At 65.8% G+C, this 115343-nt stretch carries 93 protein-coding genes and 1 tRNA gene; 46 read left to right on the top strand and 48 right to left on the bottom strand.

Annotation, left to right across the window (positions count from 1 at the left end):
* Positions 1 to 266: 266 nt before the first annotated feature.
* A complete protein-coding gene (locus ACSMFO_RS05105) occupies positions 267 to 1328 on the bottom strand; it encodes a family 43 glycosylhydrolase (protein WP_241832653.1) in 1062 nt (353 codons plus the stop codon).
* A gap of 244 nt (positions 1329 to 1572) precedes the next feature.
* On the bottom strand, positions 1573 to 2400 hold the full coding sequence (locus ACSMFO_RS05100) for a helix-turn-helix domain-containing protein (protein ID WP_436457158.1): 828 nt from the start codon (positions 2398 to 2400) through the stop codon (positions 1573 to 1575).
* Positions 2401 to 2481: 81 nt separating this feature from the next.
* On the opposite strand from ACSMFO_RS05100, the gene ACSMFO_RS05095 reads away from it, so the two are divergent.
* Positions 2482 to 2889, top strand: a complete 408-nt coding sequence (locus ACSMFO_RS05095) for an SRPBCC family protein (RefSeq protein WP_436457157.1) — start codon at positions 2482 to 2484, stop codon at positions 2887 to 2889.
* Here ACSMFO_RS05095 and ACSMFO_RS05090 read toward each other — a convergent pair.
* From ACSMFO_RS05090 to ACSMFO_RS05050, 9 genes are all read right to left on the bottom strand, one after another.
* Positions 2858 to 3757, bottom strand: a complete 900-nt coding sequence (locus ACSMFO_RS05090; protein WP_436457156.1) for a helix-turn-helix transcriptional regulator — start codon at positions 3755 to 3757, stop codon at positions 2858 to 2860. The genes ACSMFO_RS05095 and ACSMFO_RS05090 overlap by 32 nt on opposite strands.
* Positions 3758 to 3809: 52 nt before the next feature.
* On the bottom strand, positions 3810 to 4613 hold the full coding sequence (locus ACSMFO_RS05085) for an SDR family oxidoreductase (protein ID WP_436457155.1): 804 nt from the start codon (positions 4611 to 4613) through the stop codon (positions 3810 to 3812).
* A gap of 158 nt (positions 4614 to 4771) precedes the next feature.
* Positions 4772 to 5995: a glycoside hydrolase family 18 protein gene (locus ACSMFO_RS05080; RefSeq protein ID WP_436457154.1), complete on the bottom strand. Its 1224-nt coding sequence runs from the start codon at positions 5993 to 5995 to the stop codon at positions 4772 to 4774.
* Between the two features lie 149 nt (positions 5996 to 6144).
* Entirely contained in the window at positions 6145 to 7137 is a 993-nt protein-coding gene (locus ACSMFO_RS05075) for a LuxR C-terminal-related transcriptional regulator (protein WP_436457153.1), read from the bottom strand.
* A complete protein-coding gene (locus ACSMFO_RS05070; protein WP_436457152.1) occupies positions 7127 to 8365 on the bottom strand; it encodes an MFS transporter in 1239 nt (412 codons plus the stop codon). Before ACSMFO_RS05070 ends, ACSMFO_RS05075 begins: the two co-directional genes overlap by 11 nt.
* Entirely contained in the window at positions 8362 to 10083 is a 1722-nt protein-coding gene (locus ACSMFO_RS05065; protein ID WP_436457151.1) for a condensation domain-containing protein, read from the bottom strand. Before ACSMFO_RS05065 ends, ACSMFO_RS05070 begins: the two co-directional genes overlap by 4 nt.
* Positions 10080 to 10874, bottom strand: coding sequence for a protein phosphatase 2C domain-containing protein (locus tag ACSMFO_RS05060; protein WP_436457150.1), 795 nt, complete (start codon positions 10872 to 10874; stop codon positions 10080 to 10082). Before ACSMFO_RS05060 ends, ACSMFO_RS05065 begins: the two co-directional genes overlap by 4 nt.
* Positions 10871 to 12574 (bottom strand): hypothetical protein, encoded by a 1704-nt coding sequence (locus ACSMFO_RS05055; protein WP_436457149.1) that lies wholly within the window; start codon positions 12572 to 12574, stop codon positions 10871 to 10873. Before ACSMFO_RS05055 ends, ACSMFO_RS05060 begins: the two co-directional genes overlap by 4 nt.
* A 186-nt stretch (positions 12575 to 12760) precedes the next feature.
* Complete coding sequence (locus ACSMFO_RS05050) at positions 12761 to 13315, bottom strand: helix-turn-helix transcriptional regulator (protein WP_436457148.1); 555 nt, start codon at positions 13313 to 13315, stop codon at positions 12761 to 12763.
* Positions 13316 to 13569: 254 nt separating this feature from the next.
* Between ACSMFO_RS05050 and ACSMFO_RS05045 the strand changes: the two genes are divergently transcribed.
* Complete coding sequence (locus tag ACSMFO_RS05045; protein ID WP_436457147.1) at positions 13570 to 16800, top strand: BTAD domain-containing putative transcriptional regulator; 3231 nt, start codon at positions 13570 to 13572, stop codon at positions 16798 to 16800.
* Between the two features lie 2 nt (positions 16801 to 16802).
* Here the strand turns inward: ACSMFO_RS05045 and ACSMFO_RS05040 are convergent, their stop codons facing one another.
* Entirely contained in the window at positions 16803 to 17168 is a 366-nt protein-coding gene (locus ACSMFO_RS05040; protein ID WP_436457146.1) for a holo-ACP synthase, read from the bottom strand.
* 328 nt (positions 17169 to 17496) lie between these two features.
* Between ACSMFO_RS05040 and ACSMFO_RS05035 the strand changes: the two genes are divergently transcribed.
* From ACSMFO_RS05035 to ACSMFO_RS04995, 9 genes are read left to right on the top strand one after another with little or no spacing between them, the layout of a single operon-like run.
* Positions 17497 to 18381 carry a diiron oxygenase gene (locus ACSMFO_RS05035; RefSeq protein ID WP_436457145.1) on the top strand — a complete coding sequence of 295 codons (885 nt, stop codon included), beginning with the start codon at positions 17497 to 17499 and terminating at the stop codon, positions 18379 to 18381.
* The gene (locus ACSMFO_RS05030) at positions 18378 to 19220 is read left to right on the top strand and encodes a hypothetical protein (RefSeq protein WP_436457144.1); all 843 of its coding nucleotides are present in this window, start codon (positions 18378 to 18380) and stop codon (positions 19218 to 19220) included. Before ACSMFO_RS05035 ends, ACSMFO_RS05030 begins: the two co-directional genes overlap by 4 nt.
* A gap of 2 nt (positions 19221 to 19222) precedes the next feature.
* Positions 19223 to 19606, top strand: a complete 384-nt coding sequence (locus ACSMFO_RS05025; protein ID WP_125737616.1) for a holo-ACP synthase — start codon at positions 19223 to 19225, stop codon at positions 19604 to 19606.
* A gap of 27 nt (positions 19607 to 19633) precedes the next feature.
* A complete protein-coding gene (locus ACSMFO_RS05020; protein ID WP_037348320.1) occupies positions 19634 to 19882 on the top strand; it encodes a hypothetical protein in 249 nt (82 codons plus the stop codon).
* Positions 19882 to 20706, top strand: a complete 825-nt coding sequence (locus tag ACSMFO_RS05015) for an SAM-dependent methyltransferase (protein WP_436457143.1) — start codon at positions 19882 to 19884, stop codon at positions 20704 to 20706. The genes ACSMFO_RS05020 and ACSMFO_RS05015 overlap by 1 nt, the downstream gene beginning before the upstream one ends.
* A complete protein-coding gene (locus ACSMFO_RS05010; RefSeq protein WP_436457142.1) occupies positions 20706 to 21665 on the top strand; it encodes a 3-oxoacyl-ACP synthase III family protein in 960 nt (319 codons plus the stop codon). The genes ACSMFO_RS05015 and ACSMFO_RS05010 overlap by 1 nt, the downstream gene beginning before the upstream one ends.
* Positions 21662 to 21931 carry an acyl carrier protein gene (locus ACSMFO_RS05005; protein WP_038514973.1) on the top strand — a complete coding sequence of 90 codons (270 nt, stop codon included), beginning with the start codon at positions 21662 to 21664 and terminating at the stop codon, positions 21929 to 21931. The genes ACSMFO_RS05010 and ACSMFO_RS05005 overlap by 4 nt, the downstream gene beginning before the upstream one ends.
* Complete coding sequence (locus tag ACSMFO_RS05000) at positions 21928 to 22722, top strand: hypothetical protein (protein WP_436457141.1); 795 nt, start codon at positions 21928 to 21930, stop codon at positions 22720 to 22722. Before ACSMFO_RS05005 ends, ACSMFO_RS05000 begins: the two co-directional genes overlap by 4 nt.
* Positions 22723 to 22726: 4 nt before the next feature.
* On the top strand, positions 22727 to 23095 hold the full coding sequence (locus ACSMFO_RS04995; protein WP_436457140.1) for a holo-ACP synthase: 369 nt from the start codon (positions 22727 to 22729) through the stop codon (positions 23093 to 23095).
* A 6-nt stretch (positions 23096 to 23101) separates the two neighbouring features.
* On the opposite strand, the gene ACSMFO_RS04990 is transcribed toward ACSMFO_RS04995, so the two are convergent.
* Positions 23102 to 23536, bottom strand: a complete 435-nt coding sequence (locus ACSMFO_RS04990; RefSeq protein ID WP_436457139.1) for a DUF6326 family protein — start codon at positions 23534 to 23536, stop codon at positions 23102 to 23104.
* Positions 23537 to 23698: 162 nt separating this feature from the next.
* Here ACSMFO_RS04990 and ACSMFO_RS04985 point away from each other — a divergent pair, with 162 nt between their 5' ends.
* Both ACSMFO_RS04985 and ACSMFO_RS04980 read left to right on the top strand, forming a co-directional pair.
* On the top strand, positions 23699 to 24838 hold the full coding sequence (locus ACSMFO_RS04985; RefSeq protein WP_436457138.1) for a sensor histidine kinase: 1140 nt from the start codon (positions 23699 to 23701) through the stop codon (positions 24836 to 24838).
* The gene (locus tag ACSMFO_RS04980; protein ID WP_436457137.1) at positions 24835 to 25491 is read left to right on the top strand and encodes a response regulator; all 657 of its coding nucleotides are present in this window, start codon (positions 24835 to 24837) and stop codon (positions 25489 to 25491) included. Before ACSMFO_RS04985 ends, ACSMFO_RS04980 begins: the two co-directional genes overlap by 4 nt.
* 21 nt (positions 25492 to 25512) lie before the next feature.
* Here the strand turns inward: ACSMFO_RS04980 and ACSMFO_RS04975 are convergent, their stop codons facing one another.
* From ACSMFO_RS04975 to ACSMFO_RS04960, 4 genes are read right to left on the bottom strand one after another with little or no spacing between them, the layout of a single operon-like run.
* Positions 25513 to 26517 carry an aldo/keto reductase gene (locus ACSMFO_RS04975; RefSeq protein ID WP_436457136.1) on the bottom strand — a complete coding sequence of 335 codons (1005 nt, stop codon included), beginning with the start codon at positions 26515 to 26517 and terminating at the stop codon, positions 25513 to 25515.
* Positions 26514 to 28112, bottom strand: a complete 1599-nt coding sequence (gene cmdF, locus ACSMFO_RS04970; protein ID WP_436457135.1) for a tyrosine 2,3-aminomutase — start codon at positions 28110 to 28112, stop codon at positions 26514 to 26516. Before cmdF ends, ACSMFO_RS04975 begins: the two co-directional genes overlap by 4 nt.
* Positions 28109 to 29548, bottom strand: coding sequence for an MFS transporter (locus ACSMFO_RS04965; RefSeq protein WP_436457134.1), 1440 nt, complete (start codon positions 29546 to 29548; stop codon positions 28109 to 28111). Before ACSMFO_RS04965 ends, cmdF begins: the two co-directional genes overlap by 4 nt.
* Positions 29549 to 29589: 41 nt before the next feature.
* Positions 29590 to 30315 (bottom strand): SDR family NAD(P)-dependent oxidoreductase, encoded by a 726-nt coding sequence (locus tag ACSMFO_RS04960; protein WP_436457133.1) that lies wholly within the window; start codon positions 30313 to 30315, stop codon positions 29590 to 29592.
* A 94-nt stretch (positions 30316 to 30409) separates the two neighbouring features.
* On the opposite strand from ACSMFO_RS04960, the gene ACSMFO_RS04955 reads away from it, so the two are divergent.
* Entirely contained in the window at positions 30410 to 30973 is a 564-nt protein-coding gene (locus tag ACSMFO_RS04955; RefSeq protein ID WP_436457132.1) for a MarR family winged helix-turn-helix transcriptional regulator, read from the top strand.
* Between the two features lie 150 nt (positions 30974 to 31123).
* Positions 31124 to 31312: a hypothetical protein gene (locus ACSMFO_RS04950; protein WP_436457131.1), complete on the top strand. Its 189-nt coding sequence runs from the start codon at positions 31124 to 31126 to the stop codon at positions 31310 to 31312.
* Between the two features lie 255 nt (positions 31313 to 31567).
* Here the strand turns inward: ACSMFO_RS04950 and ACSMFO_RS04945 are convergent, their stop codons facing one another.
* Genes ACSMFO_RS04945 through ACSMFO_RS04915 form a run of 7 tightly spaced genes read right to left on the bottom strand, consistent with a single transcriptional unit; the run spans position 31568 to position 38998 of the window.
* Positions 31568 to 32767 (bottom strand): 3-deoxy-7-phosphoheptulonate synthase, encoded by a 1200-nt coding sequence (locus tag ACSMFO_RS04945; protein WP_436457130.1) that lies wholly within the window; start codon positions 32765 to 32767, stop codon positions 31568 to 31570.
* 27 nt (positions 32768 to 32794) lie between these two features.
* The gene (locus ACSMFO_RS04940; protein WP_436457129.1) at positions 32795 to 34204 is read right to left on the bottom strand and encodes an amidase family protein; all 1410 of its coding nucleotides are present in this window, start codon (positions 34202 to 34204) and stop codon (positions 32795 to 32797) included.
* Positions 34204 to 35217 (bottom strand): hypothetical protein, encoded by a 1014-nt coding sequence (locus tag ACSMFO_RS04935; RefSeq protein ID WP_436457128.1) that lies wholly within the window; start codon positions 35215 to 35217, stop codon positions 34204 to 34206. Before ACSMFO_RS04935 ends, ACSMFO_RS04940 begins: the two co-directional genes overlap by 1 nt.
* Positions 35214 to 35516 (bottom strand): acyl carrier protein, encoded by a 303-nt coding sequence (locus tag ACSMFO_RS04930; RefSeq protein WP_038514950.1) that lies wholly within the window; start codon positions 35514 to 35516, stop codon positions 35214 to 35216. The genes ACSMFO_RS04935 and ACSMFO_RS04930 overlap by 4 nt, the downstream gene beginning before the upstream one ends.
* On the bottom strand, positions 35513 to 35920 hold the full coding sequence (locus tag ACSMFO_RS04925) for a hypothetical protein (RefSeq protein ID WP_038514948.1): 408 nt from the start codon (positions 35918 to 35920) through the stop codon (positions 35513 to 35515). Before ACSMFO_RS04925 ends, ACSMFO_RS04930 begins: the two co-directional genes overlap by 4 nt.
* 28 nt (positions 35921 to 35948) lie before the next feature.
* The gene (locus tag ACSMFO_RS04920; RefSeq protein WP_436457127.1) at positions 35949 to 37685 is read right to left on the bottom strand and encodes a prenyltransferase/squalene oxidase repeat-containing protein; all 1737 of its coding nucleotides are present in this window, start codon (positions 37683 to 37685) and stop codon (positions 35949 to 35951) included.
* Entirely contained in the window at positions 37682 to 38998 is a 1317-nt protein-coding gene (locus ACSMFO_RS04915; RefSeq protein ID WP_436457126.1) for a phenylacetate--CoA ligase family protein, read from the bottom strand. The genes ACSMFO_RS04920 and ACSMFO_RS04915 overlap by 4 nt, the downstream gene beginning before the upstream one ends.
* A 391-nt stretch (positions 38999 to 39389) precedes the next feature.
* Between ACSMFO_RS04915 and asnB the strand changes: the two genes are divergently transcribed.
* From asnB to ACSMFO_RS04875, 8 genes are read left to right on the top strand one after another with little or no spacing between them, the layout of a single operon-like run.
* Entirely contained in the window at positions 39390 to 41219 is a 1830-nt protein-coding gene (asnB, locus tag ACSMFO_RS04910) for an asparagine synthase (glutamine-hydrolyzing) (protein WP_436457125.1), read from the top strand.
* A gap of 20 nt (positions 41220 to 41239) precedes the next feature.
* Positions 41240 to 42304, top strand: coding sequence for an ornithine cyclodeaminase (locus tag ACSMFO_RS04905; RefSeq protein ID WP_436457124.1), 1065 nt, complete (start codon positions 41240 to 41242; stop codon positions 42302 to 42304).
* A 37-nt stretch (positions 42305 to 42341) separates the two neighbouring features.
* Positions 42342 to 43352: an iron-containing redox enzyme family protein gene (locus ACSMFO_RS04900; protein ID WP_436457123.1), complete on the top strand. Its 1011-nt coding sequence runs from the start codon at positions 42342 to 42344 to the stop codon at positions 43350 to 43352.
* A complete protein-coding gene (locus tag ACSMFO_RS04895) occupies positions 43352 to 43609 on the top strand; it encodes a CDGSH iron-sulfur domain-containing protein (protein ID WP_436457122.1) in 258 nt (85 codons plus the stop codon). The genes ACSMFO_RS04900 and ACSMFO_RS04895 overlap by 1 nt, the downstream gene beginning before the upstream one ends.
* 33 nt (positions 43610 to 43642) lie before the next feature.
* Complete coding sequence (locus ACSMFO_RS04890) at positions 43643 to 44653, top strand: pyridoxal-phosphate dependent enzyme (protein WP_436457121.1); 1011 nt, start codon at positions 43643 to 43645, stop codon at positions 44651 to 44653.
* Between the two features lie 14 nt (positions 44654 to 44667).
* Entirely contained in the window at positions 44668 to 45591 is a 924-nt protein-coding gene (locus ACSMFO_RS04885) for an ornithine carbamoyltransferase (RefSeq protein WP_436457120.1), read from the top strand.
* Positions 45592 to 45624: 33 nt separating this feature from the next.
* Positions 45625 to 46245: a LysE family translocator gene (locus ACSMFO_RS04880; protein ID WP_436457119.1), complete on the top strand. Its 621-nt coding sequence runs from the start codon at positions 45625 to 45627 to the stop codon at positions 46243 to 46245.
* Between the two features lie 4 nt (positions 46246 to 46249).
* Positions 46250 to 46549, top strand: coding sequence for a hypothetical protein (locus ACSMFO_RS04875; protein ID WP_143202308.1), 300 nt, complete (start codon positions 46250 to 46252; stop codon positions 46547 to 46549).
* Between the two features lie 1013 nt (positions 46550 to 47562).
* Here the strand turns inward: ACSMFO_RS04875 and ACSMFO_RS04870 are convergent.
* The 7 genes from ACSMFO_RS04870 to pglW all read right to left on the bottom strand — a co-directional run bounded on the left by ACSMFO_RS04870 (position 47563) and on the right by pglW (position 68145).
* Positions 47563 to 49506 carry a DNA/RNA helicase domain-containing protein gene (locus ACSMFO_RS04870; RefSeq protein ID WP_436457118.1) on the bottom strand — a complete coding sequence of 648 codons (1944 nt, stop codon included), beginning with the start codon at positions 49504 to 49506 and terminating at the stop codon, positions 47563 to 47565.
* A gap of 599 nt (positions 49507 to 50105) precedes the next feature.
* On the bottom strand, positions 50106 to 52208 hold the full coding sequence (locus tag ACSMFO_RS04865) for a DEAD/DEAH box helicase (protein ID WP_436457117.1): 2103 nt from the start codon (positions 52206 to 52208) through the stop codon (positions 50106 to 50108).
* Positions 52205 to 53530 (bottom strand): BREX system ATP-binding protein BrxD, encoded by a 1326-nt coding sequence (brxD, locus tag ACSMFO_RS04860; RefSeq protein WP_436457116.1) that lies wholly within the window; start codon positions 53528 to 53530, stop codon positions 52205 to 52207. The genes ACSMFO_RS04865 and brxD overlap by 4 nt, the downstream gene beginning before the upstream one ends.
* Complete coding sequence (gene pglZ / locus ACSMFO_RS04855; RefSeq protein WP_436457115.1) at positions 53527 to 56229, bottom strand: BREX-2 system phosphatase PglZ; 2703 nt, start codon at positions 56227 to 56229, stop codon at positions 53527 to 53529. Before pglZ ends, brxD begins: the two co-directional genes overlap by 4 nt.
* On the bottom strand, positions 56229 to 60050 hold the full coding sequence (locus tag ACSMFO_RS04850; protein WP_436457114.1) for a PglY protein: 3822 nt from the start codon (positions 60048 to 60050) through the stop codon (positions 56229 to 56231). Before ACSMFO_RS04850 ends, pglZ begins: the two co-directional genes overlap by 1 nt.
* Positions 60047 to 63712, bottom strand: coding sequence for a BREX-2 system adenine-specific DNA-methyltransferase PglX (gene pglX, locus ACSMFO_RS04845; RefSeq protein ID WP_436457113.1), 3666 nt, complete (start codon positions 63710 to 63712; stop codon positions 60047 to 60049). Before pglX ends, ACSMFO_RS04850 begins: the two co-directional genes overlap by 4 nt.
* The gene (gene pglW / locus ACSMFO_RS04840) at positions 63709 to 68145 is read right to left on the bottom strand and encodes a BREX system serine/threonine kinase PglW (RefSeq protein WP_436457112.1); all 4437 of its coding nucleotides are present in this window, start codon (positions 68143 to 68145) and stop codon (positions 63709 to 63711) included. The genes pglX and pglW overlap by 4 nt, the downstream gene beginning before the upstream one ends.
* Positions 68146 to 68485: 340 nt before the next feature.
* Between pglW and ACSMFO_RS04835 the strand changes: the two genes are divergently transcribed.
* Entirely contained in the window at positions 68486 to 69532 is a 1047-nt protein-coding gene (locus ACSMFO_RS04835; RefSeq protein WP_436457111.1) for a beta family protein, read from the top strand.
* Here ACSMFO_RS04835 and ACSMFO_RS04830 read toward each other — a convergent pair.
* Together ACSMFO_RS04830 and ACSMFO_RS04825 are read right to left on the bottom strand one after the other, a co-directional pair.
* A complete protein-coding gene (locus ACSMFO_RS04830) occupies positions 69498 to 70061 on the bottom strand; it encodes a sce7726 family protein (protein ID WP_436457110.1) in 564 nt (187 codons plus the stop codon). The two genes, ACSMFO_RS04835 and ACSMFO_RS04830, sit on opposite strands and share 35 nt — an antisense overlap.
* Before the next feature lie 145 nt (positions 70062 to 70206).
* The gene (locus tag ACSMFO_RS04825) at positions 70207 to 71583 is read right to left on the bottom strand and encodes an HNH endonuclease (RefSeq protein WP_436457109.1); all 1377 of its coding nucleotides are present in this window, start codon (positions 71581 to 71583) and stop codon (positions 70207 to 70209) included.
* Between the two features lie 264 nt (positions 71584 to 71847).
* Between ACSMFO_RS04825 and ACSMFO_RS04820 the strand changes: the two genes are divergently transcribed.
* From ACSMFO_RS04820 to ACSMFO_RS04790, 7 genes are all read left to right on the top strand, one after another.
* On the top strand, positions 71848 to 75318 hold the full coding sequence (locus ACSMFO_RS04820) for a DEAD/DEAH box helicase (RefSeq protein WP_436457108.1): 3471 nt from the start codon (positions 71848 to 71850) through the stop codon (positions 75316 to 75318).
* Between the two features lie 210 nt (positions 75319 to 75528).
* Complete coding sequence (locus tag ACSMFO_RS04815; protein WP_436457107.1) at positions 75529 to 76683, top strand: recombinase family protein; 1155 nt, start codon at positions 75529 to 75531, stop codon at positions 76681 to 76683.
* A gap of 869 nt (positions 76684 to 77552) precedes the next feature.
* Positions 77553 to 79850, top strand: a complete 2298-nt coding sequence (locus ACSMFO_RS04810; protein ID WP_436457106.1) for a tetratricopeptide repeat protein — start codon at positions 77553 to 77555, stop codon at positions 79848 to 79850.
* A gap of 702 nt (positions 79851 to 80552) precedes the next feature.
* Complete coding sequence (locus tag ACSMFO_RS04805) at positions 80553 to 81251, top strand: Crp/Fnr family transcriptional regulator (protein WP_436457105.1); 699 nt, start codon at positions 80553 to 80555, stop codon at positions 81249 to 81251.
* Between the two features lie 52 nt (positions 81252 to 81303).
* On the top strand, positions 81304 to 82257 hold the full coding sequence (locus ACSMFO_RS04800; RefSeq protein ID WP_436457104.1) for a hypothetical protein: 954 nt from the start codon (positions 81304 to 81306) through the stop codon (positions 82255 to 82257).
* 13 nt (positions 82258 to 82270) lie between these two features.
* Positions 82271 to 84361 carry a hypothetical protein gene (locus tag ACSMFO_RS04795; protein ID WP_436457103.1) on the top strand — a complete coding sequence of 697 codons (2091 nt, stop codon included), beginning with the start codon at positions 82271 to 82273 and terminating at the stop codon, positions 84359 to 84361.
* 4 nt (positions 84362 to 84365) lie between these two features.
* Positions 84366 to 85124 carry a hypothetical protein gene (locus ACSMFO_RS04790; protein WP_436457102.1) on the top strand — a complete coding sequence of 253 codons (759 nt, stop codon included), beginning with the start codon at positions 84366 to 84368 and terminating at the stop codon, positions 85122 to 85124.
* A gap of 582 nt (positions 85125 to 85706) precedes the next feature.
* Here the strand turns inward: ACSMFO_RS04790 and ACSMFO_RS04785 are convergent.
* From ACSMFO_RS04785 to ACSMFO_RS04755, 7 genes are all read right to left on the bottom strand, one after another.
* A complete protein-coding gene (locus tag ACSMFO_RS04785) occupies positions 85707 to 86222 on the bottom strand; it encodes an AAA domain-containing protein (protein WP_436457101.1) in 516 nt (171 codons plus the stop codon).
* A 133-nt stretch (positions 86223 to 86355) separates the two neighbouring features.
* Positions 86356 to 88209 carry a DUF2357 domain-containing protein gene (locus ACSMFO_RS04780; protein WP_436457100.1) on the bottom strand — a complete coding sequence of 618 codons (1854 nt, stop codon included), beginning with the start codon at positions 88207 to 88209 and terminating at the stop codon, positions 86356 to 86358.
* Positions 88209 to 90611: an AAA family ATPase gene (locus ACSMFO_RS04775; RefSeq protein ID WP_436457099.1), complete on the bottom strand. Its 2403-nt coding sequence runs from the start codon at positions 90609 to 90611 to the stop codon at positions 88209 to 88211. The genes ACSMFO_RS04780 and ACSMFO_RS04775 overlap by 1 nt, the downstream gene beginning before the upstream one ends.
* Entirely contained in the window at positions 90532 to 92148 is a 1617-nt protein-coding gene (locus tag ACSMFO_RS04770; RefSeq protein WP_436457098.1) for a hypothetical protein, read from the bottom strand. Before ACSMFO_RS04770 ends, ACSMFO_RS04775 begins: the two co-directional genes overlap by 80 nt.
* Complete coding sequence (locus ACSMFO_RS04765) at positions 92129 to 95446, bottom strand: DEAD/DEAH box helicase (protein ID WP_436457097.1); 3318 nt, start codon at positions 95444 to 95446, stop codon at positions 92129 to 92131. Before ACSMFO_RS04765 ends, ACSMFO_RS04770 begins: the two co-directional genes overlap by 20 nt.
* The gene (locus ACSMFO_RS04760) at positions 95436 to 96755 is read right to left on the bottom strand and encodes a protein kinase domain-containing protein (RefSeq protein WP_436457096.1); all 1320 of its coding nucleotides are present in this window, start codon (positions 96753 to 96755) and stop codon (positions 95436 to 95438) included. Before ACSMFO_RS04760 ends, ACSMFO_RS04765 begins: the two co-directional genes overlap by 11 nt.
* 68 nt (positions 96756 to 96823) lie before the next feature.
* Positions 96824 to 97519 (bottom strand): vWA domain-containing protein, encoded by a 696-nt coding sequence (locus tag ACSMFO_RS04755; protein WP_436457095.1) that lies wholly within the window; start codon positions 97517 to 97519, stop codon positions 96824 to 96826.
* Between the two features lie 242 nt (positions 97520 to 97761).
* Between ACSMFO_RS04755 and ACSMFO_RS04750 the strand changes: the two genes are divergently transcribed.
* The 5 genes from ACSMFO_RS04750 to ACSMFO_RS04730 all read left to right on the top strand — a co-directional run bounded on the left by ACSMFO_RS04750 (position 97762) and on the right by ACSMFO_RS04730 (position 99579).
* Positions 97762 to 98052, top strand: a complete 291-nt coding sequence (locus ACSMFO_RS04750; RefSeq protein ID WP_436457094.1) for a hypothetical protein — start codon at positions 97762 to 97764, stop codon at positions 98050 to 98052.
* Complete coding sequence (locus ACSMFO_RS04745) at positions 98052 to 98222, top strand: hypothetical protein (protein WP_436457093.1); 171 nt, start codon at positions 98052 to 98054, stop codon at positions 98220 to 98222. Before ACSMFO_RS04750 ends, ACSMFO_RS04745 begins: the two co-directional genes overlap by 1 nt.
* Positions 98223 to 98319: 97 nt before the next feature.
* Positions 98320 to 98787: an SbcC/MukB-like Walker B domain-containing protein gene (locus ACSMFO_RS04740; protein WP_436457092.1), complete on the top strand. Its 468-nt coding sequence runs from the start codon at positions 98320 to 98322 to the stop codon at positions 98785 to 98787.
* On the top strand, positions 98736 to 98987 hold the full coding sequence (locus ACSMFO_RS04735) for a hypothetical protein (protein WP_436457091.1): 252 nt from the start codon (positions 98736 to 98738) through the stop codon (positions 98985 to 98987). The genes ACSMFO_RS04740 and ACSMFO_RS04735 overlap by 52 nt, the downstream gene beginning before the upstream one ends.
* Before the next feature lie 58 nt (positions 98988 to 99045).
* Positions 99046 to 99579 carry a TIGR02679 domain-containing protein gene (locus tag ACSMFO_RS04730; protein WP_436457090.1) on the top strand — a complete coding sequence of 178 codons (534 nt, stop codon included), beginning with the start codon at positions 99046 to 99048 and terminating at the stop codon, positions 99577 to 99579.
* Here the strand turns inward: ACSMFO_RS04730 and ACSMFO_RS04725 are convergent.
* Positions 99566 to 99760, bottom strand: coding sequence for a hypothetical protein (locus tag ACSMFO_RS04725; protein ID WP_436457089.1), 195 nt, complete (start codon positions 99758 to 99760; stop codon positions 99566 to 99568). The genes ACSMFO_RS04730 and ACSMFO_RS04725 overlap by 14 nt on opposite strands.
* Before the next feature lie 634 nt (positions 99761 to 100394).
* Between ACSMFO_RS04725 and ACSMFO_RS04720 the strand changes: the two genes are divergently transcribed.
* Entirely contained in the window at positions 100395 to 100943 is a 549-nt protein-coding gene (locus ACSMFO_RS04720; protein ID WP_436457088.1) for an NUDIX hydrolase, read from the top strand.
* Here ACSMFO_RS04720 and ACSMFO_RS04715 read toward each other — a convergent pair.
* Entirely contained in the window at positions 100929 to 101843 is a 915-nt protein-coding gene (locus ACSMFO_RS04715; protein ID WP_436457087.1) for a helix-turn-helix domain-containing protein, read from the bottom strand. The two genes, ACSMFO_RS04720 and ACSMFO_RS04715, sit on opposite strands and share 15 nt — an antisense overlap.
* A 909-nt stretch (positions 101844 to 102752) precedes the next feature.
* Between ACSMFO_RS04715 and ACSMFO_RS04710 the strand changes: the two genes are divergently transcribed.
* Together ACSMFO_RS04710 and ACSMFO_RS04705 are read left to right on the top strand one after the other, a co-directional pair.
* The gene (locus tag ACSMFO_RS04710; RefSeq protein WP_436457086.1) at positions 102753 to 103037 is read left to right on the top strand and encodes a hypothetical protein; all 285 of its coding nucleotides are present in this window, start codon (positions 102753 to 102755) and stop codon (positions 103035 to 103037) included.
* Positions 103038 to 103226: 189 nt separating this feature from the next.
* A complete protein-coding gene (locus ACSMFO_RS04705; protein WP_436457085.1) occupies positions 103227 to 104699 on the top strand; it encodes a helix-turn-helix transcriptional regulator in 1473 nt (490 codons plus the stop codon).
* On the opposite strand, the gene ACSMFO_RS04700 is transcribed toward ACSMFO_RS04705, so the two are convergent.
* From ACSMFO_RS04700 to ACSMFO_RS04685, 4 genes are all read right to left on the bottom strand, one after another.
* Positions 104688 to 105038, bottom strand: a complete 351-nt coding sequence (locus ACSMFO_RS04700; RefSeq protein WP_257487374.1) for a signal peptidase I — start codon at positions 105036 to 105038, stop codon at positions 104688 to 104690. The genes ACSMFO_RS04705 and ACSMFO_RS04700 overlap by 12 nt on opposite strands.
* Positions 105035 to 105490, bottom strand: coding sequence for a hypothetical protein (locus tag ACSMFO_RS04695; protein ID WP_436457084.1), 456 nt, complete (start codon positions 105488 to 105490; stop codon positions 105035 to 105037). The genes ACSMFO_RS04700 and ACSMFO_RS04695 overlap by 4 nt, the downstream gene beginning before the upstream one ends.
* Positions 105491 to 105586: 96 nt before the next feature.
* Positions 105587 to 106591, bottom strand: a complete 1005-nt coding sequence (locus tag ACSMFO_RS04690; RefSeq protein WP_436457083.1) for a hypothetical protein — start codon at positions 106589 to 106591, stop codon at positions 105587 to 105589.
* Between the two features lie 144 nt (positions 106592 to 106735).
* Positions 106736 to 107116 (bottom strand): helix-turn-helix domain-containing protein, encoded by a 381-nt coding sequence (locus ACSMFO_RS04685; protein ID WP_436457082.1) that lies wholly within the window; start codon positions 107114 to 107116, stop codon positions 106736 to 106738.
* Positions 107117 to 107459: 343 nt separating this feature from the next.
* Between ACSMFO_RS04685 and ACSMFO_RS04680 the strand changes: the two genes are divergently transcribed.
* The 5 genes from ACSMFO_RS04680 (at position 107460) to ACSMFO_RS04660 (ending at position 112843) form a co-directional block, all read left to right on the top strand.
* Positions 107460 to 107795 (top strand): WhiB family transcriptional regulator, encoded by a 336-nt coding sequence (locus ACSMFO_RS04680; protein WP_436457081.1) that lies wholly within the window; start codon positions 107460 to 107462, stop codon positions 107793 to 107795.
* Positions 107796 to 108117: 322 nt separating this feature from the next.
* Positions 108118 to 108819, top strand: coding sequence for a hypothetical protein (locus ACSMFO_RS04675; protein ID WP_436457080.1), 702 nt, complete (start codon positions 108118 to 108120; stop codon positions 108817 to 108819).
* Positions 108812 to 110941, top strand: a complete 2130-nt coding sequence (locus tag ACSMFO_RS04670) for a cell division protein FtsK (protein WP_436457079.1) — start codon at positions 108812 to 108814, stop codon at positions 110939 to 110941. Before ACSMFO_RS04675 ends, ACSMFO_RS04670 begins: the two co-directional genes overlap by 8 nt.
* Entirely contained in the window at positions 110938 to 111102 is a 165-nt protein-coding gene (locus tag ACSMFO_RS04665; protein WP_436457078.1) for a hypothetical protein, read from the top strand. Before ACSMFO_RS04670 ends, ACSMFO_RS04665 begins: the two co-directional genes overlap by 4 nt.
* Positions 111092 to 112843 (top strand): recombinase family protein, encoded by a 1752-nt coding sequence (locus ACSMFO_RS04660; RefSeq protein WP_436457077.1) that lies wholly within the window; start codon positions 111092 to 111094, stop codon positions 112841 to 112843. Before ACSMFO_RS04665 ends, ACSMFO_RS04660 begins: the two co-directional genes overlap by 11 nt.
* Here ACSMFO_RS04660 and ACSMFO_RS04655 read toward each other — a convergent pair.
* A tRNA-Leu gene (locus ACSMFO_RS04655) sits at positions 112825 to 112908 on the bottom strand. The two genes, ACSMFO_RS04660 and ACSMFO_RS04655, sit on opposite strands and share 19 nt — an antisense overlap.
* A gap of 219 nt (positions 112909 to 113127) precedes the next feature.
* On the opposite strand from ACSMFO_RS04655, the gene ACSMFO_RS04650 reads away from it, so the two are divergent.
* Positions 113128 to 114150 (top strand): LLM class flavin-dependent oxidoreductase, encoded by a 1023-nt coding sequence (locus ACSMFO_RS04650; RefSeq protein WP_037336569.1) that lies wholly within the window; start codon positions 113128 to 113130, stop codon positions 114148 to 114150.
* Positions 114151 to 114226: 76 nt separating this feature from the next.
* Positions 114227 to 114886 (top strand): S1 family peptidase, encoded by a 660-nt coding sequence (locus ACSMFO_RS04645; protein ID WP_436457076.1) that lies wholly within the window; start codon positions 114227 to 114229, stop codon positions 114884 to 114886.
* Here ACSMFO_RS04645 and ACSMFO_RS04640 read toward each other — a convergent pair.
* A complete protein-coding gene (locus ACSMFO_RS04640) occupies positions 114883 to 115050 on the bottom strand; it encodes a hypothetical protein (protein ID WP_436457075.1) in 168 nt (55 codons plus the stop codon). The two genes, ACSMFO_RS04645 and ACSMFO_RS04640, sit on opposite strands and share 4 nt — an antisense overlap.
* Between the last annotated feature and the right edge of the window lie 293 nt (positions 115051 to 115343).

The raw sequence follows: 115343 nt of genomic DNA, 5'->3' as shown, positions 1-115343 counted from the left end.
TGTTTTGAGTCGTTAGAGCCAAGGGTGTCTTAAGTACCTACGCGGAGCGCGGCTGTGGCTGATCCAACCTGCGTCAGTAGGCACTAGCGGAGTGGTGTGGGCTGAAGGCTCCCTTCACCGAGTCTGACGCGACGAAAGGAGCCTTCGCCCCCGGCCGGCTACGGGAGCGGTGGTTCGGTCGCAGGTGCCGCCTCGTGAGTGTTTTGGGTCGTTAGAACGACCCAAAACACTCACGACCCCTTCGTAAACCGGCCGGATCGGGGCCCTTAACTGAGGTAGAAGCCGCCGTCGTTGCGGAGGACCGTCGCGACGATCGGGAACCGGCGAGTGCCGTTCCACCAGTGGTAGACGGCGTGGTACTGGCCGTTGGCCGCCTGGAAGAAGTCCATCCCGCCGGGGCCGGGGTGGTTGCCGGGCAGGCCGCGGTAGGGGTTGAGGCCGCCGGTGCCGGTGTACCCGAAGTAGGGCCGCTCGGCCCCGTTCTGCCGCGGTGTGCAGCGCGTCGACGGGATCGGGCCGGTGCCGCACCGGGCGATGCCGGTCGCATACCGTGCGCTGTCCCAGTTGTTGCCGGAGTAGGCCAGGTACCAATAGCCGTCGGCGGACTTGAACATCGACGGGTTCTCGATCACGTGCGTGCCGCCGCTCATCCGGATGGTCTCCCAGCCGATGTCGGTGCTCTTCAACGCGTCCCGGCGGGTGTCCCAGTCCGCCATGCCGTTGGACTGGGTGCGCACGACCGAGATACCGGTCTCCGGGTACGAGGTGATCGCGTCGTCCCGGTAGGCGACGTACATGGAGCTGCCCGAGACGAACGGGTTCGCGTCGATGGCCCAGCGGCCGTTGCCCGGGCAGGCCCACTCGACGGGGTTGGTGAACGGCCCCCGCGCACTGCCCGAGACGGCGCGGCCGAGGCACTTCTGGCCGGAGCCCCGCTTGGACGCGGTGTAGTACATGAAGTAGGTGTCGCCGAAGCGGACGACGCCGGGCGCCCAGACGTTGCCCTCCGCCCAGCTACCCGGCCCGTTGGGCAGGGCGTCGGCCGACGCGCACGTGCCCACGCCGACGGTGTTGCCGGAGCCGTGCACGAGCACCGGCACGAACAGTTTCCCGGTCACGCCGCACCGGTCGCCGACACCGGCGCCGACCGTGGTGCCGTAGGTGACGTACGAGCCGTCCTTAGCCTGGACGGTGTCCGGGTCGGCGAGAGGGAACGTCGACTCGGCGGCCGCGGTCGAGACACCGTCGGCCGCGCCGGCCGTGCCGACCGCCGTGACGGTGGCCGTGGCGGTCGTGGCGAGCACGCCCGCCACGAGTAATCTGGTCATCCACTTGCGCATGCTGAATCCCTTACTGGGCAAGAAGAGTGATGTCGGTCAAGAGGAGCACCCGGCCACCCACGGTCGAGGTGGGAAGCCCTGCGGCTGCGATGCCGGGCAAGATTCGCCGGGGTGTCCGGCTGCTCTCCCCGGTTACTTGTGGACGGACAAGTGCGCCGGTTGCAAACTATGTGACCTCACTCGCCAACGGGACTGAAAGCGCGGAAACTGCCGCTCGATGCATCCGTACGGCCTATCGGTGCTGTCGTTCGACCGTGGTGAGCAGGCCGCGTAGCGCGGTCGGGGTGTGCCCCAGGTGTTCGCGCATCGTTCGGCACAAGTGCGCCTGGTCGGCGAACCGGAGGTCGGCGGCGAGGGTGGCCAGGCTGGGCTCACCCGCCTCCAACCGGTCCAGCGCTCGGGCGACGCGGACGCGGTTGCGGTAGCGGGTCAGGGAAACCCCCAGTTCGCGGGTGAAGGCCCGGCTGAGCCGGTACGGCGAGACACCCAGCAGGGTGGCGAGGGGGACCAGGCCCTCCGCGGCGGGGTGACCGTCGCCGATCAAGCTGCGAGCTCGGGCTACCAGTGTCCGGTCACCGGTGCCCGCCGGATCGCTCTCCGGGACCGTGGTGGCCACGACCTGCCGGACGGCCTCGGTCACCAGGCTGATCAGTCCTTCGGTCGCCGCGTAGTCCGTGTCGGCGGCCCGGGAGGCGGCCAGGAGCCGCCGGTGGGCGAGGTCGAGCCCGCCGTCCACATACAGCGACGTGCGTTCCAGCCGTGGTGCGTCGCCGGCCATCGCGCGCCAGAACGCGGGGGTCAGGCTGATCGACGTGCACCTGTCGCCGCCGGCGGGATGGGCGAAGTACTCCTCATCACCGGGCATTCCGAGGTAGCCGACGGTGCGGTCGAGGTCCACGTGGACGCCACGGACCCGGCGACGGAACCCGCCGCGGCGCACGAGCACGAGCCGCACGTCCTCGCGTGGCCACTCAGCCGACCAGCCGCGGTGATCGTCTCGGCAGTCCACGTCCGCGATGGCGAACTCCGGGCGGGCCGCGAGCCCGAGGAAGGAGAGCACCCGCGGAGGCTACGTGGAGGGTCCGACAGTTCCGCAAGGATCTTCAAGACCTGGGGGACGGGTTCGGGCAGGGTTGGCGATATGGCTTCCCTCAGCGACGAAATCATGGTCGAGTCCAGCGCCGAAGCGGTGTGGGAGGTGATCGGCGACTTCAGCACGGGTCCATCGCGGATGGCACCGGGGTTCGTGGTGGACACCCGGATCGAGGACGGCTGCCGGGTCGTCACCTTCGCCGACGGCACGGTGGTCCGGGAGCGATGCGTCACCGTCGACCACGACACGCGCCGGATCGTCTACGCGGTGATCGGCGGCACCGTTCGGCCGGACCACGACAACGCCTCCATGCAGGTCTTCGCCGACGGCGAACGGCGGTGCCGGCTGGTGTGGGCCCGCGACGTCCTCCCCGACGACTTGGCCGCGCCGATGGCCGAGGCGATGTCGCGCGGTTTGGAGGTCATCAAACGGACCCTCGATGAGCCCAGGCGGTGATCTCGGTCGTCGGCTTCTCCTGACCGGCCGCCCACGACGCCAAGAGGGCCAGGCCGTCCGCGGTCGTCGTCCCGGCGGGTGCGGTGTAGACGGTCAGGAGCAGGCCGGGTTCGGCAGGCAGCTCCATCGACTCGACGTCCAGGTCGAGCCTGCCCACTACGGGATGGTGCAGACGTTTGCGTCCGGACCGGTGGAGCTGAACGTCCTGAGACGCCCACCGTCGCCGAAACAGCTGACTGCGCGTCGACAACTCACCGACCAGGGCGATCAGCTCCTCGTCGTGCGGATCGCGGCCGGCTTCCATGCGTAGCTTCGCGGCCACATCGCGGACGATCCGGTCATAGTCGACAAAGAACGCTTTCGCCGCCTCGGGATCCAGATACACGAACCGCGCGGTGTTCGCCGGTCGTCGCGGGTCGGCCAGTACTGGTGAATACAGCGCGCGGGCAAGGTGATTCATGGCCAGCACGTCGTAATGGCCGGTGCAAATCCACGCCGGTGCGTCGGTGATGGCGTCGAGAACCTGCTGAAGCGCGGGACGCACCGTCACGGCGGGTCGCCGTCGGCGAGTGGGTGCCTTGGATCGCCGCGCCAGGTGGAACAGGTGATCGCGTTCGGCCTCGTCGAGGTGCAAGGCGGAGGCCAACGCGCCGAGCACCCCGTCGGAGGCGCCGGCGAGGCTGCCGCGCTCCATCCGCACGTAGTAGTCGACCGATACCCCGGCCAGGAGAGCTACCTCTTCGCGACGCAGCCCTTTGACCCGGCGGTTGCCGCCGTAAGCGGACAGTCCGGCCCGCTCCGGCGTGATCCGGGCGCGACGCGAACTCAGGAATTCCTTGATCTCGGTGCGCAGGTCGATCGTGGTCACCTTTTCACTGTAGGCCGGTGTCCACAGGCGAAGGGAGGTACTGCTGGTACCCCTAAGTACCCGACGCGGTCGTCGCGATGCCGCCGTCGACCGGGACGATGGCGCCCGTCAAATAAGACCCCGCCCGGCCGGAGAGGAACACGGCGGTGCCTGCCATGTCGTCGTCACGGCCGATGCGGCGCAGAGGTGTCTTCGCCGCGATCGTGTCGCCGATGGCGTCGATCGTGGCCGCCATCATCCGCGACGGGAACACTCCTGGGGCTATCGCGTTCACCGTGACGTGCTGTGGGCCCAGTTCCCTGGCAAGCACCCTGGTGAGTTGATGGAGTGCCGCTTTGCTGCCGGCGTACGAATAGTTGGGCGCCTCGGCGACGTGGATGGCGGCGATACTGCCGATGTTGATGATCCGCGCGGGATCATCGGCGGTACCCGCCCTGCGCAGCGCGGGCAGCAGCGCCTGCACCAACCAGAACGGCGACTTGAGGTTGAGGTCGATCACCGCGTCCCAGGCCTCGGCGGGGAACGTCTCCAGCGGCTCGCGCCACATCGCTCCGGCGTTGTTGACGAGGATGTCCAGATGGTCCGAGCCGGCTTTGACGAGATCCGCGAGGCGCTGACACTCGTCGTACCTGGACAGGTCGGCGGGGATCGCTTGAACGTCGCCGAATTCGGAGAGCAGACGCTGTGCCTCCGCGCACGCGTCCGCCTTGCGTGAGCTGACGACGACTCGGGCGCCCGCCTGCAGAAGGCCGCGCGCGATCATCATCCCGATGCCCCTGGTTCCGCCGGTGACAAGTGCGTACTTCCCGCTCAGATCGAAGAGTCCTGAGTGAGTGGTGAATTGGTTGCCCGCCATGGGTCTACGTCCGTTCTGTCGTGTGAAGCCGACTCGAACAGGCTGGCAGGCGTGCTGGACGTCTGGGAGCCCCTGGCGATACAGGTACTGCCAGAGCCCCCTTGTCCTCTGCCGCGGAGGCCGGCGGTTCCCACGTCGGGCGACCGCCGGCCCTTCCATCAGGGCCGGAGCCAGGGCCCGGTCATCGCGGCGAGAAGGCTGTGCTGCGGATCGTCGGCGCCCAGCTCCCACATCATCATGCCCGCCAGGCGGTGGCGTTTCGCGAACAGCGAGCGGTCCTGAATGGACCGGGGGTTCTCGTAGCTCACCCAGATCTTCTTCTCCGGGTTCCAGAGGTACGGCGAGCGCACGATCGGGTCCCAGCCCTTGCGGAATCCGGGGTCACCGGCCCACTCCGGGCCCATGAGGACCTTGTAGTCGAGGAACTGCATGGCCGTGTACGGCTGGTAGAGGCCGTCGTTGGCGGTCGAAGTGACGGTGAACGCCCGGCCGTAGAAGGGAACGCCGAGGACGACCTTCTCGCGCGGGACACCGTGGTCGGCCATGTACTTCAGCGCGCCGACGTTGTTGTTGTACTCGTCGTTCGGATCACCGGGCCGCTTGACCAACGGGTCGTTGAAGCAGGAGAACTTCGAGTAGCCCGTGCAGAAGTCGTAGGTCATCAGGTTGAAGATGTCGACGAGCCTGCCGACTTCACGCAGGTCGAAACTGTTGGACGCGTCGTAGGGCGCGCCGCCGGTTCCGGTGCCGTCGTCCTGGACACGGCCCGCGGGGATGTCCGCGGACAGCTTCATGGCGCGGGCAGGCCTGCCGTGGTCACGGGCATAGCGCTGCAGTTGTGACCGGAATTCCTTGAGCAGCAGGGTGAAGTTCGCGCGGTCGGCCGGCGAGTTGCCGATACTGGGCAGCCCTCCGGAGACCGGGAACTCCCAGTCGACGTCGAATCCGTCGACCAGTCCGGTCGGGAACGCGCTCAGCCAGTTGTCCACACAGGACCTGACGAAGGCGCGCCGGGATTCCGCGGTCGCGGCGCCGGCGCCGAATCCCGGTGCGGCCCACCCGCCGATGGAGATCAGCACGGTCAGGTCGGGATGACGACGTTTCACCGCCGCGAGGCTTTCGATGTCCTTGCGCTGCTTGGCGTCCGGGGTGCTGCACCGGCCGCCCGCCGGTGAGGCGAACCAGTAGCTGATGGTGTTCAGCATTTCCCAGGGGACCTGATCGGCGGGCGGCGTGCCGCCCCAGAACGCCTCCAGGACCGGCCGATCCGGTGGTGGGGCGGCCTCGGTCTCCGGTGTCCCGGAAGCGGGCGAGGCGGGGAGCAATGCCAGGACCGCGGCGAGGCACAGCCCCAGCCGCAAGGCCAGATTCTTCGGTCGCATGGAAGATCCTTCCTGGTGGGGATGTGTCGGAAATACGGTGCAACCACTCGGACAGTCCGCTGACGTTGCGAAAGCCACTTTCCCAACCTTCAACGTTGCGAAAGTGGCTTTCGCAACACGCCACCTTTGCCCTGCCTTCGAATCGCCACTCACGACCGAGTGGTGGTGGCGACCAGACCCGCCCGCGCGGCGGCGACGCCCGCCTGGAACCGGCTCTCCGCGGCGAGTTCCTGCATCATCGCCGAAATGTGCCTGCGCAACGTCCGTTCGGACAGGCCGACCCGGCGCGCGATCACCTCGTCCTTGAGGCCGGCGGCGAGCAGGTCCAGCACCCGGGACTTGACGACGTCGAGGGTGCCGTCGTAACCGGACCGGCCGGGATCGAAGTCGGTGCCGGATTCCCAGCCGCGGTCGTGCGTCCCGGCGAGGAACCGCGCGATCACCGGCCCGTGCACCATCGCGACGGCCTGGTCGCCTTCGAGCCCGGCCCGGAGGAACGCGACCTCGCGGTCGAAGACGGCGAATCGGTCGAAGATCTCGTCCGAGGTCCGCACCCGGCCGCCGAGGGAGGCGACGTTGCACAGGAACGACCGGGTCGCCGCGTCCGCGCGGGCCGCGTGCGGATACAGCACCCGGACGCGGATCCCGCGCCGCAGCGCGTCCAGTACGAGCGGCCGCAGGTGCCGCGCTTCGGGGGGCTCGTGCGCCACGCACGACTGCATCATCAGCACTTCGGACTTGCAGCCGTTCGCCGTTTCGACGAGCCGCAACTCGGTTTCGCGGGGATCGCGCGAGACCTGGATCGGCGAGTGGCGCGGGTTCGCCTGTTCCGCGCGGCCGAAGGCGTCGGCGAACGAACGCAGTTGCCGCCGCCGGGCCAGCAGCAGGCTGCGCTGGTCGTGGATCGCCCGTTCCAGTGGCAGCAGCAGTTCGGTCCGCGCGCTGTCGGGATTGACCGCGACGACCTCGCCGTTCCGGGTCTCCCTGATCAGCCGCAGCCGCCGCAGGAGGCCGAACGCGCGGTCCACCTCGGCCGCCGGGACACCGAGCCGGTCCGCGATCTCCGCGGGCCCGTCGCCGTCGAGGATCCGTTCGTAGACCTCGACGGCGAACTCGTCGGTCTCGATCCGGTCACTGAGCACTTCGCAGGTCCCTGATCGAGCGGACCGCGAGCAGCAGCACGGTACAGACGAGCCCGAGCACGGTCGCGAGGATCATCAGTGGCCGTGCGCCGAAGAGGCTCGCCATCGGCCCGGCGAGCGACCTGCCCAGCACCAACGCGAGCAGCGACCCCGAGACGTCGTAGGCGTAGACCCGGTTCAGGAGTTCCGCGGGAATCTGGGTCTGGACCGTGGTGGACCACAGGACACCCCAGTAGGCGAGGCCGAAACCGGCCAGCGTCCAGCCGGCGACGAGCAAGGCGACCGGAAGTCCCACCGCGGGCGTGATCGGGTACAGCGCGAACAACGCCCAGCCGATCGCCCCGGACAGCAGCGGCCTGCCCGGGCGGACGCGCATCGCGACCGCGCCGCCCGCGACCCCGCCCGCGCCGAAGGCGGCCATCCCGATGCCCAGCGCCGTCGAACCGTAGTCCGAGACGACCAGGTCCGCGCCGACCGGCAGGGACACGCCCGCCACGAAACAGCCGTACACCAGGTGGATCGCGATCACGCCCCAGAGCCAGCCCCGGGCGGCGAACTCCCGCCAGCCTTCGACCAGCTGACGCCAGAACGACGGTTCACTGTCCTCAGTGGACTTGACCGGCGTGAGCCGCAGGGCGAACAGGCAGATGGCGCTGATCCCGTACGTCGCGGCATAGATCCCGAACACGGTCCCGGTTCCGGCGACGGCGACCAGCACACCGGCGAGCGCCGGGCCGAGCACGCCCGAGATCGCCTCGGAAATCCGCAGGATGCCGTTCGCGCCCTGGACGTCCTCCGCGACCTGCGGGACCATGCTCGCCACACCGGGCTGGAACAACGCGGTGGCGGCACCGCTGAGGAACTGCAGGACCACGATCGTCGGCAGCGACGGCGTTCCGACGGCGAAGGCGACCGCCATCCCGCCCTGGACGACCAGCCGGACGAGGTCGGCGATGATCATCATCCGGCGCGGCGTGAACCGGTCGGCGAGCACGCCGCCGAACAGCATGAACAGCGCGAGCGCGCCCATCCACGCGCCGAGGGCGTAGCCGACGCCGTCGATCCCGTGACCCGCCGCCAGCACGGCGATCGAGAGTGCGACGGGCAGCATCGCGTCGCCCAGCATCGACCCGCTGCGCGCGGTGAGGTAGAGCTTGAAGTTGCCGGACCAGAGCCGTCCGGCGGCCGGTTTTCCTTCACCGGTCAGGGTTTCCGTGTCGTGACTCATACCGGCAGCTCCCGCCCGCTCGCGGAGTCGATGGCCGTGGCCGTCCAGGCGTCCGGATCCAGCGGATCGGCGGGAGGCTCGGCGCAGATCACGTAGTGGTGCGGTGCCAGCGCGGTCGGCCGTCCCGGCAGCGCGGCCAGTACTTCGGCGTGCAGGTCCGCGGGCGTCGCCGGGCCGGTCAGGTGACACACCAGCCGGTGACCCAGGACGTCGTCGGGCTCCGCGGTCACCAGATGCGGCCGGTCACCGAGGACGTCGGAGACCAGTTCCCGGACTGCGTCCAGCTCGACCCAGCACGAGTCCGAGAGGTACCAGCCTTCCCCGCGTTCGACGGGGGCGAGCGTGGTGAGCGAATGCAGTTCCTTCACCGCAAGATCCGCCTCGGCCGCCGCGCGCAACAACGCCAGGAGGCCGCGGCCGAACTCGGTCACCTCGGAGGTGTCGAGACAGGCGGGGTCGACCCACAGCGTCAGATCCAGTTCCGTGTCGAGGCGGTACAGGCAGCCGAAGAAGCGGGTCGGGATGTCCTCCTGCGGCAGTAGTTCCAGCGTGCCACCGATGTCGGGGTCGTCTTCGACGTCCGGTCCGCCCGGCAGCCACACCGATGGCAGCCTGCCGTAAGCGGCGCGAGGCGGCTCGCCGACCGCCGCGTCGCCCAGCGCGCTCATGTCGTTGAACACGAGATCCCTGGCGAAGGAAAAGCCTCGTTCGTGGGTGACGCGGGTGATCACTTCCCAGATGGCGTTGGCTTCGAACCAGCTGTGCCGGTACGCGGGCACGGAAGCGGCGCGGACGGCGTGGACCAGTTCGTCGAACCTCTCCGGGATGGTGACCGGGAGCAGCGCGTCCTGCGCCATCGAACCGAAGAAGCGGCGCAACTGCTTGAGCACCCGGTTACCGGACAACGACGTCGTCACGCAGGCGGATTGCGCGGTCCAGTGCGCGATCAGCGCGTTGAGCGCGGCGAGGGCGATGGCGGAGGGGCTCGCGCTGGTCCGCTCGGCGATCGCCGCGATATGGCCCATCGCGGCCCGTGAACGGACTCGCAGCCCGGGCCGGAGGAAGCCGGTTCCGGTGGCGGGCACGGGGAACATCGCCTGCGGAACCGTGCGCAGCTTGCTTTCCCAGTACCGCGTCGCCGCCTGTCCCAGCCGCTGCACCGCGGGCGTCTTCTCGAGTTCGACGACATCGAGAGGCTGCGGCGAGTCGTCCACGGGCAGCTCGTGCCCGGCGGCCAGCTCGGTCCATTCGCCGAGGAGGAGTTCGCAGGTGGCGACGTCCATCGCGGCGTGGCTCACCACCCAGACGAGCCGGCGGGGGACGGCGTTCTCGGTCACCACGGCGAGATGCAGCGGCAGCTCCGCGGTCAGATCGAAGACCCGGGACCGCAGGGCGCGCGCGGTGCTCTCGGCCGTCCGGCGGACGTCGCCGTCGCTCTCGACGACCTCGACCTCCACCTCGCCTTCCGCGAGCACGTGCTGGAGCGTCCGGTCGCCGAACGAGTACGTCGTCCGCAGCGACTCGTGGCGTTCGAGCAGCACCCGGATCCAGCCAGCGACCTGGTCCACCGGCGCGCCGGGTATGTCGAACACCATCGCGAGGTTGAGCCGCGTCGGATCGTCGTCGAGGGTGATGGCGCGGACGATGTTCGCGTGGCCGAACGCCAGCGGACCGGAGCGAGCCGTCTTGCCGGTGAAGCGGACCGGGAACCGGGTCATTTCGTCACCTCGTGGGTCGGGCGGGTCAGGGGAGCGGCGGTGGTCTCGAACCGGCAGAAGGCGACTGTCGCGTCGTCGTGGTGTTTCCCGGCGAAGTGGCCCGGCGCAGTACGGAGTTCGGCACGGCGGGTCTCGTGGACGACGGCGGCCGGGCCGTCGAGCTCGGCGACGTCGAGCAGCTGGTGCCAGGTCCACCCGTAGCGTTCGACGAGCCGGTACGCGCCGTCGGTGAGGAGCGCGGCGCGCCGCAGCCGCGAGAGTTCCACGGTGCCGGTGCGGGCCTGGTCGGCGGCGGCCGGATCACTGCCCGCGACCCAGAACCCGCCGGGCGCGTTGCGCAGGGGCCGGACCTCCTGCCAGGACAGGTGCAGCAGCCGGTCGATCCGGTCGTCGATGACGGCCTCGACGGTGCCGTCGAGCCGTTCGAGCACCACCGCCGAATCGCTGAGCACCAGGTAGTCGGCGAAGCCGTCCCGTTCGCGCAGGATCGCCACGGTCGCGGTCGGGCCGCAGGGATTGCCGAGATCGCAGGTGCCGGAGTGGGCGTCGCGGACCGACTCGATGGCCGCGCGGAGGACGGCGCGCAGGTCTTCGGCCGGACGTTCGACGAGGAGCCGGTCCAGCGCGGTGCCGAGCCTCGCCACCAGCCAGCGGACGTCGTGCACGCAGCCGGTCTCCGCGCCCGGTTCCGCCGTCGCGCCGTCGATGACCAGTGCGTGATACCGGCCTGAGAGCACCAGATCCTCGTTGACCAGGCCGTCACCCGGCTGGGAGAGACGATCGACTTTCATGCTTCGTCCTTTTCGTAGGCGAGCCATTGGGCGAGTGCGCGGATGCCTTGATCGAGTTCCGTCGCCGGTTCGTCGGCGACGAGACGAGGGGCGGAAGGGCCGTGCGGCGACGACGGCCAGCTGACCGGAACCCGCCGGACGGTCCGGGCGACCACGTCGGCCAGTTCCCGGCTGGTCAGCGGGGACGGAGTCGCGACGGTCCGCCGAGGCGCCGGCTGGTGCAGGAGGTGGTGCACGGCGAGCGCGATGTCCCGGATGTAGGCGGGCCGGTGGGTCGCCCGCGCCGGGACGTCGGCCCGGATCGGTTGTGCCAGCAGGGCTTGCCGGGTGAACGTCTCCAGGACGGAATAGCCCTCGATACCGGGCCCGTACGGCGAACCGGTCCGCAGGACGCTGGTGCCCGGTGCGGCGGCGGGGACGGGCGCGCCGGGAGGACAGACCTGGACCACGTGCCGCGCCGTCACGGGAGGGAGCGTGGAACCGGGTTCGGCGACGTGGACCACGGCGTCGACGTCCGGCCCGTCGTTTTCGTCAAGGACCTCGTATCCGCGATCGGCCAGATGACGCGCGATCTCCCGGCCGAGCGGGCGGTGGGTGGCGGTGACGACGACGCGTTCCCGCCGGGGCGCGGGCGAACGCCGTGCCCGGGCACCGGCCTCGTGGCCGAGACGGGCCAATTCGGACAGAGCGGGCCGCAGCGTCCGGAGCGTGGAAGCGCCGACGGTGGTGCACACTCCGCCCGCGCCGATCGTGCCCAGCGCGAGGGAGCCGACCCGGTCGAGCCTGCCGCGGGTCCCGAGTGCGCCGAGGAGGTAGGCCGTGGTCCAGAGTCCTTCGATGGCTTCTTCGCCGAGATGCCGTTCCAGATCGTCGAGAGCGCCGAACACCGACCCGGTGACTTCGAGCCGTTGCTTCTGGCAGGCGTCGAAATCCCAACCCGCCCGGCCGAAGTACCGCTCGGCGTCGATGGTCGTCCGTCTTCCGCCCTCACGGACGACGCACTGGGCGATCCCGTGCTTGAAGAACGGGATGACGTCGGGATCGAGCGGACCCGCGCCGAGTGACCAGTCGTCGCCGGGCGGGGCGGCGAAGCATGCCGACCGCCGCGAGCCGTGCGAGTCGTTGCGGAGGACGCTGGGTTCGTCCGCGTGCTCGACCAGATTCGGCGCGACCAGGAGCACCGGGACCCCGGCCGCGCGCAGGTACCGGGACATGACGACGTCGTCGGGCCAGGTCGAGCCGTGCGCTTCGGCGAAATCCGCGAAACCGGCCGCGATCCGGGCGGGCAGGGCCAGCGCGACGGTCGGGGTGTACTCGTGGGTCGCGGTGACCCATTTCGCCCCGGCCAGTGCGGCGAGCCGCACGGCGGCGCCGTTGCGGGAGTTCCAGTTGGTGTAGAAGGCGATCGCGGCGTCGGGCGCGGCCGCGACGGCGGCCCGGGCGTGGTCGAAGAAGCCGTCGGCGGGAACGGCGTCGTCCTGGAGGACCAGGTGGTGGGTCGTGCCTTCGGCGATCGCGGACCAGGCCCGGATCGCGGTGCGCAGGGCGGTCGGCGGTCCGGCGGGCTCCGGATCGGCGACCGGTCGCAGCGCCCCGGCGGGCGCGGCGGCCAGCAGGCGGCCGGTGAGTCCCGGCCGCCGCGGATGGGTCATGACGGCACCGGTGAGCACTATGTCGTGGCGGAGAGTCGGAGTGGTCACGTGGCTTGTCCAATCAGGACGTGAATTCGAGACGATCCGGAACGGAATCTAGGTCGGTTCCGGCGGACGCCACCAGAATTTGGCCGAAAGCGGACTCGGCGACCGGAGAAAGACATCCCGATCGGCGACGCCGGTAATGATCAATCCACAATGGACGAAGAATGCGGCCGGTACCGGACAGTCGCTTCAGCCGACCGCGTCGGCGGGAAGCCACCCGCATTCCGCCGCCCGGAAACCGAGTTCGAACCGGCTCCTCGCGCCGACGCGGGCCATGAGGACGTTCACGTACCGCCGAACGGTCCTCGCGGACACGCCCAGCCGGTTCGCGACCGCTTCATCGGTCAGTCCGTCGACCAGGCAGCGCAGGATCGCCTGTTCGAACTCGTCCGGCCGAGCGGACGTCATCTCCCAGGGCGTGGCCTCCTCCCAGCGAGGGTCGAAGGCGTCGGCGAGGGCGCTGATCAACGTCGGCGTGGTCACCATGAGCAAGCTTTTGGCGCCGTCGCCACCCGATGGGACCAGCGCCAGTCTGCGGTCTATCAAAAGGGATTCTTCGATCGCCCGATCGGTGACCTTCACCCGGAGCCCGTGCCGCACCGCCTCGATGATCTCGCCGCGCGCGTGCTCCGCCGGTGTCGTGCACAGCAGCCGCACCCGGACGTGCGGCGGGAAGGCGCCGCGGCGCGCGGCCGCGGTGACCGTCCCGCCGAACCACGGCGAACCGCCCGTAGCGGTGGTCAAGACTTCCTGTCTTGCGGTGGAAACCAGATCGAGTACAGTCGACAGGCTCGTTCCATCGGTCGGGTTCGGAGCGGATGACGCAGACACTGACCTTGCCCCCAGGCGTGTTCGTCCTACACGATCGCACTTTGTTTCCCGCCAGCTGAATTCTTGTTCCGAAGCATGCGTAGAGCCGGTATAAGTTTGGTATGGACCACTAATCGGAAAGGTTGCGAGCGCTTCGCGATTATTCCGGCGAGGTGAGTGGGGGACATATGGAGTTCACGATTCTCGGGCCGCTCGGTGTCCGCGACGGGAATACCGAACTCGAGCTGGGCGCGCCGAAAGTCCGCCGTCTGCTGGCGCTGCTGCTCCATCGCGCGGGCGAGGTGGTCCCGGTGAGCGCGCTGGTCGACGGCCTGTGGGCGGGCCGCCCGCCGCGCACCGCGGCGAAGAACCTCCAGCTCTACGTCCTCCAGCTACGCCGCGCGCTGGCGGATCCGGATCGCGTGGTGCACCGCAGACCCGGCTATCTGCTGGTGGTGAATCCCGGCGAACTGGACGTGCGGCGGTTCGAGGATCTCGCCGACCAGGCGCGCACGGCACACGAGCGGCGGAACGCGGTCGTCGCCGGAAGTCTCGCGCGGCAGGCACTCGCGGTCTGGCAGGGCCCTCCGTTCGGCGGGCTGGCCGACAGCAGCGCCGCGCTCCAGGTCGAGGCGGACCGGCTGCAGGAACGACGGCTGGTCCTGCTGGGGCAGCGGATCGACGCGGATCTGGCGCTCGGCAGGCACGCGGACGTCGTCGCCGAACTCACCGAGCTGGTCTGGGAACATCCGTTGCGGGAACATTTCCAGGCCCAGCTCATGCTCGCGCTCTACCGGTCGGGGCGCCAGGCCGAGGCGCTCAAGGTCTACCGCCGGGCGCGTGCCCTGCTCACCGGCGAGCTCGGGCTCGAACCGGGTGCGGAGCTGACCGGCCTCGCCCAGGCCATCCTGCGCACCGATCCGGCGCTGGACCTGCCCACCGCCGAACAGCCGGTTTCCGCCGTGCCGAGACAGCTGCCCGCCGCGGTGCCGACGTTCACCGGCCGTACCGCGCAGCTGCGCCGGATCGACGCCCTGGTCGCCGGCGGCGCACCGGTGGTGATCGTCAGCGGCACCGCGGGGGTGGGCAAGACCGCGCTGGCACTGCAATGGGCACACGGCGCGCTCGACCGGTTCCCGGACGGCCAGCTCTACCTGAATCTGCACGGCCACGCGCGGTCGGCGACGGTGACCGCGGCCGAAGCGCTGGTCCGGCTCGTGCGCTCGCTGGGTGTCCCGCCCGACCGGATACCGGTGGACCCCGACGAACTGGCCGCGCTCTACCGGTCCGAGCTCGCGGGCAAACGGATGCTCGTGGTGCTGGACAACGCCGGCACGGCGGATCAGGTGCGGCCGCTGCTGCCCGGCCGTCCCGGCAGCCTCGTCGTGGTGACCGGCAGGCAGGAATTGCCCGGGCTCGTCGTCCTGCACGACGCCGGCGCCGTCCGGCTGGACCTGCTGACCGAAGAGGACGGACTCAAGCTGCTCGCCAGGATCGTCGGCGCGCAGCGGGTCAAGGAGGAACGCCGGGCGGCGGCGAAACTGGTCCGGTTGTGCGCCGGGTTGCCGCTCGCGTTGCGGATCGCGGCCGCGGACATCGGCATCGGCCGGGACCGGCCGATCGGCGCCGTGGTCGACGGGCTGCTGCGGGCCGACCGGCTGGACCGGCTCGGGATCGACGGCGACCCGTCGGCCGCGGTCCGCGCCGCGTTCGCGCTGTCGTACCGGCGGCTCGGTCCGGCCGCCCAGGGCTTGTTCCGGTTGCTCGGCGTGGTCCAGGTGCCGGATTTCACCGCACGGTCGATAGCCGTGCTCGCCGGGCAGGACCCCGAGAGCACGTCCCAGGCTCTCGCCGAACTGGAGCGTGCGCATCTCGTCGCCCGGGGCGCCGACGGCCGGTACCAGTGCCACGACCTGCTTCGGCTGTACGCGACCGAACGCGCGCGGGCCGAGGACGACGCCGCCGGCCGCGACGCGGCCAGGCTCCGGCTGTTCGGCTGGTATCTCGCGACGGTGACCGTCGCGGTCACGCGGATCACGCCGCAGATCCTCCGGCTTCGGGAGGGAGCCGAATTCGGCGAGACCGACGTCGTCTTCGATGACGACGCCGAGGCACTGGAGTGGCTCGAAGCGGAACGTGCCGACCTCATGGCCATCGTCCACGACGCCGCCGCGCACGGCCCGCACCGGATCGTCTGGTTACTGGCGGACGCCCTACGCGGTTTCTTCTGGCTCAGAAGGCATTCCGTGGACTGGGTCGCCGTCGCCAAGGCCGGGCTGGCCGCGGCGGTCGTGGACGCTGAGCCGCGCGGCCGGATCGCCGCCCGGCAAAGCCTCGCTCAGGTGTATCGCGGTCTGGGCGACTACACGGCCGCCGTCGCGCACTACACCAGGGCGCTGGAGCTGGCGACCACCGAACGGTGGCCGGAGGCGGAAGCCGCCGCGCGCGGCAATCTCGCCGGAGTCCACTGGGAGCTCGGCGCGCTCGACGAGGCGGTCGCCGAACTCGACCGCGCGATCGAGCTGAACAGCCGGATGGGCTGGGAAGCGGGACTTTCGGCCAACCTGCACAACATCGGGACACTGCTGCGAGAGCTGGGCAAGCCACAGGAGGCCATCCAGCGGCTGGCCCAGGCCCTTTCGCTCATCGAACGCGCCGGCAATCGCGACGGCGCCGCGCATGTGTACACCACGCTCGGCGAGGTCTATCTCGACCTCGGCAGGCTGACCGATGCGCGCGAGTCGCTGTCGAAGAGTGTTTCCCTGCACCGGGAGAACGGCGCTCGTTACGGGGAGACGACCGCACTCTGTTCACTGGCGGCGTTGTGCGCCGAGACCGGGGAATTCGCCGAAGCGGCCGAGCACGCCGAGGCGATGCTGGAACTCGCCCGGGAGACCGGTGATCGCCGGGCGGAGGCGAACGCGCTCGCGGCACTGGCCGAACTCGGGGGCCGGACCGAGCTTTCCGTCGCGCCCGAAGTCTTGGCCGGGCAGGCGGTCGAACTCGCCCACAAGATCCACTACACCCGCGCGGAGATCGTCAGCCTGCTGGCGCTGGCCGAGGTCTGTCGTCGTGGCGGGCGGCTCGACGACGCCGTCACGCATGCGGGTGCGGCCGCGGATTTGGCCGCACGGAGGGACTTCCGGCTCCTCGTCGCCCGGGCCCAGACGGTGCTGGCCACCACTCGGCGGGACCTCGGCGACCGGAAACAGGCCGCCGAATGCGCCGAGCGCGCGCTGACCCTGCATCGCCGCACCGGCAACCGGATCGGCGAGGGACACGCGCTCGCCGTCCTCGGCGAAGTCACCGCGAAACGGGATCCCGGTGCCGGGCAGGGACTTCTGCGGAAGGCGCACGACATCCTCGCCGACTGCGGTTCGGTCGAACGATTCCGGGTGGCGAACCTGCTCGCGACCTGAGCTCAGGCCGTCCCCAGCGCGACCGCGATCACGAGCCCCCGCTCACAGGAAATGGAGACGTCGACCCGTCCGATGCCCAGCGCGCGGGCGCGTTCGGACGCCGCACCGCGCAACTCCACCGACGTCGCGCCCGCTCCGGACCGCCGGAGCACGATCTGGGCGGGCGGGACCGAACCGGACAGGCAGGTCCTGAGCATCTTCAGCACCGCCTCCTTCGCGGCGAACCGGCAAGCGAGACAGACACTGCCCGCCGTCGCGAGGTCGTCGATTTCCTCCTGGGAGAAAAGGAACTTCAGGAACCAGCCGCGTCTCGCGAGCAGGTCGAGTTCGGCCACGCGCAGCGCGTCCACTCCGACGAGCGTGGTCATACGTTCCCGGTCCCTTCGCACTTCGCGCCGGTCGCCCGGTCGAGTGGGTCGTGAGTGGCATTCGTGTTCTGTCGAGGGGCAGGGCGAAGGGCGGCGTGTTGCGAAAGCCACTTTCGCAACGTTGAAGGTTGCGAAAGTGGCTTTCGCAACGTCCTGGACTGTCCAGGTCCCGCCGCTCCGCGTCGTCGCTGTGCGGCCACCCTAGATCGCCACCGCATCGGGAAACCAGGGTGCTGGCCGGTGTCGGCCAGACCGCTTGCGGACGTTGAATCGCGCGGATTCCTTGCCGTAGCGTCGAATCGAGTCCGGAAGAACGGAGGAGACCTTCGTGGCCAGTGACATCAGTGACATCATCGACGCGGACGAACGGTTTCGTGGCCTGCTCGATCGCCTTTCGTCGAAGTCGATCGACGACTACTACAACCCCTATCAGATGTTCGAGTGGCCGGGCAGCCTGCCCGAACGGATGTGGTGGATGAGCCCCGAGCTCACCACCACGCACGGCACCGAGTTCGCCACGACACTGAGCGAAGAGCAGCTCTTCGCCTTGTCGCGGTTCGAAAGCATCAACTTCTACAGCCTCAACGTGCACGGGATCCGCGAGCTGCTGATCGAGGTCGTCGCGCGTATCCACACGGCGGGCTTCGAGACGCCGTCGGAGTTCTTCCACCACTTCATCGGCGAAGAGAACGAGCACATGTGGTTCTTCGCCGAATTCTGCCTGCGCTACGGCGAAAAGATCTACCGCGCACCGGGTGCCGGTGTCATCATCCCGCCCGCGTCTTCGTCCAAAGTGGAGAGTCTTCTGGTGTTCGCGAGGATCCTGATCTTCGAGGAGCTGGTGGACCACTACAACTCGTTGATGGCGCGGGACGAACGTCTGCACGAGACGATCCGCGCGATCAACCGCATCCACCATCAGGACGAATCGCGGCATATCGCGTTCGGCCGGGAGCTGGTGGAGCATCTCTACGGCGACCTGAAGAAGACGGCGACCGAAGAGGAGCTCGTCGGGGTTTCGGCCTATCTCCGGCGGTATCTCACCTACAGTTTCGAGTCGCTGTACAACCCGCAGGTCTATCGCGACGCCGGCATCGAGAACCCGCTGGAACTCCGGCGTGCGCTGCTCGACGCGCCCACCCGGCCGGCCACCGAGCAACAGGTGTTCCGCAAGACCTTGAAGTACCTGGAGCGAACGGGGATCCTCCGATGACCCGCACCACCGGAGTGGACGGCGCCGAAGCGCTGGCGATCCTCGGTCCCGACGAGACCGCCCTGGTCCAGGAACTCGACCGGACCTTCCTTGGCTGGGCAGGCGCCGCCGGGGCTCGGGAGATCAGCCCGCCGCCGCTGTACCCGGTCACCGACCTGGAGAAGTTCGACGTCTACGCGAACTTCCCGCACCTGGCGTTCGTGGCCGGTCCGCTGGATCTGGCCGGCCGGGAGGGAAAGCCGGTCGACGGGCGGTTCGCCGGCGGCGATCTGCAGGACGGCCGTTACGGTCTGCCGCACGCGACCTGTTACGGGGCCTACCTTTTCTACGAGGGCACGAAGGTGTCCGAGACGGAGATCGTGACGCTCGTCAACCGCTGTTTCCGCAGCGAAGACCACTACAGCGGATTGCGGCGGCTGGCGAGTTTCCAGATGCGTGAGATCGTCGCGCTCGGCTCGTTCGAGCACACGCAGGAAGTCGTTTCCCGCTTCACCGAAAGGATCCTGGCGTTCTCCGGCGAACTCGGCCTCGGCCTGGAGAAGGAGGCCGCGATCGATCCGTTCTTCCAGAACGACGGCGCCCGCGCTCTCCTGCAGAAGCTGAGCCCGGTGAAATACGAGTTCCAGCACGGCACCCTCGCGATCGCCTCGGTCAACACCCATCGCAACTTCTTCGGCGAACGGTGCGACATCCGCTTCGGTGACGGCAAGGAGTTCGCCTACACCAGTTGTGTGGCGTTCGGCCTGGAGCGCTGGCTCGCCGTGCTGACCGAGGTCCACCACGGCGATCTCCCGACGGCGCTGGCGGCCGTCCGAGCGGCGGCGGACCGGGCCGGGTGACCATGCCCGCTAGACGGATCGGCATCGACGTCGTCCCGCTCAGCCGGGTGCGCGAGCTCGTCGCCCAGGACGCGGAACCCGCGCTGCGGCGCATGCTCTCGTCCGCCGAACTGCTGAGCTCGTCCACTCCGGACGGTCCGGATCTGGCCGGTATCGCGGGACGCCTGGCCGCCAAGGAAGCGGTGTTCAAACTCTTCCACGTCGGTGGGCAGCCCGTGCCCTGGCTCTCGACCGAAGTGCTCAAGAGCGACGGCGGCTGGCCGGTGGTCCGGCTCACCGGACGCGCCGCGCGGCTGGCCCGGGAAGCCGGGCTCGGCGAGATCGAAATCAGCATCACCCACGACGACGCCTACGCCATCGCGGTCGCGGTGTCCGCCGCGGACTGAGAAGAAAACAACCTCGAAGGAGAAGACATGCCCGCCCCTGGTATCGAAAAGGTCAGTGACTGGATTCTCGGCAGGCACCCCGAACGCACCGAGCTGGCGTTCGAAGAGGACCTGATCGAAAGCCGCTTGGTCGACTCGCTTTCGTTCGTCGAGCTGGTCTACGTGATCGAGGACGCGAGCGGCGTCGAGGTCGACTTCGACAACATCGACATCGCGGACTTCAAGACCCTGTCGGCCATCGAGAAGGCGTTCTTCGCCGGGGCGGGAGTCAGCTGATGCACGCCGTTTCCTATACCGCGCAATGGATGGCGGCGGCTCGTTCGCTCGAGTCCGAACGCGAGGACGCGCTGTTCGCCGACCCGCTGGCGAGCGCCCTCGCCGCGCCGGACGGGTTCCGGCTGATCGAGCGCTACGCCGGTGGCGGGCTGCTGCCGTTCATCAGCATCCGGACCAGGTTCCTCGACGACGCCATCGGCGAGCTGCGGTCGGATCCCTCCATCCGCCAGGTCGTGCTGATCGCGGCGGGGATGGACACCAGGGCGTTCCGGCTGGACTGGCCCGAGGACACCGTCGTCTTCGAGGTCGACCACGAGCCGCTGCTGGTGGAGAAGCAGCGGCGGCTGACCGAACTGGGCGCCGAGCCGCGTGTCGATCGCCGGGTCGTTCCCGCCGACCTGACCCGCGAATGGCTGCCGGACCTGGAGAAGGCGGGCTTCGACCCGACCCGCCCGACGTTGTGGGTGGCCGAGGCGCTGACCTTCTTCCTGACCGAGGAGCAGGCCGGCGGTCTGCTGAAGACGCTGGGTTCGGTGTCGGCGCCGGGAAGCAGGCTGGCGTTGGACATCCTCGGCCGTGCCCTGCTGCGCAGCCCGTTCTCGAAGCCGTTCCTCGACCGGCTGGCCGACGACGGGACGCCGTGGATCTTCGGCACCGACGAGCCGGAGGAGTTCCTGCTGGCCCACGGCTGGAAGGTCGACGCCGTCAAGGAGCCCGGCCAGCCCGGCGCGGGTGAGGACCGCTGGCCGTACGAGGTACAGCCGCCGGAACGCCGCGGCGCCAACCGGCTCTGGCTGTTGCAGGCCGAATACCTGGAGGGCTGATGGGCGCGACCACACTGGAACGCGTCGAATCGTTCGTACCCGACCGCAGCGTCCGCATCGAGGAGCTCGGCGAGCACCTCGGGCTGCGCCGGGCGGAACTCGGCGTGTTCCGGAAGTTCTACGGCCTCGACACGCTCCGGTTCGATCCCGGGATGGACCTGTTCGACCTCCTGTTGCCCGCCGCGAAGCGGGCGCTGGCGGCGCTGCCCGCCGGCCGGAGGATCGACAGGCTGGTGTTCGCGCATACGACCCAGGCGCTCGCGCCGGCCGACGTCGACATCGCCCAGGAGCTCGTGCGGCGGCTGGGGCTGGTGGACGTCGAGGCGTTCGCGTTGTCCCACCAGGCTTGTGTGAGCAGTCTGGGTGCCATCGACGTCGCGGCCGAGCTGCTGCGGGCCGAGGGTGAGACCGGCGGTTACGCGCTGATGGTGACCGGCGAGCGGGCGTTCTCGCCGATCGTGCAGCTGATCCCCAACACCGCGATCATGGCGGACGCGGCGTCGGCGTGCCTGCTGACGGTGGACGGCGACGGCGACGTCGTGCACTCCTTCGTCACGAAGACGTTGGGGCAGTACGCGGAATGGCTGGCGCTGACCCCGGAGCAGAACACCGAATTCGGCGAGCTCTACGGGCCGAGGCTGGCCGAGGTGATCCTTGAGGCGGTGGCCGAGGCGGGATGCGGGTTCGACGACATCGATCTGGTGATCCCGCACAACGTCAACGCCCTCGCCTGGCGGCAGACGGTGAAAGCGCTGGAGGCGCCGCCGGAGAAGTTCTTCCTGGAGAACATCCCCAAGCTCAGCCATTGCTTCTCGTCGGACGTGTTCCTGAACTACACGACCTTGCGGGAGAACGGCAGGCTCGTCGACGGTGCCCGCTACGTGCTCGTGACGGTCGGTCTCGGTGCCACGTTCGGCGCCATGGTGATCACCCATCGGACGCGGGGGAGCGGGACGTGACGGCCCGCGACGAGGTGGTGTCGGCGATCGGGGACGCGCTCGGGGACGTCCTGGAACGGGAGATCACCGGGCTGACCGAGGACACGCGGCTGTTCGACGACCTGCGGCTGGACTCGTCGAAGGTCTTGGAACTGCTGATGCTGGTGGAGATGGCCGTCGACATCACGGTGGATCCGGACGACCTCGACATCGATCGCCTCCGCACCGTCCGTTCGTTCGCCGACTACGTCGAATCCAGGCAGGCCATCGGGGAAGGAGTGTCATGAGCGGTGAACCGACCCTGCGCGGCACGAGCGCGGTGATCTCGCCGCCGGGGCCCGGCTACCGGGAGGACGCGGCGGTCTCGAGGTTCCTCGCGGATCTCGTCGAACCGTTCGGGTCCAAAGTGGACGAAGAACGCTGGCAGCGCGGCGCGCACGTCTCGCACAAGGCGCTGACCGACCGGTTACTGGAAGCCGAGGGCGTGCGCACGAGCCGCCCGCAGCTGGTCATCGTGACCCACGCCCTGCCCGACGTCCTGCCGTTCACCGCCGTGGCGCCGTATCTCGCCGACCGGCTCGACGTCACGGCGACCACTTTCTCCGTGGCACAGCAGGGTTTGGCCGCGCCTTTCACGGCCTTGCGCGTCGTGGCGGCGTATCAGCGGTCGGGACGGTGCGACGAGGCGGTCGTCGCGGTATTGGAGCAGACGACGCTCCCGACCCCGCATCCGCTGGTCGACGACGGCGGGCTGGTCGACTCGGGTGCCGCACTGGTCCTCGGCACCGGACCGGGGCCACGGCTGGCGTCGGTGTCGTCCGGAGGGACGGTGGGCGAGCTGCTCGCACCGCACCGGGAGCCCGGCACGCTCGTGGTCCTCGGTCCGTGGGTGACGGAAACCGTCGACGCGGGAGACGTCCACCGGGTCGCGCCGGGCTCGTACTGCACCAGTGTGTGGCTCGCCCTGGCGGGAAACTGGCCGGCGTGGCAGGAGACGTACCGGAAGGTCGTGCTCTGCGACACCGACCCGGTGAGCGGCCGCAGTCACGCCGCGGTCTTCTCCTTCCCGGCGGGGTAGCAAGATGCGGATCGGGGCCGACCTGCTGTACGTCGGCGAACTGGACCGGCTGCTGGCACGGCCGTGGTTCCGTGCCTACGTCTACGCCGAGTCCGAACTCGCCACCGCGGCCGGGTTCGGCCCCGATCGATGCCGGGAGTTCCTGGCGGGCCGGTTCGCCGCGAAGGAAGCCGTCGCGAAGGCGATCGGCACCGGTTTCGCCGACGGCGTCGCGCCGCGCCAGATCGCCGTCGAACGAGCCGATTCCGGAGCGGCCCTGGTGGTGCTCACCGGCGCGGCGGCCGCGGGAGCCGCCGCGCGCGGGGTGGTGGAGGTGCAGGTCTCGATCACGCACAAGGCGGACCTGGTGCTGGCGGTCGCGCTCGCGGTGTAGACGAGCTCACCGTGCGGTGCGGGGCCAGGTCCAGGCGTACCGCAGGATGAGGGCGAGGACGATCAATTCCAGTGCGACGCCGAGGCCGTAGAAGTACCGCCAGGACTCGCCCACCGCGTTGAACGCCGCGAAGGGGACCTGGATCGAGGCCACGATGAGGTTCGTGGTGCGGTTCGCCCGGGCGGGCAGGATCATCGACAGCACGACCATGAAGGCCGGGATCGCCATGAGCGTGAGGAAGACGGCGAACAACGTCTGGCTGATGTCGAACTCGAAGACGACGCCGGCCTCGATGTCTTTGACGACACCGGGTTTGAAGAAGGCGAGAATGTCCACATAGGCGTACAGGAGCACGAGGCTCGTCCACGCCGCGGCGAGCTTGGCTCTCACCGGGATCCGCTGCTCGTCCAGGGCGGTCGTGGCGGGTTGAGGTGTTCTCATCGTGGGCTCCGTTGTCGTCGTGAGGACCGGTGGGCCAACGATCGCCGAGCCGGGCGGCGGGCACATCGTCGTCGAAGCCGGACCCGCCCCGGCCGTGGGGAGGAGCGGCGTCTCGTTCTTTCGGTCGGTCCCTGACGCCTCGGCGGTCCCTAGGCTGAGTGCGTGACCACCAACGCCCTGCGCTCGCTGTGGGCCGAGCCGCGCGCCACCGACGCTCCCGAACGGGTTTCGCGCGACTGGGTGCTGGTCGCGGCGTTGATGGCGACGGCGCTGCTCGAAGGAGTCCTCCGGGACGACCTCGCCTGGCGGCCGTTCGCGACGATCGTGGCGGTCGGACTCGCGCCGGTGCTGCTGTGGCGGCGTAGCCACCCGTTGATCTGTGTCGTGGTGGCCTTCGGCGCCGCGATGGCGTTGGGGCTGGCGAGCCTGCTGGGCGAGGCCACGAGCCTGGGCCTCGACACGATGATCTACGTCCTGGTGTTCGTCTACGCGCTGGTCCGCTGGGGCTCCGGGCGCGAGATCGTGATCGGGCTGGCGGTGGTGGCGGTCGCCGCGGGAATCGGCATGGTCCCCGACCACATCGGGCCGACCGAGATCTTCGGCGGGTTCGCCATCCTCGCGGCCGCGGCGGCGGGTGGTGCGGCGTTCCGCTACCGCGCCGACAGCCGGCGCCGGGAGCTGGACCAGATCCGCGGCCAGGAGCGGGTCGGTCTCGCGCGCGAGTTGCACGACATCGTCGCCCACCACGTCTCGGCGATCGCCGTGCAGGCGCAGGCGGGCCGGGCGATGGCAGGCCGGCGACCGGAGGCGGCACTCGAGGTGCTGGCGGCGATCGAAGGGGAAGCGTCGCGGACGCTCACGGAGATGCGGGCGATGGTCCGCGTGCTGCGCGATGCACCGGCGGGGTACGCCCCTCAGCCCGGCGTTGCCGACCTGACGTCCCTCGCCAGAAGCGCCCCGGCCCCGGTCGTCGACGTGGAGTTGCCGGAGGACCTGGACGAACTTCCGCCCCAGATCGACGCGGCGGTCTACCGGCTGGCGCAGGAGGCGCTGACCAACGCCCTGCGGCATGCCCGCGACGCCTCGCGGGTGGAGATCCGGGTCGTGGACGGCGCGGGAACGCTGCGACTACGCGTGACCGACGACGGACGGATCGACCCGGCGCGGCCGGTGAACCACGGCTTCGGGCTGCTGGGGATGACCGAGCGCGTGCAGCTGCTCGGCGGCACGCTGCGCGCCGGGCCCGCGCCCGAGGGCGGGTGGACGGTCGACGCCGAACTGCCGACTAAAGTACGCCGATGACGGTGCGCGTGCTGGTGGCCGATGACCAGGATCTGGTGCGCACCGGCCTGTCGATGATCCTTGAAGCGCAGCCCGGCATCGAGGTCGTCGGCCAGGCCGCCGACGGCCACGCCGCCGTCGAGCTGGCGCGTCGGCTCCGCCCCGACGTGTGCCTGGTCGACATCCAGATGCCCGGCCTCGACGGCATCGAGGTGACCAAGCTCCTCGCCGGGAGGGGCGTCCCGGACCCGATCGCGGTGGTCGTGATCACGACGTTCGACCTCGACGAGTACGTCCACGGCGCGCTCCGGGCCGGCGCCCGGGGCTTTCTGCTCAAGGACGCCGGGACGGAGCTGCTCGTCCAGGCCGTCCATGCCGCCGCCGTCGGCGATGCCCTGATCGCACCGAACATCACCCGGCGGCTGCTGGCCACGCTCGCCGGCAGGGAACCGTCGAGCCGGCGGACCCAGCCGATCGAGCCGCTCACCGAACGCGAGGAGGAGGTGCTGACGCTGGTCGCCCGCGGCCGCACTAACGCGGAGATCGCCGTCGAGCTGTTCATCGGCTTGACGACCGCCAAGACCCACGTCGCCAGCCTGCTGACCAAACTCGGCGCCCGGAACAGGGTCGAGATCGCGATGTGGGCGTACGACACCGGCCGGGTGGGGGACTGAACCGAACCCGACGAGCCGGCGTCAGAGCCCGTTCATGTACATGGCGTCTTCCGGGTACCGCTGGCCTTTTGTGATGCCGGCCGGCACCGCCGCGTCGAGCAATGCCATGTCCTCGGGACCGAGCCCCAGAGACACGGCCCGGAGGTTCTCCTCGAGCGTCCACCGTCGCTTGGTACCCGGTATCGGCACGACGTCGTCACCTTTGGCCAGCAGCCACGCCAGGCACACCTGCGCGGGGCTCGCGCCGACCCGGGCGGCGACGGCGCAGACCTCGTCGACGGCGACGGAATTCGCGCGGAAGTTCTCACCCTGGAAACGAGGATCCCGCCGGCGGTAGTCGTCGGCGGCGTACTCCTCCGCGGGTTTGGCGTTTCCGGTCAGGAAACCGCGGCCCAGCGGGGAATAGGCGACCAGGCCGATACCCAGTTCGCGCAGGAGAGGCAGGATCTCGGCCTCGATGTGGCGTTCCCACAAGGCGTATTCGGTCTGCAGGGCGGTCACCGGGGTGACCGCGTGCGCGCGGCGGATCGTGGCCGTCCCGGCTTCGGACAGGCCGAAGTACCGGACCTTGCCGGAGGCGATCAGCCCGCCGACGCCGTCGGCCACGTCCTCGATCGGGACCGTGGGGTCGACCCGGTGCTGCGACAACAGGTCGATGCGGTCGGTGCGCAGCCGGACGAGCATCGCGTCGACGGTCCGGCGGATGTGGCCGGGCCTGCTGTTCAACCTGCCACGGGTGCCGTCCGGGGCGTACTCCCAGCCGAACTTCGTGGAGATGAACGCTTCGTCGCGCCGTCCGCGCAAGGCGTCGCCGAGCAGTGCTTCGTTGTCGAAGGGGCCATAAACCTCGGCGGTGTCGAAGAAGGTGCAGCCGAGGTCGAGTGCCCGGTGGACGGTGGCGATCGATTCGGCGTCGTCCGCGTCACCGTAGGCCCGGCTCATCCCGAAGCAGCCGAGGCCGAGCGCGGACACGGGGGGACCGCCGTTCCCCAGGACACGCGTGGGCAGGGCATCGTCGTATGTCACCGTAGTTTCGCTCCCTGGCCGACGACCGCGTCGAGGAAGTCGCCACGCGAGAGCGCGGCGGCGAGCGCGCCGATGTCGTCGCTCAGATACCGGTCCCGGTTCAGGGCCGGGACGGTCGCCCGTACCCGGTCGTGGGTGATCCGGCCGAGCGGACCGAGCCGCCGGTACCGGCCCGACACGTCCACGGCCTGCGCCGCGGCGAGCAGTTCCACCGCCAGGATCCAGTTGTTGTTCGCCAGTACCCGGCGGGCGTTCCTGGCCCCGATCAGGCCCATGCTGACGACGTCCTGGTTGTCGGCGTTGGCGGGCACACTCTGGATGCTGGCGGGGCCGATCGTCCGGTTCTCGGCGACCAGCGCGCTCGCCGGATACTGGGCGCCGGCGAGCCCGCTGTTCAGACCGGGATCGCTCGAGATGAGGAACTCCGGCAGGCCGTCGTTGAGATGCCGGTTCAGCAGCCGATGCGTCCGGCGTTCGGAGAACACGCCGAGCTGGGTGAGCGCGATGGTGCAGTAGTCCATCGCGAAGGCGATCGGCTGACCGTGGAAGTTCGCGCCGTGGAAGATCTCTTCCTCGTCGGCGTCACCGGATTCGCCGAAGAACAAGGGATTGTCGTTGGCGGAGTTGAGTTCGATCTCCAGTGTTGCTTCGGCCTGCCGGAGGGTGTCGCGCACGGCGCCGAGCACCTGCGGCACCGCACGCAGGGTGTACGCCTTCTGCAGGTAGACCTCGCCGTCGCCGTCGCGGGCCTGCCGTGAAAGTTCGGCGTGACCGACGGCGAGCCCGCTGCCGTCCAGCAGCAGGCGCAGGTTCGCCGCGGTGTCGATCTGACCGCGGTGGGGCCGGGCCCGCTCGTGCCCGGCGGCGAGGAACGGGCTCGTCGAACCGCGCAGGACCTCCAGGACCAGCGCGGAGATGATCTCGGCCTGCCGCACCTGGTCCAGCGCGCGGCCGACCACCAGGGCGCCGAGCCCGGTCATCGCCGACGTGCCGTTGATCAGCGCGAGCCCTTCCTTGGCCCGCAGTTCGAGCGGAACGAGCCCGTGCCGCTCGAGGACCGGTCCGGTCCGTGTCCGTTCGCCGTCTTCGAGGACGTGACCCTCGCCGAGCAGGGTGACGGCGACGTGCGAGAGCGGCGCGAGGTCCCCGCTGGCGCCCAGCGACCCGATCTCCGGCACGGCCGGGGTGATGTTCAGGTTCAGGTACGCCGCCAGCCGGTCGAGGACGGCGGGGCGCACCGCCGAGTGGCCCTTGGCGAGCGCGTTGAGCCTGGCCGCGATCATCGCCCGGACCTCGTCCTCGGCGAACAGCGGGCCGACACCGGCACTGTGGCTGCGGACGAGGTTCGTCTGCAGGGCCACCTCGTCGCCGGCGCCGACCGGATGGTGCACCAGTTCGCCGTACCCGGTGGTGACGCCGTAGACGGGGACGCCGCGGCTTACCAGCTCCTCGAACGACTTCCGGTTCCTCGCGACGGCGTCCAGCGAGGACGGGGCCACCGTGCACGGCGCCCCGTCCTCGGCGATCCGCCGGACACCGGCGAGGTCCAGGCTCTCGCCGTCGAGTTCCACCGGCCGGTGTTCCCTGTCCTTCACAGCCCGGCTCCCGCCTGTGTCGCCGTTCCCGATCGGCCGAGCACCCAGCTCATTACCGCCGTCGCCACGGCGAGCGCCGCGAGCACCCCGCAGGTGACGACGAACGCGTCACCGAAGTCGCTCGCGGGGATCGACGCCGTGTCCTGCGGATTGCGCCCCAGCGCGGCGCGGTAGACCGTGCCGATCCCCGCGATCCCGACGGCCATCGCGGCCTGGGTGACGGTGTTCAGCACGCCCGACCCCGCCCCGGTCAGATCGGCGGGCACCTGGGCCATGGCGATGCCGACCAGCGGCGAGACCACCAGTCCCTGCCCGATCCCGGACAGCCCGATGGTGGCCGCGAGCGCGACTGCCTGGGTGCCGGTTCCCGCCTGCACGATGAACGGCATCGGCAGGAAGCTCGCGAACATCAGCAGCGCGCCGGTGATCAGCACCCGGGTGCCGTAGCGCTCGGCCAGCCGTCGTCCGGCCACCGAAGCCACCGCGAATCCGACGCCCAGCGGCACGAACACCACCCCGGTGGCCAGCGGGTCCAGGTGCAGCGCGGACTGGAGGTAGTAGGTCAGCACCAGGAAGTAGCCCGCGTTGCCGGCGAAGAACACCGTCACCGTCGCCATGCTGGCCGGGAATCCGCGCCCGCGCAGGACCCGGGCAGGCAACAGGGGATCCCCGCCGCGTGCGGCGAGCCTGTTCTCGTACCGGAACAGGCCCGCCGTCAGCAGCGCCGCGGCGGCGAAGCAGCCCCAGATCCACGGCGGCCAGCCGTGTTCCGGGCCGAGCGACAACGGGATCAGCAGGATCGGCAGCACGGACGCGGTGAGCACCGTGCCCACCATGTCCAGCGGTGCGGTGACCTCGCTCCGGCTCTCCCTGACCGTCGACGGCGCGGCCAGCAGGATGAGCAACCCGATCGGGACGTTGATCAGGAAGATCGTCCGCCATTCCAGCCCGGCGACGTCCACGTTCAGGAGCAGCCCGCCGCCGATCAGCCCGGCGACGACCCCGAGCCCGATCACCGAGCCGTACGCGCCGATCGCGCGCTGCCGGTCCCGCGGCCGGGCGAAGGTGCCCTGGATGATCGACAGCACCTGCGGCATCAGGACGGCCGCCGCGGCGCCCTGCACGACCCGCGCCACGATCAGCAGATTCGCCGTGGGACACAGCGCGCACAGCAACGAGGCGACGGTGAACGCCGCCACCCCGTACTGGAACACCTTCTTGCGGCCGAACCGGTCGCCGAGTTTGCCGCCGGTCACCATGCCCGCCGCGTAGGCGATCACGTAGCCGTCGATGACGAACTGGATCTGGCCGAAGCTTGCGCCCAGATCCGCTTGGATCGGCGGGCTGGCCACGTTCACGATGAACATGTCGATCTGGCCCATGAACGTGGCCAGCAGCACCACCCCGATCCCCGCCCAGTCACGTGGACCGGGCACGGTCGAGGGTGATGTTTCCGCGACGGCAACCATTCTCGTCCTTACCTGGTCGGGTGGGCGCCGCCGTTGACACCGAAGGTCTGCCCGGTGATGTGCCGGGCGCCGGCGGAAGCGAGGAAGTACACCGTTTCGGCGATGTCGGCGGGAATCCCGGCGCGGCCGGTGCTGGTCGCGCCGATCAGCTGCTCGGCCCGCTCGGCGGGGAGCTTGTCCCGGAAGAACTCGGTCTCGCGGATGTAGCCCGGCGAAACCACGTTCGCGGTGATCTTGCGTGCCCCGAGCTGCTTGGCCAGGTCGACGTTCCATGACGCGAGTCCCGCCTTGGCCGCGCCGTACGATCCGGCGCCCTGGTCCGCGGCGATGGATCCGATGTGGATCACCGATCCGCCTTCGGCCAGCTTGTCCCGGGCAGCGGTGGTGGTCAGCACCGCGCTGATCAGGTTGGCGTCCAGGTTGGCCCGCCAGTGCGCGAGGACCCCGGCGAGCCCGTCCTGCTCGGGGAGGTCGAAGTCGGTGTTGCCGCCGGCGTTGTTGACCAGTACGTCGATCGGCCCGTCCAGCGAGTCCAGCGCGGCGGTCACCTGTTCGGGATCGGTGGCGTCGCAGGCGAGCGGCCGGACCGACGAGCCGAGGTCGGCCGCCGCCGAGACCAGTACGTCCTTGCGGCGGCCGGTGATGTGTACGACGGCGTCGGACGCCGCGAATCTCGCCGCCACGGCCCTGCCGATGCCGGTGCCCCCGCCGGTGACCAGGATCGTCCGGGTCATCTAGCCTCCTTCGTGTTCGCCGGTCCTAACTCACGTTTAGGCCTAAATGATAGGCTGTGCGTCGTGCAGCCGACAACCGCGGTGGAGGTCTGGGATGAGTGCAACGTCCGAAAAGGACCCCACGCCGGACGCCGCGGACGAGATCGAGGCGGCATGGCAGCGCGAACGGCCCGGCACGTCGACCGAGTCCATCGGCATCGTGACCCGGGTGTGGCAGCTGGCGAAGCTGTTCGGTGAGGACCGGCGCCGCGTCCTGCTGGATTCCGACGTCGATTCGGCCACGCTGGACCTGCTCAGCATGCTCCGGCGCAGCTCACCGCCGTACTCGCTGACGACCAGGGAACTGGCGAAGCTGACCCTGGTCACCGCGGGGGCGATCTCGCAGCGGGTGGCCCGCGCGGAACGCGAGGGGCTGGTCGAGCGGCACACCGAACCGCGCGGCCGCAGCGTGTACGTGACCCTGACCCCGGCCGGGCACGCCCTGGTGGAGCAGACGGTCGATCGCGTGCTGGAGCGGGAACTCGAACTGATCTCCGGGCTGAGCGATGAGCAGCGCGCCCAGCTCTCCTCACTGCTCCGGGTGCTCCTCGGCGAGGTCCAGGGCCGCTGCAACGATCACGGTGTTTCGCATGTCGGTGATGTCGGTTCGGTGCTCTGAACCCCGCCGGGCTGGGCGCGGGCCCTTGAACCGGTGGCGCCGCAGGTCGCCGGAATTCCTCCGCGCGGAGATCGCCGGGGCCGGACGTTTCTCCCGGCGGGTGAGCATGTGCTGCGGGCGCTTCCAGCAGCCGTTGCGCGACGTGCGGTGTTGATCGTCGGGCAGGACCCGTACCCGGCGCCCGGTCACGCGGGCGGGCTGAGCTCGCGGCCGTTCAGCCGGGCGAATCAGCTGCTGGCGGATCAGGGCGCCGGTCCGGTGGAGTGGAAGCTGCCCTTCACGCGCATGCGTGACAGCAGTGACCGCTGTGACTTCTGGCTTGAGGCGGTCGTTTCCTAGGTACATGAAGGCCCCCTTCCTGTACCTAGGCGCAAGGAAGGGGGCCTTCATGTACTCGGGAAGGTGTGAAGGTCGAGTTTTCTCGGCTTAGCCGAGGGAAGGGGTCCTTCACGCGCGGCGGCTGTGACTGGTGGTGCTACTGAGGCGCGAGGGAATGATCCCGTTCCGTGAAGGCCTCCTTGAGGGACCCAGAGTCCCTCAAGGAGGCCTTCACGGACAGTGAGGCCGCGAACGACCCTGCCCACCGGACGCGGATCAGAGCGACCGGGTGAAATGCCGGACGACCCGCTGCGCCTGATCCGGGTTCAGCCGGGGGTCGCAGGCCGACTCGTACCTGTCCAGGTCGAGGGCGCCGGACAGTTCCGTCACCGTGTCCACGCATTCGGTCACCGGATCGGGGCTCACCTCGAGGTGGAGTCCGCCCGGGTGGACGCGGTGCTCCCGCAGGATCCGGCAGAACCGGGTGATCTCTGCCTGGATCTCGGTCACCACCCGGGTCTTCTGGCCCGCCGTGGTCTTCTTGGTGTTGCCGTGCATGGGATCGCACAGCCAGGTCACCTGCCCGGCACGCGTGCCGGGCGCCGCCACCAGCGCGGGCAGCCGGTCCGCGATCTTCTCCGCGCCCATACGGATGATGAGGCTCAGCCTGCCCCGGCGATGTCCGGTGGCCAGCCGGTCGACGATGGCGATCACCTCTTCCGGCGTCGCGTTCGGGCCGATCTTCACGCCGACGGGATTGGTGATCCGTTCGGCGAACGCGAGATGCGCGTGGTCGAGCTGCCGGGTGCGCTCACCGATCCACACCATGTGGGCCGAAGACGCGTAGTCGCCGCCTCGGGCCGGATCCGGGCGGAGCAGCGCGTGTTCGAAGTCCAGAAGGAGGGCTTCGTGGCTGATGTAGGTCGGCGCCAGCAACGAACCGATCCCGCTGCCACCCTCGAGAAGCAGCAGTTGCCGCATGAACAACGCGTCCAGGCCGCTCGCCGCGAGATCGTAGGCGGTCAGCATCCGCGCCGGATCGGCCCGCCTGGCCGCGGCCGTGGGGGTCACGCCGTTCACCGCGTCGCCGCGGTAGACCGGGATTTCCGTGCCGTCCGGCAGGACTTCCGTCGCGCAGGAACGGGGTTTGGCGAACTGCCCGGCGAACCGGCCGATGCGGACGGTCGGGACCCCGGCGGTTTCGGCGGTTTCACAGAGATGGTGCAACTGGGAGGCCTTGGCCTGGACCCGGTGCCGCGCCGAATCGGAGAACAGTTCCGCGCAGTCGCCTGCCTGGATCACCACGGCTTCCCCGCGGGCGACGAACTCGAGTTCACCCGCCAGGGCGTAACAGGAATGCGCGTCGACGAGCGGAGGTCTGGTGCGCAAGGCGTTCCGCACGGCGGAGAGCTCCTCCGGTGCGGACCAGTCGGGTTGGTGGGCGGCGGCGATTTCCAGCATTGTCCGGGGGATCATCGCGGTCTCCAGGTGGGGTGGTGGTGATCACGCGGGGCGAAGCTCCGGCGGTTTCAGCCGGAGCTGTACCCGCCGGGCCAGGTCGATCAACCGTTCTTCACTACCGGGCGGCCCGACGATCTGCACCCCGAGCGGCGCGCGGTTCACCCGGCTGAGCCGGGCGGGCACGGCGATGGCGGGCAGTCCGGCGAAACTGGCGATCGGGGTGTACCCGATGCGCCGGTCGTAGTCGGCTTCTCCCGGGGCCGGGATGGTGGTGGCAGCCGGGCTTCCGGTCCGCAGATCGGGCGGGGGAGAGGGATCCAGCGGCAGCAGCCAGGCGTGCATGTCGTCCCCGAAGCGGGTGGCGTTCGCCTGACGGCACGCGTGCATCGCGTCGAGGATCTCCGTGTACTCGGCGTCGGTCACCCGTGCGCCGACCTCCAGCGCCTGTTCGGTACTCCGGTGCACCGGCACGGTGATCCAGTGCCGCCACTGCCGGTAGCCGTCCCACGCCTGCCGGGCGCAGAGCTGCCAGGCGTCGCCGCGGCGTCGCCAGAGATCGTCCCCCACCCGGAGGTCGGTCAGCTCGTGGCCGTCGTCGGACAGCGCTGCGCTGACCAGGTCCAGCGTCTCCAGCATCTCGGGATCGCACGAGCCGTCCCGGACGTCGGTGGGCACGCCGATGCGGTATCGGGCGGGAACCGGTTGCCCGGCTTGGCCGAGCAGGGCGCGCAGCCCGAGGCGCTGCCACAGGAACGCGAGGTCCTCGGCCGTGCGCGCCACCCAGCCGACCGCGTCCATCGGTGGTGACAAAGGGAAAATACCGTGCAGCAGCCCGGGATCGTGCGTCATCCGCAAGCCGACGGTGCCGCAGTGCCCGGCGGGCCAGCGCACCGAACCGAGGACGTCCGTGCCCATCGCGAGATCGCAGAGACCGGCCGCGACGGAGACCCCCGAACCCGTGCTCGAGCCGGCAGGGTCGATGTGCGGGAAGTAAGGGTTCACGCAGCCCGAGCCGACGCCGATGTTCAGCTCCGTGCTCACGACCTTGCCGATCACCTGCTCCTCGGCGCCGTCGAGCCGGGAAAGCGCCCTCGCCGAAGCCACCGGATGGTGCCGGTAGTGCCGCAGGCCCAAGGAAGTCGGCAGACCGGCGACGTCGATGGTGTCCTTGACGCCGATCCGGATCAGCGGTGTACCCGATCCCGGGCCGCGTCGTGAGGTGACCGCGCGGTAGCGGGCGTCGGCCACGGAATGCCAGGTTTCGTTCTGCTCCGCCCATTTCCGGTCGTCCCACTCGCCCCGGTCGTGCAGGTCGCATCGTTCGGCGAGCGGGAGTTCGAGCAGATCGGGCAGCTCCGGGCGATCGTCCGGATAGGCGATTCCCGCGTTTTCGGCGTAGCTGCTCAGCGACGTGGCGGGATCGGACGGGCGCGGACGGGGGGCCGCGGCCATCAGCTCGCTCCTTCCAGCGCCGGCCTGGGTTCCTGCTGGGTGAGCGCGTACAGGGCGGTGACCGCGATCTTCCCGGTCGCGGTCCGGGGGATGCGCCGGACCTGGTGCACCGCTCGCGGCGGGGTGACGTCGTGCATGACTTTCCGCAACCGGGCGGAGATCTCCCGGTGGGAGAGGTCCTGATCGAAGCTGTAGAACAGTTCGTAGTGCTCGGCGCGGACGGGATCGTGCACGGGCAGGCAGGCCACGTCCAGACCGTCGACCGAGTTCCGCAGCGCGGTCGCGAGTTCCTCCAGGTTGACCCGCTCGCCGTTCACCTTGATCAGCGCGGAAGCCCGCCCGTGGAACTCGAAGGACCGGTCGTCGCGGTGGATCACGTCGGGCAGCTGCCACGTGTCCGGCCGGGTCGCCATGTCGCTGCGGCGGGCCAGCCGCGGGCTGCGGATGTTGAGCCACTGGCCCGGACCCGCGCTCGGATCGGCGAACTCGACGTCGGGCAGGAGCCGCCACCGTCCCGTCCCGGTGCCCGGCGGTGTGATCTCCCGGTGCGCGATCCCACCGGTTTCGGTGGACCCGAACAGTTCGAACGCGCGGAAACCGGTGCCGGACAACGCGGCGAGCACCTCACCGGTGGCCTGCACCGTCGGCCCGGTCCCGTGCAGCGCGACCGCCGAGGGGAGTGCCTTGAGCCTGCCGAGCAGATGACGCAGCACCAGCCAGCTCGACGGCAGGCAGACGAACAGTGTCCGTTTCTCCTCCACCTCGGGCGGCAAACCGGTGGGCGCGTGGGTGAGGTGATGCACGGGAACGCCGCGAAGCTCCGGCAGGACCTGGGCGAACAACCGGCCGAACAGGTGCTCCACCGGCGCGAAGCTGACGATCTGCTCGATCTCGCCGACGAGTTCGTCCGCGATGAGCCCGGCCTCGGCCCGGAGCTGGTCCGGGGTGCGCAGCCAAACGGCGGGTGAACCCGTGTGCCCGGACGTGCGGAACTCGATTTCCGGTGCCGTCATCGAGACCCTCCGAAAACGGCCCGGTCTTCCAGCTGGGAGTGGACGAATTCGGCGATGCGGTCCAGTTGCGCGAAGGTGTAGCGCACGTCGTGCTCGACGAAGTCGACTTCGATGCCGAACTCCTTTTCCATCGCGGTCACGCATTCCATCGCGCCGAGACTGTCGTAGCGGTCGCCGAGTGTTTCCGGGAGCGGCGTGTCGGCGGGAAGGTCGTCGATCTCCGGGCCGAACAAGCCGGCCAGCACGGTCCGGGTCCGGCGCTGGAGCGAGTCGAGGGTGGGGACGGAGGATAAGGTCATCGGTTTCCCCTCAGTGTGGCGTCCGCGCGACGAAGTCGTCCCTGGGCGCCGAAGTACACGGATTCCTTGGGTGTCGGCCGGAATTCCAGGTAGAGGAACGGAGTTCCGGCGGTCATTCCGAGCGAGTCGGCGAGCACGGTGGCGAGTTCTTCGTAGAAGGCTTCGTCCCGTCCGACGGACACACAGCAGACGACACTGGCGTGGTGCAACCCTTCGTCTTCGTGTGGCAGGGCTTCGACCGGGAGGCCGCCGACGAACACCGTGCCCTCCTCGGTCCGTTCGAACCGCACGACCACATGCTTGCGGTCGCTGTCGTGGTCGCCGAACCACCGGGTCAGCCGGACGGCGATGGCCCGTCGTTCGGTAGTGGACAGCGCGGTCGTGCGAATGGTGATGGTGGGCATGATTTCCCCAGGATGGAAGGGTTTTCCTTCAGGACAGGGTGAGCGCGGGCAGGTCCGCGCGGCGTCCCTCGATCCGTTCGCGGAGCAGTGAGCCGAGGCAGTCGGCCAGCGCGCCGCCGCCGGTCGGCGCGAGCGGGGTCCACCCGATGCCCTCCGGCCGGACGAGCCGGTCGAGGAAGACGGTCAGCCGGGCGAAATCCACGAAGATTCCCTGCCGGTCCGCGGTCACCACGGCTTCGTAGGTGCTCAGCAGGTCCGGCATGCGCGAACCGACGTTGGCGAACCCGCCACTGGACACCCGGTGGCGTTCGAGCAGGGCGGCCAGCTCGCCGGCCGTGTCCTGGCCCAGTTCTTCCCGGATCCGCAACGCCTGCAGCCCGGCCCTGAGCGTGGGAGGCGCCCCCGGGACGTGCCGATGGCCCTGTTCGTCACGGCAGCCCAGGACGAACTCCGCCAGGCGCGTGGTGTCCAGCACCTCGGAGACCGGAATCCCGAGCAGCCGCAACGCTTCCACCGCCGCCGCGGTGGAGACCAGATCCGATCCCCGGCCTTCCCAGTAGCCGAAGCCACCGTCCGGGTTCTGCAGATCCGCCAGCCAGTCCGCGATTCCGGCCGGCGCGGTGGGGTCGGCGTCGGCCGCCCCCGCGGCGAGCGCCCACAGGGTGCACCGCACTTCGCTGCCCCGGGCGGGCATGTACATGACCCCGCCCTCGTTCGGCAGACGGCATCCGGCGAGCCAGGTGCGCCACTGCTCCTGCCGCGGGTCGTCGGCCGCCGTCGTCAAAGCGGTCGCCGCGGTGCTCAGCGCGTCCCCGGCCTGATCGGGTTCGCGGTAGGTGAAACCGCCGGCGGGGCAGGAGAGCTCGTGCAGCCTGCGCAGCACGGGCCCGGCGTGCGGGCCGGTGTCCGCGCCCAGCGACCGCACCGAGCCGATCGCGCAGAACGAAGCCCAGACGTCGGCCACGTCGTAACCGGCCCAGCGGACGAACGCGCCGTCGGCCGTGCGGCGGTCCAGCACCCAGTCGAGGCAAGACTGTTTCTCCGCCGGGGCCGCGCCCAGCGCATCCAGCGCGGCCGTCGCCCGATAGGTGGCCCACAGGCACGGGATGTCCGCCGACGGACCGAACCGGAAACCGCCTTCGGCCTGTTGCTGATCCCGCAACCAGCGCACGAGCGCGGGACCGTCCCAGGGAAGCGCCAGCTCCGGGTCCACGGTCCGCAGCGCCCGCCAGGACATCACCCCGTAGAAGCAGGCGCGGACGTCGGAATCAGCGGCACCGGCGTGCTCCGGCGACCAGCCGAGGCCACCGTCCGGCGCCTGCAAGGCGCGAAGCCAGCTCACCAGCCGATCGAGGTCCGGCGGGGCGTCCCCGCACAGTTCGACCACGCTGCGCACCGAGAAGTGCGTGGCCCAGACGTCGGGCGCCTGGCCGGGCAGCATCGCGTACGCGTCACCTGACCAGGTCTCGCGCAGCCAGCCCCGCGTCGCGTCGAGCTCGGGGATCTCGGCGCCGAGTTCGGCCATCGCCTGGGTGCAGTAGAACGTCGCCCACGCGTCGGAGGCCATGCCTTTGCTCCAGGCGTACCCGCCATCGGTGTTGCGCCGGCTGCTCAGGTAGCCGATCGTGGCCGCGCGACCGGGCAGATCGCCGGTCCGGTCCAGCCATGCGGCCGCGCGAACCGCGGCGTAGGTGCACCACAGGTCGGCTTCACCGGTGGTGACGGCGATCCCCTTCGGCGCGTGGGGAGCGAGGCGCGCGGTCATCCGCGCGCTCCCACTACACGGAAGTTGGAGCGCTTCCAGCTCTTTTGAGACGCGCCGCTCTTGGTGCTCGCGGGCAGCTGGTTGACGAAGAGCACCTCGTCCCATTCCAGGCCGAGCACCTCCCGGGACGAATGCTGGAGGCGGTCGGCCATCGTGGCTTCCCCGGCCCGGTCCCAGTGCACGTCCCGTTCCAGGATCAAGCGGGCGAACGCGCCGGGGGCGTCGGTCTCCATCAGATAGCCGGTCGCCTCGGTCTCGCCGTAGACCACCTCTTCGACCGCGCGCACGGTGAGCTTCGCACCGCGCACGGCCACGGCGTCGGAACCGCGTCCGACCACTTCGATCACCGGGGCGCGGTCACCGCAGTCGCACTGGGCGCCCAAGCGCACGTCGTCTCCGGTGTCCAGGCGCAGCACGCACCGGGCATGCAGGTTGAGCGGGGTGACCACGAGCCGTCCGGCGCCGGATTCCGGCAGCGGGCGGACCGTACCGTCGTCGTCGGCGAGTTCGAAGTAGTTGGTGGCGGTCAGCAGGTGCAGGCGGTCCCTGGCGCAGCCGGCGGCCAGGGTGCCGGTCTCCGTGCTGCCGTAACTCGCGTCCAGCGCGGAGGCGTCCCACCACCGCCCGAGGCGGGCCCGGAACGGCGCGGTGCTGACTTCGCCGAGCAGCATCATCCGATTCACGTCGGCGCTCAGTTCCGCCAATAGCCCGCGTTGTTTGACCAGTCTGCTGAACTGCAATGCCACTCCGGGCGCGGCGAAAACGGTGGTCGGCCGGAAGGAGCGGCACAGCCCGATCAGCCGGTCCCAGTCGGAGATCCCGGTGGCGAACGGATAGGCCCGTGTGTGGGGGCGCCCGAGGTACTCGCAGACACCGACGATAAGGTCCGCCACGGGAACGATGTCCGACGGCAGCATAATCAATACGCGTTCATTATCCGGCAACAGATCGCGCCAGGCTTCGGCCACCGAAACGGTGTTCCAGATTATGTCCTCCGCCAGTCGGGGAGTCGGCGTCGGCAGTCCGGTGGTCCCGGTCGTTTCATAATATTTTGCCGCCGCGTCGATAGGCGCTGCCAGGAATTCATAAGGGGTTTTCTTGAGGCGATGCTTACTGGTGGTGCCGAGCTTCTCGAATCGGGCAAAGGAGTACTCCGGGAGGCCGGCGTAGGTGTCGGTCCGTCCGGCCCGCTGCCACGTCTCGGATAGTTTTCGCAGGTAGAAGCCTTTGTCGGGCAGGCTCCGCTGCTGGTCGCGGATCTCGTCGCCTGCGTGCTGCACCAGGCGCAACCGATCGCTGCTGTTGATGATCAAGGACAATTCCTCCCCAGGAAATGAACTCAGTCGATGATCCCCTTGTGTCCCCATGGCGATTAGAGCGCCGACGAAGTTTAGCACTAAACGCCAACTTCACGCAAGTTGTCCGGCGAGACAAAGCGACCTTTGTCTCCATCGCCGGCGACGTCACTCTGGTGGCGGTACGGGCCCTGTTGGGCGCTGAGTACAGTCCTCGACCAGATGAATTACCGGCAGTTGTCGTCGTGCGTTCGTCTGCACTATATCGCCGACATGGTCGGTCAAACACCCTCTTTCGTCCACCCCGTCGCGCCGAGCCAATAGCACGTGTCGCCAGGGTGAACGACTCGTCGTGGCAGCGTACGAGGGAATCGAGCAGACCCAGCATGCCTCTAAGACAGGGAGCGTCATGTGCGGAATCGCCGGCTGGATCGATCTCAGCCGTCCCAACGAGTGGAAAGAAGCGGATCTCGAACGCATGACCCGCACGCTGGCCCGCCGCGGGCCGGATGACGAACGGCTGTGGTCGGACCGGTATGTGGGACTCGGGCACCGCAGGCTGGCCATCCTCGACGTGCGCCGCGGTGTGCAGCCGATGGTCGCGGGTGCGCCCGAGGATCCGCACGCCGTGCTCTGCTACAGCGGTGAGGTCTACAACTTCCGTGAACTGAGGGTGGAACTGGCCTCACGCGGCCACGTCTTCCGCACCCACGGCGACACCGAGGTGGTGCTCAACGCCTATCTGGAATGGGGCGAGAGCTTCGTCGAAAGCCTCAACGGGATGTTCGCCTTCGCGCTGTGGGATCCGCGCGTGCGGAGGCTGCTCCTGGTCCGCGACCGGCTGGGCGTCAAACCCCTCTACTACGCCCGGTCCGGCGACGCCGTGTTGTTCGGGTCCGAACCGAAGGCGGTACTCGCCCATCCGGAGTTCACCGCCCGGCTCGATCACCAGGGGCTCGCCGATCTGCTGGGCCTGGTCAAGACCCCCGGCGTGACGCCGTTCCACGACCTCTACGAGGTGCCGCCGGGGCACGTCCTCACCGTCGACGGCAACGGCAGCAGGCTGTCCCGGTACTGGAAACTGCCGACCGCTCCGCACGAGCAGGACATCCCGGACACGGCCGCCCACGTCCGCGAGCTGCTCATCGACATCGTGCGCAGGCAGTTGATCACCGACGTTCCGCTGTGCACCCTGCTCTCCGGTGGCCTGGATTCGAGCGCGCTGACCGCCATCGCCACGGCCGTCCTCGACGAGGCGGGCGAAGGACCGGTCCGGTCGTTCTCGGTCGACTTCGTCGACAGCGCCGAACACTTCCGCGCCAGTGCCTTCCGGCCGGAACGGGACAATCCGTACGCCCTCCAGGTCGCCGAACATCTCGGGACGGCACATCGGACCATCGAGCTGCCGGACGAAGCCCTCACCCAGGACGGGAACCGGGACGCGGTACTCGGTGCGCACGACCTCCCGCTCACCTTCGGCGACGTCGACACCTCGCTGTACCTGCTCTTCTCGGCCATCCGCGAGCAGTCGACCGTCGCGCTGTCCGGTGAGTCCGCGGACGAGGTGTTCGGCGGCTACAACTGGTTCCACGATCCCGAGGTCGTCGCCACGGCGGACTTTCCCTGGCTCAGCACCATGCAGTTCGTCCCCGAGCACATGCTGACCACCGAGTTCCGCGAGCACACGCGGTTCGGCGAGTACCGGGCCGACCGCTACCGGCAGGCGATCGGCGAGGTCGAGTACCTGCCGGGAGAAGACGCCGAAGACCGGCGAATGCGCGAATTCGGTCATCTGCACCTCACGCGCTGGTTGCCGGTGCTGCTGGATCGCAAGGACCGGCTCAGCATGGCCGCCGGACTCGAAGTGCGGGTGCCCTTCTGCGATCACCGCCTGGTCGAGTACGTGCACAACATCCCGTGGAAGATCAAGACCTACGACGGCAGGGAAAAGGGCGTGCTCCGCGGTGCGGCGGCCGGTCTGCTGCCCGATTCGGTCCTCGGCAGGAAAAAGAGCCCATATCCGACCACCGCCGACACCCGGTACGAACAGGATCTGCGACGGCGCGTCGGCACCCTCCTCGCGGAGAACCGTTCGCCGGCGCTGGACATCGTCGACGCGGGCGCGCTGCGCGAGTTGCTGAGCAGGCCGGACGGCTACTTCGACACCCAGCTCCGGCGCAACCCGCTGGAGACCGTGCTGAGCCTCGCCCAGTGGTACCGGGAGCTGTGGAACTCGTGACCAGATCGTCGGGAGGAAAGATGGAAAACCTGTGGCTCGCCGACGTCCTCGCGAGGCCCGCCCCGGAATCGGTGCGGTTCCTCAGCCGGGCCGACGTCGTCGAGTGCCTGGCGGGGATCGACGTCGTGGCCGCGGTCAAGGACGCGCTGGTGAGTCATCACCTCGGCCGGACGATCCTGCCGAGCGAGGCGTACCTGTCCTGGACCAACCGGCACGGCGCCTACAGCCGCTCGATCGGCATGCCGGGGGCGGTGCTCGAGAACGGCGCCGAGGGCGCCTACGGCATGAAGATCATCAACGCCAGCGTGTCGAATCCGGAGTTCGGCCTGGAAAGGGCCGGTGGGCTCGGACTCTGCTTCGACCCGCGGACCGCAAGGGTCACCGCGGTGATGGAGGTCGGCGTGCTCAGCGCAGTGCGGACGGCCGCCGTCACCGCGATCGCCGTCGAAGCCGCCGGATACCGGGCGACGCGCTCGCTGGCCGTCGTCGGGTGCGGGACTCAGGCGCGGGTGCATCTCGCCCTGCTCCTCACGCGATGCCCGGAGCTGAGCCGGATCACCCTGTGCGACGTGCGGGGGCCGGTGGCGGAAAGTCTCGCCGCCGAACTCGCCGCACGGCATCCGGGAGTCTCGTTCTCCGTCGCGGCCACACCGGCCGAGGCGATGGCCGCCGCGGAAACGACGTTGTTCCTGACCACCGTCGCCGAGGGGTACGTCCAGCCGGACTGGGTGCGGCCCGGGTCGCTACTGGTCAACGTCTCGCTCGGCGATCTGACCGACGAAGTCCTGACCGGCGCGTCCGCCTTGTTCGTGGACGACGTCCAGCTGATCGTCGAAAACCCCCGGCGTCCCTTGGGCCGTCTGGTCAATGAGGGGCGAATCGCGGCGAAGGTGCGGGAAGACCGGCCCTCGATCACCGCGACGCTCGGCGAACTGCTCGCCGGCGACACCGTCGCGGAGCGGCCGGACACCGGCTACGTCGTCGTGAACCCGTTCGGGCTCGGCATTCTCGATGTGGCGCTGTTCGGCGCGGTCCTGCGCCGGGCGAGCGGCGCGGACATCGGGCAGGCGCTGGAGCTCGTGTGATCCGGAAGTTCCACCGCCATCGATTCAGGGAGTTCAGGTGCGGTTGCCCAACCATCGCGGTCCGGTGAGCGAAATCCTCGTCCGTGTCTTCCAGCGTCCTCCGGAGGACGGCGACGAATCAATCCTGGGAGCCATTTCGGCGACCTATGTGGACGCCATTTCCGACGAGGACCTGCAGCTGAGTTTGTTCTTGTGCTACGGCCCCCAGTACTGCCTTTTCGGCGAAGCGGCGCAGACCTGGGAATGGGATACCTCGCTGGTCGAGTTGCGCAAGCGGCTCGAAGCCCGCTTCGCCCGTGAACTGCGGGAAACCGCCGGTCCGCTTCCGGTGGTGGACGTGGACAAGCTCCCCGGGTTCTTGATGGAACTCGGGAAACCGAGCCCGGGGCGGTCTCTTTCGCGGTATCTCAAGCAGGACGCCACGATGGAGCAGTTCCAAGAGTTCCTCATGTACCGGTCCGTCTACAGTCTCATGGAGGCGGACCACCACAGCCTCGTCATCCCGCGGGTGCGCGGCGGTGGTAAACCCGCCCTGGTGGAAATCCAGGCCGACGAGTACGGCGGCGGAATTCCGGGTCGCCTGCATTCCCAGTTGTTCGAGCTGACCCTCGCCGAGCTCGGCATGCGCACCGAATTCGGCGCGTATTTCGAGGATGTTCCGGCTTGTTCGCTCGCGAACGTCAACGTGATATCCTATTTCGGAACCTATGGTCGTCACCGTGGAGCGCTGCTCGGAAACCTCGCGATGACGGAAATCGGCTCCCACTACGTGAATCGCAATTTCCGGAACGGTCTGCAGCGGTTGAACGGGTCGGACGACTCGTGGTTGTTCTTCCAGGAGCACATCGTGGCCGACGCCGTCCACGAGCAGCTCGCCGCCTACGACATGTGCGGCAAGTTCGTGCGGGACAACCCGCGTGAACTGTCCGACCTGGTCTTCGGCGCCGTGGTGACGGCCGAACTGGGCGCACGGGCCAACGAGTACCTGCTGTCCTCCTGGGAACGGGGGGAGTCCTCTCTCCGTGTCGTGGCATCGGCGGCCGGTTGATGGGCGCCCGGGAACCGGACCGGAACGGGGCCGCGGTGCAGAAGCCCACTCCGGCCACGGTCGTGGTGTGCGAGGACGGGCCGGTCATCATCCGCGGCGACTACGACCTGCGCAGTCAGACCGACGAGGCGATAGATCCGCAGCGAAAGACCATCGCGCTCTGCCGTTGCGGGCGTTCACTGCAGAAGCCGTTCTGCGACGGCAGCCATATCTGGGCTAGGGGCGTGACCCATGGAGATCGGTCGAACCGGACGTGACCAGTGAGCTGGTGCAAGGGGGAGGGGAAGACGTTGCCGAGTGAACTGCACGGCCCGGTGCCGGGGCGGACCCCGATGCTGAACGCCGTGACGAGATATCGCGGCAGAACGACGAATCTCTGGCTGAAACTGGAACAGGAGAACCCGTTCGGGTCCATCAAGGACAGAGTGGCGTACTCCCTGCTCTCCTCGATCTTCGAATCGGGGATGCTCTGCGGCGGGATCATCGAGTCGACGTCCGGGAATCTCGGTGTCGCGTTGGCCAGGTACTCCCAGATCTGCGGGGTGGAGTTCACCGCGGTCGTCGACCCGCGGACGTCGCGCAAGCTCGTGCGGCAGATGCGGAGCGCGGACGCGAAGATCGTGGAAGTGACGGATCCCGACGAGACGGGCGGCTACCTGCTTTCCCGGCTGGCCTACATCCGTGACCGGATGGCGGTCGAAGACCTGCTCGTGTGGCCGAACCAGTACGAGAACCCGGCCAATCCCCGCGCGCATTCCGAGGGGACCGCTCCGGAGATCGCTTCCGCGGTCCCGCACGGAGAACTCGATGTCTTCCTCGGCGTGTCGACCGGGGGGACGGTGCGCGGGTTCACCGACTACGTCGAGCACAACAGCCTGCCCTGGCGTTGCGTCGCGGTGGACGAGGTGGGCTCGGTGGCGCTCGGCGGCCCGCCGGCGTCCCGCAGCCTCAACGGGATCGGCGCGAGCCGCACCTCGTCGTTCGTCGACGGGCGGGATTGCCTGAACGTGAAGGTGACCGCGGCCGAGGCGGTGGCCGCGTGCGACTGGGTCGCGAACGAACTGGGCGTCCGGGTCGGCGGCAGTTCGGGCGCCGCGGTCGCCGGTGCCCTGCGGTGGATCGGCGAGGGTCTCGGCGCCGAGCATGTGGTCGTCGTCTGTCCCGACGGCGGCGATCGTTACGAGGACACGATCTATTCGCCGGGCTGGCGCCGCGCGAAGGAACTCACGTCGAGGGCGGAGTGGGAATTCCCCGAGGTGCGCTCGACGCGGGTCGTTGACAATTCGCTGGTCTTGATCTGACGGGGGTGCACAGCATGGTCGGTTTTCTTTCTCTCGATGACGTCGACACCGAGGACCTGCACGGAATCGTCGAGCGCTCCGCCGGCGTGCTCGACCGGCCGGAACCGTTGGCACAACGGCTTTCCGGCAAGGTTCTCGGCGTCTACTTCGCCAAGACCTCGACGCGCACGCGGACAGCGTTCACCACGGCCGCGTTACGGCTCGGGGCCTCGGTCATCCCTTACGGCCCCAACGATCTCCAGCTCAACACCGGCGAGTCCCTGCACGACACCGGCCGGATGTTCGGCGCGATGCTCGACGGTCTGGTGATGCGCACCGCGGGCCCGCTGGAGGACATGCGACTGGTCGCTCATAGCAGCGGTTTGCCGGTCGTGAACGCGATGGCGGCGCAGGAACATCCGACTCAAGGCGTCTGCGACGCGGCGTCGATGCTTCGGCACTTCGGCCAGGTGGACGGCCTGTCGGTGCTGTATGTCGGCGAAGGGAACAACACGGCCGTGGCGCTGGGAAAGATCTTGAGCACCTATCGTGGCGTCACAGTGGTTTTCGCCACGCCGAAGGGTTACGGGCTCGACGCCGCGCTGCTCGGTTCGTTGCAGGAAAAGGGCGCGGCCTCGGGATCCCGTTTCCTCGAGACCCACGACCTCGACGCCGTCGACATCACCGCCGACGTCGTCTACACGACTCGGTGGCAGACCACGGGGACGGCCAAGCCGAGCGCGGACTGGCGGGAGGACTTCCGTCCGTTCCACGTGGACGACGAAGTCATGGCCCGGTGGCCGAACGCGGTGTTCATGCACGACCTGCCCGCGCACCGCGGTGACGAGGTCAAGGGCTCGGTGCTCGACGGGGACCGATCGATCGCCTGGGAACAGGCGCGGATGAAGTACGGCAGCGCGGTCGCGATCCTGCAGTGGATCTACCGCGACGCTCGATGAACTACTCGTGAGTGAACAACGCGGGGGGACCGCTTGACGACAGCTACTTTGCTCGCTTTCACCGCCGCGGCCGCGGTCATCGTCATCGTGCCGGGGCCGGATCAGGCGTTGCTGCTCCAGACGAGTGCCGCCGCGGGACGTCCGGCGGCGGTGCGCACCGCCGGCGGCGTCCTGCTCGGCATCGTCCTGTGGGGCGTCGCTTCGGTCGCCGGGCTGGCCGCGCTGCTGGCCAACGGCAGCGTGGCCTTCCGGATCGTGACCGTGATCGGTGCGGCCTACCTGATCTGGCTCGGCATCACGGCCTTGCGGTCCGCGGTGACGGCGGCCGCGTCCGAGCCGAAACACGAAGATCGCGGGAGTACGGGCTTCTTCCTGCGCGGGCTGCTCATGAACTGCCTGAACCCGAAGATCGGCCTGTTCTACCTGTCGATTCTTCCGCAGTTCCTCCCGGGCTCGGCCGCGTCGGCACTGGGCGCGGAACTCGTGCTCTTCGCCATCTACGTCACGGTGAGCGCCCTGTGGTTGTTCGGGTTCGCCTTCGCGGCCGGCAGTCTCCACCCGTTCCTGAACCGGCCGCGGGTCAAGCGATCGTTGGATTCGGTGGTGGGCGTGATCTTGCTGGGACTCGGAGTCATGGCCTTGGTGGGAGTGTGACGGTGTGGCCGTACGACAAGAAGAATCGGCACTGTGGCAAGAGCAGTTCGTCGGAACCCGCAGCGAGGTGGGGCGTGCCGTCGACGCAGTCGAACGGGCCCGGGGCGTGTTGCGGATGTCCGGTGATCCACTGATGGCCGCGGTCGACAGCGCCCTCACCTGTGCCGTGTCGCTGATCGAACTCCGGCGGCACGGAACGGAATGCGACATCGACACGCTTCACAACGCGCTGGACGCTGCCCGCGCACTGGTGGGCGAAGTGACCTTCGCCGTGCGGGACAGCTATCCGGGGTCCGGTTCTTGACGACCGGATTCCTCTGAGGCGTGATGGCCCTTCCCTCCGGAAGGGCCATCACGCGTCCGTCGCAGGTCGATCCGGGCCGTAACCGATCTCGCTACACCGGCTGGCGAATATGCGGGGCCGCCGTCTGGCTCTGTCCCTGCGCACGGTTCCGCAGTGTCCCGAGACCCGCCCACGCCGCGTTGGTCGGTGAGGAAGACTTCCTTGCCGCCTAGCAGATTCGCTCAGCAAGGGCCGCCGGAGTTAAGCTCTCGCGGGTTTGGTGCGGTATGGGGCGGATGGAACTCGCACTGGCGCACGACCGGCCCGGCGAGAAGACCAGCTGATCGACCGCATCGCCGCGCGCTTTCGGCGACCTGGTCGACCACGACGTTTTCCTGCCTTCTCGCCCTGCGATGTCCGCGAGCGCCCAGTAGAGGGATTAGTAGCGCACCAGCTTGGTCAGCGTCGAGACCCCAGGCACCAACGTGTCAAACGTGCCCTTCACCGATGACTCGACCCGAAAGAGGGAAGCGGCCGCCGCCCAGGTCCAGGCCTGGCTCGCACCACGCGGGACCCGCGACCTCGGCATGTGCCGCTGCGGTCATCGGGCGGTACGTCGGAACAATCCGCCCTGGATTATGAACATTCCGTAGGCTTTCGCCACGGTTTCGTTTCACAGGCGCGCGGCTGCCCGTTTCTAGCTGACCATCGATCGCTCACCTCTGACACGGACGAACTGATATCTCACCGCGCTACCGCGGCGAACGCAAGGTCACCACTAATCCGCAGTACGGTCATCGATCTCATGACGCATGCAACGAAAGGTTTTGCTTTTGGTTCACTGTTCAACTGGATAGGTCGCCGTACGCCGCCGCGGGCGGCGGTACTCAAGTGCGCCCGCCGGGGACGATTTGGAATTGACGCGGGCACCATCGTCAAGGATCGGGAGCGTCCGTTGCCGCTTCATTGCTCGCCACTCTTCATCTCAACGGGCTTTCGACGACACAAGTACACATTCCGTATGGTTCTGTCTGTCACAGTTTCTCAACGCCGAGGTCGGCGAAGAGCCCTCTTGTGGCCGGGTCGACCGAGTAGAGCACGGTACCGCGGATCGAACGGTTCATGAGCACCCCGTACGCGTTTCGGATCGCGCGTGCGAGGTCATCGTCCGTACGGATCCTGCTGGCCTTGCTCAGCACGTGCTCGCGGTGAACTTCCCAGCCATCGCCGTTCCAGGTGAGATCGGGCCCCATGATCACGCCACCCCACTCGTACTCGAGGCCTTGCGCGGTGTGGACGCAGCCGATCTGTCCGAATCCACCGGATTCGGTGGCCCAGTACCTTCGTTTCGGCACTCCGGGTGTGTTGTGCTGGTCGCCGGCGTTCCACGGGCGTGCCCAACCTGGTTCCGGGTTAACCTCCGGGTCAGTTCCGCTCCGGTCCTCCCACTTCCAGCAGATGCCGGCGCACATCCGAGCGGTTCTTCCTGCATTCTCCTTTTCTCGGAGGAACCGTTCCATGACAGCGGCTTTGTCGGAGTAGAAGAGCTGGAACGGTTCAGGGTCGTCCTCGCCATCGGGCTTCCATGGCAGCGGGTCGCCGGCGAGCAAATGCCGAACCCATGTGTCGTAGGTCGTACTGCCGACAGCGCGGAGCACGCGATCCAGAGTGATCGGCACGATCTCCACGCCAAGTTGCTGGAGCTCGTCGATGAGTGCCTCTGGTGACCAGACCTCGTCCAAAAACAAGCGCTGATCACCGTCTATGAAAAATACCGGAACCTTCGCCCGAGTCACGATCACCGATACCGACGACTCGCCGGGCCTCATGGAGTACGAGCCCTTCATTGGTCGCTCTGTCAGCCGGTGTGCCTCATCGCAGAGAATTAGGTCTAGTTCGTCTGACTTGGTGTTGTCGGCGATATTGTTCAGCGTGGTGAAAGCGTTGCGCCGCCCTTCGGAGGCACGTTTGAACGTCTCACGTGACGCGACTCCGCCGGATACGTAACGGGCCTTGCGCCCGGCGCTGAGCGACTGGCCGAGCAGGGTGAGCCCAACCAGGGATTTCCCGCTGCCGGCGCGGCCGCTGATGACGAATGCCTTTTTTGCTCCAGCGCTCGACGTCTCAGCAAGCGCCTCAGTCACTCTCTTCACCGCAGTCAGCTGATTTTCCACGAGGCTGAATCGAGTGTGGCCATTCACGATCGCCCCGACATCTGGCTCGATCAGGGAAGAGGAGCGCTGCTGTTCAAGTAGGCCTTCGGTTGCTTTTGCGCCCGATTCGCTGCTGAAATTTCCCTTGAGAAACTCCTCGAGCTCGGCTGGAAATCGCGCCGTGAACGTTGGCACCCCGGGGTGCGGGTAAACATTCTTGACCCATTGGGAATCTTGATTCTTGAGGTTGTGTAGATATGACGCGCCGACAAGGTTTACGTAGCGGTCATCGAAGATGCTGTGGTGTGTTTTGAGCGCCAGCATGTTCTCGTAAACCTGTACCGCCGGATGTTTCTTGTGCTTTCCGTAGTCATCTACGTACACTTTTCCGAGAGTGCACTTATCGCATATGAATAAGTTTCCTGCTCGGCGACAGGCTGCGCATAGACCGTGAGGAACCTCAGGCTTCGGGCGTTCGACCTTGCTCCATTGCTTCAATTCAATGACCGCGTAGCTCGGGTGGCCGTCCGGGTGAAAGCCCGCTAAGACGACGTCGATAGGATTCATTTCCGGGGTGACACGGTACTCTATGAACATCCAGACCTGGTCGAGGCCGAGGCGATCCAGCACGGAAGCCAGCCAGTATACGCTTTCCCGCCATGACGTCACTTCCCCTGTGCCGGGTGCTTTTCCGTCGGGATGTGCTTCAATGTAAAATTTCTCGATCATTGGAATCAGTCTGCCGCTGTCCTGGCGGAACTCGCGGGCCGACCAATAGGCTTCTACCGGCTTCCACTTGTTCTTTACTGATTTGCTTTGAGTCATTCCACCAGGATTTCTCGAAGATTTCGTAATGCTCGGCAGTCCGTCGTCCGGTCGTCCGAGACGCAATGCTCGGCGAGAACGGCCAGCCGGGTGCAAGCAGGTTCGGCCTCTATGAACAGGGGGCCATGGCTCAGTTACGGATAGTCAGGATCTCGTCACGTCTCGCGTCCCTCGGGCGATCGAAGTTGCCTGCCTGGAAGTCTAGACAACTTCCACACGATCAGGTGAAGAACAAGGACTTCCGCCACGGGATGACGTGCTTGGTTCGTGATGGCTCACTCTGACTCGAGGGTCGAGCAGGCTGCATTGCTACTGAGAGTAAACGGTGCGACACTGATTGCGCATAGGAGAAGAGGGTTGTCTGCAGCAGGGGGCTAGGTGATCCTGCGGAGAGTCACGCTGGATCCTGCAATGCGCAGTTTTACCCGGCCGGCCGCGAATGTGCGCTCACAGCGTTGATGAGCGAGGAGTTACTTACCTTGGCCTGTGGTGACCATGAGACCTGTAGTCAGGTACTTGATCAATGCGGTGAGGATTCGGCGGAACTTGAGAGCCAGTACACGCAGTCCGGTTGGGGGGTTCTGTGCGCGCGTGATCAGTCACTGGCCCCGCACGACAAACCGGGCCTGTTCTCGCAGCACCGTCGATGCGGCGTCGAGGTCGGCCGATCGAGCGGAGAGAGTCGCGATGGCTAAGCGCGCTGGCAGCGCCTCATTGAACTTCAAACCGGCCAAAGCGCGTTCGTCGACTTCGGGAAGACTGAGATGAGTCGGAGCGTCTGAGATGCCGGCCCGCCACATTGCGGACGTGAGATCAGTCCGGAGGCGAATGGACACGTCGTCAAACCGTTGCTTCTCGTCTGTAAGTCCCGCCAGCGTCGCTGCCAGCGTCGCGTTGGCTCGGTAGCCGGCCCAAGTCCACCATCGAATGTCCATGCCGTTGCGTGAGATGACCGTGCCGGCAGGGTGGGCTGTCAGCCCGTGCTCATCACGTGTTTCGGCGAGTACTCGCCGTGCGCGCTGGGTCAGTTCAACGGACGGGTCTTCTCCGAGTAGCACGTCTCGCACGGAGCGGGACAACGCGAAGCCGGCGCCACCAGAACCTGGGGTGTGCCACCTGGCCCGACCACCGCTGTCCGCTGCTTCGACGAAGCAGCGTTTGCGCTTCCAATCGATCCAGGTCACACGCCAGCTGCGTCCGGCCAAAAGCAGGAGCCGCGGTCCCTCGATTCTATCGGTGAGCAGCGATGGGTCGGTCTGCCCGATCTCCTGCCTGCCCGCGAGCACAGTGAACTGAGGTGGCGCGGTGAACACAGCCATCATGTCCATGAAGTGTCGGCGGCCGAAGCGCTGTTCAGCTTGGGGCCCGATAAAGAAAAGCTCCCCGTCGCGTTCGATGAACCCTTCGTCGACGAGGTAGCGCATGATCGGACCGCTGCCTTGATCGAAGGGAGCGAGGTTGTTCCACTCCTGATGCCAGAGTTTTCTGCCGATCTTGTTCTCCTGCAAACAAACCGCCAGTACTTGCTGTGCGACAATGTGGCGCGGTTCCGGCGGGGCCGTCACTGGTTCGATGTAACCGTTGCCCCACAGTCGAAGCAGGCCCGCGGCCCAGAGCAATTGCCACTCGTCGAGTGCGAGGAACAGGCAATTGCGCGAGGTTCCGGCACGGCGACCTGTGCGGCCTAGCCGCTGCAGGAATGATGACACCGTGCGCGGTGCGTTGATCTGGATCACGCGATCCAGATCGCCGACGTCGATGCCCAACTCCAGCGTGGAGGTGGACACGATGACGCAGTCTCGCGCCTCGGCGAATGCCTGTTCTGCTCTGAGGCGTTCGTCCTTAGAGAGCGACGCATGGGAGAGGAACGTGGTCACACCACGAGAGCGCAGTGCGGCTCCGAGCTGCTCCACCAACGCACGCGAATCACAGAAGACGAGGCGCTTTTCGCCACGGTGTAACGCCGTGATGACGGTGGCTGCGTTGTCCACCGAGCCGACGTAGTCAAGTTCGATATCGCCCGGTGGAGGTGTGGTCGTGACGGCCAGATCGGGTGCGATCACGACTGCGGGTCGTCTGCCTCGACTCGAGCCCTGCAGCCACTCCAGTAACTCAGCGGGATTGCCCACCGTTGCCGAGAGGCCAACACGCTGAAGTGGGTGTCCTGCGATGCGAGTGAGTCGTTCCAGGACCGCGAGGAGATGCCAGCCTCGATCGTCACCGGCGAACGCGTGCACTTCGTCTACCACCACTGCGCGAAGTCCGGAGAAGAGTTCATGGTGATCGACGTTGGCGCTCACCAGCATGGACTCGAGTGATTCCGGCGTGGTCAGCAAGATATCCGGCGGCTCTCGCAGGATTCGACGTCGACTGCCTGCGACAACATCGCCGTGCCACACGGCCACGCTACGCCCGAGCCATGCAGCATAGGTCTCTAGCCGGGGGAGGAGGTTGTTCAAAAGTGCCTTGAGTGGGCAGACGTACAAGACTGACAGACCGTGCCACTGCTGCTCCTCCATCGCAGTGAGCAGCGGAAAACAAGCCGATTCGGTTTTGCCGCCTGCCGTTGGGGCCAAACACAGCGCGTCACTGCCCTCGATCAGGGGGGCCACTGCGTCGCGTTGAAGTGGACGGAGTGATCGCCAGCCGAGGCTGTTGACCAAGTGATGTGCAATCACCGGATGCAACCGGTCGACGCTCATGGGAGATCCAGTTCGATGTCGTCCGCGCTCGACGCTGCCGCGTTTCGTTCCACGTCGTTGAGTTCACTGTCTGTGAGTGTCAACGCATAGTGCTTGCGGGGATCGAAGCTCGTGTGATCGTCGACGCGATCCAGCACGTCCGCCACCAGCTTGCGGAGGAACACTCGAGGCGCAACACCGACGTTTCCACCGAGACCGCCGGTGATGGCGGTAGCGAGCTCGGCGATGTACGCATCATCGACGACTGAGGAGATCCGTGCAGGGTCTCGCGCTACCCCGCTGTAGAGGTCGCGCACCTTGCGGCCTAGTTCACTCAGCCGGTCGAGATCGAAACCGAGTAGCCTCAGCTGCACCGCTCGCGGCGAGTCGAATCGCGGGTCGGTGGTGAAATCAGTGGCCAAACGCTGCGCGAGTGGCGGTAGTCGCTGCACTCCCTGCTGGCCGTCGTAAAAGGCCGGGGTCCCGGTGATGATCAAAAAGAGGCCAGGGAAACGCCCGGCATCGATCTCGTCCAGAAGCTGACGCAGCGCGTTGAGTCCCTTCTCTCGAACGTCGCCGCGCACCCGTTGCAGGGTCTCGATCTCGTCGAGTACTACCAGTAGGCCCGGGTGACCACAGTCCTTCAAAACGGTCAACAAGCCCTGCAGGAATCCGAGTGCGGCGTAATGATCAAGTTCGCCGCGCACTCCTGCGCTGCGCCGCGCCGCAGCCGCGACCGAACGTTGGCCGCCGAGCCACGCGATGAGTGCTTCCGAAGTCGCGGCATCACCGGCCAACTGAGCGTGTCGATACCCGCGCAGGGCGGCTGAGAATGCCGGCGTCGTTCTCGCCACTTCGGTAAGACGCTGTTCCATCAGCACATCGACGGCGGTCGCGAGAGCACCGGAATCGGACGCTTCTACCGCACCGGCGTCCAGAACCTCTTCTTCGAGCGTATAGAACCACGAATCGACGATCGGACGTAAGGCGCTGGGTTGATGAGTCGCGGTGCTCAGGCGTTCTGTCAATCGGCGGTAGACCGTCTCAAGCCGGTGTAGCGGAGTCTCAGTCTCCGATATCTGGATTTCCGATACGGCCAGGCCCGCGCGCTTTGCCCGTTCGGCGAGCCAGCGGGCGAAGAAGGTCTTACCGGATCCGTAGTCGCCGCGTACTGCATGAAAGGCTGCGCCACCGCGGGCGACCGTGGCCAGGTCGTCGTCGCTGGAAAGGGTGAAGCGGTCCAGCCCGACAGCCAGGAGATCCAGCCCAGATTGCGGGACAGTGCCTCGGCGTAGTGCGTCGATGACGGCACGACGTCGCGCTTCGCTGACTGGCCCGGTCATGCTGATCCGATCTTGAACTGGACTCGAAGAAGCTCGAGATTGAGCCTAAGGTTCTGGCCACCGTCCACAACGGACAAGACTGGGTACCCCTCGACATTGAGCAGACGTTGCAAAATGGTGGCAAAGCCTTCGGGACTGCGTCCAGCTCGACCGCCCGCCGCGGCCGCGGCGGTGAGAGAAATCGTGTTGTCCGCAGCAACGAGCGCGTCGATCACAGCCGCGATGTCTGATTTGTTCGGCGGCTTGCGGACGAACGCGCGCTGTGCCGTGTACAAGTCAGTTTCGACTACGAGGGCTCCGAGACTCTTCGGTGTTTCCACCTCTATCTCGAACAATGGCGCAGCGCTCGCAGGCTTTGGCTTGGTCGTAGCCTTACGGCTCGGTGCCTGACTGATCGCCGCCTCTTCGGTGCGCCGCTGCGCCCACCATAGCGGCGCGGTCGACTCGGGTGGCAGCACCGACCATCCCTTCGGCAAGAGCTCGGCGGAGGGGAGGAGAACAAGTACCGGAACCGTCATCTCGGCTAGCGACGCACCCCCATGGTACCCAGACTTCCTTGGTGTGTAACGGATGCCTGCATCCCAAGGGGTGACCACGCACCCATTCCCGTAGAGCACTCGCGGGCCTGCAAGTTCGACCTCGCCAGGCCCGGCCATGCCCGTGCGCCAGCGGGCGGACTCGACACCTTCAGCAGACAACGGCCCTTCACCTGAAGCCGAACGTTCCAGGACATGCCCGTGGTCGGACACCAGCACGACTGGACGGCGATAGCTGCGCGCCGCGTCCAGCAACTCGGGCAGGTAGGTGATGTCGGCCGGCCGCCAACCGATTCGATCGCCTTCACGTCCGTGATCGAGCGCATCATCGATGGTATTGAGAACAACTCCCACCACCACGTCTTCGGCGAGGGCGGCGATCAAAGGTTCGGACAAGCGGTGCCCGGCTTGACCTGCAATCTCGCCCTTGTGGAACAGTGCGCCGTCACGGTGATGTTTACGCCAAAGCGAAGCGAAACCGTCCTTCTCGGTGGCTTGATCGCCTGTCGTCAAACCGCCGGTCAGCAGGCTGGCTCGGCTCGCGCGCGTCACGGACGGGATCGCTGCGACCGCTGCGGACCGCCGGCCTGCCTTCGGAGATGCTTCTGTCCAGGTGCGTCCGGCAAGCTGTTCAGCGAGTTCAACGGCTATAGCGCTGCTCATGCCGTCCAGCACGATGATCAGCGGAGCCTGCCCCGTCAGTAGGGGCTTAGCCATCGTGTCCAACACATCTTCGATCAGCAGGCAGCCGCTCGGTGCTTGGGTGGTCGCGCCCTTTGTCCACAAGCTCAGTCGCTGGGCAAAGGTCTCGTCGAGCGAGTCTCGTCGGGCAACGCCGGCTTCATAGACCATCCGGTATGCCTGGCTGATAATGAGGTCTGCCGACGAGTCGCCGAGCCAGAGCGTGCTCAGCGCGCGATCGACCCAGCCCCATTCGGCAAACTGTGCGTCGATGGCTGAGGCGACGGAATCCACAGCCGGTACGGGACCGGCCAGCCAGCGCTGTACCCGGACGGCCATTTCGGCTGCCAATAGGCGCTCGGGGTAAAGCCGGGCAAGCGCGTGCCCTCTTACCGAAACGAGGGCCGCTTCGGCTGCCGCCACTGACCGAACCGTGGGTGCTCCGGACAAGGCAGTGGCCAGTGATCGCAGCCGGGCCTGCAGCCCGGTCGGGACGAACCGGTTCTCCGTCAACGCCTCAGCCAGTTCCGTCCCGGCAGCGAGATCATCGGCACGCTGGACGAGATCGACTATCCGGCTTCGAGCTTGCCCCACCGACGGTCCAGAGTTCTCGGCTTCGGCAACCCATCGCTCCAAGGTTCCTTCGACCGCCTCGATAAATGCTCGTCGCTGCGCTCCGGAAAATTGCGGACCGCCCAGGAGCGCACCGAACGCGACTGCTGAATCCGCCGAGGCCGTCGGTCCGGTTGTCACCGTGCCGATGACCCCCAGCGCCATGGCGTCGGCTGCTCGCCCGATCCTCGCGAGTCCGAGTACCACGGTCGCTGCGCCGCCGATCACGTCACCGAGCCAATTCGTGAGCCCGGCCTGCTCCGCAGTGGAGAGCTCGGCGAACCGTTCGGGGCCACCTGCCCGTTGGGACCAGGCCAGCAGCCCATCCATATCGAGGGTACCTTCGCTGAGTTCGTCACCACCCAGCCGCGATCCGATCAGAGCACGGACCGCCGCATCTCTCGTAAGCACGGAGCCGCTGCGCCGCCAACCGCTGGTCGGCTCTGCGTCCAGTAAGGCATCGACCAGCCATGGTTCCCGTCGGATACGCGGATCGATATCGGCCGCGCCGAACCGCTGTTTGACGATTTCCGCTCGATCGACACTGCGAATGCCGCGGCGCAGTGCATATGCGCGCAAGTCCCAACCCAGGTGCGCGTCATCGACCGCGGTTGTCACCACGAGAACATCGTCGCTGGATGGGAGTTTCTTCCGATGGTCCTGCCATGCCTCGGCGATGCCCAACACGGACGGTTGGTCTGTGACGTGGATACGACGCGTCGTGCCCGCGAGATTGAGGTTGAACTCCGCGGGAGACAAGGCGTCGTATCGGCCGTGCACGAGCACCAGCCGCCGCTCTGGCGCAGAGGGCAACTCCGACTGCAGTAAGGCCTCGATGACACGCCGGTTGAGCTCGGGGGCAGCTGCCATCAGCTGTTCTCCTCGTCGGCGTGCACGACGTGCCAGGTGATCTCGATTTCCATGCCTGGGTGATGCTCAGCGTAGCCTGCGATCTCCCCCTGGACCTCGCTGATGATCCTGGCGAGTTCAGCCTCTACTGCGCTCGCCCGGACCCTGTGCGATCGCGGACGAACGCCAAGCGGTGCTGGTGTCTCTGGCCGACCGGATACAGGAGGCGAACCCTGTTGGGGCAAGTTGATGTCCGAAGCAGAAGTCGCACGCTCGGGTTCGACACTCGCGGGAGACGCGGGCGCAGGGTCCGCTGCTCGTACCAGTCGCCCCGCCTCACTGATCAACGCCACCGCTCGCTCACGAATCCCGTCCAGCACGGGTGCGAGCTGGACACTGAACTCGTCGTCGCTCGCGGCGCTGGTCACCTCCCTGATCAACCGCTCCGCCCGGTCACCGAGTGCTGCGTGCCCGGTGAACCCACGGACGGATTCCAAGAGTGACCAGTCGACCGCTTCGAGCGCGCGGAGCACCTGCGGCGCGGAGGAGATCGCGGTACTGAGTACCTGCTCACTCACCGCGTAGGTCGCCGCAGCCAGTTCCCTGACGAGCGGAGTGGCGTCGTGAGTGCGGGAAAGCCGCGCGAGCAGATCGGCGGCATCTCGTGCGCTTCGTTGCCGAGAACTCGGTGTGGCGGGGTCGGTGCCCAACGCGGAGGCGTGCTTGTCCAGGGATCGCCACACGCCGTTGACCGCGGGCTCCGCTTCGGTGACCTTGCGCAGCACGTCGGTCACCAACCTGTTCACGTTGCGTGCGAAGAGGACGTCAGGCACATGCACGCCGAACAGCTTCGCAGCTCGCTCGCGTGCTGCCGCGAATTCTGTCTCCGTGGGTAGTTCCTGGGCCCGCAACGCGTACCCGGTGCTGATCTTGTCCAGTTCGGGTACTTCCGGCAGGGGCGACCCGTGGTACATCCATGCCCGGTCGGATAGCAGGGCGTAGGTGGCGATGATCAGGTTACTGACCAGCTTGTCGAGTCCGGTATAGCCAAGCTCACCGATCCATCGCCGAATGTCTTCCGCGCTGAAGTCTCCAGTGACGCCCTGCTGAGCAGCGTACTGTTCGATCCGTCTGCGCCACTCGGTGGAGAGGTTGAGCGGACCGTCGCTGACCTCACCCAGCTCCAGGGGATGCACGATCCGTTTCACGAGTGTGAGCTGGTTACGGTCGACAACGACACGGCGCTGGCCGTCTTCCATGGCCTTGGTGATCCAGCTGAGTACCGTCCGCAACTCGCCGCTGGTGATCGCTTTGCGGCTGCCGGCTGGATCGAAGTTCGGGTGGTTCGGGTACACCTTGTTGAACAGGCCATCTGCCAGGTGAAGGGCGTTGTAATCAAAGCTCGCGCCACCAGCGAGCTGCGGGGTATGCCCGGGGAACAGCGACAGCACGTGCCCCTCGTCGCCGACCTGTGCACCGACTGTGGAATCGTCGGCCCGGGAAATGCCGTAGAGCTGCTGCAGCGCCGCGGCCAGCTGGGACGTGAGGTTCGCGCGTTGGGCTTGGAGTTGGTTCTGTACCCGGATGCGGTCGTCCGCAGGAAGGTTCGCGGCGTAGTCCTGCAGCCGATCGCGCTCGAGGAGATGCGTGATCTTGAGGAGCCGGCCGAGCTGCGACGACTTCTGACTTGACAGGAAGTGCGGCAACCAGACGATGGTTGCCGCTTCGAGCCCGTCGCGGCGCAACTTGGAGACCCGGGCCGCGTCCTCGCGTGGAGTACGTTCGTGGCCATCGAACGGGTAGTCCAGGATGAACCTGATCCGGCCCGGCACGCCCGGCGTGAACTGAAGGTCCGGTAGATCGTCACCATCACGGACATTCGCGAAGACGAACTCGGCGGTGCGGCGGGTCCCCTTCCACACGATCTCGCGCTCGCACACGAAGTCGCCGGTGTCGCGAACGCCCAGCGCGGACCACAGCTGATTCTTGACCCAGATTCGGCGGGCACCCAGGGAGTCCTGCTCACCGACAAGGTCCAGCAGTGGCTCAATGTCCAAATCGGACAGATGCAGGGTGAACACCGGGTCTTCGTCACCGTCGGACCTCAGCTCGCCGAACTCGGCCTGAAGTTCCCGCAGCCTGCTGACCACCATCGAACCTGCCGCGACCGTCCTCGACCGAATCGAGCCGTGGTTCAGCGCTGCCAGCCTATTACCGTTGAGCCGGGCCAGCGCGGGCACATTAGGCGCGAGCGCGGCCAGCAGCAGCGTCTTGACGAATCGATCGTCGGCGATGAACCGCGGATCGCTGTCGCTACCGTACTTCTCCGAGAGGTGCGCGTGCACCTTGACATGGAATCGTTGTGCGGCTTCTGCTTCTCGGCGTAGCCGGTCCGTGAAGGCTTCGCCCGTGCCGTCTGCCAGCACGTCCCAGAGGTCGCCCAGAGGAATGAGCTGACCCAGCTTCATGTCCGCGCGGCGTCGGTACAGCATCTCCTGCAGGAGTTTGAGACCAGTGCGTTCGCGTTGCAGCGCTCCGGACAGTGCCACGAGTACGTTCAGCAGCGCAGGGGAGAGCGGGTAAACGTCGCGGAAGTCGGCCCAGGTGGCACCGGTCGCACCCGCGGAGTCGAGAAGTACGTCCTTGTCTGCGGCTTTGACCGACGAGATCCCGGCAAAGGCCTCGTCCAATGCGGCGGCGCCGTCAGGGGGGATGGGTTTGAGCACGCGCTCCTTGATGATCGCAGGAAGGTTGCGATCTTCGAGGCTGACCACGTCGAACCGGCCGGCGAGGTACTCCACATGCGCTTCGAGGTTCTTCACGTCAGCGCCGGTGACGTCGTCGCCGATCAACTTGGACAGGTCACGCTGACGGGAGATGAAGGAGACCATCGGAAGAGCCCGCTGGCCTTCACCGGATTCGATCAGCTTGACGAGCTTGCTGACCTGGTTGTCCAGGAACTTCTGGTCGGACATGTGCGCCTGAAGCCACAGAATCAGCTCGTCAAGGAACAGGATCAACCCGTCGTAGCCGAGCTGTTTGGCGTGCCTGCTGATGACCGCGAGTCCGTCTTCCAGCGGGATGAACGCTTCTGCGTCCCCGCTGGCGCCACGGACGTAGGACGACATCGGACCGGTCAGCAGTGCAGACACGAGTGCGTCGCGTACGCGGTCGCCGGCGGGTGCGGTGAATGCCTGATCCAACTCGGCCGTCGTCCAGCCGGCGGCCCCGATCTCTTCGGTGATCTCGAGATCGTCGATGTCATCGTCGGTGCTCGACGGACTGCCAGTACCCAGCCATTCGGAGAACTTGGCGTCGTTATCGAGGAACTCGCGCTGGCGCCGTGCATCCGCCAACATGGCGTCGGCACGGTAGACTGGGGGAGTGGCTTGTCCAGGGTGGAGCTTGCGGATGGTGGAGACGTACCCGCCGAGCAGCGCCGAGTCGATGTCTGTCGCTCCGACCAGGTGATACGGCACCATCAGGAATTTCTTGCCGCGCAACCAGCTGTCATGGTCCGCGATCACTGACTGCAGCCCAGGCTTGGCCCGAGCGGCAGGGTCGTTGTTCAAGATCGCGTGGAGAACGGTCAGGAAGTGACTCTTACCGGATCCGAACGAACCGTGCAGGTAGGCGGCGTGCGGGGTGTTGTCACGGACCGCCGCCTGAACGATCGACAGCGACTTGCCGAATGCCTGCCGCAGCTGATCGGTGACCACGTACTCATCGAGCCGTGCCGCAGTCTCGGTGAACCCACCGGACAGCTCGACCTTGAAGTCGCCCGCGTGCACCGACTCGGGAAGCTGGATGACGTCCCGAAGGTACTTTTCGGTCGTGCTCACTGCTGATCATCCTTCGTCGTGACTCGTCGGCTGCGCTTGCCGGCGACGGGGCGCCAAGCGCGGAGGTCGTCCTCGGTCAATTGTTGCTTGGCTCGTTGGTCTTCGAGGAACGTCTGATACTCCTCGGCAGGCGTCCCGCCCCAAGCGTCGTCGTATTCGCTGTGCCACTGGTGCACCCAAGGCATCAGCTCGCGTAGTCCGGCCAGCAGCGGCGTCAGCTTGTCCGTGCCCCAGCCTGCCTGCTCGACACGGTCGTTCACGATGTTGACCAGCGCCTGTGCCTGGTCCTTGTGATCCCAGCCTGCCCAGCCGAGTAGCAAGGTGGGGTCCGCGTCCGGATTGGCGTCCGGGTAGGAGATGAACCGTTCCTTGGGCACGTCGAGCTTGCCGCGCTGGGACCAGTAACTGGTCTTGCGGAAGTCAGGGTTGCCGTACTTCGGCGGCACGGGGATGTCCAGCCGTGCGCCGGTTCGGTCCTCCTCGCGCTGCATCTCCCAGACGCGCTCCCACTGCTCGCGCTTGCGCAGGCCGCTGTCCTTGTAGCGCATGGCGGCGAGGTAGGGGACGTGCTGATCGGCGACGACTTGCTCGAGCACCTGCGCCAGGGTGAGGTCGCGTTTGCCGAGGTGGTCGGCGGCGTAGAGCTGGGCGACGCTGTTCATGTCGGCGTCGTCGCGGAACTGATCAGCTAGCTGGCTGACGGTGAGCGTTCGGGGCTGCTTCATTCCGTCGCGGAGTGTGAACCACATGTCTGTGGTCTCGCAGCGGTCGAGGAGCCAGGTGCGGAGCGCATCGGCTTCCTTCTTCTCCCAGGGCTCTGTGGCCCAGCGGCGTTTGCACTCCGGGCGCTCGATGAGCGCGATGTCCTTGCGCTTCTCGATGATGTCGATTCGTGCTTGGACGATCTGCTGGTACCACTCTGGCCAGTGACTCGGGATCTCAGTAATCGGCGTCGAGTTGTGGCGAGCAAACCACTGTCTGATTGCTTCATCCTCGGCCGCTTTGCTAGCCATCGCGATTTCGAAAGCCCGCTCACCGAGCTTAATCTCGGGCACATCGCATGCCCCGGACGCAGTGAGTTGAGCGACTTCGATGTCGCTAAGTAGTCCGTATGAACCGTAAACTTGCCAGTCGAGCTCTTCCTGGTTCGCGATCATGCGCCCGCGGATGCCCTCATGTTCCGATCGTGCCAGGTTTAGTCGATCGCGGGTAGGTGGCACTGAAGCTGCTACGGTCGACGGCTCACGTGACGCGAGTTCCTTTGCGAGGTTATCCAGCGTACTGCCCAGTGTGAGTGGAAGTTCGGCAGGTAGAGGGAACTCCTGAAGCTTCGTGCCTGTAAATTCAAAGAAGCTTTCCCAGGCGAATCGGCCAGTCGAACGCTCCCCTCCTCGATTTCCTTTGTCTTGGCTAACTTGCTTCAGCCAGAAGCATGCGGTGGACGAGTTGAGTGTGCCAAGCAATGCCAGGTGATCTTCCTCTGAAGAGCCTGCGGGAAGCGTAATTACAGGTGCAGAACGAATAAATACGCCGCCGCCTCGAGATAGGGAAAAATGATTATGTGTTGACACGAACGCAAATGATAGCAAGAGTGGTGACCAGTATCGCGTTGGAGAGAAGCTGGAGTACTCAAACCATGTGAGGCCCTGTTCTTCCTGAGTGCCAGATAGGGCTTTACGCATATTCAATAATGTGCGATTGGGCCACATTAGCCGTTCTGCCGCTACGTCAATGCTAGCCGATTTGCTATCGTCGTCGTATGGGAAAATGGTGTGATCTGCGCTAGTGATAGCCCAGTCGCGAACGGCTGTTCCGGCGAATAGTGGTCGAATGTTTCCGGCGGAAATGCGGTGTCGCCGCGCGGTTCGGAGTCCGATGGCGTATGCATCATCTTCCCGAGTTACTGCGCAGAAGCCTGTGCTTGCGACTTGTTTTCCGAGTGAGTCGGTAGCACCTTTTTCCAAGCTGGCGACCAAGTCGCTGGCGCCGCCGCCGCTAAGCGACCACGGGAACCGGGCAAACCACTGACGGTCAACGTCGGCCGACGTTACCCAATCGGATTCGCTGCCCGGAGTTGCTACCTGCTTCGTGATGGCAGACCAAACATTTGCTGTCGATGGATTCTTGGGCTCCGAGGGTTCACCTCGTACTCCAAGAACTGCGCGAATTGGATCCCCGTGCGTGTTGAGGTAGTTTCTGCCAATCAAGATGACCGTCGGCGTGCCATGTCCTGGAATGTGGGCACCAGAAGTGTCGATGATATGCGTCAAGCATGGCGAATGTAGGAGATCTGCTCCGCCGAAGAAGTTTTCGATCAGTCGTTTGCCGAATTCACGCTTCATAAAAGAGTTAGCGGTTATTTGCCCGACGTAGCCTGCGCTTGTCGCGCCTTCGGAACTGCGAACGGCTAGATCGAAGAGGCGCTGCGCGAAGGGTACTGATAATGCCCACTGGCCAGAGCACGCATCATATCGAGATTTATAGTTCAGATTTTCCTGCTTGTCTTTTACTGTGATGTACGGCGGATTTCCGACGACGACGTGATACGACGAGCGGCCGAGTAGGTTGCAGGATGAAATATAGTTGTGAACGTCTTCAGTGCGATATGCGTGCGCTTCTTGTTCTGCGAACAGATCAATCTGCTTCCCCGCTGTCCCCTTTCCATGCATCAGAGAATCGCCCACGGCTAAATTGAGTGGGAAATCATTCGTTCGATCCAGGCGCGCAGCACCTGCCGCTTGTGTTGCTGCTACCAACATTCGGAACCGTGCGATAGACACCGCGAACGGGTTCTTGTCGCATCCGTGCACCGAGTCTAACGAGCGCCGGATCAGCTCCCAGTCATCGGTTCCTGGCTCTGCTAATCGCCACTTTGTCAACAGGCGACGAAAGATCCCGAGCAAGAAGTGACCTGACCCACATGCAGGGTCGATGGTGCGCAGGCCATCGAGTCCGAACTCCTCGACGGCCGGCTCAAAGGTTAAGTCGAGGACGAACTCCTCCACGAATTCAGGTGTCTGCAGCAGTGCGAATGTCTTGCGTGCGTGTTCTGACAGATCCTGGTATAGGTCCCCAAGGAAGCGGGTGTCCGACCCTGTGAAGTCGTACCGGATCTCGCCATCGTCACCTCGCCGACGCCAGAACACCAACAAAGCGGTCGCAGCCTCGAACGAAGGCATGATTTCCCACAGCGGGTTGTGCTTCTTGTCAAACAAGCCCGCTACGGTCGGATTAGTCCCGGCCAAGTGGTTGAACGCCTCCACGATCCAGTCCCGGTCGTTCAGCTCAGGATGCTCGCGGAAGAACTTCTCGTGCCGTTCCTCAGCATCGATCAGCTTCTCGCCTGGCCCGGCGATGAACGGCCACTCGATCAGGTCGTTGTCCTCGCAGTACCGGACGAACACCGTACCCAACACCCATGCTGCAGCAACCTGCGTGACCCGGTCGTCCCGCCAGGCTTCATAAGTCGCGGCGATCCGCTTCGCGGCGAAAGCTTCTTCGTACTCCGTGCGCAGGGCAGTCGCGGACTCCTCGACTTCCTCGCTACGGGCGCGCAGGTCGTCCTCCAGCAGAGTGACTTGCTTGCGCAGGTCCTTGACGAGCTCTGCCAGGTCGAAATTTTGGGCGGCCACTGCCGTCCCCTTTCCGTGTCGATCGTTCATGCCGCGCTCTCGGGTTCACCGCGCAGCTTCGCCAAAAACTCGCCAGTCAGTACGACGCGTTCGGACTCGGTGAGGATCTCGACTGTCTTGCCGTCGATTTGAGGGGCGCCCACAGCGGAGTCCGCTGGGCAGAGCAGCCACAGTCCATGTGGTGTGGTGGAGGGCAGGCGAGCCGCGTTTTGCAGACGAGCGAGCAGCGCTTGGCCACCTGCATCGTAGTAGCGGCCGAACATCCCGGCGTTGTACAGAAAAAGGACCGTTGAGCCGTCGCTACCGAGTGAGTCGAGCTGCTGTTCGACCCGAGTCCAGGTGTCACGGACGTAGACGGAGAGCCCGCGGGACATCTGCCCGGTGGCGTCGAACCTGGCGTCGATGGTGAGCACCTTCTGCCAGTCTTGCGAGCGCTCGGCCGCAAGCGCACGGAACTCTTGGAGGAACAGACCGTTGAGGTCTACCGGGCGCACAGTGTTCTGAGCCGAGATCACGTCCGCGGCGCCGGGCAAGTGGCGCCCTCGCAAGGTCAACGCCAGGAAACCACCACGCTCGACGGCGGACGCGAGCTTGCGGGTCAGGACGTCCTGCGGGTCGAGACCGGCTACAGCCGTACGGTTGTGCGTACTGAGCGATGTACTCGACGAAGTGACGACCCGGGAGACCTCCAAGGCAGGCGGCAGGAACCGCTTCTTGGTGGTGTCGTACTCCAACGGCACGCCCGCTGCCTTCAGCGCTTCCTCGATCTGGACGTACGTCGGCTGCTTACCGGGCAACAGCTCAGGGAACCGAGCACGGACCTTTGCCAGCAGGTCGTCCACCGTGATGCCGGTGTCGCGGCGCACGCCCGCTGCCGCCTGGGAGATGCGGAACGCTCGGGTCAGGTCCAGTTCACGGGGGTATACCTCGAGCCGAGGTGATGCTGCCGCGTCTTGCGAGACTGCTGCGGCGAGTTCGACAAGCCGTGTGTCCGCCATCGGTGAGAGACCGGCCGGCGGTGTGATGGCCCGTAGTTCACGGATGACCACGCCGCGGCCAGGCAGCGGTTCGAGCTTCGCCAGCTCATCGGCTTTCCGGCCGAGTTCGAGTGCATAGTCGGCGAGTTCCGGAGCGCTCGGGTCGTCGGTGCCGGGCAGGGATTCGGCCACGATGAGAACGCGGTGTCCACGTCGAAGAACGGCGAGGCGCGGATCGCTTTCATCATCCTCTGCCTTGAGCCCTGTCCAGATCTCCGTTTCCACTGCAGCTCGGACAGCTGCGAGCGCGCGGGCGACGGCCTGCTCAGGTGTGCTCGCCGGAGCGCCACGGCGAGCCCGGACAGCAGCCGCCAGCTCGGACGCGGTCATCACGCGGCCTGCCGAGCAGACCGCATCCACCAGCTCATCGCGAAGCGGACGCATCCACAGCTGTCCTGCCCACTCCGCGGCGGCGGCCTGCTGATGACGCGAGACCGATGCCTGCGTAATAGCCAGCTTCTTCGCCACCTCGGACTGAGTGGGCCAGATGTCCAGCTGGTCCGAGACGTCGCCGTTGTCGCTGGGTAAACCCAGAGTCAGTCGGATCGTGTCGGACTTCTTCGACCCTTTCCGCCCAGGCTTGGGTGTGAGCAGTGCAGCCAGGTCGTCGACTGAGAACGGAGCACCGGAGGCTACCTCATCGGCGCTGTCTGCCGACTTCTTTGCAGCCTGGGACCCGGTCTGCAGGAGCGTGGCGCTCCACTGCTTGTGGCGCCGATTCAGTTCTTTGCGGGCGAGGGCGCCGGCACCGCGGGCCTTCGCGATCTTGTGCAGCGGTACACCCAGCAGTTCGCCTACGGTCGTCGCTTCGAATCCACGCGCGACCGCCACCGCGCGAGGTGAGAGTCCAGCGGCCTCCAGCGCGGTGTCCAGCTTCGCCGCCGCGGCGTGCGCGTCCCGCATCTCCGCCAGCGACTCGGCCTCGAGACCGACGGTTGCCGGGGTGGTCACCGGCGTGTCGGCGTCCGCGGAGGTGAACACCGCTCGCCAGGCGTCCTCCATCTGCCGGAACGTGTCGAACCGATGGTCCACGTCGCGGTGGAAGGCTCTCAAGAAGAACTTGGTCAGGCCGTCCCGCAACGCCGGTTCGAACAATTCCGCCGCGATGGTCGGCGTCTCGTCCGTGGTCGTTCGCGGGTCGGTCATGCCGTCGCCCCAGATCGGCCGGACCGCTGAGGCCATCTCGTGCAGCGTGACGGCAGCGGCGTAGCGCTCGGCGTGGTCGTCGAACGAGGGACGACGCACTGTCCCGAGCAACGGGTCGAGGTAGCCGCGGGTACCGGCTTTGATGTCCCGCTCGGACACGTTGGCGAGCGAGAAGTCGAACAGCATGAGCTGCTTGACCCGGTCAGCTCGTTGGAAGACACCGAAGTTGTCCGGTTTCAGGTCGCGGTGTCGCACCCCCTTGGCGGCCAGCTGATCCAGCGCTGTCAGCAGGTCATTGCCGAAGCGCTCCAGCTCGTGGTATGTCAGTTGCCCCTCAGCGCGCAGCCGCGCACCGAGGGTGCGTCCGGCAAGATCCTCCCCGCCTGCATACTCGAGTTCGAGGACCGTCCGTCCACCGAGGATGCGGGGTTCGGCCAGCAGTCGTATCACCACGCCGCCACCGACCAGCGCGAGCGCGCCGGCCTCGGCGTGGAGCCGCTCTGCTTTGTCCTCGTCGAGCGCGATCTTGAAGACCTTGCGTTCCTGATGTGGTTCGCCGTGCTCGTCTTCGACTGTCCTGGCCACCAGCAGTGCGCGCGCTGTGGCGCCGGTGCCCAGCACCCGCTCGACACTCCAGTCGCCGTCGAGGACTTGCCCGGGCATCGCGGTCAACGGGTCGATACTCGGCGTGGCGATCTCGGGAGCGGGGGAGTCCTGCTCAACCCGATCGAGGCCGTCGAGGAACGCGTCCGCTGAATCCAGCCTGTCGGCGACGTCGGTGCGGGTGGCGTGGAAGATCAGCTCATCGAGTGCGTCGGAGACCGAGTCTGATACGGCGTAGGGATGCAGCCCCCGTTCCGCGGTCAACCGCTCGATCAAGCCGGTCCGGCGCGTGGCCGGAGGCTGGCCGGTGATGATGAGGTAGGACAACGATCCCAGGCCGAAGACGTCGAGATCCACTGGATCGGCGAACGGGGTGTCGAACTCCGGCGCCAGGTAGACTTCCGCGGCGTCCCCGACGTGCTCTCCGGGTAGTGAGGTGTTGCCGATCGACGACATGCCAGTGGTGTCGAAGTCCCGTGCGGCAGCCTGCCAGTCGATGATCCGCAACACCGGCGACGACCCGTCGTCCTTGGCTGTGACGTAGATGGAGCGAGCCGCGAGCGTGCGGTGGTAAAGCGACCTGCTGTGCGCATAGCGGACGGCCTCAGCCAGTTGCCGCACCAGATCAAGACGGATTTCCGGGCTCAGCGCTTCCCCGTAGACCGCGAGGTAGGAGTCCAATCGGACATCCGCCGCACGGTGACGGAAGAGGATCGCAGGACCGCCTTGGTGGTTGCCGATCTGTACTGCCTGCGCAATGCCGCGATGGGTGATGCCCTGGAGCACCTGGTACTCGCGGCGCGCGGCGCGCTCCACGGACTGCCGCTGTTCTTCGGTGGCTTGCTGCGAAGTGAGGTAGATCCGGACGCGCCCCTCTTCGAGCACCAGGCCCTTGCGTGAGGCGAGCCGATCCTCCCAAGTGGATCCCGCGTCGAGCGGATCCGATTGCAACGTCCAATCGTCACCGAACCGCAGGTGAGCCGTCGACACGCCCAGGCCGATCTTGGCCAGTAGCTTGGGCAGCTGTCGAGAGAACTCCGGCGTGACTCGCTGCGACTCGCGCTGCGGCGGTCGGGAGAGCAGATCTCGCCAGATCCAGGGCAGACCTGTCGAGTTGTCGTCGCGGCTGTAGACCCTCGTGCTCTGGACATCGTCTAGTGCGGACTGCAGGTCCGGAGCCGACAAGAACACCGCCGGCTCGACCCGCGGGACTCGCTGACTGATACCGAGCTGCTTGGCCGCCCAATCCAGCCTGCTTTTGAGCTCTTTCGACTTCAGATCGGTCAGATGCAGGGGATTGCGCAGGGTTCGGACTCGGTGTGTTCCAGGCGAACCGAAGCTCCAGGTCTCGCCGTTGTTGACGACGTTGCCCGGATGTCCTTTGAGTTCGACGAGGTAGAGGCCGCCCGGGACCGCGATCAGGAGATCGCATTCGTTGATCCGGCTGGAGGCTGCGGTGAAGGAGAAGGTCGCCCACGCTCGGTATGGCTCGGCACGCGGCATCAGCTTCCGGATGTGGTCGAGGCCGTCCTGCTCCCACGGATATTGGGAGGGGCGTTCCTGGAACCACCGCTGCTGAGCGGGGGGTGGTGTTGGCTTCGGAGTCGGCCTCCCAGACGTCTGTGACACCGACACCTGTCCTCTCTCGTGGCTCTCTGTAACCTGCCGAATCGCCATGCTACTGGTCGAGCGAACCCATGTCCGACATTGCGGTCACCCGCATTTTGGACGGTCGTTTCAATCGTCCAGCTGGGGATCGTCGACCTGCTCCTGGCCGGTGAAGGCCCCAACTCGGCTGTCGCGCCAGTCATCCCAGACTGTTACTGCAGGCAACTGATCGTCACGCTAACGTGATCATGTCCGGGAGTTGTCGCGCTCTGACATGCACGCAGTGTGGTAAACGTTCTGTGGTTTGACCAGTTCCAGTGACGTCCATGCAGTAACTGCCCCACAACGGCGGCTTGACTGAGAGCACTCTGTGTACTCGACTGAAAGCACCGAGTGGTAGGGGGTTGCCATGGGGGTGCTGTACATGCCCATCCTGAAGGGGCGAAGCGGAGAGTTCGAGGCGCTTGCCCATCTTGCTAGAAGTACGGCGAGTTCATTGCTGCCGCTGATCGAGGCGGTGCCCAAGTCGGGAACTCCCGAGCTCGATATCGCAGGGTTCGTTCACAAGCTCAGGACCGACTGGCCGTTAGGAGAGGCGGTAGCGGTCGATCTGAACTACCCCGGCGCAGATGGTCAGCCGGCGCGATGGGAGCAGCTACTCAAGGACGCACGGCGCTACCAGGTCAAAGTGAGGCCGACTGTCCACTTCGCCGACGATGCACCGGTTCTGGAAGTACTCCGTGCCGCCATTGCTACCGATAGACGTGGCTGTTGTCTACGTGTCGATGCGTCGGAGCTCGACGAGAACCCTCGGGACCTCGCCATATGGGGGACAGATCTCATGGCGGACCTGCTCGTTGAACCTGAAGAAGTGGACTTGGTCCTGGACTTCGGCATGCTCGGAGATGACCGGGTGGTCGCACACGCGGCTGAGCGAGCCATCGAACATCTGGAAGGTCTGCCGTGGCTCGACCGGTGGCGTTCTGTCGTGGTAGCCGGCGGCGCTTTCCCCAAGGATCTAACGAACGTCCACCCTTGGGTGTTGACGTCACTGCGCAGGCGAGAGGTCGACTTGTGGGCCGGGCTAGCCTCGCGGAGGCAGTTCTTCGGTCGGCAACCGATCTTTGGTGACTACGGCGTGGGGCATCCTCCGCATACTCCGTCCGCTCCTGCTACCCCATCGCCGAATATCCGCTACGCAGTCGACGGTCACTGGATGGTCCTGAGAGGCACGAAGAAGGACCCTCGGGGCAATGAGCAGTACCGTGAGATTTGCCGGGCCGTCTCTGAGTCGCCGGAATTCGGCGGCGCAGACCTCAGCTGGGGTGACGCAATCATCACCAAGGTCGTAGCTGAGGAGGTAGGCCCTGGAAACCCTCAGAAGTGGCGGGCGTACGGGACAAGCCACCACCTCGAGTACGTTACGAGCAGACTTGCCAGTCTGGGCGCGCCATGATCGCTGCATGCACTGTCTGCTGAATGTCCTTGATCGACATCGTGTCCGCCATGCGCTCCCACAGCCGGAAGCGAGTGGCGGAGGACAGGCCTCGGTGAAGGTCACGTTCACGTAGCGCTGCCATCGCCTCGTCGCGCCACAGCAGCTGTGCGACGGTATAGGGATCGGGGCCCGGGTTGCGCGACGCCTTACGCATCGGCTGAAAGGTGACCGCGCCGTCCTGCTCCTCTGCTACCCAGATACCCCACCAGCTGGGCAACAGGACAGACGCCTTGGCCTGGTGACGAGGTTCGCAAACGAGCGTCGCGAAGTCGAGCACACGGCTGTAGCGGTCGACCTGGCCTGGTAGCCGATCCAGCGTGTCACGGTCGCTCTTGATCTCGAACCCTGCCAGGGTTCCTCCGATGACGGCGATGTCGACACGAGTGTCTCCGAGGCATAAGCCCAGCTCGTCGCGGATGATCGCGCCGCTTTCCGTGGTCGACTCAAGGTGGACGCGTAGCGCGGCCCGGATGTCGCGGTCGTTCACTTGAGCACCATACGTCACGTTGGGATGCTCGGTCGATTAGATCATGCAAGCACGATCTAATCGACCTCGTCAACGCTGGCATGCGCGTGTAACCGACTCTCTAGCGAGCCTCGCAACGGTTCGCGTACCCAGCTCTTCGTCGAGATCAGATTTCGCGGCCGCACAGAGCACGGTGGTAAGCCACGTGGACGTCGTCGATGGTATGCCCGGCCTCGCGCCGAAGCGGAGCGATCAAGTCACCGTTCCGGGTTCGACGAACGTTCCACTCCGTGTCGATGTAGATCGCGAACCCATCGAACTGTGCATGATGATTCGGGCAAAGGCATAGAAGGTTCTCGATTTCGTCGGGTCCGTCATGCGGTGCGCCGAGGCCACGGATGTGGGCGGCTTCGCTTCGGAAACCGTCCCTGGTTTCTAGCTGCACTTCGCAGACCTGGCAGGTGTCCTCGTGAACCGACTTGACTCGTTTGGCAAGCTCGGCATCCCGACGCATGCGGAGTCCTCGGCCTTCGACCCGTTCGACAGGTTGTCCGCTCGCGCTCGCGAATCCGGCCAAGCCGACGGCCTCGAGAAGCTCGACTTTGTCGGTTTCTTCGGGTAGCTGTCGCATCACCACGGCGATGACTTCACCTTGCGCCTTGGTTGAGCGCAGCAGCTTATTCGCTGCGACGGTGAAGCCCGCCGCCGCGTCTTCGCCGAACTCGTTACGTTGTTGGTCGAATCCGTCGATCTCCCAGAAGCTCGTGGAACGCAGCGACAGGACTGGTTGTTCAGGCGGCTCCGGCGAGCCCACCTTGACCAGCAGCGGCCCGAGCACATCGCGAAACTCCGGCCAAATCGCCGTCCGTAGACCGCAGTCTGCTCGTTTGCCGATCATCCACAACACAGTTACAGCGGCTGGCCACCGCGAGGTTCCCAGCGTCGTGAGCTGCGTAATGAACTCCTGACGTGTCAAGCTGTCTTGCTTCGGCCATTCGGGTGAACGTTTCGCGCGGTGTATTCGACCGTTCAGTAAGGCATGGATGGTTGCGGCCTGGTCTGACTCGGCTAGGCGCATGCCGCGCAGGGGAATCGCCACTCCCAGCTCTTCTGCGGGTACCGGTGGATCGAGCGGTTGGAGGTCTGTCAGGGCCATCATGTGCTCCCAAGTCACCTCGCGCCCTTCGCTCAGTTCGGCGCCCCAGATCGCGCGCGCGGCGGCATGGTCGCGGAACAGGTGTGCGATCGATGCACTCGCGTAGAATGCCTTGTCCGCATAGAAGAGGACAGTGTCACCGATCCGCCTGTCCCGTAGCGCTTGAAACTTCTCGTTGCTGGTGCTCTTGGTGGGCGTTGCACCCCACAGCCTTGCGACACCATCCGGGTACAACCTGGCAAGGGTCTCGAGCTGGGTTTTCAACGGCCCGGCGTACTCGATCAGGCTGATGCCTCGACGCACTGATCGCTCGTAGTGTTCGCGCGCAGTAGCTAAACGTCCGCGAGGCTGCAGTAGTACGCCAGGCAGCTGCTCATCAGTCGTCATGATCACGAGTTTAGAGATAGCCACCGACAAAACTCCACGGTTTGGGGGTGACGAGCAAAGCTGAGATACGACGTTGATGGGCGTTCGTCGGGTGAGCATCGTGCGGGCGTCGGCTTCCGTGTTCTCCGGTGGCGAGGCGCATGCGCGGGAACCTATCGTCCGCGTTTCCGTGGCCGGAGTCTCGCCCTGACGAAGGTTGCAGTGGTCGGCGCGGTACCGTGTCGACTGCTTCATTTCGAGCAGAGAATTGTGCGGGGGATATCGATGGCTGGAGATCCGCGCGCCGCGGAAGTGGTGCGGTTTTGGCGAGCAGTGGAAATGTTCAGTCCGCAGAGTGCGCCACGCCCGACACAGGGTCGACGTCCGGGCGCCGACGAAATCGTACTGGACCTGGCTGCCGACGATATCGCTCCCTGGGATCAGCGGCATTGGATCGCCAAAGCTGCACTGCCCAAGGGTAAAGTGTGGCAGTTCAGCGTCTACGGCGGAATCTATAGTCTATCCACTGTGCGGGAGACGTTAGCTGCAGTTTTCGGTCGCGAGGACAACGAATTCGTGGAACGCGGCGACTCGGATACAGCGATGTTCGCGTTCACCCTCGACGCCGAAGGCTATTTGGTCGAGGACTCACCTTGCTTGTCTGCTTGCGCATGGGCGATCAGTAGGCTTCATGAGCCTGGACCGGACGCACCAGGCTGGCTGGAGGGATTCAAAGTCGAAGAGAAGGCGTTCGTCGCAGCGCTCAATCGACTGGCTCCACCCAAGCCGGTTCGGCCCGGTTCGACGGGTAACGGTCTTGCGGCCAAGGCAGGTAAAGCAGTGCTTGGTCAGGTCAAGGGCGCGGCCGCCGAGGCGGTGACGACCGGAGCAAAGGCGACTGGCGACGCGGTCAAGGTGACGACTGCAGCCGCTCTGACAACCGTGGCCGGCCCAGTCATCGGTGGTATCGCTGGTGCGGCGGCCGGTACGTTCGTGGAGAAGCTGCTCACACCGCGGTCATCGAAGCCCGAATCGACAACCGCAGCCACAGAAGCCGCTTCTGATCAGCCGGCCGCCGAGCCACCGATATCCGAACCGCCCCAAATGACCCCGCAGCTCGTGCATGCTTTCGTTGCCCGACTCGGAGCTGCGTTGGATGTTACCCGCCTGCTCAAGGTCGACGGGGTACGGGTGAAGTGTGTTCAGGTCCACCAGCGCACTGCGGACGAGGCGTCAGAACAGAATTTCTTGAACAGCTTCATCTCCGATGACCTGCTCCGTATCGAGGCCGCGGCGCGCCGAGGTGATATCGGTACCGGCATCGGCTCCTACTTGGCCGAGCCGGCCTCTATCTTGGCAGGCAATCGGGTCGATGTGCGCGCGTTCCCCGAGACTGTCGTGGGCAAGGTCGCGCCGAAACACATTCCCGGGGGACGATGGCCGACAGCGATCGATCGGCCCTTGGTGGTGAGTCAGCAGTTCGCGGTCAACGAGATCATGGGCGAGTTCGCCTCAGCGTCCGGCGTCTTCGCGGTGAACGGACCGCCCGGCACCGGCAAGACGACCATGCTGCGCGACGTGGTGGCCGCCGTTGTCGTCGACCGAGCCCAGCGCATCGTCGATCTACGGGTGGCGCACCCGACCGACGCGTTCGCCGAGCGGACCGATCGAGTTCCGTTGAGGCCGCGGTACACCGCGACTGTCCATTGGCTTCGACCGGAGCTGACCGGTTCCGAAATCGTGGTCGCGACCGCGGGCAACAAGGCGGCGGCCAACATCACCATGGAGATCCCGGGTATCGGTGCGGTGAGCGGAGCCGAGGAGGCGGCCTGCGACGCCGACTACTTCACCGAGCTGGCCGGCAATGTACTCGGGGCACAAGCGTGGGGGTTGATCGCGGCTAAGCTTGGGAAACGGAGCAACCGCGGTACGTTCGTCAAGCGTTTCTGGTGGGGTGACCAGGTCGGCGGAGGCAGCGTTTCCGCGCCGGAGCAGCCGGCACCGATCAAGGGTATGAAAGAGATCCTCGACGACGCGGCCGCGCGTCCGCTGACCGCGGACATCTGGGCAGAAGCTGTGCGCCGGTTCAAGGAGGTACGTGCCGAGGTCGATCAGTTAGCCGCCCAGCGTCAGCTGGCCGCTGATGTGATTGATCGACTCGTACCTCGCAAGGCGGGACTTGCCAGTCTACGTGCCACTGTCGACGCGGCACGCGCGGCGACCGCACACCACACTGCGGCCCTTGCCGTGGCGAACGCCGAGCTGGTAGCTGCGGAGAAGAAGGTCGCGGATGCCGGTGAAGCATGCGACGAACACGCGGCACGCCACCCCAACTTCTGGGTGTCGCTCTCTACTTTCTTTCGTGCTGGACGTGAGTGGGACACGAAACGCCGTAAACTCGACAAAGCCCTCGATGATGCGAAGGCTGGTGTTGAGGCCCTCCGACCGACAGTGGGCATCCACAAGACAGCGGTGGGAGAGGCCAGCGTCGCGCAGAGGCGGCACGAGGTCACATTGCAGAAGACCCTGCATGAGATCGCCGCGTTGGAAACCGAGCTTGCGCAGTCCCGCGCGCGGTGGCCGGAACGCCTTCCGTACCGGACAGATTTCGCCACTGATGAAGAGTTTCAACTATGCGCGCCGTGGGCAGACGTCGCGTACACCGAGGCTCGCAATCGCCTGTTCCTCGAGGCGCTCCGTCTGCACAAGACGTTCATCCTCGGTGCGGAACCCCGGTTGAAGGACAACCTCGATGTTGCCATGGCGATGTTGCGTGAAGGTTTACGGTTGCCGGCAGAGACACTGCGCATGGTGTGGCAATCGTTCTTCCTCGTTGTTCCGGTAGTTTCCACCACCTTTGCATCGCTGCCGCACCTGTTTCGCGGCCTTGACCGCGAAACGTTCGGATGGCTGTTCATTGATGAGGCTGGCCAGGCAACGCCGCAACAGGCACTCGGCGGGATTTGGCGTGCTCGACGCAGTGTGATCGTCGGAGACCCGCAGCAGTTGAAGCCGATTGTGTCATTGCCGCTGTCCGCGCAGCACGCGTTGAGGCGCAACCATCGAGTCGACGAGCAGTGGACGCCGGAGAACACCTCGGTACAGCAGCTCGCCGATCGTTCGGCTCGGTTCGGCACGTCGCTTCCGGAACCAGATGGCAACGGTCGGGTATGGGTCGGCGCGCCGCTACGAGTGCATCGACGCTGCGAGCGATTGATGTTCGGCATCTCGAACGACATAGCCTACGGTGGTGATCTAATGATCTACGGAACCCAAGCCAAGGGTGATTATCCCGGCAGTAGTGCGTGGATCGACGTGCGCGGCCCATCGCGTGACAACTGGGTTCCCGAAGAGGGTAAAGCATTGTCCGACCTGTTCGACGAGCTGGAACGGGACGGCGTCGCTCCCGAGGAGATCCGCGTCATCAGCCCGTTTCGTGAGGCGGTGCGGGGCGCCAAGGAAGTCTGCCGCAACCGGTTCGGTTGGGTATTCGGCACTGACAATGTCGGTACCGTACATACCGTCCAGGGCCAGGAGTCGAACGTGATCATCCTCGTTCTGGGCAGCGCACCACGTAAGGTTCGAGCTCGCGAGTGGGCAGCGGAAACGCCCAATCTGCTCAACGTTGCGGTGTCACGGGCGAAGCGACGGCTCTACGTCATCGGTAATCGCGATCTCTGGCGGCACCAGCGCTACTTCGACACGCTCGCTAGCCGGCTCCCATTGCGACCTTGGTCAACGGATGACCTGATCTGACAATGCCTACTGAAAGTCCTGAATCACCTCGCCAACCTCGTTGCGCCAAGTTGAGCGAATCATCGTTTACGTTCGAACGTCCGCGTATTAGGCGCAGATCCCGGCGGCGAAGGACGCGCGGGCGGCCAATGAGGGCTGGCACCACGGTGGCCGCGCTCGGTACGGGTTCGTGGTCGTAAATGGCGGCTACATCCGAACCCGAGGAAGGCTGTGACGTTCCTTCTGCGGGTGCTCGCGATAGGCGAGCTGGCGGCCGAAGTCGTGCGCCGCATCTTCGCTGAATACCTCGACGGGATGGGTGATCGAGCGATCGCGAACGGGCTCAACCGAGATGGGATCCCGTGCCCTTCGGCTCGACGACCGGAGCAAAACCGGCATCGGCTCGCCGATGGTTGGCAGGGCAGTACTACGCGATCGATCCTGGAGAATCCGCGCTATACGGGCTATGCGGTCTTTGGGCGGTCGGCTCGGCAGGAGATGCTGTTCGATCCCGATGACGTCGCCGCCGGCAACGTCGTGCGGTTCCGGCGAGCCAAGCCGGATCGAGTGGTCCGGTCACGTAAGCCCGCGCATCCCAAGATCGTGTCGGTCGAGGACTTCACGCAGGCGCAGTTGATCCGGCGAGCCAAGGCAGCTGGCGGCCTTCGGACAGCTCACAAGGCCGAACGCGCGGGTCGCCCGGTGAAGCACGGGTACCTGTTCCGCGGTCTCATCCGGTGTGCCGCGTGCGAGCGGAAGATGGAAGGCAGCCCGCGCAAGTACGGCATGTACTACCGATGCCCTGCCCGGACTCTGGCACCAGGTGCGCCGGTCTTACTCACTCATCCGCCCACGATCTATCTCCGGGAAGAGCCGCTGCGGGACGCGGTGAACGGCTGGATCGGTGGTCTGTTCGACCAGCAGAACATTGAGCAGACCGTCAGTCGGCTTGTGGGCGCTCAGCCAGCGGTGCGAGCCGAGGGTGATGGAGTCGCAAGTAAGCAGTTGGAGGAGGCGGAAGCCAAGCTCAGGCGATTCCAGGACGCCATCGCCGCTGGGGTCGACCCGATGGCGCTGGTCGAGAGCATCAACGAGGCTCAAGCTGACCGAGCGGCAGCGCAGGGAGTGTTAGCGGCCGCGGGCGAGCCTGCGGGGATCACTGACGCCGAGGTGTACGCAATGATCGACTCGCTCGGCGACATCGGGGCAGCGCTCGCCGACAGCGAACCGGGGAAGCTGGCACGGCTCTACCGGGATCTGAGGCTTGACCTGCGGTACGACAACGAAAAAGAGGCCGTCTACGCGACGACCTCTTTGCGTGTGAATAATGCGGGTGTCCGAGGGGCGAGCTGCTCACTATCCACACGCCTCCCACTGTGCACGTGAGACGGCGGTTCTGCGTCGACGCTGAACGCTCACGACAGGAAGTGCCGGATGAGCCAGTCGATCACAACCCGGGTGAGTCCCGAAGTTAATCCGGTCAATACAGCTCGAAGTACAGGACGAGGATGGCGATCGCGGTTGTGACGGGTCCTGGGCATGGACTACTCCCTCGTGTTCGGAGACCTCGGAGGAGGTCGGCTGCGTACCAGCGTGGGACACTGCGCCGTTCGGGTGAGACATTCTCGCCGAAAACCGGAACTTCACGGAGTACCTGCCGAGGTTGGGGCTAGGTTTCCGACATCCGAACTCCGGACGTTTCCGAACGGCATGCAAGGAGAGGTGTGGAGACCAACCCGCGAGCCAGGCTCGTCGCGCAGCTGGTGCAGGTACGGACATTGGCTGGCGAGCCGACGCTGGCCGAATTGTCGGAGATGAATCCCGAGCTCCTCGCACGGACTACTGTGTCGGATCTTCTGAGTGGGCGTGGTACACGAGCGCCACGTTGGGATCGCGTCGCTGCGTTCGTCAGGGCGTGCGTCGAGATAGGCAGGAAGAAGGGCCTCAAGCTTCCACCGCTGGACTCGCTCCTGGGCCAGGTGCAGCTCCATCACAACCTGCTCGTCACGTCGCTCGATCCAGGTCCACGGCGACCCGTGACTCCGCCACTGACCACCACACCCGAGCCGCGTCCTTCTCAGCCGAACGTGCGCCGTCGGTTTGGTGTAGTGCCGCACCGTGCAGGGTGGTTCCAAAGGCGTGCCGCGGCCGTCTCAGTACGCCGGGCGCTCGAAGGAACAGGCACTCCGACGTGCGTTTTGACCGGTCTTGGAGGTGCGGGAAAGACTCAACTTGCAGCCGATTACGCGCATACGATGTGGGACGCCGGAGAAGTTGATGTCCTGCTTTGGATCTCCGCAGACAGTCGTGATGCTGTTGTCTCGGCGTATGCGGAGGCTGGCGATGAGATCTTCGGACACGACTCGCCGCAGCCTGCCCGGATGGCGCTTCGCCTGCTGGCTTGGTTCGGCGAAACCGACCTGCATTGGCTCGTGGTGCTGGACGGCCTGCAGCAACCAGGTGATCTAGCGGGCTTGTGGCCGCCGCACACCTCAACGGGTCAGGTCGTCGTAACCACCCGGCGCCGGGACGCGGCCCTCGCGGGGGGCGATCGAACCCAAATCGAAGTAGACATGTTTACCCCGACCGAGTCCGCAGGCTACCTCAAAGCAGCACTCGCCGGGCACATCGCACTTCTCGACGGTGCCCAGGAACTCGCCGCAGACGTGGGGCATCTACCCGTGGCTTTGGCACAAGTTGCGGCCTATCTGCTCGACAGGAGCCTGACCTGTTCTAGCTACCGAGTTCGGCTACTCGACCGCCGCCGGACGTTGGTTGATGTCTTCCCTACCCGCAGCGAGCTGCCCGACGACCAGCGCGCGACGATATCGGCGATCTGGTCCTTATCTATCGATCTTGCCGACCGATTGCCTCCGGCCGGACTCGCTCGGCCAGTGTTGGAAGTGGTCGCGGCTCTTGACTGCAACGGTATTCCTGGTGCGTTGTTCTCTGTTCCAGCGGCCGCGGGTCAGGTCGCCGGGTTAGTTGGTCGCGCGGTCACTGAAGACGACCTCCACGATGCGCTGCGTGTGCTACACCGGCTCAATCTCATCACCGTGGACGCGACCGAGCCGGGCCGAACCGTCCGTGTCCACCACCTCGTTCAGCGAACCACATGGGAGTCGCTAACTTCAGAACGCCAAGCGCAGGTGGCGGGAGTTGTGGGCGACAGCCTCGTTGAGGTGTGGCCCAAGTGCGCCCAGGCAGACAGGCTTGTCCAAGTGCTGCGGGCCAACGCTGAGGCCCTTCACTATACAGCAGGCCTCCAACTATGGTCACCGACCGCCCATCCAGTACTCTTGCAGCTTGGCGAGAGTCTGGGCCGCGCCGGACTTCTGAGCAGCGCCGTTAGCCACTACCGACACTTGCTAACGACGGCACAGCAATATCTCGCGCCGGATACCCCCCAAGTACTAAGTATTCGAGGCAGCTTGGCGACCTGGCTCGGTGAGGCCGGCGATGTTGCAGCTGCGGTGACGATGACCAAGGATCTTCTGAACGACCGAACACGCATGCTGGGACCGGACCATCCCGACACTCTCAACACCCGACGCCACCTCGCCCACTGGTGTGGCCAGGCCGGCGCAGCGGCCGAAGCCGTGGCCATTCTCGAAGCAGTGCTTAAGCACCAAGACTGTGTCCTCGGTCCGGACCATCATGACACGATGACAACGTGCCACTTTCTCGGCCACTGGCGTTTCGCGGTCGGTGACTGGCGCGGCGCCGTAACAGTCTTGGAAAGGATCGAGCAAGCTGAGAAGGAACTTGGCGAAACCACTGAGCGAAACCTCGCAGCGGCCGCGCTGCTTGCGATGGTACGCCTTCGGCCTGAGCGCGGTATTGTGAACATGACTGGCACGTACGAGGAACTAACATCCGCATATAAGGACCGATTCGGAGAAGTAGGTCCTGGCACTCTAAAATGGAAAATTGGCGTCGCCGTCTTAAATGAGGTGAGTGGTAGTCCAGAGTGCGGCCTGCGAGAGCTTGATAAAATCATCTACGAGCACCGAGGTGTCCTTGACAACGACCATCCGGTTCTGCTGAGCGCACGCAGTGCACTGGGACGACTTCAGGTCACGACAGGAAGTATCTCAGAAGGAATTGCAACCCTAGAGGAAGTCGTAGTCAAGCAAGCGCAAACGCTGGGGTGGGAGCACTCGGACACTTTGAGCAGCAGGCTCGAACTGGTCGGGCAACGGGGCTGCCTGGACAGCAAAGACCAGAATCCGGAGAGTTTGCATGAAGTAATTTCGGACAGTATTGATTTTCTCGGCGAAAGCAATCCGGTAACACTCTGGTTACGCGAAGAATCGGCCAAATGGCAGGGCCAGTGGGGCGACCAGGTAGGCGCTCTCGCAACTCTCGAAGCAGTACTCGCCGATAGAATCCGATTCATCGGGCGATACAACGCAAAGACATTGGCGGCGCATGCTAATGTATTACTCAAAAAAGATGAACTGGGAATTCCTGTCTCCGATGTCGAAGTTGACATGCTGATCGACGACGTCGAGTACGTATTCGGTATAGGTATTGATAAACTGCTGGGCTGATGCGTCGCCATTCAGCTGAGCGGCGCTGGAAAGACCGTGCAGATCATGTCGGCCTGCGCATCTGCGGTCGTTGCAGTTGAGAAGGCGCTCCGCAATTCGAACGCCATAGGGGAGGACGAGCATGCCTGCCGGCCCAGGCTGATCGACCCTAAGGCTGCTATGGAAAGGCTTCCGGGCAAGCAGGACGTGCAAGCGGTCTAGGTCCCTGGCGACTATCCTCGACCGCGGACTGATGTCTACCGTCTCGCTGGCAATCAAGGGCGTAATGTCGGCCGCCAAGGCGATACCGAGCACCAAGGCCGAAGCGGTGATGGAGTTGATGTTGCGGCCGATCCGGAGCCTGGCCATCTGCCAGCGAGCGACTCGGTCCACAACAGATCGACGCGATGCAGGCGTCGTGCTGGCGAAGCTGTCGTCTATGGCAGTACGCCACCGCCACCTGGGGAGTCGCCAGCCGGACGCCGCAGGAGCTTCTGGACGCCGCCTCGACTGAACTCACGTCCTCGAGCAGGGCCCGCCAGTTTCGGAGGAGTTACGCTGCCTCTCAGCGAGAGTGGCGCAGCTTCAGTCATCACCCAACTGGCGCAAACGGTCACCCACGGTGAATGACTACGCGTAGTCATGCGCGACCGGCCGAGACATTCGAGTGATCACATGGCCGGGTCGCCCCGATCCCGCACATCCATGACTAGACATGAGGTCATGCCCGCAGTCGACCGGTTCCCGCGTCCACGTGGTTTCCGTGCGCTCGTCCCGGCGCAGGCCTGGGCGACGCTCGCGCAGCAAGGTGTCCGATCGCACCACCAAGCCCGAGAGCGCCTGCTAGGTCAAGGAGACCCGGGCGGCTGGGTTTATTTGTGTCTGTCTGGCCGAGTCAAAGTGGTTTACGCCGAGCCCGATGGCCGCGAACTCATGCTCGCAGTCCGTGGTCCTGGCGATGTGATCGGCGAACTGGCGAATGGGGACAGCACTTCCAGATCGACCACCGTCCAGGCGATTGAGCCCGGCATCACCGCGAAGCTGTCGGACCGGCGGTTTGGCGAGTTCGTTGAACGCCTCGGGCTCGTGCCACAGTTGAACAGCTACATCCTCGGCAAGTTACGGGAAAGCGCGGCCCATGCCTGGCAACTCGCTCATCGCACCACGCCGACTCGGCTCGCCGCCCTGTTGTTCTCCGTCATCGACGCCGCGGGCCCGGACCATCCCCGCGCCACGACAATCGCGATGTCGCAGGAGGAGCTGGCCGCAGCGTTGGGCCTAGCCCGCTCTGCGATCACACCGGTCTTGGCTGACTGGAAAGCCGCGGGATGGATCAGGATCGCGAGAGGGAGCGTCGAAGTCATCGACGTAACGGAGATCACGTCCGCCGTTGTGTCCAGTTCTGGACAGAACCGCCTGTGAATGGCAGGCAGCCTTGGTCCAGTCGTAACCAACGCGCACAAGAGGAGCTGTGGTGGGGTTGCATCTTCAAGAAGACAGCACGATCGTGGGACGATATATCGGAGTGCTTGCGGTCGATGTCCGTCGGTTCAGCAGGTACAACAACGACCAGCAGAAGGCGATCGCCGCCATGTTGCCAGAGATCCTGCAACAGGCCGCGATTCGAGCCAGCGTCGAGCATCTGTGGGAGCAGAACGAGTTCCTTGCTCCTCGCGGTGACGGTTACCTCGTCGGTTTCAGCCCCGACCTGCTCAGTGCGGTAGTCGACAAGTTCTTCGATGCGCTGCAGGTCGAACTACGCCTGAACTCCCCTAGGTTCCGCACCCTCGGCATCGAGGTTCGACTACGGGCCGCATTGGACCTGGGGCCGGTCCACGCTTTCGATGCGAGCGTTACCGACTCACCCGCTGGGAATGTCATGGTCAACGCCGCTCGCTTAACCGACACACAAGAGGTCAGGGCGTTACTCGACAATTCAGATCCGGCTGTCACGTTCGTGGCTACGGCCATCTCACAGTCGGTCATGAAGGACGTTGTCTCGGCTGGCCGGACAGTGCGCCGGCCGAGTGAATTCGTCGAAGCGCCGATGCGGGTACCGGAGAAGGACTACTCGGAAGTCGGATACCTACGCGTACCGGCTGCTTCCGGTGAGCTGCTCCGGTCAGGGCTGCTGTTCGACGAGTCTACGGTGGACAAATCGCCGACCGCCGTGCCCGAGACCGATGACGCAGACACGGCCAACCGCAGCCAGGCGACCAGGTTCGGAGCCCACGATGTGTCGGGTGGGGTCCAGCTTAGGTCAGTGCGAGATGTCAGCGGAGGCGTCACGGTGACTGGCGACAACAACGTCACGGCAGGCCGGGACCAGACAACGCACAACCAAGAGTTTTCGGGCACCTTCCACACTGGGATCGACGCCAACTTCGGTCCTGGCAGCGGCCGTCGCACCACCACCGACAGCATCTAGGAGCGGTGAGGCAGTGAACAGCGAACACGACGTCGACAGCTTCGGCATGCTCGAACCTCCCCCTAGTCCAACGCCTTTGGTCTCACGGCCGGTCCAGGCGACCGCGTTGTCTTACTCGGCCACTTCAGTCGAGGGTGATGGCAACGCGACGGCCGGACGCGACCTCAGAATCATGAGAATCGAGAACTACTACGCGCGCGGAGAAGGTCTGGAATGGGGTAGCCGCGCCCACACCCGCCAACGGCGGGGCCGCGGGCTTCAAGACCGTGAGGCCCTCCGGCAACTGGCTCACAAGTACGTCAGTCCTCTGGGGTTGCTACCCGAACACGCTACCGAGGGAACGCGAACAGCCTTCGAGATCCTGCGCGACGAACGCCTTCTGGTTCTTTCCGCACCCGAGGCGGACGGCGGCCAGTTCGCCGGCGGTCTGCGGCTGGGCTACGAGTTGCAGCAGAACGATCCGGGGCTAGTAGTCCGTGAGGAACTCATCGACGAAGATTTCCAGCTCAGGGCCGAAAACATGCTGAGCGACCACGAACGTGCGGTGGTTCTCGTAGACATGCGCGGTCCGAACGGTGAGCTTCATCAGGTGCAGCTGGCGCTGGTGGAATTCGTCCGCGAGCTCGAACGCCACCGGAGCTTCCTTATTCTGATCGTCCCGCACGACCAGAACCGGAAATTCAGTGAGCGCCTCCCCGGCCGGGTGCACGAGCTGGGAAAACCTCTGTCTGTCGAGGTCTTTGCACGCTACCTGACCGTGATCGATGCTGCAGGACTCATCACCGCCACAGAGACGCAGGGTCATCTCGAACGGATGTGGCCACCGCGGGTGAAGGAGCTCGCCGAAACCGTCGAACGGCGTGCGAGTCGCGGCGAAGACCCAGCTGAGGCGCTTCGGGATTCACTCCTGGGGCAGAAGATCGATCTCCGCGCGGAGATCGGGAAGCGCCAGGAGGCTGGCGACTCGGAGTGGCTCGCGCTGCTGCTGGCCGTAGCAGTGCTAGAGGGTTCAGCGCCGGAACACATTGTGAACGCCGCTGACGCGATGCTGAAGAAGAACAAGCTGAAGGTGGAGGAGCAGGTACCGTTGCTTCGCCCGAGTCCCTACGCCCGGCTGCGGCATCTTGACATCGAGCCGTTCGATGTCGAAGCCCGAGAGTTCCAGCAACCCGGCTTCGGCCTGGAAGTTCTCCGGCATTTCTGGCGGGAACACCGTGATCTCCAAGACTCGATGCTGTCGTGGATCGGCGAGATACCCAAGAGGTTCGCGGACCTGGCGGACGAGGACCTGGAACGAATCGCTGACCGCACCGCAGAGCTGGCGGTTGGGGCTGGCCATCAGATCGCACTCAAACTCGCGGAGCAGTGGACGGCGAAGGACACAGAAGGCAACACCTCGCTCCAGACCCCGGAGTCACGCTATCGGCGTTCGGTCGCGGTACGCCTGCTCGTGACGACTGCCACGGACACGACGTTGGGAACGCCAACTCGTAACCGGCTCCTCACGTGGTCCAAGGGCGCCAACGCCGATCTGCAGCTGCTGACCGCCGAGGTGTGCGGCGAACTCGGGACCGAGTTCCCCCGTATCGCGCTGACCCGCCTCAAGCACCTCGCCAGCTCAGAGAACAAGGAAGTCCGGGAAGCTGTCCGGACAGCTGTGCACGGGATCGGCACCACGCTCGGCGGCGCCCGGTTCCTGCGCTACCTGTCGGAGTGGTTCGACGACGCGACTCCGGCACGGCTGCAACTGCTATCCGTGAGCGCCTCTTCTATGCTGCAGGAGCAGCTCGCCGACCTGGACTCGGCGACTATGTCGTCCTTCTGGAACCAGGCACTCGACAAGCTGCCCCCGGAAGACCTCCGCCCCGTCGTGCGGACCTGGGTCCATACAGCTGCCGCCGCCCCGATCGAGCAGCGGCCACTGATGGTCGAGCCGCTCGTCCAAGCCACCCAGTCCGACCCACGGCGGATCGCGCAGCTGCAGTTCGCCAGCAGGATCCAGAGTATTCCTTTGGGGCCGCTCGGCAACGATCCCGTGGACGAGGTCTTGTTCCAGCTATGGACCCGGCTGGACGAGGTTGATCCAATCCTGCAACCGGAGTGAGCACGTGACGGCTCGAAGCAAACGCTGGCGACGCCAGAAAGAAGCGGCGAAATACGCTGCGATCCCACGGCCGCTGCCTATCGGCGCGCCCACCGAATTGTCACTGCCTAGCGTGGACGATCGCTTGCGATTCACCGTCACGGTCTTCGTCGAGGCCCAGTGGGGCGGAGTCTGCCCGGCTCCGCCCGCTCTGCTGGACATCGCGCGGCACGGTGTCGCGAGGAGGGCTGACGACGTAGCTCGTCACCACCCGTTGACGGCTCAAGAGCGGCTCCGCTGCGAATTGAACGCCAACCTCCACCGCTGGGACCGGGTTCCGGAAGCAGAGGTTATGGCTCGCGGTCACTGTTTGTCGATCAACACCGATGCTGAACTGGTCGCCGCCGTGGCCGCGCGCGAGGAAGCCACTCGCCGTCAGCTAGTGGGATCGTGGGTGGAAGAGCAACGCGTACGGCGGACAGAACAGATGAGCACGCTGCTCCTGGATCCGTTGCGTGCGACAGCGGCGTGGTTTCTGGAAAACCAGGACAAGCCCGAGCAGGTCGTAGAGACCGCCAATGAATTCAAGAAGCTGCAGGAGGTTCTGTCGCCTAAGAAAGGTCCCGACTCTGCGGGAGCGCTGCTCGACGAACTGCTCAGGACGATCGACGAACCTGGCCGGCTGCGTACGCTAACCATTCTCAAAAATGTGCTCGTGAGAAATGAACGTCATGACCTCGCCGCCGGCGTGGTTTTTGCAAACGGCGACGCTGCACAGAGCTAGTTGTTTGGAGGTTAGTCAGGCGGCTTAGGTGTTGGGCTGACCGCCCCGGTGGATATCTTTTCGCTGTGGATGCAGGCGCGTTCGCGGCGTTGGTCGCGAGCACGTCGAGGTGGCGGTACTTGCCTAGCGCCAGCACAGGTGAGCGTGTCGGTGACGGGCGAGTACGGCGTGGTTCGGATAGTTAGCATCGGCAACCATGAAGGTGCGCAGCAACGTGAAGTCGCCTCGATCGGATTGGTCCTGGACGAAGATGCCGAGGTTGCGGCTCGACGACGGTCCCTCCCATGGACAAACATGATCGGGCAGACCAGAGAGTCCTGACCCGTGCGGCTGGCGATTACGTCGAGTCATCGACCGCCCTGCGCTCCGACTCCATCGGAAGTGGCCCGGTCACTGATCGAGGCGCACCGACGTCGTAGACGAGCATGGGAGACCACGACGTAACCTTGCGGACGACAGCGGTGGCCGACCACTGCTGTCGTCCGCAAGCGAGGCTCAACTCCGGGGCGTGTTGCACACTATCCACAACGCTCACGTTGAGGTGACGTTCCCCGTCTTCGGTCCGATTGGCCACGCTCGGGATCATTGGCGCCATAATTCCTCCGCGCCTTTGAGATCTGACTCTTGGTCACCGGACTTTGCTGGATCCTGGTCGGCTTGCGTGCGCAGACCGCCGCACGGCGGCCGCCCACAAATCGGGTGACTTGCCATCGACGTTGACGATCTTGAGCAGACAGTCCTTGTCATTCCCGCCGTACGCTGCGAGCACGTTGAAGTTGAGGTGTTCGGACCAGTTGGGTAGTCGCCGATGACTACCACTTGGCGCCGGGCGCGGGTTACGGGCACGTTCAGGAGATTGGGCGTTTGTGCTGCCCAGCTGCGCGACCTGGCCTGGTCGGTCGCCGTACCGAGGACGAGTAGGAAGATATCTGCTTTCTTGCCCTGCGTTGTGTGGACGGTGCCCAGTCGGTTCGACGTAAGCAGCCAGGATCCGACTTCTTTGCGGAGACTTTCGACGATGTCACGGAAAGGACTGACGACAAACACGGCTTCCGAGACCCGTCGTGCGAGTTCCAGCTCCCGTGCTTGGTCGTTCACTGCTCATTGGGAGTTTCCCGCCAGCTCGGACTCCAGGCGCGGGGTGATGCGTAGCCGGATGATGTCCAGCCGTCGCCTGCATGCTCGACCCTGCCATTCGCAGGGATGGCGCTGCTGAATCGATAGCGGATGGTCAATTGCAGGTACAGTTCGTTCGTTCTGGGCAAGAGGTGCACCACGGGCAACGGAAATGAGTTCCAGCGGCGGTGGTTGAATCGGCGCAAGGCACCGTAAGGATATCCGCTCCTATAGAGAGGTCGAGATTATCGCCGTCCTGAGCGTCGACCACAGCTCGGTGCGGCCAGAGGATCGGGTATCTCTCGCCGCAAGAGTGGCACCGGCGAGTTCCCCACTCCGTCCGGCAGGCGGCGCAACGACACAGGAATGTGTCCTGGTCCCGCGGCTGGAATTCAGCGTTCGCTCTTCGACATATCGGGCATGTCTCGAGAAGACCGAAGACGCGGATGGCGGAGTCGATGATCGCGGACACCGTTGAGATTCCGCTTTGGACTGACTCGAGGTTTTTCTGGCCGGGTCTCTGTTGCTCCAGAATATTTATCAGTTCCTCTTTTTCCGCGACGCTCGGACGTCGCAGGACGGCAAGCGTGCGCACGCTCCGTTTTTCGTACCACTGGGTCGAAGAAATATATTTCGGGAAAGTAACGTGAATTTCTGGCGGATAGGACCTGGTGAAGCGTAAGCCTTGAATCGTCCAGCGCAGGGCGCGGGCGATGCGCTCTTCGCCTTCGATTTCCAGCGGGCTCACTGGAACGAGAAGTGGGTCGCTGCCGAAGCCGGCTGGATGGAGTCGTCGGCGTTCGGGCGCTGACAGGGCTGCGCGATTTGCCCGCAACCCTGGATAGATGACGATCGTCGGCTGAGGTAGTCCCAGAAGGTGATCGACTTTGGACGACTTGATCGCGTCCAGTGCGGGCGCGCCGAGGTCGTCACCGATCGCTACGAGCCACGTGAGCACGGCCGTGTCGTCAGCGAGCGAGATCGCGCCGCCCTGCGTACTCGTCCACGTCAGGTCATCTGTCGGCCCGTGCAGCCTGATAGCCCTGGGCTGGGCAAGATCCGGTGGGTGTTCCTCGTTCGCGGCGTAGCCGAGGATGCTGAGGGCGCGCATTGACAGGGCGGCGACATAGTTCTGGTACGCATTCGCGAAACTGTGCTCCTCCGTCTGCGCCTGTTGGGCACGTTCTGTACTGTGAACCGCCCATCGCTCCCAGAGGATCCCGACGCGCCGGTACCTGTTGTTGTCGGTGAACAGGTTCGTCCTCATCAAGCGAATGGGCAAGCGAGCTCTGCGGTTCGCCTGTCTGAGTACCGGAGTGGTGCTTTGCGCGCGCAGCCGGACCTTCGCGTTCGACAGCTTGGTGCGGGTCTCGTCGATCGCGGCGGACGCGGCTGCTGTGTCCTCGATCGCCGTTGCCACTAGTTGCGCGATGCGGTTCCGGCTGCGCCATGATTGCCGTCGCCGCAGCGCGCGGTCGTATTCGTCGAGATCGGTGAGACCGGCGCCGAGGACTGTCAGATCGCGGATTCGGCGTTCCAGGTACTCGCGGAGCCGGTCCACCAGTTGGGCGACGACCTGGTTCTCGTAGAAGTCGAGGTATTCAGTGTAGCGAGATGTGAGCACGCGAAGGGGCCGTATTCTGCCGTGCTCCACTCCGGCCAGGTCCTCCGTGCGTGAGGACAGGCGGGCGATCCCCGCTGGCGGCACGCGGCGTGCGAGGTCGGCACGGACAAGCTGCTCCGATCGATCGAGCCGGTCGTGGGGTCGTGCGCAGACGTCGGCCAGGACATCGAGTCCTGACAGCACTGCTTCGTCCAGCTCGTTCAGCTCGGCATGCTTCGCGGTGTTGGGCACGAACATGTTCGTTTCCAGCCACTCCGCCATGGTGACCGCTTTGGTCAGAACCCGGGCGATCTCGATGACCGACGTGACGATCAGCGGGTCCGGTGAGTCGTTGTCCTGCGACATCAGCCTTCCCTTCGCCGCTGTTCCTCGTCGAGCAGACGGGCGCTTCGTACCGGGCTGCCTGCGAGGTCATGCAGTTCCCAGTGTGTGTGCACCGCGTCCCGCAGCTTGCTGAAATTTTCCGGTGTTACGTCGTAGCGGCTCCGCACCGGGCGAAGGATCTTCGTAGCCAGGAAGTGATCGACCGCCAAAGAGCGGCCATCCTGGTCGCTGTCGCCATAGTCGTGACCTTCGTCGGGACGGGTACCCGCGAGGGCCGAGATAACGACCGGAACGAAAAGCTTCAGCTGTTTCTCCAGCCGCGGCCCGATTGCGGTGTGACCGTGCTCGTTCAGGTCGTCGAACAGCCCGCGGAAGAACTCCCACGCCGCGTTCGTGTCGTCGTGGTGTGTCCGCTGCGCCGATGCGAAGGCGGTGCGGAGGGCAGCTGTCCCGTACGGGAGAACCTCCGGTGTCGAAGCGGTCGGTAGATGGGGCCGCTGCGCCGGCAGTTCCATGAGATGCGCACGGTTGTACGTCTTGTCCGCAAACTCGAGCGTCGACTCGTCTTGGTTGGCCGTCCCGATGAACCACACGTTGTCCGGCAGCAGGACTTGGGCGCCTTCCACCAGGTGTCGAGGAGCTCGCCCAGTGCTCTTGGTCACCAGCTGGATCGGCCGCTTGTCTCGGTTCTCCAGTTTGGAAAGGACAACCGAGAAGTACTGCTCCGGACGAGACAGGTTCATCTCGTCGAGGATGATGAAGAACGGACGATCTTGGTACTGCGGCGTCTGGGCACGATAGAGCGCCTGAAGGAATTCGGTCTCCTCGAACCGTCGCTCGAAGGTGTTGTGGTGACCGAAGAGGTCCGTGCGGTCTCGCCACCCGGCCTGGACCTCGATGACCGCATGACCGGTTCCGAGAGCTGCGGCCAGAGCTGTTGGCAAAGAAGTCTTACCGATGCCGCTCATTCCCTCGAGAAGGTGGAGGCGGCTCATGGCCAGGCCGCCGAGCAGGACGCAGATGTCGTTCAGCCGGTACGCCAGCCGGCTTTCGCTGAACATCGTTGCTTGGAGGGATCGAGCCAGGACCGAGAGCTCGACCGGTGACGTCGCAACCGCGCCGCGTTCGGCGAGGCGTGTCTCGTCGTCCATCGCGACACAGCGAGGAAAAAGCGGGGTTTCCGGGTCGGTGCGATCGCGGTAGAGCTCCTCGACGGCGGAGCGCAGTTCGGCGATGCGGGTTTCGTATCCGCGGCGCAGGACATCGAAGTGCTGCTCCGCGTCGCTGAGCTGCTTCACCTGCAAGTTGTTGATCCGGTTGGCCAGTGCGGTCCCTCGCAGTTCCTGCAGCTCGTACCTCGTCCGCTCCCGTTCGGCTGTGAGGTCCCGATTCACGCGCTCCAGTTCGCGCAGCCGGTCGAGATCGTCGTCCGCGAGCCGGGCAGCCAGCTTGTCCCGCAACTCGGTGTTCGCCGCTCGGAGCTGTTCCAGTTCGGCGAGCAGGGTCGCTGGGTCGGTCGATCCGATCTTGAGCTGAACCCGCTCATGATGGGCCAGGCGCTGCCGCAGGTCGTCGATCGTCTCGGCGCTTGCTTCCACCTCGATCTTGGCGACGTGGAGTTCGCGATCGATAGCGGCCACTTCGTGGGCTGCGCGAGCAGTGATTTCCACTTCCAGTTCAAGTTCGAGACGTTCGAGGGCGATCTGCTGCCCGCGCAGAGCGCCGCGGTCGAAACGGAGCTGTTCTTCACCTCGGTCGAGTTCGGCTTGTCGCCGGTCTGTCTCCGCGAGCTTCTCCTCGCGCAACTTCTCGAGCTCGGCAATATCGGCTGCGCGGCGCTCATCCAAGGCCCGAAGCTGATCGTCCAGCTCGGTTTGCACGACACGGCGGCGTTCCGCCAGCACCTGTTCAAGCTCGGCCTGCGCCTTGCTGGACCTCTCCTCGAAATCGGCTTCGGCTTCTTGTTCTAGGCGGCGGACTCGTTGTTCGCGGGCATCGAGGTCGGCGACGGTGGCGGCGGCGTCCTCCTTCAGCTTTTCCGCCGCCGCAGTGGCGGCCGCTGCTAGCTCGAGGTCTTGCGTGAGCTTCGAGCGGGCGGAGTCAGCCGCGGCAGTGGCCTTCTGCGCTGCCTGTTCGCGTACCCTCGCGGCGTCGGCACACCGTTCGTACTCGGCTGCTTGATTGATCAGCGCGTCGTACGCCGACAGCAGGTCATCCGCTTGGCCGGTGAGACGGGCCGTGGTGGCGAGCCTTTCCGCCGTGAGGGCGCCTTGTACCTTGGACTCGTCACCCGCGCGCTGGAGCGCTTGCGCGACGTCGGCCGCTTTCTCCCGGGCGCGGTCCTCAGCGCTCTTGGCGGATTGGTGCGGGCCGCGCGGCGGAGTCGGCTTTCCGATGGTTTTCCGCTTGGACCGATTCGCCATCGAGGTGGAGATCCTTTCCTGTGGGGGCGACGTCGACAAGGGGGAGGCCGAGATAGGTGGCCACCGTGTCCTGAGCCAGCCGCCAAGCGGCTTCGCCAGCATCGACGTTGAGGACGGCTGCCTGGGCATGCGAGCCCTTGTTTCGATCTTTCGAGAGGTTCGTGAGCTCGGACAGCAAGTTCGGCCGGACCGCGGCCAGCCGTCGAATCGGATGATCACTGTCGCTGTGAACGGCTGATACGACGGCGGCGGCCAGCAGCTCTGGGGTCTTTGCGCCGGCGGGGCGCGCCAGAGCTTTTCGTAGCTGGCGTGCCGCTGTCACCACCTTGATGTGGCGTTGTTCCCCGAACGGCATGCCGAGTCGTGTGCAGTAGTCTCCAAGGAGCGGGCCGACCGGATCTGCAAAAGCGGACATGATGCTGTTGGATGGGCGGTTCATGTTCACGACGTCGCGCAGGATCGCTTCGTGCAGGCGCCAGGCATTTCGCGCTACATCTCCCAGTTCAGGAGCCCCGTCTCCCGTCCGGCGAGCACGTTCGATGTCGCGCTCGAGCAAGGTGAGCAGCTCGAACAGGTCCTTGTGCTCGCGCAGTCCGACGGTGAACCGGTCTTCAAGCTTCTCGGCGATCCTTCGCCGGACCGCAATGTCGATCAAGTCGTAGTCCAAGAGGAGCGCCTCACTGCGCGCGCCGACGAACCGCTCGATGCGATTACGCAAGGTGGCGGATTCTTGAACGCGAGTGGCGACCATCTTGCGAAGGTAGGTGCTTGGCCGCGCAGTGAACGGGTTACGAGCGTTCCAGCTCAACAAGTCGCTGCCTTCGGTTCCTCGCCGCTCGAGGAACAGCTGGATCGGAATCCAGACCGGAGAACCCGACGTCACCAAGGAAACGCGCGAGACCACTCGATCCGGGACGGGGGTGTCCCACCGGCGGTTCCGACCGCCACCGTGCCGCTTTGCCTGTTCGCCGCGGGCGACCGCTTCGACGATCTGCTCGTGGTCGGGAGGATCGGGTGCGGTCCGGCCGCCTGCCGGCCGTACCGGGAAGGCGCTCACGAGCCAGGGGGAACCGGCGGTTCGCAACTGCACGCGGGCTCGGCTGGACGTGTTCCAGGTGACTTTCGCCTGGCTCGGTTCCAGTGTGGACGCGGGCCACAGTGAGCCCGTCGTCACATCTTGGTAGACGTACGTGGTGATCGTTCGCGTCGGGTCGAGGAAACCGTCTCGAAGCGCCTTCCGGCCGATATCGGTGACGGCGTTGTAGCGGTCGAGGTAGGCGAGCGCCTTCAGATCTGCCCGCACGACATCCACCAGTTCTGCTTGCAAGCCCAGGATCGCGCCGATCTCGTCGGCTTGGCGGAATCCTGCCCTTCCCAGCCCGAGCACCGCGGATTGGAACATGTTCAGCCGCTGTTCGTGCACCAGCGGGGAAACCACCCGGTACCGCAGCGCCGGCCACAGCAACCACTGCTGAGGGCCGCCCACCTGGGAGTGGCTTGGCTGCACGACCGGTGTGTCAACGCCGAACGCCAGCACCGTGCACCCCCTCGCACAGGCTCCGGAACGCGATGATGCCTTCGGCGACCGACCTTCCCGGCACACCCGGAGCGCCGGGCGTCGACGACCGGTCCGCCATCGCCGCGTCGCCGACCGCGATCAGCAGCCGTCGTTGCCGGCTCATCGCGACGCACATGCGACTGTCACTGAGCAGGTGTCCGTAGCGCTGGACGGCTTCGGCGGGGTCGGCGAAGGACGACGGCGGTGGGCTGCTGCGGGTCACCGACAGCAGGACCACGTCGAACTCCATTCCTTGGAAGGCATCGACGGTGCCGATCCGGAGCCTGGGACGCGGCCGTGGACCGCTGGTTGTGGCCATGGCCGGGACCGGCTCGAAGTTCCCTTCGTCGTCCGGTACCCCCAGTCCGGCGTCGATGATCGCGTTCTCTACTAGTTTCTGCTGCGCCCGGTAGAACGTGATGACGCCGAACGTAAGTTCCCGTCCCGTGTCTTCGGCAGCAAGCTTCTTCAGCTCTTCGGCGAGCCGGCGGGCCTCTGGTTCTCGAGTCCAGCTGAATCCGTCTTGCTGAGCACCGCCGGCCACGTCGTGGGGCACATCGATCCAGCCCGCCACTTTGCCTGTGTAGGAGGCCAAGTTGTGCGTGAGGCTCCGCGTCGACGGAGCGGCTTTGATCGCATCAGGTGCTCCGTAAAAGACTTCGCTGACGAATCGGCCGAGTACCGGGTGCATGCGGAACTGGGTGTCGAGGCGGATGGTCCGTACGGCAGGCCTCTCCCCAGCGAACAAGTCGAACCATCGTTCGAAGAGGCTTTTGGACAGTTCCGAGCCGTCCAGCGCCCGGTTGCGGCGCAGCTCCCGCTCAACCTTCTGCTCGAGAGCGTGTGGCAGCTGTTTATGGTCACCCACCAGAATGATGCGCTTCTGAGCCAGGGCCATGGGAATCATAAGGTCGAGCGGGTTCGCCCGGGCCGCTTCGTCCACGATCACCGTGTCGAAGACCGGCAGGGGCGCGGCGAGGATCCGATTCATCTCCAATGAGTTGGCCTGCTGGACCGTGGAAGCCAGGACGGTGTTGTAGCGGGCGAGGGTCGTCTCGACGAGGCCGATGTCCTCACGCAGATCGTCTCGGTAGGTCCGCAAGACCTGGTCCACGCTGTCCGGTGAGTCCATGAACGCCTCGGACACCGCTTCGGCGATCTCGTGCAGCAGCGTGCCGACTTCGGGGTCGTGCCCCGGCGTGCCGCTGACGACGGACCTGCCGCCCACCCGATCGAGGAGCACCAGGCGGAGTTCGGTCAGTTCCGCAAGCAGCTCGAAGTCCGCGTGTCCCGCCGATGCTGCCCTTTCCAATGTCGTTTTCTCGGCTGAGGCCAGTAGCGGTTCGAGCCGGCGCACGGCCGAGGCGGCTTGGACCTGACCATCATCCGCGAACGCGGTCTCGGTCACTCGGATCGACCGGATGACTCGGGCGAGCTCGTCCTGTTTCCGCTGCGGGAGCGTTTCGCGGGTTCGTTCGTCGGCACGCTTGTGCGCCAAGGCGCGGTCCAGCCGGGCGCGAACCGGCCCGGGCAGCTCCGTGCGCGATAGTTGCTTGGCCTCGTCCAGCAAGGCGGTTAGGTCGGCTCCGGTCGTCGGCTGTTGGCCGTAGTTCGCAGCGATCTGGCGGAGCCGAACCAGCCGGTCGATTTTCGCGACATTCGGCCGGTGTTCCACCAGGTACTCCTCCAGCAGAGCCGCGGTCTCGTCGCGCCACTGACGGGTGCTCTGCTGATCGCGCTCGGGCTTCGTGCTGACCCGTGTCGGTGGCAGCCCGAGCCGTCGCGCGCGGCTCGCCACGTTGTCGACGGCATCGTGCTGCACACTCGAAATCAGCGTGCGGTTCGTCGCCACGGCCCGCTCACCGACTTCGTCGAGGCAGCGAAGCAAGTCCGCGATGAAGCGGGTCTTCCCGGTACCGGGCGGACCTTGGACCAGCAGGATGTCCGGGGTGCGCAAGGCCAGCCGGAGCGCAGCGAGCTGGACCTCGGTCGGTTCGGCAGCGTCCGGAGCTGTCCGCAGGCCGGCTACGACTGCGCGGTCGTAGCGGGGATCGGTCCGCGGATGCGCTCCTGGCCTCGGTAAACCTTCGATGAGCAGGCGCAGTCCGGGGAGCTCGGCTTGGTCCGATTCGATCCGTTCGCGGGCCAGGTCGCGCCTGCGAAGACGGACCCGGTCACCGGACAGGGACTGGTGCAGGTAACCGGTATTGGGTGGCGGATCGTCGCCGTCGATGGCGAGGTCGAGAGTCCGGTTGTTCTTCAGCACTTGGCGCACTTTGCCGTGCACGCTCGCGGCGGGACGGCTTGGTTGCCGAGTGAGCTCGGCTGGCAGATCACCGGCCGCCTCGAGCTCGAGACCGGTCCGCGCCGCCACCGCACCGAGGAACCGGTCAGTCCGTTCACCTGGTTGCAGCTCGAACCGCCAGACGGAATCGGAGAGGATCTGGCAGCCGTGGTAAAAACCCCATTTGAGCCGCTTCGCCTCATCGACCAGGGCTTCGCGCTCGATGTCGTTATAGGCCTGCCACAGGTTGAGGTACGTTCGCCCATCCGAACCCAGACCCAGTAGCGCCGCTCGGATCGCTTCCGTCGCGTCGGCCTCCTCACCCTGGTCGGTGAACCGAAGATCGATTGCGCTCAACCGAGGCCATTTCCCGCGATTCGTCGTCGCGGCGTCGGTCATCCTGGTGATTCGGAATTTGCCCTCGACGAGGGCGACGTCAGCCACCCAGCGCCGACCGTGCAAGGTGAACGCGTTGACACCCTGGGAAAAGTCGTCGGCGACGCCTCCGCTGTGGATGAACCGGGGGACGGTTTCACCGGGTGCGGGATCGAGGGCGAATTCGTCGGACAGCCAGTCGCGTACAGGTGTGAACCCGCTCGGCGCAGCTTCGGCGGCGATCCGGACCTGCTCGGCGACGGCGTCGCCAACACCGATGGCAAGGTGTTCGCCCAGATCGGCGTGCACGAAAGAGCGGCACTCGAGTCCGAACTCGGTATCCGTTGTGTACGCGGCCCATGCGAGCGCGACGCGGCCCTCGGCTCCGAGCCAGTCGAGATCGTACTGCTCGGAGACGTGTGCGCGCTCAGTATCTGGAGGTTCGGAGAACACCTCGAGGTCGAAATGAGTGCCTGCAGGTGCCGGTCGGAGCTGGACCTCTCGACCGCGACGGTCGCGCGAGGCCGCCGCGCGCAGCCAGGACGGGATCTGCCGACCTGGGTCGAGCCGGAGCCGGATCAGCCTCGATTCGCCGACGTTGACTTCTTCAGCTAACACCCGAGGCCTCCGCGGGCTGGATCGCGACCATCCTGTGAGGATGTTGGGAGGGACCGAAGTGCAGGACCCACGGCTCGTGCACCGACTCGGTAGCGGAGCCGCCTGGCCTGAGCTGACGACCTTCACCACCCGATGGTGGCACCCGGCGCACCACTCCTCGCCCGACGTTCCTCACTTCGACTTCTTCACCCCCGTCCCACGCCAGCCGCAGCAACCGTGCGGTGGGATCGACGGCGTGGCGGACTGCCGATCGCGCGGTGACCACCAGCGGCTGTTGCTCCTGCAGAACCAGGGACAGGTCGGCGTCCGGGATGGTCACGGGTGAACTGTCGCCCAGGCGCGGGAGCTGTTCGAGTACGGCGACAGCGAGCACGCGCGGACGTGGGTGGCCACACCACGGGCACCGTTCGCGGGCCGCGTAGAAGGTGTGCGGACAGCCTGCACACCGGACGCATCGATCGGCCGCGGAATGCAGAGCGTCCGCCCACTCGCCGGCTCCCGGCCGGGCCGCTGGGTCGGCCATGCCTTCCTCGAACGTCCGTCGGAACAGCTCGCGCAAACGCCTGGTGAGCAATAGCTCTGCCGGGTACCCGTGCTCGGTCCGGTTGCGCCCGTCGGTGCTGTGGTCGATCCACGGGAGTAGCCCGAGTGCGGCGTCGTCTTCGTGCTCGGCCGGCCCCTCGTCGACGAAGTCGCCGATCAGCGGGTGGTTGGTGGTCAGCATCTCGTAGGCCATCGTCGCGAACGAGTGGACGTCGCTGAGGGCGGTATTGCCCGTCGTACCGCGCAGCAGCTCTGGTGCGGTGTACAACCGGGTGCCCAGCCTCCTCGCCACCGCACTGCTTTCGGTCTGCAGGTTGTCGGCGTCGACGAGCCACACCTGGTCGTGCTCGGCGATCGAAGAAACGAGCACGTTGCCCGGTGATACGTCGCTGTAGACGATGCCGCGGTCGTGAAGCGTGGCGAGTATGTGTGCGCACTTCGCGAGCAACACGAGCCTGCGACGCAACCCACCGCCCGCCGCGTACCAGATGCTGTCTTCCTGATCTCCGGGCGGGGCACACAGCACTCGCAAGGCGACCATGTCCTCGAGCAGTTCCATGACGTAGCCGACATGCGGAGGGGCGAGCAGCTCAAGGGGCCGGCAGATGGGGATGCCGCCGAGGGGCAGCCACCTCAAGCGCTTGAGCCGTTCGTCGACTTCAACCGGTGTTTCGCCGACGGCGTTGCAGAGCTTGACCGCGAACCCGCCGCGCCTGGTGCGAAAGACGATGCCTTCTCCGCCACTTCCCAAGGGGTTGTCGGTCAAGAGATCCAATGGAGTTCCGTCGGCCACGCGGACGCTCGCGGGCCAGCTGTGAGTCGGGTAGCTCATTGTCAGTCGAGGTCCGCCAACCGGATGGCCTGGTGACCCGCGTGCGCCTGCAGCGCGCCAGTGACGGTGGCGGTCACCCAACGGAACATGCGGGTGAGTTCGTGAACTTGATCCGTGCGCAGGAGTGACACGCCGGGTGTGCTGAACGCTGTCAGCACTTCGTTGGCCTCCGCGGTCCGGTCGGCTCCGATGCCGATGGCCAACCTCAAGGCTTGGCCGCCTCGGCGGGACGCGAGGAGCTCGTTCAGTGGATCTTCCCAGTCGTCGGTCGGGACGCCGTCGGACACGAGAATCAAGGTGGGCGGGAAGGCGCGCTCGGGTACCGCTTCGGGATTCTCCAGAAGAGTGCGAGTCACATCGAACGCGCTGCCCAGAGGAGTTCGTCCGTGGGGGGTCATGTCCACCCAGGAGGCTTGAGCAGCCGGGAGCATCGGCTGATGTACTACTGCTTCAGCACCGCCGAATGCCACCACCGCAGTATGGATTTCACCACGGATTGAGTCCTCTGCGGCGAAAGCAGCGAACATCGTTTTGATACTGCGGTTGAGGACAGCGATTTTCTCACCGTCCATGCTGCCGCTGACGTCGGCAAGAACCACCACTGGCATCGGTCGAGGCGCTCGCCGGGAGCGAGCCGACAGTGGTGCCGCGACTGTCCTTGCGTCTAGTGACCGTGTCTTCCAGTTGTCGTCGGTCAAGCTTGCCAACCCTCCCTGTGCGTATCCGCGCAGTTAGGCACGGACGCTCCATCCCCGTGGAACACTGCAGGATCGCAAATCCTTTTCAACGTGTCAATGATCTTGCGCTACCTGTAGGTTCTCCGTGGTACTCCCGTCCCGTCAACCTCACACACGAATTTGGAATCCGTGCCAGTCGCGTTCAGCGCTGTACGCGCGAGACCATTCACAATGAGCCTTACTACCACTGCAGGGCGTGCACGATGGCGTTGGGTTGCCGATACCTAGACAGAGCGATCGCGGCCGCAGCGGCCAATGTCGACGATCTGCGTCGAAAGGCCGGAGAGGCTGCGGTGGTGATGACCGAGGCCATGGATCTCCTGACTCGGCGGGTGGCGTTGCCAAGCGTCGCGGAGGCCGCCACTCCCGGATCCGACCTCGTCGGACTGTGCCGGCTGCTGGCGGAGACGACGACTAACCAGATCGAACAACCGCTGTCGCCGTTCAGCAGAGTTTTGGCGCCGCGGCGCATCGGGCCAGCGAAAGCATGTTGATGCGTGCGGTTCAGCAGACGGCGAGCGATCTGACCACGACGTTCGATCTCAACTCGGATATCCAAGACGGACTCTGGCTGATCGACTTCACCAACGCCACAGGGCGTCGGCCGGTAGCACTCGCCGCGGCGAAGTCGCGCGAGCAGGCTGAACGTGCGGCCGGTGCTTGACTGAGCGTGAGCACCGGGTTTCACGGACATCGTCATCGGGGGCGTCGGCGAAGAACTGCGACGTCGGCTGGGGCAGGCAGACGGGCTGGTGAAGGCCATGGACCGGAGTCTGCGGGACATCCGGACCAGCCACGGCATCGGCGTTCGTCTTCGGTGGGAACTGGTGGAACCCAGGAAAAGCGCGGCCGCGCGGATTCGCGAACTGGTCACGGAAAGCGGCGCGGTGCGCCCGCCGGAACACACCGATGAACTCATCCGGCTGCTGAAGGAACGGGTCGACGAGCGGTTCAAAGACGATGAAGCAGCCGGCTACAGCGAACACCTGCGTGCCGCGCTTGACTATCGGCAATGGCATCGCGTCGAGGTGTCCATCCTCGGGCCGGACGCTGGGCAGATCCGGAAGATCAGCCGCCGCGCCAAACTGTCCCAAGGCGAGACCCGTTTCGTCTCGTATCTCGCGCTGTTCGCGGCCGCCGATGCCTACCTGTCCGGTCGCCGGACGCAGGTTTCGCGTTGCGGATCATCCTGCTCGACGACGCGTTCGCCAAGGTCCACGGCAGGATGATCGGCGAGTTGATGGGATTGCAGGTCCGGATGGACGTCGACTTTTGTATGACCGGACATGCCTTGTGGGGAGCCTATCCGCAGGTGCCGAGCCTGGACATCTACGAAATCCGTCGTGCCGAGGGGACGGCGGCCGTCGCGACGCACGTGCACTGGGACGGCAGTGCGCGGCACTACCTCCGGTCGGCGGGCGGGGCGTGAGCGACGGCATTCCCGCGAAAGCCCGCGAGTATCTGGCGCGGCCCGGGTTCGCGGGTCTGTGGCGGTCCTTGCGGAAGCGCTTGGAAACAACGAACTGGCCATCCGCGGCTGGGTCGTCGTCGAGCTGGACTATGAGGCAGCCGAGGATGTGTCCGGCCTGCTCGGGCGGTTGATCGGGCCGGGTAGGGCCAGAGTCTCGTTGACCGACCTCGATGCGGTCCTGCGTTCGTCGGTGGTGGCACACGGCTTGGTCACCGTCGCGGGCGAGATGACCGGCGGGCCACTCACCGACAGGAAATCAGCCAGCCGAACCCGGCCTGAGCAAAAGCTGGATGACTGGACTCGGTGGGAGGCGGAGATCGCGGACGCGGAGCTGGACGCCGCCCCGTGGGTATCCCGATGGCAGGAGGGTGTGCGACGCGCAGGCCTAATCAGCCGTGCCGGGAACGACGTGGACACGGTGATCCGGCGGACGGTCGCGGTCTTGCGAGCCCTTTCGGAAACCATTCCTTTGGGCGATCGTGACGCGACCGCGATGGCCGAGGCGCGCAGGCAGGGGCGTGAAGGACATTCCCTGACTAGTGGGCGGTGACGCGTGGCCGATCGACCTTGACTGTGCCCGTCTTTGTCGCGTTGGTCCAGTGGCTCGGGGCAAAGGTCGCGAGGACGTTGCTGCCCTGGTCGTAGACGTACAGATGCCCGTCTCGCACATCCGCCGAATTGGCGGCCTCGAAGGAGTAGGTGGTCCTGCCATCGCGGACTTCGTAAGACATGGGCTCCTCCTCGTGTTTGGTCCTCATAGGTCGGTGGCCTGCGCACTGTTGTTACAGGTGGTGACGGTCCTCGATCTGGACACTCACTTCTACGTGCACGACAAGGGATTGCGGACATTCCCTGGAGGTCGACGGGCCTCACCGAACTGGACCCGATGCTGTTCGCCCTAGTCTGCGTGCCGCACCACTCGCGTGGCCGGTGACAGATGACGAGATCTAGTTCAGCGAGGGCTAACTACGAGTTGTGCGAGCTGGCGAAGCGGTACGCTCGGCCAATCGGTGGGGAACCTGCACATCTGCGTGACGCGATCATCGCCCCGCGCGGTGTCGACAAGAGCACGTGGTGGTTTACGATGATCCCGCTGTGGATGGCCGCCCACGGTTCCCGAAGTTTCCTCACTGTATTCGCGAACTCGGCGACGCAGACAATAGGTCACCTGACCGCGTTCAAAAATGAGCAGCAGAATAACGCAGTGTTTCGCTCGGAAGTTCCGAAAATGTTGAGGAGCCTGTGCGAGTCTGCGAAAGCAGACGTCCACAAGATAGTGAGGATCAGATTGCGATTCTCCTTATCGCTCGTCAGTAGTGATGGTTCAGCGGATAGTCGAGGCGTCACCCGGCCTAAACTCTTGGCATGACTGACGATCTTGGGTCGTGGAAGACGTTTGGTGAGCGGCTGGTCTACGACAACCGGTGGGTCCAGGTCGGGTTGACCGACGTCGAGGCGCCGAGCGGTGAACGCTGGGATTACCACGTAGTGCATCTCGCTCGGATAGCTATCGCGTTGATCGTGAATGACCAGGACGAGGCCTTGATGTTGTGGCGCTACAGGTTCGCGACGAAGCAATGGGGCTATGAGCTATTGGGTGGAATGGTCGAGGCTGGCGACGACTCTGTCGGGACGGCCGTGCGGGAAGCTGTTGAGGAGTCCGGCTGGCGGCCGATCGGTGAACCCGAGCATCTGGTGAGCTTCGAGCCATTGCCGGGCCAGGTCACGGCGCCGGTGGATGTGTACCTTTGGCGCAAGGCCGAGTACATTGGCGAGCCCACTGACGCGGAAGAGGTCGGTCGGGTGGAATGGGTGCCGTTGTCGCAGGTGAATCGACTTGTACAGCAGCAGAAGTTGCTTGGATCGGGCACATTGGTGCCTCTGCTCTACTACCTCAACTCACGACCGGCGTAATTCACCTGGACGAGAGATGCTCGGCTCGCGATGCCGGTGATCAAGTTCCAACTCGAGCTCGGTCAGGCGATTGATGAGCCAGTCACAGGTTTGTTGACAAGTTAGGGCTTCGTTGGCGACGCGTTCAAGCTGACCTGCGTAGAAGACGACGTCATCGTTGTTCTCGAGAAACAGGCTGGTTGTGGGCTGTTGGTGATGAACGAGTGGAAGGTGCTGATCGTGTCGATACAGGGTGAAACTTGTTTGGAGGCTGGCCAGAGCGAAGTGATCGGGTACTAGGTGGATGTGGTGGCGAGGTAGCGACGATGTGATCAGCAGGTGCAGTACTTGCTCGTGCCTTACGGAGGGTTCTATTGGGCGTCCGAGCAGCGTGGCTTCGGGCAGGTAGAAGGTGAAGGGGCCAGGTGACCGGAGGGATGCTGTCTGGCTGGCGAGGCGCGTGCGCACTGCTGTGTCGAGGGCGGGGCCGTCCTCCTGCCCGTTCCTGGTGAAGGCTTCGCGGATGTAGGGCTCGATCTGGAGTTGCCGCGGGATTTCGACAGGGGCGTAGGTCGTGATGGACTCGCTGCCGGTGTCGAGCACCTTGATGAGTGGAAGGTCGTCGGGAAAGCCGTTGGGGTGGCTTCTGACCTGGTAGCCGTCGTCGGGGAGGCGGTCTAGTGCTACTAGTTCGTCAAGCTCCTGTGGGGTGGCTTTCGCTCGGGCGAGGTATATAGCGATGTCGCCGGCTTGGTAGTTGCGGAGGCCGCTTTCTAGCCGTGAGATGGTGGAGGCGGGCCAGCCGAGCATGCGGCTCATGTCGGTTGCGAGGTAGCCGGCGCGCATGCGGATTCGCCGCAGGTGGGCGCCGAGTTCCCTCTGCTTTGCGGTCGACAGCTGTGGTGTCTTCTTCGCTTTCACCGGTTCCTGCTCAAGGTCGCTGCGGAGACGGGCCGTCCCGCGAAGGCTTGGGTCGTCACAGGTGTTGTGACGGCATGAGATAGCGGACTACCTGCGGAAACATCGTGTGTGACGGCTGTGTCGGCTTGCTTCGTGCCCGTCACGTCGGCCGTGAACCGCCATGGGAAGGGCGGTTTCGAGAGGCAGCGGTCAGTCGTCACGTCGGTGAACGAGGCGCGCTTTGTCGTGTGGTGACGAGTTGCGCGGCTGTGCTGGCGACCTTCTGGAGGGCAGTTACGTGTCCGGTCAGTCGGTCGAGCCCGAGCGGGGTAAGACGCAGGTTGGCGCGGCTACCTGCGAACCGGATAGACACGTAGCCGGCTGCGGCGAGGGGCTCGGCATGGAGAGAGACGGAGTGCGGCTTGATTCGCAGCGCGTTCGCCAGAACCGCGTCCTCGTACCAGTGCAGGTCGGTGAGGAGGCACATCAGGAAGAGTCGGACTGGCAAGATTAGAAGCGGGTCGAGGTCGCGGTGGGAGGACGGAACCGCAGGGCGTGTCGACGGCATCACTGCTCACCATTGGTCGGCTTATGAGAGCCGGGTCGTCGGAAGTGGCGTGCTAGGGGTGACCTGGCTGGGCTTCTCCGCAGCTCAAGTGGGTCGGGGCCGAAGGGTTTGCCGCAGTGCGTGGCCGGGCTGTGCGGTGCGCTGCCACCCTGGGGGAGGCGACATGCGGCTTTTTGGAACTCAACCGCAGTGCCGGGCGGTGGCGCGATGATCAGCTGGCCCGTTGTCGGGCGCCTCGTTGTTACTGGTGAACGGCGGGCGCGACGCAGTCCTATGTTCGTCGATGTGGTGGTCCGGCCGTCCCGCTCGGGGGTAGCACGCGCGCGTTGACGTGGGCGCGACTGCGGGACGGCCGGAGTCTGATGGCGGCCGAAGAGGCGGCACCAACGGTGAGCCTTCCGGTGTCGTCCGGGCTCAGCCGTGGAAGCGGCGGGGCGGTTGAGGATCCGGAGCAGCGCCACGCACGCGAAGCATGGAGGTCCAGGCGGTACGAGGCACGAGCCGATGAGTACAACATGACCGCAGACCGCCTGGTAACAGCCCTCTTGGAGATCAAGCCCTTGGGCGAACGCCTCATCGGTGACGGCGTGATCGAGGCTGTCACCTGCACAGCGGTACCAACTGACGTAGAGGCGGGATCGCCGTGACCTGCGCGTATCGCTCATCTCATCCGCCCCTGTGTCTGCCCAATGTGTTGAAATCATCAAAGATTGATCAACGCCGAGAGGCCAGGGCGGAAGTGTCAGAGTTTGGTGACAGGCTAGTGACATGTATTGCCTTCACCTGCATATATAGCTGATATGCTCAAGTGCAAGTCAAGCAGTGCGAGGTGATCGATGATCGGCGTCCGACGACGCGAAGGGCTGGTTTCAGCTCGTAAGACTGTGGGGCTGAGTCAGGAGAAGCTCGCCGAGATCATGGACGTCGATCGCCGGACGGTCATTCGCTGGGAGGCAGGCGACTTCGCGCCGCTGCCGTTCCAACGGCCGAAGCTGGCGAGAGTTCTGGGTCGTACCCAGGACGAGTTGCGCGTGCTGATTGACGGCTCGTCGACGGCTGATCTGCCGTACGAGCTTGAGCCTGCGTTCAGCTGGCTGGATCGTCGTGTGGGTTGGAGCCCTGGCACTACGCGTGAGCGGGTAGGGGCACGTGTATCGCCAGATCGGCATCCTGGACCGCGGGTCGATCGAAGCCGTGCTGCCGACGCGTTGGTGAGTTACTACGGCGAGCCGCCTGCTGGCTACGCGCTCTACCAGGCGCGTTACGGAGAGAAAGACGTTCAGACCAGCATTCTGAGTCGGTCAGAGTGGCTGGACTTGAGCTGTGAGCTGACGCCGGAGAACGATCAGCTGGTTCTGAGACCTGGCCTTGAGAGCCGTTCCTGCGGCATCAACGAGAACGCGGCCGTTGGAAGACTCGCCGAAGCGGCTGAAGGCGGCGTTCGGGTGGCTGACGTGCCGATCTACCGTCTGGTGGAGTTCGATGTTGGCGGTGGCGCTCTGGCGGGCAGCTTGGATGTCGCGCCCTTCGTCGAGTACGCCTTGACGTTGGACCTGCTTGAGTGCGAGTTGTCCGAGATTCTGGCGGCGGGCAAGGACTTGAGACCTGGTCACGCGCCCCTGCGGGACAAGTACTTGCCGGACGTCGCGACGGTGCTCGACCTGGCCGGCCGGTTGTGCGCGGGCGGCGTGCTTGCCTTGACCGCGATCGCTCGGCCTGCGGACCCGTATCGCGGTGGTCGCGACTACCTGCTGCTCATCCAGGAGCGGTCCAGGAACGTGCTGAACGCAGCCGGAAGCTTGGCCGTGATCCCGAAGGCGTTCCACCGGCCATCGAATGATCAACGCGCGGATGCCCGGATCGGCGCAACCCTGCGTCGTGCGCTGGAAAACGAGCTGTTCGGGCGGATCGACGTCGACAACACCGCGGGCAGCCAGAGAGCAGCTGATCCGATGCATCCGCGCAGGTTGTCCGCACCGATGAAGTGGTTGACCGAGCAACCGGGGCGGCTACAAATGGAGTGCACCGGGTTCGGTCTCAACCTCGTCAGCGGGAACTACGAGTTCGCCAGCTTGGTCGTCATCGACGACGAAGAGTTCTGGTCCCGCTTCGGCGGCGAGGTCGAGGCAAATTGGGAGTCGGCGGAATTGCGCTCGTATTCGACGCTCGATGGCGATTTGCTCGGCGGACTGATTGCCGACGAATCGTGGAGCAACGAAGGTTTATTCTCGCTGCTCCAGGGGTTGCGTCGGCTCACCGAAATTGGCGGTGATCGGCTGGCAGTTCCGAGTATTGGACTATGTTGCTGAAGGCCAGCGCACAGTCATGACAACCGAGTCCGCAATTGCTTCCCATGAATGGTCGACTCCTGGCCCCCACATGACGTAGTCGCCTTGCCTGGTCATGGTCTTGCCGCCGCCTGTGACGTCGACGCGAAACTCGCCGGAGATGAGCAGCACGAGTGTGGTCCGTTGGTCATCGGACGTCCACTCTGGGCGCTTGTCGCCTGCGGGATGGTTGGCCCACTTGACTTCTACGTCTTTCGACGAACGTACGCCCTGGGACGGGTCGATGAAGTGCCCGACCAACCAGCCGCGGGTGTCAGCTGCGTCTTCGTTGGCATTTCCGGCGGTCCAGCCGTCGCTCACTTGCTGAGCTCCCATTCGATCGGCGGTAACTTCACGCGTTCTCCTCCGATTTCCGCCAGGTGCCGTAATCCCTGCATCATCGCGAAGAGTCCTTCGTTGCTCCACGCTACATCACTCAGTAGCTCGGTGACGAGATCTGAGTCGGTCGTTGAATACTGGCGAAGTGTCGCTGATTCCCAGTTCGCTTCAACCATGCCGCCGTAGCGTTGCCAAAATTCTTCGTCGTCGATAACGATCAGGCTGGCGAACTCGTAGTTTCCGCTGACCAGGTTCAGACCGAAACCTGTCGACTCCATCCGTAGCAGTCCTGGTTGCTCGGTCAGCCAGCGCATCGGTTCGGAGTGGCGTGCCGGGTGCATGGGGTCTGCTGTCAGCATCTCGCCGAGCGTGTTGTCGATGTCCGGGCGTCCGAAAAGCTCCTCTTCCAACTCTCGCCGGAGCGTCGCGCCCACCTGAGCGTCCCGGCGGACGTCGGTCAGTGGCTGGTGAAAGCCCTTCGGGATCACGGCGAGCCGTCGCGCGGCGTTCAGAACGTGGCCTGAACGTTCCTACACGAGCAGCAGGTAGTCCGCGTCGCCCCGGTACGGATCAGCCGGCCGGGCGATGGCGGTGAGCGCGAGTACGCCTCCCGCGCAGAGCCGGTTGGCGACGTCGAGCACTGATCGAAGGTCGGGTAGGTGTCGGTCTCGAAGTGGCATGGACGGTGAGCCGGCCGCGATGGCATCCATGAGTTCGCCTTCGAGCAGGTCCATCGTCAGCGCGTAATGCGCGAAGTAAGTAACTCCAAACGAGCCGCCGAGCTGGTGTTTGCGGATGTCCGTGTCGAGCAGGCGGTAGATCGGACTGTTCACGAGCCGGGTGTTCATGGCCAGCGTCTCGGCCAGGCGCTGAACGGCGAGACTTGCCGCGCGTTCGTCAAGCACGAGGCTCGCGTCCGGCCGGGTATTCGTCGCCGTGAACCGCTCTTGTTCTGGCCGCAGCTCGCAGGCCACATCCAGCCAATCGAAGCAGGTCAGGACGCTGGTGTTCACGGTGTCAGCGCCGATCCGTCCGCTGTACAGGCCGTGATTCTCGATTTGATGCCCGTAATACTGGCGGAGCGCGTCGACGACCTCGCGCTGGCTCACCCAACTACGCCGGGTTCCGCGGTTGTGGAGGTCTTGGACGCTCACGTCGGCGACGCGCGCAGCGACCGCGCGGCGAGCTGCGCCGGGAGTCCAGCGGGCTGAGCGGTCGAGCCATTCGAGAGCTGCCTCGATGTGCGGATCAGTCGTAAGCCGCTCGTCCTCAGCGATGCTCGATACCGCCTGAGCGGCGGGTGCTTCGCCGACCAGTTCGGCGAAGCGCGCACGCTCCGCTTCCGACGCTTGCTCAAACGCGGTGTCGAGCACCTGTTGCATCTCGGACTGCTGGACCAGGTCCGGCTTCTTGCGCCATGACGCCACGGTGCGAGCGCCGACGCCCAGCTTCTCGGCGAACCGCTCATTGCTCAATCTCAGTGCGGCTTGAAGTGCCGACGCTGATCGACCGGTCCATTCGTTGGTCCGGCTCATCGGCGCGCCGAAAAGTCGATGTGCTGCGGATATGCAGTGGTTGTGCAGTGCCTCCGCACTGGTTGTGCATGGGATCGTGCGCCGATTCGGCCTTGAATTCTAGGTATGGAAATCACCTGGATCACCAGCCCGAATCGCCCACCCTCAACGCTTCGAGCGGACATGCTCGACCACAATCGCGAGATTCGACTGAACGTCTTCGAGACGCTCGGTGAGCTCAGCCAGCCGCTGTTCGAGCGCGTCCAGTCGGGGCCAGAGATCGTGCCCATCGTCGGCTGGCTCGTCCGGGTGCGGCAGAGTGCGATTTTGCAGAACTGCCAACAGATGCTGCGGGTGCCAGCCCAATGTCGTCGACAGTGCTTCGAGCGTGCGGGCGCTCCGTCGACGCTCCACGGTGTGGTGCTGCAACTCGCGCACGATCGCCTGCGACACATGCGACCGCTCGGCCAGCTCGCGTTGCCGCCAGCCGAGTTCGTTGACGCGCATGCTGATCGCCTTCGCGACTGCCGCCCAGTCTTCCGACACGTATCCCTCCGCGCTCCGCCTCAGCGCTGAGATTAGCGGCTCATCGAGCTTTTATCGCGTCGCCTAGCGCATTAGCGGCGGCGCGTCGGGTGAACGCGCCATTCGAAGCGCTGAAATCAACAATATAGTCTTGAAATCATCAGATTGGTCTTTCTTATGAACTCGCAAATGACTTTCCACACCATTCAGCAGGCCGCCTGGATTCTGGGTGTTCCTCGCTCGGCGTGAGTCGGGCGATCCGTACTGGACAGCTGCGGGCGACTCGCTCGCGGTCCGGTCTGCGGGTGTCGTCGACCGAACTCGCTCGGCTGCTCGGCACCACGAAGCAGGGCGGAGGTGCGGCATGCACGCCGATGACCTCCGGCTGATCGGGATCGCGTGGCGGCTGGACCGCCTGCGGTGGATCCCCTCGGACGTCCTGACCGCCATCGTCACCAGCGAAGGGGTCTGCATGTGGCCTTCGGCGGAGAGCGAACCGCCGCCGGCGCAGACCGATCAGCAGCTCGCCGACCGACTGTGCGGAGGATGTCCGGTCCGGGACGAGTGTCTGGAACTGGAGCTGCGTACTGCCGGGACGGACACGGCAGGTATCTGGGGCGGGATGACCGACGACGATCGTCGGGAGCTTCATCCGTACTGGCTTCGACGCGGTGAACGGATCGAGCGAGGTGCGCGATGAGCGGCCTCAGCTTGACGCCAACGCAGATGCTCGCCGGAGTTGGCGTGCTGGTCGTGCTGCTCTGGGTTTGGAGGGCCGGCGCTCGCCGGGCGAAGGCCGCGGCCGAGAAGACACGCAGTGGAGCACGTCTGGTCTCCTTGGCCGGCCGCGTGGTTTTCAATGCCGGGTTGATCGTGGCTGTTCAGTGGGTCGTGCTATAGCATGCGAGCAGTTCCTGGCTGCGCCTCGCGGTACTCGGACTGCCCGCGATGTTCGCGTCTCATGCGCTGACTCGTGCTATGACTGTCACGACCATCGACACCTCGAAGCGGGGTGGTCGCCGATGACGCGGGCGCAACGGCTGGCCCAGGACGCAGCCGAAGCCGCAGAGGTGCGGGCGTACGAGACCGATCCGGATGTCGTTGCGCTCCGGATCGAACGGGTACGTCGGCAGGTCGACTGGATGTGCTGGACCGGGATTGTCCTCGGACTGGCGTTCACGATGACGAACGTCCAGACCTTCGCATCGACAGGGACCCGGCCGTGGTCGCTGCCGTGGCTGGCTGCGTGGGTCTTGGATCCGACGGTGTCCCTCGTACTACTAGCGATCCTTCGCGCGGAGCAGGTGACTGCCCGGTACCAGGTTCGCACCGGTGGATGGGTTCGGCGGGCGAAGTGGTTCACGCTCGCCGCCACCTACGTCATGAACACGTGGACGTCTTATGCGGAGGGGGATCCAGCGGCGATCGTCCTGCACTCGGTGCCTCCGCTGGTCGTCTTCGCCGCGGTCGAGGCAATCACTGATCTGCGCGACAAGCTGACCGATGCTGCCATCGTGGCTGCCGGTGAACGGCGAGGTGTTCAGGGCGAGTCCATGAACGCCGGGCGCCGGAAGCTGTTCGCCGACTACCTGGCCGACGCTCGACGACGCTGGACACCCGATGTGGACGTCACGCCGGCGTGGATCCGGCAGGCGACCGGATGTTCGCGCGGGTTGTCGCCGCGGTTGGCGCGTGCGTTGCGCGCGGAGGTGGCCGATGACTGAGCCAGGCACACTGCCAGTGAAGGCAGATCCCGTGCTGGATGGCGAGCTGGTCGATGACACGTTGCCGCAACCACGTCGCCGCACACGTCGCAACCGGCTGGTGAGGTGGTGGCTGCACTCGCAACGGGTGCCGTTGTGGCTCAAGAACAAACCGCAAGCGGTTCAGGCCGCGAAGGACGCGGTTGCCCGGCTGATCATGTCGCCGGTGCGCTTCCTCGGGGCGGTTGTCCGTGGGGTAGTGGTCGGTGCGCGGTGGTGGCGTGGCTGGGTGACGGTGCGTGACTATCGAGCTGCGGCAGAGGAGTCCGAGAAACTGGCCGATAAGTTCACCGAGATTCGCGGCCTGACGCTGTTCCGCTGGAAAGTCACGGGCTTGGTGCTCGCCGTCATCGCTCTGGCGGTCGCGATGGTGGATCTCCTGTACGGCTCCGATCCACTGTGGATCGCGGGGGCTGGTGCATCGGTCGCCTTGGCGATTCTCGGTCGACGTAAGGACGGGAGTCCAGGACGGAAGCCTGCACTCGCTGGTCCGCGCACGCTGACATGGACGATGGACCCTCAGGTGCTGGTGGACGCGTTTCGGGATGCGAAGCTCATCGGCAAGGACGAGTCGCTGAGGCTTGTTGAGCGGGCAACGCGGGTCGGTGATGGCTGGGCAGTCACAGTCGACCTTCCCGCCACCCGCAAAGCCGCGGATGTCGTGAAGAACCGGGATGCGCTCGCGTCCGCCTTGGCGGTCGATGAGGTGCAGCTCATCGTGGAACGCGTCCGAGGCAACGGTGGTCATGCAGGGCGGGTAGCGATGTGGGTCGCCGATGAAGACCCGTACGCGTCACCACCGTTGCGGACGCCGCTGCTCGGGGCGGTTCAATGGGATGCGTGGCGTCCGGTTCCTTTCGGTAGAGACGCGCGGGATCGGCGGATCGATCTTCCGCTGGTGTGGACGTCGTTGCTCGTGGGCGCTATTCCGCGGCAAGGCAAGACATTCGCTGCCAGGCTCGCTGCGTCTGGACTCATCCTGGACGCGTGGGTGCGGCTGTACGTCGCGGACTTCAAGGCGGGCAAGGACTGGGACTCGGCCGGCAAGGTCGCACATCGGTTTATGGCGGGCGACGAATCCGAGCATGTCCTGACCCTCATCGGCTGGCTCGCCGAGCTGGTCGCAGAGGTTCAGTCGAGGTTTCGGCGGATGCGGGATCTCGATGACCTGACGTGCCCGGAGTCGAAGGTCACGCCGGAGATGTCTCGCGACAAGGCGCTGGACATGCCGATTACGGCGATCTTCATCGATGAGGTCCAAGTTCCGCTTGAGGACCGCACATCTATTGAGGTGCAGGGGAAGAGACTGACGGCGGGCGAGTACGTCGGCGAGTTGCTGACGTGGTTGGCGAAGAAGGGGCCAGCTGCCGGAATCGTGCTCGTACTGGCGACGCAGCGACCGGACTCGAAGACGATTCCGTCCGGCTTACGTGCGGTGCTCGGCTCGCGGTTCGCGCTCCGAGTGATGGATTGGCGTGACTCGAACATCGTGCTCGGAGAACAGATGAACACGCGCGGGTTCGATTCGTCTCGTCTGCTGCCGTCGCACAAGGGCGTGGGCATCCTGCGCCCGGATGGTGACACTGCGGCCGGCGCCGATGTGCTCGCGATGACCGTCCGGACCTACTACATGCCGAACGAGGACTGGCGAACGATCTGCGATCAGGGACGGGCGCTGCGCGAAGCGGCCGGAACCTTGACCGGGCACGCGGCGGGCCAGGACGTGACGCCAGTGCTCGACCATGCTGCGGTGGTCATGGAAATCGGTGCAGGTGGTGGCGGTGACGCGGTTGGCGAGTTACCTGAACCGTTCGCGTCGATCGTCGACTACTTCGGCGATGACCTTGGTCCGGAGGGTCGCGAGTTCGTGCCGACTGCGGAGCTTTTGGACGCGCTGAAGATCGACCGGATGACACTCGCGCAGCAGATGAGCGAGGCGGGATGTCGGCCGACGCGGGATCGGATCACGACCGAAAACGGCGAGACACGGCAGGTCCGCGGATACCTAACAGCTGAAATCAAGAGTGCCGTAGCCCGCATGGCCAGCGGTGACGCATCGGAAGATCTCGGTGATCAGACATGAGCGCCGAGCATTCGAAGAATCGGGGCGTTCAAGTTATCCTACCTGCTGGATTGCCTGCTGTGTCGCCTGCGGTCGCACGCGGATTGCTCGCCATCCTGATCGAGCTGACCGAGGTGCCTGTCCTGGACGGACCGGCGGAGGAGGCAGGCAATGACGGCTGAAATCAGTAACGATCCGTGGTCAACGCTGGACGACATTCTGGGACTACAGGCCGCGGACACGGTGGATGAAGGAATCGGAGAGCTTGCGGTCTACGGCCGTTGCTCGACCGAGGACAACCAGGACCCGGAGACCTCACGAGGCTGGCAGTTCGGCAACGCGCGCAAGTTCGTCGAGCCGCTCGGCGGCCGGATCGTGGCGGAGTACTTCGACATCGGGCAGTCGCGCTCAGTGCCGTGGGAGCGCAGGACCGAGGCATCTCGGTTGCTCGCCGAGCTTAAGAATCCGCGTCGGACGTGGAACGCCCTGGTCGTCGGCGAGGGCACCCGTTGTTGGTTCGGCAACCAGTTCTCGCTGATCGCCCCGCGGTTCGCCGCCTATGGGGTGGAGCTGTGGGTGCCGGAGCTCGGCGGGCGGTTTGATCCGCGGAACCCTTCGCACAAGATGCTGATGAGCGTGCTAGGCGGCATGAGCGAGTCGGAGCGGCAGCACGTTCAGGCTCGGGTGAGGGCAGCGATGGACGCGCAGGTCCTCAACGAGGGACGGCACCAGGGCGGCCGCGCGCCGTACGGCTACGTGGTCGTGGATGGCGGCCCTCATCCGAATCCCAGGAAGGCTGCGGAGGGTTTCCGGCTGCGGGTGCTAGCGATCGATGAGCCTGCTGCCGAGGTCGTGCGGCGGATCTTCGCCGAGTACCTCGACGGAAAGGGTGATCGAGCGATCGCCAACGGGCTCAATCTCGATGGGATCCCGTGCCCTTCCGCTCGGCGGCCGGAGCAGAACCGGCATCGGCTCGCCGACGGATGGCAGGGCAGCACGACGCGATCGATTCTGGAGAATCCGCGCTACACCGGGTACGCCATCTTCGGCCGGTGGGCGAAGCACGAGACGCTCCTGAATCCCGACGACGTCGGTGCCGGGCATGTGGTCCGGTTCCGGCGTGCGGCACCTGACCGCATCGTGCGCTCACGGCAGCCGGCGCATCCGAAGATCGTTTCGGTGGAGGACTTCACACAGGCCCAGCTCATGCGCCGGTCGCGGGCTGCTGGTGGCCTGCGCGGTATCGCGAAGCTGGAGCGCGAGCGGCCCGCTGCCAAGCACACGTACCTGCTGAAAGGGCTAGTGCGCTGTGACATCTGCGCTCGGAGGATGCAGGGTGCGGTGATTCGTAAGGGCATCTACTACCGGTGCATCGCGCGGACGATGGCGCCGGGGTCGCCGGTGCTGGCCGATCATCCGAAGACGGTGAACCTTCGCGAGGACGTCGTGATCCCACCGCTCAATGCCTGGCTGTGCCAGGTCTTCGACCCGGACAACCGCGACGAGACCGTGGCCGCGATGGTCGGAGCCCAGCCGGGTGGGTCGGGAACGGGACGCGAGACCGTTGAGAAGCGGTTGAAGGACGCAGAGGCGCGGTTGCGGCGGCATCAGGCGGCGATCGAGGCTGGCGTGGATCCGGCGGCGCTCGTGGACGCTATGAACCTTGCTCAGGCGGAGCGCCAGGCGGCACGAGAGGAGCTGGAGAACCTGCCTGAGTCCGCCACGATCGACGCGGCGGAGGTGTACGCCATGCTGGACTCGCTGGGTGATGTCGAGCGAGCACTGAACTCGCGAAACCCGGACCGCATCACGCAGGTCTACCGGGATCTCGGGCTGCAAGTGCTCTACGACAACAAAAAAGAGGCGGTCGTAGTGACCGCCTCTCCACGTGTGGATAACGTGTGTGTCCGAGGGGGGACTTGAACCCCCACGTCCGTTAAGGACACTAGCACCTCAAGCTAGCGCGTCTGCCATTCCGCCACTCGGACTTGCTGATGTGAGAAGAGTATACGTCGCCTGGGAGGCCTCAATCAGGGGGGTACGTATAGTCACGCAGACCTACATTGAGACGATGATCGGTTACCCTCTGGAAGATCTCGTGGCGTCAGAGGGGAAGTTCCTCCAGGTCGAAGGCTAAAAGTGCGTAGTGTGACCGGAGACTACGGAGAGTGGGGAATCAAAGCCGGGTGCTGGGCGCTTACACGGGCGTGAAGAAGATTGGTTTCCTGTCCTTCGGCCACTGGTCACCGAGCGCGCACTCCGAGACGCGGTCCGCGGCCGACTTCCTGCATCAGTCGATCGATTTGGCGGTCGCGGCCGAGGAGCTCGGCGTGGACGGCGCGTACTTCCGGGTGCATCACTTCGCGCGGCAGGCGGGTAGTCCGTTCCCGTTGCTGTCGGCGATCGGGGCCCGGACGTCGAAGATCGAGATCGGTACCGGCGTGATCGACATGCGCTACGAGAACCCGATGTACATGGCCGAGGAGGCGGGCGCCGCCGACCTCATCTCCCGCGGCAGGCTCCAGCTCGGGGTCAGCCGGGGATCCCCGGAGCAGGTGATCGACGGCTGGCGGTACTTCGGGTACGGGCCGGCGGAGGGGCAGACCGCGGCCGACATGGCCCGGCAGCGCACCGAGGTCTTCCTGAAGCTGCTCGAGGGCGAGGGGTTCGCGCAGCCGAACCCGCGACCGATGTTCGCCAATCCGCCGGGGTTGCTGCGGCTCGAGCCGTACTCGGAGGGGTTGCGCGAGCGGATCTGGTGGGGATCCAGCTCCAACGCGACCGCGGTGTGGGCGGCGGAGCAGGGCATGAACCTGCAGAGTTCCACGCTCAAGGACGACGAGACGGGCGAGCCGCTGCACGTCCAGCAGCGTAAGCAGATCGAGGCCTACCGCGAAGCCTGGAAGGAGGCCGGTCACTCGCGTGAGCCGCGGGTGTCGGTCAGCCGCAGCATCTTCGCGTTGACGAACGACCTGGACCGGGCGTATTTCGGCCGTGACCGGGACTCGCGGGACCAGGTCGGCATGATCGACGAGACGACCAGGGCGATCTTCGGCCGGTCGTACGCCGCCGAGCCGGACGAGCTGGTGCGGGCGCTCAAGGAGGACGAGGCGATCGAGGCCGCGGACACCCTGCTTCTCACCATCCCGAACCAGCTCGGCGTCGAGTACAACGCGCACGTGCTGGAGAGCATCCTCACCCACGTGGCGCCGGAGCTCGGCTGGCGCTGAGAATGCGCGGTTCGGCGGATGGGCCGGGGCGTTCCGCTCGTTACGATCGGGACATCCCCGGCCATCGGAGGGTCCCGTGAGACTGCCCCGATCCCTGTCCTGCCTGGTCCTGGCCCTCGGCCTGGCCCTGCCGTCGACCGCGCAAGCGAGCGCTCCCGCCCCGCTCGGCGGCGGGAGTGTGTTGCAGAGCAGCGCCGCGACGCGGTGTACGGCCGGGTTCGCCGCCGTCTCGGGAAAGACCGGCTACCTGATCGCGAGTTCGGCTTGCGGCAAGCCCGGTGACACGATCCGCAGCGCCGGCCGGGTGGTCGGGGTGGTCGTGGGCGCCCAGACCCCGCCGACGGGCGCGATCGTCATCCGGGTGACCAACACGACCGACTGGCGGCTGGTGGGCTCGATCCCGCCCACCGCACCCCGCGTGACGATCACCGGGTCGGTCGAAGCCCCGGTCGGCGCGTCGGTGTGCAGGTACGGCGCGACCACGGGCTGGCACTGCGGCACCATCCAGGCGAAGAACGTGTCGATCACCTTCCCGGACGGAACACTGACCGGCTTGACCCGGACTTCCGTCTGCGCCGAGCCGGGGGACAGCGGCGGGCCGTTCGTCAGCGGGACGCAGGCGCAGGGTGTGCTGATCGGTGGCAGCGGCAACTGCTCGAGCGGCGGCTCCACCTACTTCGTCCCGATCAACCGGATCCTGTCGGCCTACGGGCTGACGATCCTCGCCGGACCTTAGAACGGCAGCGTCCTCGGATACGGGGGAGGGGAATGCCGCGCGAACGCCGGCGTGGTCGTCACGCGGGTTTCCCGGACGATGTCGAAGATCGTCTGGTGTTCCGGGGCGAGCGTGCCTGCTTCGGCGTTGAGCGTGGCCGGGCGGGTCGACGGCCAAATCTCCACTGTCCAGGCGCCGTTCCAGCGTGCGCAGGGCGGTGATCTCCTCGGACGCGGTGAACACACAGTGACCTGCGCGGTTCACGAACAGCTGACGGAGTTCGTCGTCCGGCCCCACTCGTTCGGCGTAGGCGCGTTCGTGCGCCGCGGGTGCGGTGCCGTCCGCGACGGTGTGCATGGTCAGTACCGGTGTACTGCCCCGGGAGGTTGTGAACGGGGAGACACGTAGTCAGATGATCTTGGAATGAGGGAGGGCCTCCGGGTTCGGTGTGGATTGCGACATCTGCACCGGATACCTG

Origin of the sequence: Amycolatopsis sp. w19, assembly GCF_051373225.1 — a bacterium.
GTDB classification, from domain to species: domain Bacteria; phylum Actinomycetota; class Actinomycetes; order Mycobacteriales; family Pseudonocardiaceae; genus Amycolatopsis; species Amycolatopsis japonica.
The sequence above is the reverse complement of the archived record's forward strand: the minus strand, read 5'-3'. Positions and strand labels throughout refer to the sequence as shown.

Bases quoted from the DNA above. Each gene is read 5' to 3' on its own strand.
- ACSMFO_RS04905 (WP_436457124.1), top strand. From the start codon at position 41,240: ATGGAAAACCTGTGGCTCGCCGACGTCCTCGCGAGGCCCGCCCCGGAA.
- ACSMFO_RS05020 (WP_037348320.1), top strand. From the start codon at position 19,634: ATGCCCGCCCCTGGTATCGAAAAGGTCAGTGACTGGATTCTCGGCAGG.
- ACSMFO_RS04990 (WP_436457139.1), bottom strand. From the start codon at position 23,536: ATGAGAACACCTCAACCCGCCACGACCGCCCTGGACGAGCAGCGGATC.
- ACSMFO_RS04920 (WP_436457127.1), bottom strand. From the start codon at position 37,685: ATGACCGCGCGCCTCGCTCCCCACGCGCCGAAGGGGATCGCCGTCACC.
- ACSMFO_RS04780 (WP_436457100.1), bottom strand. From the start codon at position 88,209: ATGTCGCAGGACAACGACTCACCGGACCCGCTGATCGTCACGTCGGTC.
- asnB (WP_436457125.1), top strand. From the start codon at position 39,390: ATGTGCGGAATCGCCGGCTGGATCGATCTCAGCCGTCCCAACGAGTGG.
- ACSMFO_RS05105 (WP_241832653.1), bottom strand. From the start codon at position 1,328: ATGACCAGATTACTCGTGGCGGGCGTGCTCGCCACGACCGCCACGGCC.
- ACSMFO_RS04670 (WP_436457079.1), top strand. From the start codon at position 108,812: ATGACTGAGCCAGGCACACTGCCAGTGAAGGCAGATCCCGTGCTGGAT.
- ACSMFO_RS04745 (WP_436457093.1), top strand. From the start codon at position 98,052: ATGCGTGCGGTTCAGCAGACGGCGAGCGATCTGACCACGACGTTCGAT.
- ACSMFO_RS04665 (WP_436457078.1), top strand. From the start codon at position 110,938: ATGAGCGCCGAGCATTCGAAGAATCGGGGCGTTCAAGTTATCCTACCT.
- ACSMFO_RS04680 (WP_436457081.1), top strand. From the start codon at position 107,460: ATGCACGCCGATGACCTCCGGCTGATCGGGATCGCGTGGCGGCTGGAC.
- ACSMFO_RS05030 (WP_436457144.1), top strand. From the start codon at position 18,378: ATGACCCGCACCACCGGAGTGGACGGCGCCGAAGCGCTGGCGATCCTC.
- ACSMFO_RS04750 (WP_436457094.1), top strand. From the start codon at position 97,762: ATGGCGTTGGGTTGCCGATACCTAGACAGAGCGATCGCGGCCGCAGCG.
- ACSMFO_RS05065 (WP_436457151.1), bottom strand. From the start codon at position 10,083: ATGACCCGGTTCCCGGTCCGCTTCACCGGCAAGACGGCTCGCTCCGGT.
- ACSMFO_RS04825 (WP_436457109.1), bottom strand. From the start codon at position 71,583: ATGACGACTGATGAGCAGCTGCCTGGCGTACTACTGCAGCCTCGCGGA.
- ACSMFO_RS04995 (WP_436457140.1), top strand. From the start codon at position 22,727: ATGCGGATCGGGGCCGACCTGCTGTACGTCGGCGAACTGGACCGGCTG.
- ACSMFO_RS05010 (WP_436457142.1), top strand. From the start codon at position 20,706: ATGGGCGCGACCACACTGGAACGCGTCGAATCGTTCGTACCCGACCGC.
- ACSMFO_RS04870 (WP_436457118.1), bottom strand. From the start codon at position 49,506: ATGACTCAAAGCAAATCAGTAAAGAACAAGTGGAAGCCGGTAGAAGCC.
- pglW (WP_436457112.1), bottom strand. From the start codon at position 68,145: ATGGCGATTCGGCAGGTTACAGAGAGCCACGAGAGAGGACAGGTGTCG.
- ACSMFO_RS04690 (WP_436457083.1), bottom strand. From the start codon at position 106,591: ATGAGCCGGACCAACGAATGGACCGGTCGATCAGCGTCGGCACTTCAA.
- ACSMFO_RS05040 (WP_436457146.1), bottom strand. From the start codon at position 17,168: ATGACCACGCTCGTCGGAGTGGACGCGCTGCGCGTGGCCGAACTCGAC.
- ACSMFO_RS04865 (WP_436457117.1), bottom strand. From the start codon at position 52,208: ATGAGCGTCGACCGGTTGCATCCGGTGATTGCACATCACTTGGTCAAC.
- ACSMFO_RS04930 (WP_038514950.1), bottom strand. From the start codon at position 35,516: ATGACCTTATCCTCCGTCCCCACCCTCGACTCGCTCCAGCGCCGGACC.
- ACSMFO_RS05070 (WP_436457152.1), bottom strand. From the start codon at position 8,365: ATGAGTCACGACACGGAAACCCTGACCGGTGAAGGAAAACCGGCCGCC.
- ACSMFO_RS04710 (WP_436457086.1), top strand. From the start codon at position 102,753: ATGGCGGCCGAAGAGGCGGCACCAACGGTGAGCCTTCCGGTGTCGTCC.
- ACSMFO_RS04955 (WP_436457132.1), top strand. From the start codon at position 30,410: ATGAGTGCAACGTCCGAAAAGGACCCCACGCCGGACGCCGCGGACGAG.
- ACSMFO_RS05095 (WP_436457157.1), top strand. From the start codon at position 2,482: ATGGCTTCCCTCAGCGACGAAATCATGGTCGAGTCCAGCGCCGAAGCG.
- ACSMFO_RS04660 (WP_436457077.1), top strand. From the start codon at position 111,092: ATGACGGCTGAAATCAGTAACGATCCGTGGTCAACGCTGGACGACATT.
- ACSMFO_RS04740 (WP_436457092.1), top strand. From the start codon at position 98,320: ATGGACCGGAGTCTGCGGGACATCCGGACCAGCCACGGCATCGGCGTT.
- ACSMFO_RS04895 (WP_436457122.1), top strand. From the start codon at position 43,352: ATGGGCGCCCGGGAACCGGACCGGAACGGGGCCGCGGTGCAGAAGCCC.
- ACSMFO_RS05000 (WP_436457141.1), top strand. From the start codon at position 21,928: ATGAGCGGTGAACCGACCCTGCGCGGCACGAGCGCGGTGATCTCGCCG.
- ACSMFO_RS04810 (WP_436457106.1), top strand. From the start codon at position 77,553: ATGTGGGACGCCGGAGAAGTTGATGTCCTGCTTTGGATCTCCGCAGAC.
- ACSMFO_RS05045 (WP_436457147.1), top strand. From the start codon at position 13,570: ATGGAGTTCACGATTCTCGGGCCGCTCGGTGTCCGCGACGGGAATACC.
- ACSMFO_RS05015 (WP_436457143.1), top strand. From the start codon at position 19,882: ATGCACGCCGTTTCCTATACCGCGCAATGGATGGCGGCGGCTCGTTCG.
- brxD (WP_436457116.1), bottom strand. From the start codon at position 53,530: ATGACCGGGCCAGTCAGCGAAGCGCGACGTCGTGCCGTCATCGACGCA.
- ACSMFO_RS04980 (WP_436457137.1), top strand. From the start codon at position 24,835: ATGACGGTGCGCGTGCTGGTGGCCGATGACCAGGATCTGGTGCGCACC.
- ACSMFO_RS04835 (WP_436457111.1), top strand. From the start codon at position 68,486: ATGGGGGTGCTGTACATGCCCATCCTGAAGGGGCGAAGCGGAGAGTTC.
- ACSMFO_RS05025 (WP_125737616.1), top strand. From the start codon at position 19,223: ATGCCCGCTAGACGGATCGGCATCGACGTCGTCCCGCTCAGCCGGGTG.
- ACSMFO_RS04725 (WP_436457089.1), bottom strand. From the start codon at position 99,760: ATGTCTTACGAAGTCCGCGATGGCAGGACCACCTACTCCTTCGAGGCC.
- ACSMFO_RS04935 (WP_436457128.1), bottom strand. From the start codon at position 35,217: ATGACGGCACCGGAAATCGAGTTCCGCACGTCCGGGCACACGGGTTCA.
- ACSMFO_RS04805 (WP_436457105.1), top strand. From the start codon at position 80,553: ATGCCCGCAGTCGACCGGTTCCCGCGTCCACGTGGTTTCCGTGCGCTC.
- pglZ (WP_436457115.1), bottom strand. From the start codon at position 56,229: ATGGCAGCTGCCCCCGAGCTCAACCGGCGTGTCATCGAGGCCTTACTG.
- pglX (WP_436457113.1), bottom strand. From the start codon at position 63,712: ATGAACGATCGACACGGAAAGGGGACGGCAGTGGCCGCCCAAAATTTC.
- ACSMFO_RS04885 (WP_436457120.1), top strand. From the start codon at position 44,668: ATGGTCGGTTTTCTTTCTCTCGATGACGTCGACACCGAGGACCTGCAC.
- ACSMFO_RS05080 (WP_436457154.1), bottom strand. From the start codon at position 5,995: ATGCGACCGAAGAATCTGGCCTTGCGGCTGGGGCTGTGCCTCGCCGCG.
- ACSMFO_RS05060 (WP_436457150.1), bottom strand. From the start codon at position 10,874: ATGAAAGTCGATCGTCTCTCCCAGCCGGGTGACGGCCTGGTCAACGAG.
- ACSMFO_RS04720 (WP_436457088.1), top strand. From the start codon at position 100,395: ATGACTGACGATCTTGGGTCGTGGAAGACGTTTGGTGAGCGGCTGGTC.
- ACSMFO_RS04960 (WP_436457133.1), bottom strand. From the start codon at position 30,315: ATGACCCGGACGATCCTGGTCACCGGCGGGGGCACCGGCATCGGCAGG.
- ACSMFO_RS04775 (WP_436457099.1), bottom strand. From the start codon at position 90,611: ATGGCGAATCGGTCCAAGCGGAAAACCATCGGAAAGCCGACTCCGCCG.
- ACSMFO_RS04705 (WP_436457085.1), top strand. From the start codon at position 103,227: ATGATCGGCGTCCGACGACGCGAAGGGCTGGTTTCAGCTCGTAAGACT.
- ACSMFO_RS04820 (WP_436457108.1), top strand. From the start codon at position 71,848: ATGGCTGGAGATCCGCGCGCCGCGGAAGTGGTGCGGTTTTGGCGAGCA.
- ACSMFO_RS04940 (WP_436457129.1), bottom strand. From the start codon at position 34,204: ATGGCCGCGGCCCCCCGTCCGCGCCCGTCCGATCCCGCCACGTCGCTG.
- ACSMFO_RS04925 (WP_038514948.1), bottom strand. From the start codon at position 35,920: ATGCCCACCATCACCATTCGCACGACCGCGCTGTCCACTACCGAACGA.
- ACSMFO_RS04675 (WP_436457080.1), top strand. From the start codon at position 108,118: ATGACGCGGGCGCAACGGCTGGCCCAGGACGCAGCCGAAGCCGCAGAG.
- ACSMFO_RS05085 (WP_436457155.1), bottom strand. From the start codon at position 4,613: ATGGCGGGCAACCAATTCACCACTCACTCAGGACTCTTCGATCTGAGC.
- ACSMFO_RS04945 (WP_436457130.1), bottom strand. From the start codon at position 32,767: ATGATCCCCCGGACAATGCTGGAAATCGCCGCCGCCCACCAACCCGAC.